We start from the raw sequence: 114278 nt of genomic DNA, 5'->3' as shown, positions 1-114278 counted from the left end.
CGCCGGCCCGCCCGAGCAGGCCGAGGGGCTGCCCCCGGTCCGGCTGGACCCGGCCACCGAGATGTACGGCGAGGTGCTCTTCCAGGGCAAGCGGTTCCAGCGGCTGGGCCGCTACCATCGGGCGGCGGCGCGCCACGTCGACGCCGAGGTGACGGCGCTGGAGACCGGCGACTGGTTCGCCGCGTTCCTCCCCGGTGACCTGCTCCTGGGCGATCCCGGCATGCGCGACGCGCTGATGCACGGCAACCAGGTCTGCGTGCCGGACGCCACGCTGCTGCCCACCGGGGTCGACCGGATCCATCCCGGCGGTCCCGGCCTCGCCGCGGTCGGCGGGCTGCGTTACTGCGCCGCCGAGCGCGAGCGCGACGGCGACGCCTACGTCTACGACATCGCCGTGCGCACGCCGGACGGCGAGGTCGTCGAACGCTGGGAGGGCCTGCGCCTGCAGGCCGTGCGCAAGAAGGACGGCCGCGGTCCCTGGACGGCGCCGCTGCTGGGCCCCTACCTGGAGCGGACGCTGGAGGACCTGACCGGGCAGCGGATCGCGGTCGCCGTCGAGCCGCACCAGCCGGACGACCCGCAGGACGAGCGGGCGTACACCGCCGCGGGCCTCGGCCGGGCGCTCGGCCGTGCGGTCGAGGTCGGGTACGGCCCCGCCGGCCCGGCCGGGGCCGGGCACGGCTCCGGCGGCGTACCGAGGATCGAGGGCGGGCCGGAGGTCTCGGCCGCCCACGTGCCCGGGATGACGCTGTGCGTCGCGGCCCCGGGCCCCGTGGGATGCGCCGTCGCGCCGGTCGTCATCCGGCCGGAGCAGGAGCACCGGGACCTGCTGGGCGCATACGCGCCGCTGGCCGGGCAGGTCGCCGCGCAGACGGGCGAGAGTCCCGACACCGCGGGTGCGCGGGTCCTGGCCGCCGCCGAGTGCCTGGAGGCGGCCGGCCTGCCGCCGGACACCCCGCTCACCCCGCTCACCCCGCTCCCGGGCGGAGGCGGCGCGTGGACGGTCTTCGGCGCGCAGGACCTGCGGATCGCGACACTGGCCACGTCCGTGCGGGGCGTCGAGCACCCCGTCGTCGTGGCGGTTCTCACCGAAGGGCGGTCATAGACCATGAGCAAGTACTTCGAGTATCTCCACACCGTCGGGTTCGAAGAGACGAACATCGTCGGCAACGTCTACTACGTCAACTATCTGCGGTGGCAGGGACGCTGCAGGGAGATGTTCCTGAAGGAGCGGGCCCCCGAGGTGCTCGCCGACCTCCAGGACGACCTGAAGCTCTTCACCCTCAAGGTCGAGTGCGAGTTCTTCGCCGAGATCACGGCCTTCGACGAGCTGTCCATCCGGATGCGCCTGAGCGAACTCGCGCAGACCCAGATCGAGTTCAGCTTCGACTACGTCCGGCTGGACGCGGGCGGGAGCGAGACGCTCATCGCCCGCGGCAAGCAGCGGGTGGCCTGCATGCGCGGGCCGAACACCCGCACCTCACCCGCCAGGGTTCCCGAACCGCTGGTCAGGGCGCTCGAACCGTACGCGTCGTAGGCGCGGATCAGGAGGACAGCGTGCAACTCCATCCATCAACCGCATCCCTGGAGACGACGAACGTCAGGACCCTGGAGACGACGGACGCCAGGACCCTGCGCGACGCGTTCGGGACCTTCGCCACCGGTGTCACCGTGGTGACGACGGGCGGCTCCGTGCCGCACGCCATGACCGCCAACTCCTTCACCTCGGTCTCGCTCGACCCGCCGCTGCTGCTGGTGTGCATCGGCAAGGGCGCGGTGATGCACCAGCACCTGGGCACCAAGGACTTCTTCGGTGTCTCGGTGCTGGCGGCGCACCAGGAGAAGACGGCCCGGCACTTCGCCAACCGCTACCGGCCGCTCGGCGCGGCGCAGTTCGAGGAGGTCGACTGGCTGCCCGGCGACCTCACCGCGGTGCCGCTCATCGCCGACGCCGTCACCGGGTTCGAATGCCAGGTGTGGCGCTCCTACGACGGGGGCGACCACACGATCTTCATCGGCAGGGTGCTCTCGGTCTACCAGCGGGAGGCCGGCGGTCTGGTGGTCTACCGGGGACGGTTCCAGGGGATCACCTCGGAGCTGAGCGCGGTCACGGCATGAGCGTCACGGGCACACGAGCCGCGGCGGTCACGCCGGTGCCCACGGGCGGCACCCGCGCGGTGCCGCCCGGCCCGCCCCGTACGGCGGCGCCGAGTCTGTTCAGGCAGCTGGTGACCGACCGGATCGGGCTGCTGTCGTCGGCCGCGGCGCGGTACGGCGACGCGGTCCGCATCTCCATCGGGCCCAAGACCATCTACCTGTTCAACCACCCCGACCACGCCAAGCACGTGCTGGCCGACAACAGCTCCGGCTACCACAAGGGCATCGGCCTGGCCCAGGCGCGGCGCGTCATCGGCGACGGGCTGCTGACCAGCGAGGGCGAGGTGTGGCGCCGCCAGCGCAGGGCGGTCCAGCCGATGTTCCAGAACAAGCGGATCGCCCATCAGGACGCCGCCGTCGCCGCGGAGGCGGCGCGGCTGGTGGAGCGGCTGCGCGCGCACGCGGGCGGGGCGCCGGTCGACATGGCCGAGGAGATGACCGGGCTCACCCTGGGCGTGCTCGGCCGTACCCTGCTCGACGCCGATCTCGGGGCCTTCACCTCGATCGGGCACTCCTTCGAGGGCGTGCAGGACCAGGCGATGTTCGAGATGGTGTCCCTGAGCATGGTGCCGCTGTGGCTCCCGCTCCCGCTGCACCTGCGCTTCCGCCGGGCGCGCCGGGAGCTGTACCGGGTCGCCGACCGCCTCGTGCTCGACCGGGCCGGGCGCCCCGGCGGCGACGATCTGCTGTCCCTCCTGATCGATTCGGCCCGGCGGCGGCCCGGCGGCGCCCGCGCCGCCCGGCGGCGGCTGCGCGAGGAGCTGGTGACCGTACTGCTGGCCGGGCACGAGACGACGGCCAGCACGCTCTCGTGGGCCTTCCACCTGCTCGACCGCCATCCCCAGGTGCGCGAGCGGCTGCGCGAGGAGGCCGTGAGCGTGCTGGGCGAGCGGCCGCCGGTCTATGAGGACCTCCACCGGCTCAGGTACACGGCGATGGTGGTGGAGGAGGTCATGCGCCTGTACCCGCCGGTGTGGGCGCTGACCCGGGTGGCGCAGCGGGACGACGAGGTGGGCGGCTACCACGTGCCGGCGGGCGCCGACGTGATGATCAGCCCGTACACGCTGCACCGGCATCCGGACTTCTGGGAGGATCCCGAGCGGTTCGACCCGGAGCGCTTCGACCCCGGCCGCCCCTCGGGCCGGCCCCGGTACGCCTACATCCCGTTCGGTGCCGGCCCGCGCTTCTGCGTCGGCAACCACCTGGGGATGATGGAGGCGACGTTCGTGCTGGCCATGGTCGTGCGCGAGCTGCGGCTGACCGGGCTGCCCGGCCGCCCCGCGGTCCCCGAGGCGATGTTGTCGCTGCGTGTCAAGGGAGGGCTGCCGATGACCGTCGGCCTCGCCTGAGACCCGGCCCGCCGCAACGGCGCGGCGGGCCGCAGGGGGTCACGGCGGGGTGGCGTGGAAGAAAGCGAGCCGCGGGCGGTGGCGTGGTCACCGCCCGCGGCTCGTCGTGTCCGGCCCCGCGGCTCTTCGTGCCGGACGGTCCGGTCAGACGGGGGTGCCCGGGGGGATCCGGGCGGCCAGCAGGTCGCGCAGCGCCAGCAGCACCGGCGGGTCGAGCGGGCGCATCGGCTTGAGCCGGACGTCGGCGCGCTGCGGCCCGCCGCCCGCCTCGACGGTGACCGGCCCGTGGCGGGCGATGCACAGCGCCTCGTCGCCGCCGGGCGGGTAGTGGATGGCGTTGTCCCGGCCCGCGGCCACGGACTGGGCGATCAGGTGCCAGCGGCCCTCGGGCACGTTCTCCAGCACGTAGGGACCGGGCCGGTCGAGCAGCGTGTAGCTGACCGGGCGGCCCTCCAGGATCTGGTCGGGGAACAGCCCGGCGAAGACCGGCCGGTCCGGCAGCGGGGAGACGATCTCGCCGTGCAGGGTCGTGGTCACCGTGCCCGGCGGGTGCTGCCCTCCGACGGTCAGGAGCTGGGCCGTGACGCTCATGTGCCGGCGGTACTTGCTCGGCGGCAGGCCCACGCTGTAGGTGAAGCGGGAGCTGAAGGTGCCGACGCTGGAGTAGCCCACCTGGTGGCTGATGTTCGTGATGCTCAGCGAGGTGGAGGCGAGCAGCCGCTTGGCCTCGCGCAGCCGTACCGCCGACAGGAAACGTCCCGGGGACAGGCCGGTGACCCGTTGGAAGACGCGGGAGAAGTGGAACTTGCTGAACATCGCTGTACGGGCCATGTCATCGACGGTGATCTGCTCGCCGAAGTTCTCGTGCATGCTCTCGATCACTCGCAGTACGGCTCGCTCGATTACTTCGTCCATCAGTCCTCCGGGGTCATCGAGGAGGGCGAAACGAGCAATCCGGAATAAAATTTACCCGTATGTCGATCCGTATGCCGACGGGAATTCTTCAGGATTGCTGTTTTTCCTCGCCCGCCCTTGTCCGGCGCATTCTTCTGGTATTTGTCGGCGCCTTTCGGCTCCTCCTTTTACACGCGGCGAGTCGTGCCGGGTGCTGCACGGCCGTTCCGAATTTGTTCGGAATATTTCTGGGTGATTGTGCGGTCACATTTCGTGTCCGGGATGTCCGGGCGGCCCCGCGCGGGGCCCTACACCGCTTCGGGGACGGGGAGCAGCCGCCGCAGGAGCCGCCCCTGCCGGTGGTGGGGGCGCCGCTCGCGGGGATAGCCGAGCGAGACCTCCTCGAAGCGCACTCCGTCGTGCCAGGTGGTCCGGGGGATGTGCAGGTGGCCGTAGACCACCGCGGCGGCCCGGTAGCGCAGGTGCCAGTCCGCGGTGTGCTCGGTGCCGCACCACTGGGCCAGCAGCTGGCGACGCAGGGCCAGCGTGGGCTCGCGCAGCAGCGGGAAGTGGTTGACCAGGACCGTCGGCAGGCTCGGGTCGCAGGCGTCCAGTCGCCGCTCGGTCTCCCGCACCCGGGCGTGGCACCAGGCGTCGTGGCTCGGGTGGGGATGGGGATCCAGCAGGAGCTCGTCCTTGAACACCACCCCCTGTTCGTAGGCCATGGCCAGGGCCTCGGCCCGCGTGGTGCCGGGCGGCCGGAAGCTGCCGTCGTACAGCACGAACAGCGGGGCCACGGTCACCGGGCCGCCCGGGCCCGTCCACACGGGGTAGGGATCCTCGGGCGTGAGCACGCCGAGGCCGCGGCACAGGCCGATCAGCCGGCGATAGCGGTCCTCGCCGCGCAGCTGCTCCGGGTCGTCGGGCGTGGTCCACAGCTCGTGGTTGCCGGGCGTCCAGACCACCGTGGCGAAGCGTTCCCTGAGCAGGGCCAGCGCCCACTCGATGTCGGCGATGCGCTCGCCCACGTCCCCGGCCACCAGCAGCCAGTCCTCGTCCGTCTCGGGACGAAGCCCCTCCACCGCCGCCCGGTTCTCCGGAAAGCCGACATGGAGGTCGCTGATGGCCAGCAGGCTCCCTTTCGCGCTCTTGGAACTCCTCACCACGCGAGCGTATGCACGAGACGGGGTCCCGGCCGGTCGCGGGTGGTCAGATCAGGGGTCGGCATCCCTCGAATAAGGGGAGGTCACCCCGGATAAGGGGAGACCGGACGGGGCTAGGGGTTGTGACCGTAGTGTCCGGAAGCCAATTCTGATGAGGCCGGTAAACGGCATATGTCATAAAAATCCACTTCTGGGTCATCGTCCACGAGAAATGGACGATCCAGGCAGTGCGCGTGGGGAGTGAGCAATGGAGGAGATGCGCGACGAGGAGTTCGCGTATTTCGTCCGGACGATCAGGCCGACGTTACGGCGCGCCGCATTCCAGCTCTCCGAGGATTGGTACGAGGCCGACGATCTCGTCCAGCGCACGCTCATGGCCATCCACCGGCGGTGGGATGTGCTCGACCGGCACGACGGGATGGGCGCCTACGCCCACCGGGTCATGCGCCGGCTGCTCATCAGCGACCGCAGATCGCTGCGCTGGTCGCGTGAGGTGCTCACCGAGCCGCTGCCCGACTCCGTCCCCGGCTGGGACCCCTACGTCCAGGTGGGCGAACGCATGGTCCTGATGGAGGCGCTGGCCGATCTGGGACCCCGTCAGCGGGCCGCAGTCGTCCTGCGCTACTGGGAGGACCGCAGCGTCGAGGAGACCGCCAGGGCGATGGGCAGCGGGTCCTCGACGGTGCGCAGCCAGACAGTCCGCGCGCTGAACGCCCTGCGCTCTGCGCTCGGTGACGGCAGCGAGGCGGACGGCGGTCAGGACGGCGGCGACGGCAACGCAGAAGATGCACCGGACGGGCCGCTGTCCGGACCATGTGAGGGACCCGAGCTCAACGAGGTGGGGAACGCCGATGCGCCCAGACATCCCAGACGACCGCCGGAGCAGGACGATGACACTCGAGGCGTTCGCGGACACGATCATCCCGGGGGTGAAGAGGTCGCCTGAGGACAGGGCCGTGGCCGGCGTCTCCCCGGACGGCGGCGCCGTCGCGGCCGGGGCGATCGAGCTGTTGGAGTGGGACGCCACCGGCGTCACCGACGGGCTGGACGGCTACGCCGGCGGGCTGAACCGGCACGCCCTGACACTCGCGGCCGAGCGGGGACTGGCGCTCGACGAGAGCGTGCCGCCGTTCGTGGCGCTGTCCTTCGACGAGCGCACCGCCCTGGTGGGCTCGCTGACCGCGCCCGGCCACCCGGAGAAGTCGCTGTGGGTCAGCCTCGCCCTGTTCTGCAACATGGCCTACGACTCGGCCGCCCACACCCACACCGCGGAGGCGATCGCCGCGGGCCACCCGGGACTGACGGCGATGGGCGTCACCGCGCCGGACGCCGACGGCCTGTGGAGGTTCCCCTCCTACTCCTACGGCCGCCCCCTGGCCGACCTGCACCCGGACACGACCCCCACAGGGAGCCCCGCATGAGCAGCGTAGAGAGCACCGACGTCCTGGTGGTGGGCAGCGGCTTCGGCGGGGCGATCGTCGCCTACCACCTGGCCGCCGGCGGCGCCCGGGTCGTGATGCTCGAACGCGGGCCGTGGCTGGAGACCGGCGAGTTCGAGCACGACTTCAAGCTCGGCTCGTCCTACACGCGCATCTTCGACTTCGTCGTGGGCGACGGCATGAGCGTGCTGGGCGGGAACTGCGTGGGCGGAGGCAGCGTGGTCTACTTCGCCGCGATGCCGCGCGCGCCGCGCTTCGTCTTCGAGCGCCGCGGGAGCATCGCCCGGCGCATGTGGCCGGCGGCCATCAGCCGCGACACCCTGGACCCCTGGTACGACCGGGTCGCCGAGTCGATCCCGATCACCCAGCAGGGCTGGCAGGACGTGTCGTACTCCGGGGGCCTGTGGGCCGCCGCGTGCAACCACGCCGGCCGTACCGCCAACCCGGTGCCCGCCGCCGTCGACACCGCCAAGTGCGTCAACTGCAACTGGATGATGGCCGGCTGCCGGTTCGACGCCAAGCAGTCGCTGCTGCTGAACTATCTCCCGGCGGCCCTCGCGCACGGCGCCGAGATCAGGCCGCTGCACGAGGTGCAGAACATCGAGCGGACCGGCGACGGCGGCTACCGCGTGCACTACCAGCTCGTCGACGACGAGGACTACCGCGTGACGACCGGGAGCGGGACGATCGACGCCAAGATCGTCGTGCTCGCCGCCGGCGCCGCGGCCACGCCCGTCATCCTGCAGCGCAGCGAGGCGACGCTCGGGCCGATGCCGTACGCCGTGGGCCGCTACTTCTCCGGCAACGGCGAGCGGCTCAACACCGCCGTGCTCAACGAGGAGCGGGTGCGCGAGGTGCTGGGGCTGGAGCACGGCGACGGCCTGGCCTACGCCGCCAACCAGATCGGCAAGGGCCCGACCGTGGCCAACTGGGACCGGCTGGACGGCTCGCTGCCGGAGTACTCCCGCTACTCGCTGGAGCAGCTGTACTTCCCGCCGGGCCTGGGCACCATCCTCGCCCTGACGGCCGGGTCCGATCCGACGTGGTTCGGCCTGGACAAGAAGGAGATGCTCCGGCGCTGGCGCTCCTGGCTGATCATCTTCCAGATGATCGAGGATGACAACGAGGGCGTCTTCGGGCCGCCCCCCGAGCGCGGCAACGCCGACCGGCTCTCCCAGCAGATGCTCGGCATCGGCAGGCTCAGCTACAAGCCGACCGCCAACACCCAGGCAGCCTGGGCGATGGCCGACGCCGAGGTGAAGGACATCCTCGAACGCGACGGCCTGGCCACGGTCACGCCGTGGACCAACGACCTGGTCGGCGCCTACACCGTCCACCCGCTGGCCTCCTGCCGCATCGGCGACGACCCGCACACCTCGGCCCTGGACGACCGGCACGAGCTGCGCGGCCACCCCGGGATCTTCGTCACCGACGGCTCCGCCGTACCGGGGGCGCTGACCGTCAACCCCGCGATGACCATCTCCGCGCTGGCCGAGCGCGCCGTCCCCGGCATCGTCCGCGCCGCGCGCGAACGCGGCGTCGAGGTCGTCTACGGCGCGCCCGCGCCCGACGGCTCGACCAGCGGGCGCCGGGGAGCGGCCCGCCTGGCGGAGGCCCTGCTGAGCAGGTAGCCCCGCCGCCCACCGGCCCCCGCCGCGCGGGCGGCCGCCGAGAGAGAGGAGCCGGCCATGGGCCGGATGCTCAGCCGGGTGGCGCTGCGGGGTTCGCTGTCCCAGGTCCGCCACCTGTCCCCGGTACGGCCCCGCGCGGCACGCGGCCTCGTCGCGGACGTCTACGCCCAGGCCGAGCGGGACTTCGGCATGCTCGCCCCGCCGGTGATCCTTCACTCGCCCGCACCGGAGGTCCTGGCCGCCTGCTGGACGCTCCTGCGCGAGTCGCTGCTGGCCGACGGCGCGGTGCCCCGGGCGGTCAAGGAGGCGGTGGCGACCGAGGTCTCGGCGGGCAACGCCTGTCCCTACTGCGTGGACGTCCACCGCGAGACGCTGCGCGGCCTGGCGGGAGAGGGCCGGGGCGCGCTCCGGTCCGGGCCCGTGGGAGATGGTCGTGCCGGGGCCCGGTCCGGGCCGGCCGCGGGCGGCCCGGATGCGGCCTGGCCCGGACTGGCGCGGGCCGCCGCCTGGGCGCGGGCCGCCGGGACGCGGGACACGGCCGTACGGCCGCCGCTGCACGACGGGCACGTCCGGGAGCTCACGGCGGTCGCGGTCACCTTCCATTACCTCAACCGGATGGTCAACGTCTTCCTCGGCGACTCGCCGTTGCCGCCGCACGTGCCGCCCGGCGCACGAGGCCCGGCCATGCGGCTGCTCGGCCTGCTCATGCGGCCCGCCGCGCGCAGGCCCGTGGTCCCGGGACAGTCGCGGACCCTGCTGCCCGTCGCGTCCCTGCCCGCCGACCTGGCATGGGCGCGCGGCACGCCGTACCTGGAGGGCGCCTTCGCCCGGGCCGCCGCCGCGATCGAGGAGGGCGGCCGCCGCTCGGCGCCCGGCCCGGTCCGCGAACTCCTCGCCGCCACGCTGGAGGACTGGGACGGCCGGCCGGCCGGGCTCGGCCGCGGCTGGGCCGCCGAGGCGGCTTCCGCGCTGCCCCCGGCCCAGCGCCCGGCCGGCCGCCTGGCCCTGCTCACGGCGCTGGCCTCCTACCAGGTCGACGAGGAGGTGGTGGGGGAGTTCCTGCGGGCGCAGGCCCGGGAGCGGGTGTTCCGGACGGGGCCCGGTGAACGGGCGCCGCGTGCGGAGTCCGGCGAACGGGCGCTGGTCGAGCTCACCGCCTGGGCGAGCCTGGCCGCGGCGCGCCGGGCCGGCGCCTGGCTGCCGTCCGCCCCGCAGGACCGGGAACCCGCCCCCTCCGTGCCCCGATGAGAACCCGATCTCCGAGTGAGAGGACAGAACATGACCGAGCTGGAGGTCGTGCTCAACGACCTGACCGCCGACGGTGACCAGATCGACGCCCTGGTGGCCGGGCTCGACGCGGAGCAGTGGAAGCTGCCCACGCCCGCGCCCGGATGGACGATCGCCGACCAGATCGCCCACCTCGCCTTCGTCTTCCGGCTGGCGGCCACCGCGGCGATCGACCCCGAGGGGTTCGCGGCCGTGACGGCCGAGGCCCAGCACGACTTCGACGGCGCGGTGAACGCCGCGCTCAAGGACTACGAGAACGACACGCCCGAGGTGCTGCTCGCCCGCTGGCGGGCCGAGCGCGAGACCGTGGTCAGGGGACTGGCCGCCGTCCCGCCCGGCCAGGTGGTGCCGTGGCTGGTCAACCCGCTGCCGCCCATCGTGCTGGCCTGCGCCGGGATCATGGAGCAGTTCGCCCACGGGCAGGACATCGCCGACGCGCTCGGGGTGGAGCCGGAGCGCACCGACCGCCTGCGGCACCTGGTGGTGTTCGCCGTCCTCACCCGCGACTTCGGCTACCTGTCCCGGGGCCTGACCCCGCCGTCGGCCGAGTTCCGCTTCGAGATCACGGCTCCCTCCGGGGAGGTGTGGGCCTACGGTCCCGAGGACGCCGACCAGCGGGTCAGCGGTCCCGCGGTCGACTTCTGCCTGCTGGTGACCCGGCGCAGGCACCGGGACGACCTGGCGGTCACGGCCGTGGGCGAGGAGGCCGACCGCTGGCTGGACATCGCCCAGGCCTACCGCGGACCGGCCGGAGCGGGCCGTACCCCCGGGCAGTTCGCCCGCGCCGCGGTCTAGCCTCCCCCGGGCGGCTCGCAGAGCAGAGGCGAGCCGCCCACGGCGCGGAGAAGCAAGCCGCCCGTGCACCCGTCGACGAGGCCGGGACCACGGGCGGCTTCGTGCTGTCCGCCTTCCGGCGGGCGGGCGCCGCTGTCCGCGAGGCCGTCCGGGGAACGGGCTTTATCGAGGATTGCTACATGGTCGCCGGTGCGTTGACCTCCCTCCTGACCTGCGGCTGTACTGGTGATGTGTCAGAATCTGTGCGCTTTACGGGTTCCTGGTCGGTGATGGATGGACCGGGAGCCGCGGGGGAAGTGGCCGACTGCCTCGGCGGCGCCGTACACCTCGCGTACGCGCAGGCCTCGGCTTCCGGACCCGCCGCGATCACCGCCGGGTTCTCCGCCTACGAGGCGCAGACCAGGGCGCAGGCGCGGGCTGTGGCACTGGACTATCTGCACCGGCTGTCCGGCGAGGACGGCGAACGCCCCGGAGTGGGCGGCAGGCGGCTGCGCCTGTCCGACTTCGTTCCGGAAGCGCCGCAGGAGAGCCTCGCCGGCGTCCTCGGTACCGGCCTGCTGAGCGGGGCGCCGTACCGGCTGCCCGCCGAGGTCGTGTGGCTGGGGGAGCGCGAGTCCCTGGTGGAGCCGAGCGTGAGCGGTGTCGTGGACCAGGGGGCTCCCGCCGCGGTCGCCGAGCTTCTCGCCCATGACGTGGTCGCCCGCTGGTGGGCCGATCCCCGCCACCCGCTCATGCGCGTCTCCGCCCATCTCGACCGCCTCCTGCCCGTGAGCGTCACGGCGGCCGTCTCCGGCCTCGGGCTGCGCGTGTCGGCGTTCGTGCTGGTCGCCTCGGACATCCGGGTGGCCATGGTGATGGTCGGCGGGGACGGGGCCATGCTGGCCGTCGCGGCCGGCCGTACGGTCAAGGCGGCGGTCGGCGCGGCGTTCCTGCAGGCGATGGCGGTCAAGGCGCAACCGTGGGACATGCTCACGGCGGGGGAGTCCCTGCGCCGCTTCGCGGTCTGGCACCGGGAGGCCGACTACGCGGCCCATCTGGAGCGTTCGGCCGTCGAGGCGGACCCGCGGCTCATCGAGGAGCCCGGCGGGCTGCGGCCGTCCAGCTGGCCGGAGATCGCCGCTCGCAGGTTCGGGCACGAGCCGGTCGCGGTCGACGCGGCCGGGTCCGGGGAGACCGTCAAGGTCGTGTGCCCCGGCGCCGCCTGCTACCGGGCCGTTCCGGCGGGTACGACCCTGCCGTGTCCCGTCCCCTGACGACGATCACGATCGCGTCGGGAGGACGGCAACCGCGTTCGTGCTCCTGCGGCGGCCCATGGCTCACAGCGCACGATGGAAGTGAGCCCTGATCATCTTGATCTAGATAATTTGTAGTGGCGGGCCTGCATCGGGTGGCGGCCCGCAGGCCCCATGAGAGCAAGCGGCGGGGCCGGGAGGTGAGCCATGGACCTTTCAGTCATCGGTATATCGCCGGAAGCCTCGGAGGTCTACCGCTACTTCCTCCGGCATCGGGGGGAGGGGATCGGCTCCGTGCCGGAGGCACTGAGCATGGACCCCGACACGGTCGAGGCCGCCGTCGAGACGCTGGGCAAGCTGTCCATGCTCGACCTCACCGACCGGCACAGGGTCATGGCCACCGAGCCGAGGGTCGGCATCGAGCGCCTCGTGGAGAAACGCCTCGACGAACTCAACGCCGAGATCCGCCGGGTCTTCACGGCCCGCGACGCCATCTCCAGCTACATGGAGGACATGCGGGAGGGCGACCGCGCGGGCAGCGTGCTCGACATCGAACGGGTGGAGAACGGCGCGCGGGTCCGCCAGCGCCTCGACGACCTGGCCTTCTTCACCTACAAGGAGACGCTCTGCCTGCACCCGGGCGGCCCGTTCACCCAGGTGATGATCGAGTCGGCGCTTCCGCTGGACACCCGCTCGCTGCGCCGGGGGATCTCGCTCAAGAGTGTGTACCACCCCAAGGCGCTGCAGGATCCGCACATGCTCTCCTACCTGCGCGAGCTGGTCAACCTGGGAGCCGAGGTGCGCATCAGCGAGCAGCCCATGGACCGGATGCTGGTCTACGACCGCAGCGCCGCCGTCGTGCCGATCGACCCCAAGGAGAACGCCAAGGGCGCGTTGTTCGTCCGGGAGGCGGGCCTGGTCTCCCAGCTGGTGATCTATTTCGAGGGCGTGTGGAAGGCCGCCGTCGACTTCCGGGAGTTCATCGACCCGCCCACCGAGTCCTCTCCGCTGTCGGAGATGGAACAGCGTGTGCTGGAGGTGATGGCCACCGCCGACAAGGACGAGATCGCCGCCCGCGAGCTGGACATCTCCGTACGGACCTACCGGCGCTACGTCGCCGACCTGATGGCCAGACTCGGTGCCGTCAACCGCTTCCAGGCCGCCCTGCGCGCCAAAGAGGAGAACTGGATCTGACCCCGCCCGCCGGGCGTCCGTCCCCGCCCGCGACCCCGGCGGCCGGTCTTCACCAGCAAGATCCAAGTCGTTTGCAATCGCGGCTCGGCACCCTACTGCCGTGGACCGCGCCGGGCCGCCGCGGACGAGCGCGGCGCAGTCCCCCGGACGGATTGCGACGGCGGCCCTTGAACGGGTGAGAAGGAGGCGGCGGTGGACGTGAACACCGTGCCATGGGTTGGAATCGTGTTCGGAGCGCTGTTCGCCGGGGTCGGCGTCCACGCGATGATCGTCGGGCAGCGGCTGCGGCGGCGCGGGGTGCGGGTTCCGGGTGTCGTCGCGGGACTGCGCTGGTCCGGCGGCGACAACGGCGTGTACTACCCCACCCTGCAGTTCCGGACGGTGCAGGGTTTCGTGATGGAGACCGAGTCGGATCTGGGCTCCAACCCGTCGCCGGTCCGTCCGGGCCAGCAGGTCATGGTGGTCTACGACCCCGAGCGGCCCCGGCACGCCCGCCTGGACGGGGCAGGCGGCAGGGGTGTGCTCCGCAGCGTGCTGTTCATGATCGTCGGGGCGGTCGTCCTGGTGGTCTCCCTGGTCGCCGCGGCCGGCTCCTGGTTGTGAGCATGCCGTTGCGGCCTTGAAGGCATGGGCGCTCACATGAGAACCCGTGGTCCCCGCGACCTTGCCGGTCGTGGGGACCACGGGTTCTCGTCGTGCTGCCTGCTCCTCTCCGCCCTCTCTGTCCTGCCGGTTGCCGGGGGTTCCCTGTGCTCTCGCTCCTCCGCCTTCCTCCAGTCCTCTCCTTCGGTCCGGCTCTTCCCTCCGGCCCTCTCGGGCCCTGGCGTCCTCGGGCGCTCTCCCTCCTCCCGGGTTCTCGGTCTCTCCGGTTCTCCGCGTCCTTCCGGGCGTGCCTGTCACCTCCGGTGTCGTGATCATGTGTTTTCGGGCAGCGTGTACCGCGGCGCGGTGCGCGATGTCTTCTCGGGGGAGAGGCGGGCGCGCTGCCGGCTGCCTGTCGCCTCGGATCGGTGGCCGTGTCCCGTCGGTGCCGGGCTTCTCCCTGAGGACCCCGCTCGGAATGTGACGTCGAGCGCTGTGGGGGTCTGACGGCCGGTGGTCGGGTGGTGCTCCTGCTGCTTCCGGTTAATCGGACCGGTGGTCGCCCGGTCGGTTCGGTTTTATTCCAGAGGCTTTTCTCTCCTTATTCTTCAATTAATTCCCGTCAAGTCGGGATCAATTTTCAGGCGCCGGGCCAGGTGTTGCCGTCGGTGCCGGCGACACCCGGCCAGGTGTTGCCGTCGGTGCCCTGCGCGCCGGGCCAGGTGTTGCCGTCGGTGTCGGCCACACCCGGCCAGGTGTTGCCGTCCGCCACCACCACGGCCTGCGAAGAGGTGCCGGCGGCCACGTCCAGGGTGTCGGGCCCGAAGCTCCACACCACGGCGCTGGAGGCGAGGGCCAGGGCCCAGGCGGCGATGCTCTTGGAAATCTTCTTGGAAACAATGTTGTTCGTCATTTCAATGCCTCTTTCTAGAGTGTTTTCGCTTGGCGTGTTCGCCTTGCAAGTACAACTCTGCGACTTTGGCGAGGCGCGAACCAGAGATATCGGGGGCAGCAAGCTGCACGGGGGTTTCCGCTTCCTGCCACGCCTGCCCCGGATGGGGGCGCGTATGCGCGTCGCGTGCGGGCGCCGGTGACAGGAAACTGCAGCGGCCGGCGCCGGGAGAATCGGCGCCGGCCCTGTCACCTGGTGTTTCACCTGCTATTTCGCCCGGTCAGCACGCGAAAAGGTGACATGGAACGGCCCGCGATCATTGACTGGTGAGGATTGGAGTCGCATCGGCCCCGTCGTCGTGAGCATCCGGATCCGGCCGCCACGCCGGCGGGTGTGGCCCCGAGGGAGGAGCGTCAATGAGCATCTCGGAACTCGATCTCGCGCCGGCGCCGGTACCGGCCGGAGGACATGTCCGCGGCCTGCCGGTCCCACCTCCGGCTCCGGCTCCGGCCCCGGCGCCGGATCGGCCGCGGTCCCGTTCCATGCGCAGGCTGCGCGAGGAGCGGGACCGTCTTCGTGACAGGATCGCCGCCGGTCGCAGCCAGGCGGTCGACCGCCAGCACTCCCTGGGCAAGCGCACGGCGCGCGAGCGGCTCGACCTGCTGCTCGACGAGGGCTCCTTCATCGAGATCGACATGTTCCGGCGGCACCAGGCGCACGGCCTCGGCATGGAGCGGCAGCGCCCGCACACCGACGGGGTGATCGCCGGCTCGGGCACGATCGACGGCCGCCGCGTCTTCGTCTACGCCCAGGACTTCACCATCTTCGGCGGCTCGCTCGGCGAGGCGCACGCATTGAAGATCCAGAAGGTGATGGACCTGGCCCTGTCCACCGGATCCCCCTTCATCGGGCTGAACGACAGCGGGGGCGCCCGGATCCAGGAGGGGGTGATGTCGCTCAACGGGTACGGCGGGATCTTCCAGCGCAACGTCCAGGCGTCCGGCGTCATCCCGCAGATCAGCGTCGTGCTCGGGCCGTGCGCCGGAGGGGCGGCCTACTCCACGGCCCTGGCGGACTTCACCTTCATGGTCCACGACACCGCCCAGCTCTACCTGACGGGGCCGGACGTCGTCGAGGCGGTGACGGGTGAGAGCGTGACCCACGCCCAGCTCGGCGGCGCCCAGGTGCACGGAACCCGGTCGGGTGTGGCCACGTTCGTGCACGACGACGAGGAGAGCTGCCTGGAGGAGGTCCGCTATCTCGTCTCCATGCTGCCGAGCAACAACCTCTCGCTCCCGCCCGCCCTGCCCTCCTGCGGCGCGGCGACGGACACGCGCCCCCGGCTGGCCGAGATCGTCCCCGCCGAGCCGAACAAGCCCTACGACATGCGCCTGGTGATCGCCGAACTGGTGGACGACGAGGACTTCCTGGAACTGCACGAGGGCTGGGCGCGGAACGTGATCTGCGCGCTGGCCAGGATCGACGGCGAGGTGGTCGGCATCGTCGGCAACCAGCCCATGGTGCTCGCCGGGGTGCTCGACGTCGCCGCATCGCAGAAGGCCGCACGGTTCGTCCGGTTCTGCGATGCGTTCGGCATCCCGCTGCTGACCCTCGTCGACGTCCCCGGCTTCCTGCCGGGCACCGACCAGGAGTACGACGGGATCATCAGGCACGGCGCCAAGCTGCTGTACGCCTACTGCGAGGCGAGCGTCCCCCGCATCCAGGTCATCGTGCGTAAGGCGTACGGCGGTGCCTACATCGTGATGGACTCCCGCTCCATCGGCACCGACCTTTCACTGGCGTGGCCGACCAACGAGATCGCCGTCATGGGCGCCGAGGCGGCGGTCAACGTCATCCACCGCCGCGAGCTGGCCGCCGCCGCCGACCCCGCCGCGTTGCGCGCGCGGCTCGTGGAGGAGTACAGCGAGGAGCTCGTGCACCCGAACTACGCCGCGGAACGGGGACTGGTCGACGACGTGATCGACCCCGCCGACACCCGCTCGGCGGTCGCCCGCGGCCTGGCCATGCTCCGCGACAAACGCAAGCACGCGACCCCGCGCAAACACGGCAACGTCCCCCTGTGACGCGCTCCCCGACCCTCCGACTCCCCCGCACCGCGGGCCTCGAACACGTGTGATTCAGGTCATGGGATGACTGTGCAATTCGGCCCGGATCGACATTGGCGGAGCTCCTATCGTTTCCTCCGTCAAATCGTCATGCCCGTCCAAAAGAGCAAAGGCAGACAATCATGTCGATCAAGCGCAGAATCCTTCTCCTGGCCGGAAGCGCCGCCACCGCGGGCGCCATTCTCGCCGGAGCCGGAGGCGCCGCAAGCGCCGCGCCCGTGCACACCCTCGACGCGCGGATGAACGTCTGCGTCGAGGCCTCCGGCCTCGGCGTCAAGTGCGCCGGTCTCAGCCCCACGACGGTCACGCTCAGCGACACCAACCCGGTCGCCAAGACCGTGAGCGTGAAGAACGGCCAGTTCGAGGGGACGATGCAGGTCAAGTACCAGATGGACGCGGCGGGCACGGTACGTCACCAGCTCGTCTTCGCCAAGCTCCTCAAGAACGGCAACCTCGTGTCCGGCACCTCCAACGTCCAGGCCACGATCGTCAAGCCGGGCTCCACCCCCTCCACGGTCAGCGGGGTGGGATCGGCCAGCGGTGCCGGAGCCACGATGACGGACTCGGCGACCACGCGCATTCTCAGCTGAACACCCGGCCGCGCCGGTGAATGACGGGAGAACACCGGAGGACGGCGACGCGTAGCCATCCGTATTCCTGTCATTCGCACCCGGACGACCCGCCATCCCCGGGGATGGCGGGTGTTTTTCATTCCGCGGATCACCTGGCGAACCCCGCACGGGTGATTCGCGATCCGCCCGGCCGGGGTGGCGCGGAGACGGCCGGCGCGTGATCATCCATCGCTACGGGCGCCGCGCCGGCCGCTTCGCGTCCTTCGCCGTCACCTGTAGACATGCCCGGCATACGCGTAACCGCGGGGCGCCCTCGTCCAGGTGCAGGATGTGTACCTCCAGCCGTTCTCGTACGCGTACTCCGCTGTCTCCTCCGCGCAGTTTCTTTCAGCCTCGGCCCTGGCCTGCGCTGCGGGTACCCCTTTGGGGGGGTAGAAGTAGCCGATGAATCGGATCGCCGCGGCGCCGGCCGGAGCCGCGGTGACGATGGCGGGCGCCAGCATGGCGGCACTCAGTATTGCGGCCAGGCCGATCTTTCGTGCGATTTTCACGTTCCGGCTCCTGACTTTCTTTGGCATTCGTGATGTCTGATCGGCTGAGAAAACTGTTTCAGCAGAGTCCTACCCCGTCGAAACGGCGCGGCTCTTTTGCCACCTTGCTCGATATGGTCCTCTGGTCCTCCACCCAGAAACATGTCCCGTCGGCGCCGCGGGCCCAGATGACCTTCAGGCGCATCGCGTAGCCGCACTGATTCTGCGCGTATCCGGTCTGGGTGATCGTTCCTCTGTTCACCCACCCGACCACACAGTCGGGTGCGCGCTCCACCAGGATCTGTGCCCGTCCGCTGTCCTGCCCCTGAGAGGGTGCGCCGTGGGCGGCGAGGGCGGGACTGCCGGACAGGAGGGTTGCGGCCAATCCTGCACCGATGGACGCCAGGACCATCTTGTTCGCCATTGAAGCTCCTTTCCGTGGTCTTGTCCTTACGAATGGCCGGGAGATTTCCTTCGCGATGAGAAGCGAATCTCCGACACCCGGAAGCAGTGGAATGACGTTGAATCTCCGTGTCGCAGACACTAATTCCTTGAGGTTGGAAAGAGTGGCGTTCTTGGACGTGCCTGGATGGTTCTGGACAGATCTGGCACGCTGTGTGCCATGCGACAGCAGCACGGCGATGTGCGTGCCATGGAGCGGCTCGGTGACAGGCCTTCACTGAACGACTTGCTGGCGGAGTTGGACAGATGGCGGGTGCGGGCGGCCAGGGGCCGAGGGAAAACCAGGCTTTCGCTCCAGGATCTGGCCGGTGCCACCGGAGTTCCCCGCAGCAGCCTGGCGAACTACCTCTCCGGCGCCACCGTGATGCCGCTGGACGTCCTCGACGCCGTGGTCTTGGCGTTGGGGGCCGATCCGGCCGAGGCCAGGTCGTGGACGGCCGCGTGGGAACGGGCGACCGAAGACCATCTGGGCGGATCCGGAGACGGCCCGGTCCCCGATCAGCTGCCGTCGCCGGCCACCGGTTTCTGCGGCCGCCATCAGGCCCTGCGGGAGTTGGCCAGGGCGTCGGCGCCGCAGAACGTCAGCCGGTGTTGCCTGGTCGTGGGCACTCCCGGAGTCGGCAAAACGTCGCTGGTGTTGCAGTGGGCTCGTAGCGCCGCGCATGAATTTCCCGACGGCCGGTTGTTCCTCAACCTCGGCGGCCGGCTCGGGGAGGAACCCCTGAATGCGGCGAGCGCATTGGCATGCCTGCTGCACTCGATGGGAGTCAGGTCGATCCCGACGGACCTGGCCGGTCGCGTCGCGCAGTACCGAGACCTGTTCTCCCGTAAACGCGTATTGATCGTGCTGGACGACGCCGTCTCGGCCGGGCAACTCCGCCCGTTGCTCGTCCCCGTGGGCCCGAGCCTCGTCATGGCGACCAGCCGTGACAGCCTGGCGGGCCTGGTCGCCCGTGACGGCGCCCACCGGTTGGTGCTGGACCGGATGTCCGCCGCAGAGTCGGTGGCGCTCCTGGAAGGCCTGGTCGGGGCCGCCCGGATCCGGAGCGAGCCGGACGCGAGTACGGAGTTGGCGCAGCACTGCGCGGGGCTGCCGCTGGCGTTGCGTGTCATGGCGGAACGCATGGCGCACCGCCCCCTGCTCGGCCCCGGACGGCTGGTCACCGAGCTTCAGGAACTTGAGCACACTCTCGACGGGCTCGAGGCGGGCGGGGACTCGCTCGCCGACGTGCGATCAGTGTTCCAGTCCTCTTACCGGCACCTGTCACCGGAGGCCGCCCGGTTGTTCCGGCTGCTCGGCCTGTTCCCCGGGGGCGACCTCGACCTCTGCGCAACCGCCAACCTGGGGGCGGCCTCACGGGGGAAGACCCAGCGCGCCCTCGATGAGCTGTATCGCGGCCATCTCGTCGAGGAGCCCCGCCCGGGAAGATTCGCACTGCACAACCTCCTGCGGGCATTCGCTGCTGAACGGGCCGAGGCGGAGGAGCCGCCCGGTGAGCGGTTCGCAGCGCGAACCCGCCTGCTGAGCTGGTATCTGGACCGAGCTGAATCGGCTGTCAAGCTCATCGATCCACACCGGCCCCTGCTGGCGCTGCCCCCCATCGAGGTGCACACGCGTGCTCCCGAGCTCACCTCTGCGAAAGAGGCCTTGCGATGGCTGGACGACGAACGGGTCACGCTGGTGGCGGCGATTCGGAACACCGCCGGCGGACTGGAGGAGTTCGCGTGGCGGCTGGCCAACAACCTCTGGCAGTACTTCTTCCTGCGCGGGCACCTTGAGGAATGGATCGAGACCCACCGCCTCGCCCTCGGCGTCGCCGACCGGTCGGGCGACGAGTTGTGGGCCGCCATCACGCGGACGCACCTGGCCGCGGCCCACGCGTGGCGGGGTCAGGTCGCCGTCGCGTTGGAGCACAGGAAACTCGCGCTGGCCGGATTCCAGAAGATCGGGTACGTCCACGGCCAAGCCGTCTCCTACTGTCATCTCGGCGATACGTTCGTGCTCCGCGGGGACTATGACCTCGCCCTTGATCATTTCGAGCGGGCGTTCATCATCGGCTGCGACGCCGGAGACATGCGCGCCCGGGTTCTCGCGCAGCTGGGCCTCGGCCACGTCAACCGCCTGACCGGCCGATTCGACGACGCTCTCGTCCACCAGCTCCAGGTGCTCGACCTCGTCCGGCAGGCCGGATCGGTCCGCGGTGAGGCCTTGGCCAGGGTCGCGCTGGGGGTCACATACCTGCTCATGCACGAGGACGGTCAGGCGTCGCTCCATCTCCGGCGGGCCTGGATCGCCAGCCGCAGGGTCAGCGACCGGCCGAGCGAGCTCCTTGCTCTGTCCGGGCTGGGAACCCTGCTTTCCCGCGCGGGCCACCACGGTCGCGCGATCCGGCTGCACCGCCACGCCCTGCTGCGCAGCGAACGCCTGTCGGGACCCGGCCTCGCCGGAAAGATCATGATCGATCTCGCCGACACCCTGCTGTCGGCCGGCGATGCCGAGGCTGCAGCCGAACTACGTCGGCAGGCCGCGTCGCTGGCGAGCGCCGCAGGCGACGCGCATGAACAGGCCCGCGCCGTGGAACCGCCTGTACGGGCCCCTGCGAATTGACGACACGATCGAGTTCCAGCCCGGACGCGAGCACCGGCGCATGCACGGCGGCCACCGGGTGAACACGACCTCGCCGCCTGGCCGGCTCGGCCGCTGCTTCAGAAGTCCCGCCGTTCAGTCACCGCTCCGGGCGGAGAACCTCTGCGCGAGGTCCCGGGCCCACTGCGCGGCCTCGGCCGCCTGGGCGCCGGTGACGGGGGCGCCGGGCATCCGGCTCAGGCGCTCCACCTGCTCGGCGTACCGCAGGTGCTCCCGGTGGGCGTGTTCCCGGCAGGTGAGACAGGTGACGCTTTCCGGGCGCGGGGAGGTCATCGCGTAGGGGACCCGGAGGCCGCAGCCGGTGGTGACGACGCTCGGCGCGTCGGGTGCGCGGCCCACCATCGAGACGATCAGGTTGCGGTAGGCGGCGCCGGCCCGCATCACCTTCTGCTCGACGTGGATGTGCGGGTCGGTCTCACTCATCTGCCTCAGCGCCTCCGTCCGGATCGTCCCGGGATCAGGCTAACGCGCGATCAGGACGCGCGCCGGAGGGCGGAGCCGCCCGTACGGCGCGGTCGCGCCCGGATTCCTTGGCGGCGTACAGCGCGGTGTCGGCGCGGCGCAGCAGAGCCAGAGGGGGCTCGCGGCCGTCCCACAGCGCCAGGCCCGCCGAGAAGGTCTGCCGCTGCGGGGTCGCGGCGCGCAGGGCGGCCAGCAGGTGCTCGGCGTCCTCCAGGTCGCGGCCGGGCATCAGCAGGACGAACTCCTCGCCGCCGTAGCGGGCCAGCATGTCCTCGCCGCCGAGCCTCAGGCTCCAGGCAGTGGCGGCGCCGGCCAGCAGCTCGTCCCCGGCCTGGTGGCCGTGGGTGTCGTTGAAGTGCTTGAACCGGTCCAGATCGATCAGGGCCAGGGTCAGGGGGACCGCCCGGAGGGCGGTGCGTTCGCAGTCGCGGACGATCTGGGCGTCGAGCGTGCGGCGGTTGGGCAGGCCGGTCAGCGTGTCGGTGCGGGCGATCTCGTCCAGCTGCCGGGCCTGCTCCTCCAGGCGGCGCAACATGCTGACCATCCGGGCGACGACCAGGGTGAACAGCGCCGCGGAGGCGACGGCGACGGCCCAGGAGTCGGGTTCGAGCCCGAGGGCGAGCTGCACGATCAACGTGCCCGGGGCGAGGAGCACGACCGCCGTCAGGCCCATCAGCCGGCGTGAGGTCAACGACGTGATCGGTTCCGCCCCGGCCCGCAGCGGGTCGGCGGCCGAAGGATGCAGCGCGGCCAGGCCCCACAGCAGATAGCTCAGCAGGTAGGGCAGGACGTCGATCGGCAGGGCCAGGCCGGAGGGGTCCTCGACCAGCACGAAGACCACGTCTCCGGCGAGGAGGCAGCCGAGCGCCGCGACGATCATCCGCAGGGCCGGCGTCCGCGCGCCCGTCATGGTCAGCATCCCGGCGAGCCCGGCCAGCAGCAGCACGTCCCCCACCGGGTAGCCCAGCGCGATCACCTCGGTCAGAACGGAGTCGTAGCCGCCCAGGCCGGGGCTGGCCAGGACCCAGTACGGCAGGGCCAGACCGATCACGACGATGGCGCCGTCCAGCCGCGCCTCCCGGTCGACGGGCGAACGGCGGCGCCGGACGAGGGTGAACAGGGCCGCGGCGACGATCGGATACTCCGCGAGATAGAAGCCGTCGGCCGCGGAGGGGAAGGGGTCGGTCCCGGCGACATAGGTGAAGTAGACCCACAGGGCGTCGCCGGCGGTCATGGCCAGCTGGCCGAGCATCAGCAGCGTCCACGGCAGGGCGGTGGCCCCGCCCCTGCGCACGGTCGAACACCCCATCACGATCACGGTGACCAGGCCGCCGAGCACGCACACCACGTCGCGCGGCAGGCCGTACGGCAGCAGCACGAAGGCCACCAGGACGGCCACGCCGCCCAGGAGGTAGACGAGCCGGACCCGGGAACTGCTCACACCGGTCCATCGGCAGACCGGACCGGGGGTTGAGGAGACGGGACGGAGAACCGGGACGGGGCACCGGAGAGCCGGGGCGAGGGCCGGTGCCGGACGGCGGACGCCGGCGAGCCGGCGCTCCACACCGCCGCTGACCACGCGGAACGGGTGGTCACCATCGCCGGTTGACAGCATGTGGCGGTCCACGTGCAGTTTCCTGCCTCGCGCAGCGCTGGTTCGCGGGCGGGCCGGGTCGCAGAGTGGGAAATGCGAGAAGACCGCAGCAGACCACTCCAGGAGGTGGCACATGAACAGCCCGGTGGACCCGACGACCGGCGGCCGGCCCGTCTGCGGCGCGCCGCGGGCGTCGGCGCGGAGGAGGGGCGGGGCCGCGCAACCATGCTGATCCAGCTGACGATGCGCCGGACCGGCGCAGTGCCGGTGCCGGGCTCCCCGATCGACGGGATCCGGATCATGGCGCTCCTGCCGAGCAGATGGCACAAGGACCTCACCCAGGCCACCGGGGACATCGTGATCCGGGTCCGTACGGACGCCGGCACGACGAGCGCGGACGTCCGCGCCGAGGTGGCCGAGATCCTCACCAACCCGGAGGTCGGCCACTGGGAACTGGTGACCTGCCGCCCCTTGCACACCAGAAACGACGAGCAGGACTCGGCGAAGGAGGAGAAATGATGATCGCTCCCATCTTGGGCACCGGCGAATGCCACGTGTGGTGGGCGGACCCGCGGCACCAGACCGTCGAGGAGATGTCGGAGGTGCTCAGCGAACCGGAGCTGGAGCGGGCCGCGCGCTTCCGCCGCGACCCCGACCGGCGCCGGTTCCTGACCGGCTCGTGGCTGCTGCGCACGGTGACCGCCCTCCAGCTCGGCATCCGCCCCGAGGACGTGGCCGTCGAGCGCAAGTGCTCCGACTGCACCAGGCACCACGGCAAGCCGCACATCCGTGCGGCCGGCCCTCAGCTGCACGTCTCGGTCTCCCACTCGGGGGACCGGGTCGCCGTGGCGCTGACCACCGAGGGACCGCTGGGCGTGGACGTCGAGCTGGTCCCGTCGACCCCCATTGACGACCTGGCACGGTGTGCTCTGACCGTACGCGAGCGGAGTGCCCTTGAGAGCCTGCCGCAGGCGGAGAGATATGAGGCCTTCGCGCGGGTGTGGGTGCGCAAGGAGGCGGCGCTGAAGGCCACCGGCCACGGGTTGCGCATCTCGCCGGACCGGGTGGAGGTCAGCGGGCCCGAGGACGGGCCCGAGCTGCTGAGCTGGCCGCTCGACGTTCCCCCCGCCGAGGTGCGCTATCAGACCCTGGACCCCGGTGACGGGTATGTCGGGGTGCTCGCCGTGCTGACCGGGAACCGGAACCTGAAGGTGACCGAGTCCCACATGACCGGTATGCGGCTGGTCGGCGCCGAGCCGCTGCTGGTCGCCGCTTGATGACGTTGACGAGGCCCGGCGCGCGCTGGTGAATTGACTGTAGCGATCGCGCCCGCCGGGCCTCTCCCGGAACAGGGAGAGGAGGTTGACATTCGATGAAGAAGACATTCGTTCTGATCCCGGGCCCCTGGATGGGTGCCTGGGTCTGGGAGCCGGTCGCCCGGCGTCTGCGCCGGCGCGGGCACTTCGTGCGCGCCGTCACGCTCCAGGGTCTGGGCACCGGCGACGCCGACGTCTCCGAGGTGGGTCTGGAGACCCACGTGGCCGACGTCCTGGCGATCCTGGAGAAGGAGGACCTGCGCGACGTCGTCGTCGTGGGACACAGCTACTCGGGGCTCGTGGCCGGCCAGGTGGCCGACAGGGCGCGCGACCGGGTGGCGCACACGGTGTTCGTCGAGGCGTTCCTGCCGCACGACGGCAAGTCCATGCTGCACGCCTTCCCCGAGCGCCAGCGCGCCGCGGAGCTGCGGCTCATCGCCGACAACCGGGGCCGCTGGCCGGCCCCCGACGCGACCGTGGTCGCCGAGGGCCAGGGTCTGACGCGCCGGCAGGCGCTGTGGCTCACCGAGCGTTTCGTGGACCACCCGGGGCGTACGATCGCCGAGCCCGCCGCGCTGACCCGCCCGCTGGCCCGGCAGCGGGCCACCTACGTCGTCTGCTCGAAGGAGCACTTCGCCGGCAGCGTCTCCGCCGACGTGTCGGCCATGCGGGCCGTGCCGGGCTGGGAGTTCCGCACGCTGGACACCGGGCACTGGCCGATGGTCTCGGCCCCGGGCAGGCTGTCGGCGCTCCTGGCCGAGGTCGCCGACCGGGTCTCATGACCGGGCACCCGCGCTCACGACGGGCGACGGGCACCCGGCCTCACGACCGGGATCCGGCCTCACGCCGGGCGCCGGAACCCAGGACCCGGCGCAGCGGCCGGCCGTACACGGACACCGGGATCCCCACGCCGGCCAGGAGCATCAGGGCGGTGAACACCCACTCGTTCGAGCCGCCGGGGCCGTACACCCGGCTGGGGTGGCCGATGTCCACGGCCCTGGCCCGCTCCCCGGCCCGGTGGGAGTACCGGTCGGCGCCGTACATCTCGATTCCCGTCCTGCGGACCGCGCCGTCCTCGGACAGGAAGTCCCCGGTCCAGACGCAGGACTCGTGCCCGGGGTGCTGCACGCAGTCCAGCCGCCCCGGGGTGAACCAGCCCCCGATCCCGTCGGCGCGCGCGGCGCGCACGGCCGTGCCGACGTTCGGCACGGCCAGCAGCAGCAGGAAGACGGCCAGGACGGTCAGGGCCACGCCGAAGGCGGGGGAGCGCCGTCCGGCGGGCCGGCGGTCGTCCGCCGTCATGCGGGGGCGGCCGCGCAGTTGCACCGCATGAGGGCGCGCTCGGCGGGACGGGGCCGCCGGTGCAGGATCATCGCGACCACCATGGGCGCGAAGACGAGCGCGTTGTAGAACAGGTGCAGCTCCATGCGCGGCACGAGGAGCTGGATGAGGCTCGTCGGGGCCGGGCGTCCCAGCAGGTTGGCGCCGGCCAGCGCCTGGACGAGCAGCAGCAGGTGTTCGAGGTGGTGCCAGACCTGGATGCCGAGCGAGATGTTCCACCAGGTGCGGGACCTGCCGGTGAAGCCGGGCCGCAGGATGATCAGGCCGGCCAGCATCAGGAGCGCATAACCGTAGTGCATCCACTCGGAGGTGACGAGCCAGGGGAAGGGCAGGCCCAGGACGCCCCGCGCCTGGGGCAGCGGCCAGCCCAGGACGTAGACCTGGACGGCCTGGGCGAGGTGTTCGGCCCAGTGGGCCACGACGATCAGAAGATAGATGTTGAGCGCCAGCCGGTGATGCCGGGTGTTGAGCCCGGTCAGCCGGCCGGGGGACCGTCCTACGGAAACCGCTCCGGTCGCCATGGGGGAACCTCATTCCTCGGGGTCGTCGGCGGAGGCCGTCCCCGGTCGCGGAATCCGATCGCCCCGCCCCCCGGAGCCCGGCGGCAGAATCTCTGGCCACGGCCCATTCTCATCATGATCCCGGCGCCGTTTTCTTCCATCGTGCTGACTTGCGCGCCGCGCCCCGGCCGGGGGCCCCTCTCCGCGTGATTGCGCAACGAGGAAGATGTGGATCGCAATCCAGCGGAAGCAGGCTGACGATCGCAGCACCGTGAATTCCCGGCGATCGGAAGGAAGCCGCACATGCCGCTGGACGCAACACCCGGGCGGGCACCGAGGATGACGGGGGCCGTGAAACTCGCACGGCTGGCCGCCGGCGCGCTGGCCCTCATCCTGACGGCCGCGCTCACCACCACCGCCAGCGCCGACACGCGAGGCTCCGGTACGGCGGGCCCCGGCGGGACGGCGACCTCTGACGGGACGACGGCCCCGCCGCCCGGCTTCAGCCACGGCAGGGTCGCCGTCGACGGCGGCACCCTCCACTACGTCCGCGGCGGTTCGGGTCCGGCCCTGCTGCTGCTGCACGGCTGGCCGCAGACCTGGGAGATGTGGCGCCCGGTGATGCCGGAGCTGGCCCGCGACCACACCGTCATCGCGATGGACCTGCCGGGCCTGGGCACCTCCGGCATCCCCTCCGGGGGCTACGACAAGGTCACCACGGCCCACCGGATCCGCCAGGCCGTCAACAGGCTGGGCTTCCGGCAGGTGAAGATCATCGGCCATGACCTCGGCGTCCTGGTCGCCTACCCCTACGCCCGCGACTTCCCCGCCGAGGTGACCCGGCTGGCCATGATCGAGTCACCGCTGCCCGGCTTCGGCCTGGAGGAGCTGTACGGCCTGAGCTGGCACTTCCGCTTCAACTCCTCGCCCGCGCCGATCCCCGAGAAGATCATGGACAACGACGAGGTCCCGACCTACCTCGGGATGATCTTCGACTTCAGCTACCGCAAGGACGCCGTCGACCGGGAGACCTTCTACCGGGCCTACGCCGACCCGGCCCGCCGTACGGCGGGCTACGAGTACTACCGGGCCTTCGCCGCGGACGCGGCCGACAACAAGGCCAACGCCGCCAGGCGGCTGGCCATGCCGGTCCTGGGCATCGGCGGGCAGTACTCCTTCGGGCCCGGCGTCGCGGACTCCTTCCGCCAGGTCGCCGACGACGTGCGCACCGCCGTCGCGCCCGACTCCGGGCACTTCGTCCCCGAGGAGAACCCGGCCTTCCTGGTGGCCTGCTCGAAGCTCTTCTTCGGCCCCGGGACCGCGACACCCGGTCCGGGACTCGACGGCTGCGCTCCCTGAGCCCGGCGGTACGGCACGCACGACGTCCACACGAGGTTCACGCACGACGCCAAGGTTCCCGCGCCGGATGATGAAGGACCCGGCGCGGGAACACCTCTGACAGGAGAAAGGGCCTGATTATGAGCCGCCACGTCCAGCGACGACCGTACCCCGAGCCCGGTGCCGGGCCCGAGGTGGCCGAGCGTCTGCGCCGCGAGTTCGGCGGACCCGTGCACCTGCCCGGCGAGGCCGCCTACGACAGGGAACGGCAGGCGCCCTATTCCGGCATCGACCCGCGCCCGGCGCTCGTCGCGATGGCGTCGGGGGCCGCGGACGTGCAGGCCGCCGTCACCGCGGCGCGCGAGCACGGGCTGCCCTTCGCCGTCCAGGGCACCGGCCACGGCACGCACGCCGCCTCCGACGGGGGCCTGCTGCTGAAGACCGCGAAGATGGCCACCGTCCTGGTGGACCCGGACCGCAAGGTGGCCCACGTCGGATGCGGCGCCACCTGGGAGCAGGTGATCGCCGCGGCGGAGCCGTTCGGCCTGGCTCCGCTGGCGGGCTCGCACCAGACGGTGGGCGTGGCCGGCTACACGCTGGGCGGCGGCGTGGGCTGGCTGTCGCGCCAGTACGGCTTCGCCGCCGACAGCGTGCTCCACGCCGAGGTCGTCACCGCCGACGGGCGGCTGCTGACCGCCGGCGCCGAGCGGCACCCCGACCTGTTCTGGGCGATGCGCGGCGGCGGCGGCAACTTCGGCGTGGTGACCTCGCTGGAGTTCCGCCTCCATCCGGTGGCCCGGGTCTACGCCGGCGCCGCCTACTTCACGGCCGAGCGGGCGGGCGACGTGCTCGCTCTCTATCGCGACTGGACCGACGGCGCGCCCGACGAGCTGAGCACCGCCGTCCTGCTGACCAGGCTCCCGTACGACCGCCAGGTGCCCGCCCATCTGAGGGGCAGGCGGGTGCTGGCGATCCAGGCGATGTACACCGGGGAGCCGGAGCGGGCGCGGCAGCTGCTCGACCCGCTGTGGCGGGCCGCCGGCCCGGCGCTGCTGGAGACGTTCAGGGTGACGCCCTTCGGCGGCATCGACATGGGGGGCACCGGGCCCGCCCACGTGAGCCCGCTCGACACGCTGCCCGACCCGGTGATCGACGCCCTGGTGACGGAGGCCGGGCGGCCCGGCTCCCCGGTCTCGGCGGTGGAGATCCGCCACTGGGGCGGCGCGATGGGCCGGCCGGGACCGCAGGCCGGTCCCGTGGGCCACCGTACGGCGCGCTTCACCGCCATCCTCGACGCGTGGGTGCCGCAGGTGGACAGGGCGCTGCGGCCGTACGCGGCCGGGCGCGCGTTCCTGAACTTCCTGCACGACCCGGCGCGGGCCGAGAGCGCCTACGCCCCCGGCGACTACGCGCGGCTGCGCGAGGTGAAGCGGGCCTACGACCCGGACAACTTCTTCCACCTCAACTACAACATCCCCCCGGCGCCCCCGGCCGCCCGCTGAGCACGGGGGAAGGGCGGCAGGACGGTCCCCGCCGGAGACCGTCCTGCCGCCCTTCCCCCGTGTCCGGCCGGGACCGCGGGGCTCGCCGTCCTTCACAGCTCCACGCGCACGCCGTACGCGGTGACCCAGGTGTCGAACTCGATCAGCCGCTCGATGACCGCGCGGGCGCTCCACGGGCCGCCCATGGCGTAGGAGCCGGCCGGCGCGTCGAGCAGCGTGCGGATCTCCGTCTCCGAGGCCAGCTTGAGCACCGGGCCGTCCCCGGCCAGGATGGCCTCCAGCTTCTCGCGCAGCGCCGCCTCGTACCCCTCGTCCTGGGTGGAGGGATAGGGGTTCTTCTTGCGGTCCAGGACCGAGTCGGGAAGCACGCCCCGCATGGCGGCGCGCAGCAGGCTCTTCTCCCGGCCGTCGAAGTTCTTCATCGCCCAGGGCGTGTTGTAGACGTACTCCACCAGCCGGTGGTCGGTGAAGGGCACGCGCACCTCCAGGCTCGCGGCCATGCTGATGCGGTCCTTGCGGTCCAGCAGGAAGTTCTCCCACCGGGTGAGGTTGAGGTAGGTCAGCTCGCGCATGCGCGCCTCCAGCCCGCTCTCCCCGGGCAGGCGCGGCACCTCCTCCAGGGCCTCGGTGTAGCGGTGCTTGACGTACTCGGCCAGGCCCAGCCGGTCCCACAGGCCGATCGACTGCAGCGCGCCGATGCCGCCGGCCTTCTTGAACGGGGAGTGCCAGGGGAAGGTGTCGGACTCGACGGCGTCCCGGTCGTGGAACCAGGTGTAGCCGCCGAACAGCTCGTCGGCCGCCTCGCCCGACAGCGCCACCGTCATCCGCTCCTTCAGCGCCCGGCACAGCACCAGCAGCGAGTACTCCATGTCTCCGGTGGAGACCGGCAGGTCCTGGGCCCGCAGCACCGTGCGCCGTACCTCCGGGTCGAGGATCTCGGCGTTGTCCAGCTCGACGATGATGTGCTCGGCGCCCACGTGCTCGGCGACCTCGACGGCGAAGGGGGTGTCGGGGTCCTCCCACTGCACGTTGGCCTTGAAGCGCGACTCGTGGCCCTTGAAGTCCACGGAGAAGGCCTTCAGCGGCTGGTCCGCGCCCCTGCGGGCCATCGCCCGCGCGGCCAGCGCGGTGATCGCGCTGGAGTCGAGGCCGCCGGAGAGCAGGGTGCCGACGGTGACGTCGGCGACCATCTGCCGCTCCACGATCTCCTCCAGGAGCCGCCGGACCGTGGCGACCGTCGTGTCGAGGTCGTCGTGGTGCTCTCGCGCCTCCAGCCGCCAGTAGCGCGTCTCGGTGCTCCCCGAGCGGGAGAAGCGCAGGACGGTGGCCGGGCGGACCTCGTACATGCCGCGGAAGACCGCGTGGCCCGGCGTCTTGACGATGGTGAAGATCTCCCGCAGCCCGTCCGCGTCGATCACGGCCTCAGCGTGGGGGTGGGCGAGGATCGTCTTGGGCTCGGAGCCGAACAGCAGGCCGCCGGGGGTCGGATAGTAGTACAGCGGCTTGACGCCCATCCGGTCGCGGACCAGCAGCAGCTCCTCGGTGCGCGGGTCCCAGATCGCCAGGGCGAAGATGCCGTCGAGGCGCTCGGCGAAGTCCGCGCCCCACTCCAGATAGGCGCGCAGCACGACCTCGGTGTCGCTCGTCGTGCGGAACCCGTGGCCCAGGCCGATCAGTTCCTCGCGCAGCTCCCGGTAGTTGTAGACCTCGCCGTTGTAGGTCATCACCGGCAGGGCCTCGCTCCCGGCCGCCATCGGCTGCCGCCCGCCCTCAAGGTCGATGATCGCAAGTCTGCGGTGTCCCAGGGCCGCGCGGGGCGAGGTCCACACCCCACCGGCGTCCGGGCCCCGGTACTCCAGGGTGGCGGTCATGGCGGAGATCACCTCACCCGCGCCGCTCAGGTCCTCGTCGTAGTTCACACATCCAGCGATGCCGCACATGTCCAGCAGTTCCTTCCGATAGGTGTCCGGTGGGCCGGGCGGGCGCCCGGGTCAAGGCGGTGCGGGGCTCAGGCCGCGGCCCGGGCGAAGTCCCGGGCGCCGTGCAGCCACGAGACCTTGTCGTGCAGGTCGTCGTCGGACAGGGCCGACAACATCCGGTTCCTGGCCAGGGCCTCGTCCCCGGCCGGGTGGTAGAGCAGCTCGCCCATCGCGCGGGCGACCAGCTGCGTCCTGCCGGTGCGTTCGCGCCGGGCCGCGTTGTACTTCTCGAAGCGCTGCGGGAACTCCCCGGCGCCGCAGTCCAGCAAGTCGCCGAGCGTCACCGCGTCCTCCAGCGCCATGCAGGCGCCCTGCGCCGCGTACTGCAGCATGGGGTGGGCGGCGTCGCCGAGCAGGACCACCCGCCCGTCGGTCCAGTCGCCGACCGGGTCGCGGTCGCACAGCACCCACTCCCGCCAGTCCTCGCCCAGCTCCAGCAGGCGCCGGGCGGTCTCGCCCAGCCCGGGGAACTCGCCGAGCACGTGCTCGCGCGCCGCGGGCCTGCCGGTCACCACCCGGGTGGCGCCGTCGTCGCGGGTGGCCGCCAGGTTGAGGTACCGGCCGCCGCCGATCGGATAGTGCACGAAGTGCCAGCCGGGGCCTGCCCACAGGGTCACGGTGTTCCAGCGCAGCTCCTCGGGCACCTGTTCCATCGGGATGACCGAGCGGTAGATGGTGTGCCCCGACACCCGGGGCTCCCCGTCGCCGACGAGCCGGGCGCGCACCGCCGAGCGGATGCCGTCGGCCCCGATCAGCGCGTCGCCGCGAACTCGCCCGCCGTCGTCGAGGATCGCGGTCACTCCGGCGGCGTCCTGGCGGTAGTCGGCGACGTGGCTGCGCTCGCGCAGCTCGATCAGCGGGGAGGTACGGCAGGCGGCCAGCAGCGGGCCGTACAGGTCCACGCGCTGGACCACCGCGTACGGGTTGCCGAAGCGGGCCCGGTAGCGGCCGGTGAGCGGCATGCTCGCCACCCGCTCGCCGGTGGTGCCGTCCATGAAGCGCAGCTCGTCGATGTAGACCGCCAGGCTGCGCACCTCGTGGCCCACGCCGAGCCGGTCCAGGGCGGTGAAGCCGTTCGGGCCGATCTGGATGCCCGCGCCGAGTTCGGTGAACCCCTCGCGGCGCTCCAGGACCACCGCCCGGTGCCCCCGCCCCGCGGCGGCGACGGCGGCGGCGAGGCCTCCGATGCCGCCGCCGGCGATGAGTATGGTCGCCATCTCTTCCTTCCTGTCCGTCATCGGGTTCTTCCGGGACCGGGTTCTCCGGGCCGGGGCCGGGCTCATCGGGGGACCGGCAGCCGGTCGAGCACCGAGAGCAGGGCGTCGCGCAGGATGCCGACCCCGTCCGAGGTGAGCACCGACTCCGGGTGGAACTGCATGGAGGCGAATCCGGGCCCGCGCAGTGCGTGCACCTCGCCCGTCTCCGGGTCGCGGCTGACGGAGACCGGCCCCGGCAGCCCGGCGGTCTCGAACTCCTCCGACTCCGCGTGCGAGGCGAAGGTGTTGTAGAAGCCCACCCTGGTCCGGCGGCCGAACAGGTCGATCACCCGCTGCACGCCCTGGTTGGGCACCTTCCTGCGGCGCAGCGGCAGGCCGAGCGCGCCGCTGAGCACCTGGTGGCTCAGGCACACGGCGAGGAACGGGACGCCGGATCCCAGCAGCCGGTCCACGGCACCGCGCAGGTGAGCGATCTTGGGGTGGGTCAGCTCCGCCGGGTCGCCGGGGCCGGGGCCGAGCACCACCACGTCGTGCCGCTCCAGCTCGTACGGCTCGTCGAACCTGCGCACGCTCACCTGCAGGCCCAGCGAGCGCAGCTGGTGGGCGATCATCGAGGTGAACGTGTCCTCGGCGTCCACCACCAGCGCCCGGCGGCCGATCAGGTCGGGCGTCCAGAAGGTCCGCTCGGCCGGTTCCCGCCGCCAGAACCCGGAGATGTCGTCGTTGCGCCCCTCCAGCGCTCCGCGCACGTCGGGGTGCTCGGCGAGCTGCTCGGGCGGCTCGGCGCACAGCGCTTCGAGTAGCCCGGCCGCCTTGGCCGCGGTCTCGGCCACCTCCGATTCGGGGTCGGAGTGCCTGACCAGGGTGGCGCCCACCCCGATGTTCACCCGGCCGCCGGCGTCGATGTCGGCGGTGCGGATCAGGATCGAGGAGTCGAGCGTGCGCCCGCCCGCCGCGTCCCTGCCGATCAGCGCGGCGACGCCGCTGTAGTAGCCCCGGCCCTGCTTCTCGTAGCGGCCGATCACCCGGCACGCGTTCTCCAGCGGGCTGCCGGTGACGGTGGGCGCGAGGAGCGTCTCGTGCAGGATCTCCCGCACGTCCCTGTCGGTCCGGCCCTCGATGTAGTACTCGGTGTGCGCGAGCCTGGTCATCTCCCGCAGGAACGGGCCGGTCAGGCGGCCTCCCGACTCGCAGATCCTGGCCATCATCTTGAGCTCTTCGTCGACGACCATGTACAGCTCGTCGGCTTCCTTCTTGTCGGCGAGGAAGTCCATGAGCGCGCCGACGGTCGGGCCCGACGGGGGATAGCGGTAGGTGCCGCTGATCGGGTTCATCACCGCGACGCCGTCCGAGACGCTGATGTGCCGTTCCGGTGAGGCGCCGACGAGCGTCCTGTCGCCGGTGTGGACGACGAACGTCCAGTACGTGCCCGACTCCCGGGTGACGAGCCGGCGGAAGAGCGTCAACGCGCTGCGCGGGGTGTAGTCGGTGATGTCGGCCACGAACGAGCGTTTGATGACGAAGTTGGCGCCCTCGCCCCGGCCGATCTCGTCCTCGATGACGGCGCGCACGATGCGCGCGTAGTCGTCGTCGGGGGTGTCCACGTGCCGGTCGCGGGCCTGGATGCGCTGGTCGGGGATGCGGGCCAGGGCGGCGGGGAGCGGCACGACGGCGTGCCCGGTGACGGTCATCGCGACGAGCGGGGCGCCGTCGTCGCGTGCCTCGAAGCCCCGCTCGCCGACCTGCCGGAACGGGATGAGCGTCAGCAGTTCGGGCCCCTCGCCGCGCGGCTCGTCGGAGAGGGGGAGCGCGGCCAGCGTGGCGGCCGTGGAGACCTCGCCCACCAGGACGTCGAGAACGCCCTCCCGGCCGGCGCCGGGCCGGTGCAGCAGCGCGAAGGCTGGGGGCCGCGGGGAGAGGATCCGGTCGAGGAGGCGGTCGGCGGTCGTGTCCGCGCTTTTGAAGGGAGGCTCGGCGGTCATGTCCGGGCCTCCTGGGGAAGGTCGGCCAGGAGCTGCTTGGCCGTGGTGACCACGCCGCACCGGCGTGCCACGTACCGCAGGGCCAGGTGGTGCTCCTCGGCGGTGAAGTCGGCGATCGCATCGGCCACCAGGAACGGCTGGACGTCCTGGGTGAAGGCGTCGTTGGCCGTCATGAGGATGCCGACGTGCGCGTACACTCCGGCGATGATGAGCTGGTCGCGCCCTCTGTCGCGCAGCCACCGCAGCAGCGGACTGCGGTGGAAGGCGCTGTAGCGCCACTTGGTGAGCACCAGGTCGCCCGGTCCGGGCGCCACCTCGTCCACGACCCTGCGCTGGTCCTCGTCGGTGGTCATGCCGGGGCCCCAGAAGTCCTTGAGCAGTCCCCGCTGTTCCTCGGTCATCCCGCCCGGCTGCGCGGTGTAGGCGACCGGGACGCCCAGGGCCGCGCAGCGCTCGCGCAGGGCCCGCGCGTTCCTGAGGAGGTCCGTCACCGGGGCCTCGCCGCGCGGAAAGGCACGCAGGAAGAAATGCTGCATATCGTGGAGCAGGAGTACGGCCCGGTCCGGGTCTATCGACCATTGCGCCGTGTTCTCGGGAAGTTCTCCGACATCCGGCATGGGATATGGCGTTATGTAGGGAATGCCGGCCATTGTGTTTCCTCTTTCATTCGTGCTGGAAATTGCTAGGCGCCCAGAGTGGCGCCGCCGTCCACCGTGAGGTGCTGAAGGGTGATGTGATTGGCCCGGCTCGAAAGCAGGAAGGCGACGGCCTCCGCGATGTCGTCCGGTTCGGCGACCTTCCCGAGCGGGATGCCGGTGCGGTACACGCCGGGGCTGCCCTCGATCGAGGCCCGCAGCGCGCGTTCGTGGTCGCTCCACAGAGAGGAGAGCATCGGGGTGTCGGTCGAGCCCGGGGTCACCACGTTGCAGCGGATCCCGTAGCCCGCCACCTCCAGTCCCAGCGTCTTGGTGAAGACCATCGCCGCGGCCTTGGAGGCGGCGTAGGCGGACATGTCCACGCGGGCGGTCAGCGCCGCGTTGGAGGCGACGGTGACGACCGCCCCCGAGCGCCGCGGCACCATCCTGGCCACGACCGCTCTGGACAGGTGGAAGACGCCGTTGACGTTGACCGAGAACGTCGTCGTCCAGTCCTCGTCCGACAGCGCCACGGCCCGGCCCAGCCGCAGCACGCCGGCGGCGTTGACCAGCTTGCCGATCGGCCCGAGCCGCCGCTCCGTCTCCGCCACCACCGCCTCCACCTGGGCGCCGGAGCCGACGTCCACGGGGAACGCGGTCACATCCAGCCCGTCGGCGGTCAGCTTCTCCGCAACCTCGCGCAGACGCTCCTCGTCGCGGTCCAGGGCGGCGACCGGGGTGCCCTCCTCTCCCAGCCTCCGTGCGATCGCCGCCCCGATGCCGCCCGCCGCACCGGTGACCAGGGCCACCATCAGGGCCTCCCCGCGGCGAATTCCGCACGACCATTTGAATTCATTGACTCCGCTGCCTTTCTCCGTTTGCCCCGGCGTATTTACCGGGGTCCGGGACCTTCAATTCCGGAGGTTTTCCTTTACACGCCCAGAGTGGAGCGCCGGGCTGACCGGAACAAGGCGGGACGGTGACAGCAAGTTGCCTCCGGGCCGCTGTTTCCTGCCAGTGGCGGGCAACGGAGCACGGCAAGAGATGCCGCGTGCGGCGGGCCGAGCCGACGATGTCGTGGTGAGGAAGTCCGGTGTAAAGAGAACGGTGACCTCGTGGCTGCAGGACCAGGCGTGGTTTCTGCAGAAACTGGTCCCGGATTCACCCGCGTACACGATGTTTCGTGCCTACCGAACGACCGGCGAACTCGATGTGGCCGCGCTGCGCGCCGCGTGGCAGGGCGTCGTGCTCCGCCATGAGATCCTGCGGACCACGCTCGTGGAGAGCGGCGGGCTGCCCGTGCAGGAGATCGCCGTGGGCTGCCACCCGCAGGCCTTCACCGAGATCGACGCCACCGGCTCATCGGCCGAGGAGCTCTGCGCCGGTCTCGCGCGCACCCCGCTCGACCCGCGGGAGGGGCCGCTCGCCCGGCTCCTCGTGATACGGCTGGGCCCCGGCGACCACCTCCTCGTGCTGCGGCTGCACGAGGCCGTCGCGGACGAGTGGTCCATCCCGATCCTGCTGGACGAGCTCTCCGACCGCTACGCCGCCCGGGGGGCGCCGCCGCCCGCCGGAGTCCAGTACGCCGACTACGCCCGCTGGCAGCGCGACCAGGCGCACACCGACGAGCTGCACCGCCTGCTCGAGTGGTGGACCGGGACGCTGACCCCGCCGCCCGCCTCGGCCGCACCGCCCGCCGACCGGCCGCGCCCTGCGGGACCGTCCTTCCACGGCCGGACCGTCCCGTTCGAGTGGACGCCCGCCCTGGGAGGCGCGCTGGCGGAGCTGGCGCACGAGGAGGGCGTCACCCCCGCGACGGTCACGCTGGCCGCCTTCCTGTGCCTGCTGCGCCGGCACACCGGGGAGGACCGGGTGGCGGTCGGCACCGCCGTGAACGTGCGCCCCGGCGCCGTGACCGGCGCGCTCGTCGGCCCGTACCGCAACCACCTGGTGCTCAGCGCAGACCTCTCGGGCGGGATCGCCTTCCGCCAGGCCGTGCGCCGGGTCGCGGGGACGCTGAAGGAGGTCCACCACCGCCGCGGCCTGCCCTTCGACCGGCTGGTGCAGGCGCTGGGGCTGGAGCGGGACCCGCGCAGGATCCCGCTGTGCGACGTGATGTTCGACTACCGGGATCATGCCGAACCCGTGCCCGTGCTGGGCGCGGCCGAGGTCCGCCCCGTACGGCTGCGCACCTGCGCGGCCAGGACAGATCTCGTGCTGTCCGTGGAGCAGGCGGGCGACGCGCCGGCCGGCCGGCTGACCTACCGCGAGGGACTGTACGAGGAGAGGACGGCCGAGCTCCTGCTCGACCAACTGCACACGTTCCTGGCCATCGCGCTGCGCGCGCCCGACCTGCCCGCCGACCAGATCCCGCTGGAGGACTACACGCGGACGCGCGCCAGGGTGCGCGAGGCCGACCGGACGGCGGCGCTGGACCCGTTCCTGCCCTCGGCGCCCGAGCTCGTGCACGCCCGGGCCGGGCGTGCACCGGACGCGGTCGCGCTCGACTGGCAGGGCGCCCGCCTGACCTACGGCGAGCTGGACGCCCGCGCCGCCGTCGTCGGCGCCGCGCTGCGCGCGTTCGGCGAGGTCGAGGGCGCCTCCGCGGTCGTCCGGATGGCGCCGGGAGCCGCCCAGGTCACGACCGTGCTCGGGGTGCTCGGCGCCGGGGCGCGCCTGACCTGCCTCGGCGTCGGCGACGTCGGTGAGCGGGGCAGGGCCGTGCTGGCCGAGCTGCGGCCCGTCGCCCTGCTGGTGGAGGGCCCCGGGGACGATCTCAGCCGGTGGTACCAGGAGGAGCTGGGCGGCACGGTGGTCGACGTGGGCGCACTGGAGGCGCCCGCCGCCCTGGAGGCGCCCGCCGACCGCACCGCTCCCGTCAGCCCGACGACCACCGCGCCCGCTTACGTCGCCTACACCTCGGGCTCGACCGGCAAGCCCAAGGGGATCATCCAGTCGCACGGCAGCCTGGCGCAGTTCGCCGCCTGGATGGCCGCCGAGTTCCGGATGCGGCCGGGCGCCAGGGTGGCCCAGTGGGCCGCGCCCGGCTACGACGCCGCGCTGTGCGAGACGTTCGCCGCGCTGGTCGGCGGCGCGACGTTGTGCCCCGTGCCCGAACGCATCAGGGCCAACCCGGACAAGCTGGCCCAGTGGCTCGCGGACGAGCGGATCACCCTGCTGCAGACCGTCCCGAGCTTCGCGGCCAAGCTCCTCGACGTGATCAAAGCCGAGGGCGCCGCGGGGCGGCTCGCGCTCGACTGCCTGCTGCTGGCGGGGGAGCCGCTGCCCGGGGAACTGGCCAACGACCTGCGCGCGAGCCTGCCCGCCGTACGGCTGGCCAACCTGTACGGCGCCACGGAGACGATCCTGGCCACCTGGTACGACGTCACCGCCCCGGTGCACGGCATGACGCCGATCGGCGGCTCCATCCCCGGCCGGCAGGTCGTGGTCCTGGACGCCTGGGACCGGCCCTGCCCGCCCGGCGTCACCGGCCACATCGTGGTCAGGAGCCCGTACGTCACGCTGGGATACGCCGGCGGCGAGGACGGCCGGGCCTTCGAGCCGGTGTACCACCTGCAGGCGTGCGGATCCGGCTACGGCCGCTTCTACCGCACGGGCGACCTCGGCCGCATGCGGTGGGACGGCCTGCTGGAGTTCCGCGGCCGAGGCGACTCCCAGATCAAGTTCCACGGCACCCGCATCGAACTGGCCGAGATCGAGGCCGCGCTGAGCCGGCATGAGGCGGTGGCCGAGTGTGCGCTCGTCCCGGTCAGCGGTCCCGACGGCTGGGTCACCAGGCTGGTGGCCTACGTCGTGCCGCGCCGCACACCGGCGGGCGAGGCGCAGGTGCGGGCCGCGGACCTGCGGGCCGCCGTACGAACCAGGTTCGGCAAGAGCACGCTGCCGCTGTCGGTCAGGACGGTCGCCACGCTGCCGCGCAACGTCGGCGGCAAGATCGACCGGCGCGCTCTGCCGGCGGCGGCCGGCGGCGGGCAGCGCGACGCCGCGCGCACGCCGGTCGAACTGGAGGTCGCCGCCATCTGGTCGGACGTCCTGGGAGCCGAGCCGGACGGCGACGGCGACCCCTTCTTCTCCGTCGGCGGGAACTCGCTGATGGTGCCCCGTCTGCTCGAACGCGTTCGTGAACGGTTCGGCGTCGAGGTACCGCTCTGGGAGTTCTTCGCCAACCCCACCCTGGGCGGCCTGACCGCCCAGGTGCGCGCGCACGCGCTTTCCACTGATGCAGTCAACCAATCTACGGCGGGTGAGTGATGTGACACTGGTTGAGACCTCAACGTCAGTCGACTTCGATGGTGAGAGCCTGGACGTCCCGACAGTACGGCTGATCGCCGAGAACGAGGTCACCTGTGGCGTCGCTCCCGCAGCCCTGGCCAAGGTCGCGGCCAACCGGCGGGTGTTCGAGGACATCATCGCGAGCGGCGTCCCGGTCTACGGCGTGACCACCGGTTACGGTGAAATGATCTACATGCTCGTGGACACCTCCAACGAGGTGCAGCTCCAGACCAACCTGGTGCGCAGCCACAGCGCCGGCGTCGGCCCGATCTTCGCCGAGGACGAGGCCAGGGCCGTCCTCACCGCCCGGCTGAACGCCCTGTCCAAGGGGTACTCGGCGGTCCGCCCCGAACTGCTCGAACGCCTGGCGCTCTACCTCAACCTGGGCATCACGCCCGCCATCCCCGAGATCGGCTCGCTGGGCGCCAGCGGCGACCTGGCGCCGCTGGCGCACGTGGCCTCGACGCTGATCGGCGAGGGGTACGTGCTGCGCGACGGCCGGCGCGTGGAGACCGGGCGGGTGCTGCGCGAGTTCGGCATCGAGCCGCTGCAGCTGCGCTTCAAGGAAGGGCTGGCGCTGATCAACGGCACCTCGGCGATGACCGGGCTCGGCTGCCTGCTCGTCACCCGGGCGCTGGACCAGGTCCGGCAGGCCGAGATCGTGACCGCGCTGATCTGCGAGGTCCTGCAGGGCTCCACCAGCCCCTTCGTGGCCGACGGGCACGACATCGCCCGCCCGCACCGGGGGCAGATCGACGTCGCCGCCAACATGCGGGCCCTGCTGAACGGCAGCGGCCTGGCCGTGGACCACAGCGAGCTGCGCCAGGCGCTCAGCGTCGACCCGCTGCGCCTGTCGGTGCTGCGTGACAGGGAGCCGCAGCGCCCCCGGCGCAAGGACGACAACGGGACCGCGCAGCACGGTGTCCACCGGACCGAGGTCTACCTGCAGAAGGCGTACACGCTGCGGGCCATCCCGCAGGTCGTCGGCGCCGTCAGGGACACCGTCTACCACGCCGCCTCCACGCTGCGCATCGAGCTCAACTCCTCCAACGACAACCCGCTCGTCTTCGAGGGCAAGGAGGTCTTCCACGGGGCGAACTTCCACGGCCAGCCGGTCGCCTTCGTCATGGACTACCTGACGATCGCGCTCACCCAGCTCGGCGTCTTCTCCGAGCGGCGGACCAACCGGCTGCTGAACCGGCACCTCAGCAACGGCCTGCCCGAGTTCCTCGTCGCCGACGACCCCGGGCTGAACAGCGGCTTCGCCGGAGCCCAGTACCCCGCCACCGCGCTGGTGGCGGAGAACAGGACGATCGGCCCCGCCAGCACGCAGAGCGTGCCGTCCAACGGCGACAACCAGGACGTCGTCAGCATGGGACTGATCGCCGCCCGCAACGCGCGCCGGGTCCTGCAGAACAACAGCAGGATCCTGGCGGTGGAGTTCCTCGCCGCGGCCCAGGCCGTGGACCTGTCGGGACGCAGGGACCGGCTCAGCCCGGCCGGCCTGGCCACCTACGAGCGGATCCGCTCGCTCGTGCCGACCCTGGACAAGGACCGCTTCATGTCGGACGACATCGAGCTGGTGGCCGCCGCGATCTCCCGCGGGGAGTTCCTGGCCGCCGTCGAACAGGCCGACGTCACCCTCCGCTGAACCACGCCGAACCGCGCGCAGGCGCCCCCGGGTCCCGGACCCGGGGGCGCCTGCGCGTGCGGCCGGGGGATCGCGGAGGATTGCGGGAGATTCCGGGGATTCGCGCGGCCCTGCCTCATGCGCCGCCCACACGGCGGATCGCACACGAGAGGGGCGCCGGGAGACGAATCTCCCGGCGCCCCTCTCGCGCGGGCGGGTCAGGTCAGAAGTCGCGCAGCCCGCCGGTCTGCCGCAGTTCCTCGAAGGAGGAGAGGTCCGGCACCGTCCAGCCGTCGAGGTCGTACTCGCCCAGGCACTCCTCGACGAACGCCTTGTAGCCGTCCATCTGGCCGTTGGCCGTCTGCGCCGCCAGCAGCTCCACGCGCGTGTTCTCGTGGTTGCCGGCGTAGTTGCGCTCGTACAGCTCGTGCCGCCCGCCGAACTCGGTGCCCACCGCGTCCCACAGCAGCTTCATCACCTTGATCCGCTCGACCGAGTCGATGCCGCCCGAGCCGCGCAGGTACTTGTCCAGGTACGGCCGGACCTCGGGGTTCTTGAAGTCATCGGCGCTGGAGTTGATGTAGATCAGGCCGCTGGCGATGTCCTGCTCGATGATCTCCTTGACCCGGGGATAGCCGATCTGCATGAACCAGCGGTAGGCCAGGCCGTACTGCGGGTTCGGCAGCACCGCGCCGTTCGTCCACGGCACCGGGTTGCGCGCGGCCGCGTCCGACAGCCCCCAGAACAGGTTGCGCCAGGCGAGCACCTCGCCGATACGGCTCTGCACGCCGCGGAAGTCCTTGGTGCCGGTGATCTCCACCGCCTTGGCCAGCAGGCCCGCGATGAACTCCAGCTTCACGGCCAGGCGGGTGCACCCGTGGAAGGTGAACCGCTCGGGGAAGCCGGAGCGGCCGGTGAAGAGCTGGACCTTGCCCAGGTGGCCGTAGATGAAGACGTTCTCCCAGGGGATGAGCACCTTGTCCAGGACGAGGATCGTGTCGTTCTCGTCCAGCCGGGAGGACAGCGGATAGTCGAACGGGCTGCCCATCACGGTCGCCGCGGCGGTGTAGGACGGGCGGCAGATCAGCTTCAGCCCCGGGGCGTGCATCGGCACGGTGGCCACCAGGGCGAACTTCCTGTCCTTGATCGGCAGGCCGTAGTGGGCGATGAAGTTGTAGTGGGTCAGCGCCGAACCCGTCGCCACCACCTTCGCCCCGCTCACCACCAGGCCGGCGTCGGTCTCCTTCTCCACGTGCACGAAGACGTCGGCGACCTCGTCCGGCGGCCGGTTGCGGTCCACCGGCGGATGCACGATCGCGTGGTTCCAGAACAGGACCTTCTCCTGCGACTCCCGGTACCAGCGCCGCGCGTTGTCGGCGAACGGCTCGTAGAACTCGGCGTTGGCGCCCAGCGTGCCGAGGAAGGCGGCCTTGTAGTCGGGGCTGCGGCCCATCCAGCCGTAGCTCATCCGCGCCCACGCGGCGATCGCGCGCTGGTTGGCCACCAGGTCGGCGGCGCTGCGGGGCGTGGTGAAGAAGCTGTGGGTGAAGCCCCCGCTCCCGGTGTCGGTGGGCGTCACGAGCGCGTCGCGCCGGTCGGGGTCGTGCAGCGCGTCGTAGAGCCTGGCGGTCATCCTGATCGGGTTGTGGAAGGCCGGGTGGGCGGTCACGTCCCTGACCCGGTCGCCGTAGAGGTAGATCGCCCGATCGTCTTGCAGGCTCTCGATGTACTCGGCGCCGGTCATGGGCCGGGTGACCGGCCCCGCCGCCTGTCCTGCGGGCTCGACGGGTGGTGCGTCATGAAGGTCTGTCATCGCGCTACTTCGCTTCCTTCCTCCGCTCGGGCCGCTACCCGAGCCCGAACCGGGCCTTGGCCAAGTCGCGCTTGGCGATGGTGGCGAGGAACGTCGAGACGCCCGCGTGGGTGACGAACATCGACATGTCCCGCCAGACGCGCTCGATGCGCTCGCCGCTGCGGACGGCGCTCGACCCCGCCGTGGGGAACAGGTAGGACTCGACCGCGCGCCAGCTCAGGGCGACCGCCTCGCTGCAGATCCCGGCCAGGCCGAGCTCGTGCTCGCGGGTGACTGCGGCGGCGCCGGCGTCGGCCGCCTCGTGCCACTGGCGGGCCACGTCCAGGGTCGCGGCCTCGGCCGTGGCGATCAGGCCGGCGGCCTTGCCGTACCTGAGCTGGAAGTCCGGATCCTCGGAGCGCGGCACGATGGGCGGGAACGGGGTCGTCCGCGTGCGCATCAGCTCCTCGTAGGCGTCGAGCGCGCCCCTGGCCATGCCGACCGCGAGCAGCGCGTCCTCCAGCACCATGAAGGTGAGCTGCCCGCCGCCGTACTGGGGGCCGTGCAGCGCGCGTCCCGGGGTGCCCCCGGTGACGTCGATCTGGCTCATGTGCTGCTTGACGGTGTAGTGATCGGGGACGCGGCCGTTCACGATGCGGATGCTGTGCGACCCGCTGCCCTTGAGCCCCAGCGCCCCGCCCCAGTCGTCCAGGCGGCTCCACTGGCTGCGCGGGGCGATGAACATCATGGGCTCGGGCGGGCCACCCCCGTCGGGGGTGACCATCGCGTGCCCGATGAAGTGCGAGGCGTACGGCGAGCCCGAGCAGTAACCCCAGGTGCCGTTGATCAGCCAGTCTCCGTCGGAGGTGCGCTCGGCCGTCCCGCCGGGCATCACGGTCGCCGGGCAGATGAACTCGCCGGAGGCGAAGATCTCCTCCTGCGCGGCCTCGCCGAGGATCGTGGCGGCCGCCAGCGCGTGCGCCGCGCCCAGGCAGTACATCCACCCCGTCGACGGGCAGCCCCTGGTGAGGTTGATCACCACGCGGACGAAGGTGTCGATCCCGAACTCGTAGCCGCCGTACCGGCGGGGCACCAGGATCCGGTAGAAACCGGCCCTGGAGAACTGTTCGTGGACGTCCTGGCCGTAGTACGTGCGCTGCTCGGTCTCGGCCTGGCGCTCGACCAGTGCGGGAATCATCGCCTCGGCCCTGGCGACCACGTCCTCGGGGGTGAGGTCAGGCTCGGGCGGGCCGGCGAGACGGTGCTCGAAAACAGTGGTGTCGACACCCATCGCTATGCGAGTCCTCACGGTTTCGTGGACCAATCGGGCATGTCCCAGCGTCACACCCGCGAATTTCCGGTGCATCTCCAGGCGTGCTGTTTCTCCGCCGGCCGGAGTGGAAAACCGATTTCAGTTATTCCGTCCGCCGGAATTCCGGCCCGCTTTTATGCCGCCGTGCGAAGTCACGGGTGCGGGGAAACGGCAGGAAGAATCCCCGGGAAAACCCCCGGAGAAATCCCCGGGAAAAGTCGCAGGAAAGGGAGTGCGCCGGCCTTCGTGCAGGAAGCGCGCCGGGACGTCTCACACGATGCGCACGTCGGGCACGTAGAGGATCCAGCGTCCGCCCCGTTCGCGGAACGCCTGCTCCTTCGCCATGATCTCCTCGGCGTGGTTCCACGCGAACAGCACCGCGTAGTCGGGGTGGTCGGCGGAGAACGCCCCGGGCTCCAGCACCGGGATGTGCGAGCCCGCCACCAGCCGTCCCTGCTTGGACGGGGTCGAGTCGACCACGAACGGGATCAGCTCGGTCCCGATGCCGCAGTAGTTCGTCACCGTCGTGACCTTGGCGGGCGCGCCGTAGCCGACCACCCGCCTGCCCTGCGCGCGCAGGTCGCCCAGCAGCCCGGTGAGGTCCTCCCGGATCTTCCGGACCGCGGCGGCGAACTTCTCGATCGTGCCGTGCTCGGCCAGCCGCTGCTCGCGTTCCCGGGCCAGGAACTCCGCCACCGCGGGGGCCGGGGCGCGCCGGGACGGCCGCGCGATCGTGTAGCGCATCGTGCCGCCGTGCAGCGGCACCGGCTCGGCGTCGACGAGCTCGAACCCGGCGAGTTCCGCCATGGCCTTGACCGACTGCACCGAGAAGACGTGGACGTGCTCGTCGTAGATCATGTCGAAGGCGTTCTGCGCGATGACCGACCCGAGGTAGGGCTCTTCGAAGACGAACACCCCGTCGGGCTTCAGGAGTGTGCCGACGCCCTGGAGCAGCCGCCGGAGATGGACGATGTGGGCGATGCAGTTGGCCCCGAACACCATGTCCGCGGGGCCGTGCTCCGCGCGGATGGCGGCCGCGGTGTTCTCGTCGAAGAACTCGCCGAGCACCCGGACCCCCCGCCCCCGCGCGACGTCGGCGACCTCCCGGCACGGCTCGACGCCCAGGTGCCGGACGCCGGCCTGCGCGATCGTGGCGAGCATGACGCCGTCATTGCTGCCGATCTCGACGATGAACGCGTCCGGTCCGGTCAGCTCGGTCTCCAGGAAACGGCGGGCGTTCCCCTCGAAATGCGCGCGGTGCACCGCGGAACCCGACGCGTGATACGGATATTCGTCGCGGTATTTCGCCTCCGAGGGAACATCATCGAGCAGCTGGAACATCGTGCAGGAGTCACAGATCCCCGCTCTGAGCGGGAAAGACCTCTCGCGCTCGATCTCATGAGGCAACGGGAATCCGTTGCCCGACGGCTGCCGCCCCAGATTGAGGGTTTCCTTCACCGTGCCGCCGCAAATCCTACAGCTACCATTCGACATGAACCGAGGCTAGCCACGGGCCCCATCGGGGAACATCTCGAACATTGCGCATTTCGGCGGCGCCGCTGCGCAATCGGGAAGATGTCCGGAGAATGCGGCGGATGTGAGACTCGCGGGGTGACCGAATCCACTGCGGAGGCGCTGATGACCACGGACACGTCGGCCACGGCCGCCCGGGACGCCGAGGACGCCCGCAAGGCCAACGTCTACAGCGCCGAGGTGAGTGAGTTCTACGATCTCATCTACCAGGGACGGGGCAAGAACTACGCGCACGAGGCCGCCTTCGTCACCGAGCTGGTGCGCGCCCGCCGCCCCGGGGCGGCCTCGCTGCTGGACGTGGCCTGCGGGACGGGGAAGCACCTGCGGACGTTCCGGCTCACCTTCGACGAGGTCGAGGGCGTCGAGCTGTCCCCGACGATGTGCGCGGCGGCCAGGCGCAAGCTGCCCGGCGTGGCGGTCCACGAGGGGGACATCCGGTGGTTCGACACCGGCCGGACCTATGACGCGGTGTGCAGCCTCTTCGGCACGGTCGGCTACATGGCCGGTACGGCGGAGCTGGAGGCGGCGGTGGGCCGCATGGCCGCTCATCTGCCGACCGGCGGGGTGCTGATCGTCGAGCCGTGGTACTTCCCCGACAGGTTCACCGACGGCCACATCGCCGGCGACTTCGTACGTGGCGTGGACCGTACGGTGACGCGGGTGATGCGGGTGGCGCGGACCACGGGCTCCACCGTCCGGCAGGAGGCGCACTGGTCCGTGGCGGACACGACGGGCGTGCACCACTTCGACCAGGTCCAGATCTTCACCCTGTTCGAGCCCGCCGACTACATCGCCGCGTTCCGGCGCGCGGGCTGCGACGTGGAGTACCTCGAGAGCGAGGACATCGGGGACGGCCGTGGACTCTTCGTCGGCGTCCGGCGCTGAACGGACCGGACGGAGCGCGCCGCCGATGATCCCGCTGCTCAAGGCCGCGATCGGGCCGGGGACCCTGGACCGGATCGCCGACGTGCTGCGCACCGGCATGATCGCTCACGGGCCGGCCGTCGAGGAGTTCGAGGCGGCGCTGGGCGCGCGCCTCGGGAACCCGTACGTGGCCACGGTCAACAACGGCACCTCGGGTCTGCACCTCGCGCTCCGGCTGGCGGGCGCGTCCGGCCCCGGAAACGGAGAGGCCGGACCGGGCGTCGCCCGGGACGAGGTGCTGAGCACGCCGCTGACCTTCGAGGCCACCAACTGGGCCGTGCTGGCCAACGGGCTGCGCCTGCGCTGGGTCGACGTGGACCCGGCCACGCTCAACCTCGACCTCGACGACCTCGCGAAGAAGATCTCACCGGCCACCCGCGCCATCGTCGTCGTCCACTGGGCCGGGTATCCGGTGGACCTGGACCGGCTGCGGGAGATCCTCGACGCGGCCGAGGCCGCGCACGGCTACCGGCCGGTGGTCGTCGAGGACTGCGCGCACGCCTGGGGGAGCACCCTGCGCGGCCGCCCGGTGGGCGGTGACGGCGAGAACATCTGCGTGTTCAGCTTCCACGCGACCAAGCACCTCGGCACCGGCTGCGGCGGCATGCTCACCCTGCCCGACGAGCGGTCGTACGAGCGCGCCCGCAGGCTCCGCTTCTTCGGCATCGACCGGCGGGCCGACCGGGTCAACGGCGACTACGACGTGCCCGAGTGGGGCTACAACTTCTATCTGGACCAGATCAGCGCCTCCATCGGGCTGGCGAACCTGGAGACGGTCGACGAGCGGGTGGAACGGCACCGCCGGAACGCCGCGTTCTACGACGCGGAGCTGGCCGGCGTACCGGGACTGGAGCTGACCGCGCGGGAGCCGGACCGGGAGTCGTCCTGCTGGCTGTACCCGGTCAAGGCCGAGGACCGGCCCTCGTTCATGCGGAAGATGAACGACGCGGGGATCACGGTGAGCATGCTGGTCCGGCGCAACGACACGCACGGCGCCGTGCGGGACGTCACGGACTCGGCGCTGCCCGGCCTGGACGCCGTGCACGACCGAATGGTCCACATCCCCGTCGGCTGGTGGCTTTCCGAGGCCGATCGCGCGCACATAGCGGACACGATCAAATCCGGCTGGTAATCCCCCCTCTTCTCTCTTCGTGCTCTTCGCGCGGGCACTCCGCGAGCGGTGCCGCCGGACCGTGGTCATGAGTTGCGGCGGTCATGAGTTGCGGCAGTGGTGAGTTGCGGCGTCGTAGACTCCCGCGGCCCCGGCCGTCACCCCCTCACGGGAGCTCGGGCCGGGGCCTCGTGCGCGCGGATCGGACGGCGGGCCTTCAGACAGTGACCTCTCGGACGGAGACCTCCTGGACGGGGACCTCCTGGACGGGGACCTCCTGGACGGGGACCTCCTGGGCGGGGACCTCCTGGACGGGGGCCTTCGTGACCGTCACGGGCACCGCGTTGAAGACGGCGTTGCCCGACACCGGGTCGATGACCGACTCGTCGGTCAGGGCGTTGGCGTTGACGCCCGCGTGCCGCTGGGCCACCGGCTGGTTCCCGCCGGCGTGGCCCCACCCGTGCGGGAGGCTGACCACCCCGGGCATGATCGACTCGGTGGGCTCGACGGGCACGACGACCTCCCCGGCCGCCGAGCGCACGAGCGCGTGCTCGCCCAGCCCGAGCCCGGCCACGTCGTCGGGGTGGACGTGCAGCGTGCACCGGTTGCTGCCGCCGACCAGGCCGGGCACGTTGTGCAGCCAGCTGTTGTTGGAGCGCAGCTGCCGCCGCCCGATCAGCAGGAACTGCGAGCCGGGCGCGGCGGGCCGCGCGCGCAGCCGGCGCACCTCCTCGACCATCACCTCGGGCGCCAGTTCCACCCGCCCCGAGGGCGTGCGCACCAGCTCGCCGAGCCGCGGCTCCAGCGGGCCCAGGTCGATGCCGTGCGGCCGGGCCAGCAGCTCCTTCAGCGACAGCCTGTACGCGCCGAGCCGCAGCAGGGCGTCGAGCATCAGCTCGGGCCCGCTGTCGCCGGACAGCTCGGCCCGCAGGTCCGCGGCCTCGCCGAGCACCTGCCCGACGATCATCTCGTCGAGCGCGGCGGGGTCCGCCTGCGCGCCCTGACCCGCGGCGATGAGCGTGAGTCTGGCCAGGATCTCCGCCTCGGAGCGCTGGTCGGGATCGAGCGGGAGGACGGCGGGCGAGAACCTGGCGTAGTTCCGCACCGTCACCGTGGACAGCAGGAAGTCGTAGTGCGGCATCTGCAGCATCCGCGGCGGCGGCAGGATGACGTCGGCGTGCCTGGTGGTCTCGTTGAGGTAGGGGTCCACGCACACCATGAAGTCGACGCCGGCCAGCGCCCTGTCCAGGCGCGGCCCGTTCGGCGCGGACAGCACCAGGTTGCCCGCCACCGTCACCATGGCCCTGATCCGGCCCTCTCCCGGCGTCTCCAGCTCGTCGGCCAGCGTGGCGACCGGGAGCTCGCCCATCACCTCCGGCAGGCCGCGCACCCGGCTGCGCCAGTTCCCCGTGGTGAACGGCTCGCGCGGCCTGAAGATCTCCGCGATGGCGGGCCGGGTGAACATGACGCCGCCGGGCCGGTCGAAGTTGCCGGTCAGCACGTTGACCACGTCGACGAGCCACTGCGTGAGCGTGCCGAACTCCGATGTGCAGGTGCCGATCCTGGTGTAGACGGCCGCCGTTGGCGCGGCCGCCAGTTCGCGGGCCAGCGCGACGATGCGGTCGGCGGGCACGCGGCAGATCTCCGAGGCCGCCTCCGGCGTGTGCGGCGCGACCGCCTCGCGCAGCTCCTCCAGCCCGTCGACCTCGATGTCGATCGAGGTCAGCCCCTCGGCCAGCAACGTGTGCACGACGGCCAGCAGCAGGTGCGCGTCGGTGCCCGGGCGGACGAACAGGTGCTCGTCGGCCAGCGCGGCGGTCCTGGTGCGCCGGGGGTCGGCCACGACCAGTTTGCCGCCGCGGTTGCGCAGCGCCTTGAGCCTGCCGGGGAAGTCCGGAGCCGCGCACAGCGAGCCGTGCGACTCGGCCGGGTTGGCGCCGATGACCAGCAGGAAGTCGGTGCGGTCGAGGTCGGGCACCGCGATGGCGAAGGGGTCGCCGAGCATGAGGCCGCACGCCACCTGCTTGGGGGCCTGGTCGATGGTGCTGGCGGAGTAGACGTTGCGGGTGCCGAGCGACTGGGTCAGCGGCATCCGGTACATGAAGCCCGCCATCGTGTGGAACGTCGGGTTGCCGAAGTAGACGGCGACCGCGTCCCTCCCGTGCTCGGAGATCACCCGCCCCAGGCCGCGCTCGACCGCCTCGAAGGCCGCCTCCCACGACGCCTCGCGCAGCTCCCCGTCCTGCCGGAGGAGGGGGCGGCGCAGGCGGGCGGGGTCCTCGTCGAGCGCGCCGAGGCTGGCGCCCTTGGGACAGATGTACCCCCGCGAGAACGGGTCGTCGGCGTCCCCCTTGACCGACAGGACGTGGCCCCTCTCGTCCAGCCGCAGGCGCAGGCCGCAGACGGCGTCGCAGATGGGACAGGTTCTATGTGCGATGGTCATGGGCACTCCCGATGCCGAGGATCACAGGACGTCGAAGTCGATACGCACCCGGGCGGTCAGCGGCACCGCCTGGCACGTCAGGATGTCGCCGGCCGCACGGTCCTGTTCGCTGAGCGCCCACGTACGCGCCATGCGCACACGACCCTCGACGACGCGGGCGCGGCAGGTGCCGCAGACACCGGTCTGGCAGGAGTACGGCACGTCGGGGCGGGCGGCGATGACCGCGTCGAGCACGGTGCGTCCCGGCTCCAGGGGGACGCTCGTGACCCGGCCGTCCATGACGACGCTCACCTCCGAGGCCTCCGCTCCGGAGGCCGCGCCGCCGGCGGGGTCCGTACGGCTCTCGCGGGCGGGCCCGCCCGGGTGGAACAGCTCGGTGTGGATCGCCGCGGGGTCCACACCGTGGCCGGCCAGGGCGGCGCGCGTCTCGTCCACCATGCCTGCGGGCCCGCACACGAACCACTCGTCGACCTCGGCGGGCGGCAGCAGGCGGGAGAACAGCCCCTCCAGCGTGGCCCGGTCCAGGCGGCCCCGGGGCAGCCCGACCCGCGGCTGCTCGCGGGAGAACAGGTGCACCAGGTGCAGCCGGCGCGGATGGCGGTCCTTCAGGTCGCCCAGTTCGTCGGTGAACATCGCCGAGTCTGCCGCGCGGTTGCCGTACAGGACCGTGAAGCGGCTGCCCGGCTCGGTCTCCAGCGCCGTGGCGACGAGCGACAGCACGGGGGTGATCCCCGAGCCGGCGGCCACGGCGGCATAGTGCCGGCGGCGCGCGGGGTCGAACCGCACCCCGAACGTGCCGACGGGCGAGAGCAGCTCCAACCGGTCGCCCGGTGCCAGTTCCCCGGCCGCGTAGGTGGAGAAGACCCCGCCGGGCACGACCCGCACGCCCAGGCGCAGCCTGCCCCGGCTCACCAGCTCCCGCGGCGTGGAGCAGAGCGAGTACGAACGGCGGATCTGCCGTCCGTCCACCGGCAGCCGCACCGTGACGTGCTGGCCGGGTGTGAAGGCGAAGGCGCCGGTCAGCTCGTCCGGGACCAGGCAGGTCACCTCGACCGCGCTGCCGTCCGCGGCGACCGGCGTGACCGACTCCACGCGGACGCGGTGGAAGCGCGGTCTGGCCATCAGTGCGCCTTCAGATGCTCGAAGGGCTCGCCGCAGCCCGAGCAGAGCCGCAGCGCCATGCAGGCGGCGGCGCCGAAGCTCGACAGCTCCTCGGTGTCCGGGAACGCGCACCGCGGGCATCCCGGCTGCAGCAGCGGCAGCGACGCCCGCCCCGGCGGTGCGATGCCGGCCTCGGTGAGCTTGGCGCGCGCGGCCTGGCTCAGCCAGTCGGTCGTCCACGGCGGGGACATGGAGACCACGACCTCCACCCGCGCCGCGCCCGCGGTCCGCGCCGCCGCGGCCACGTCCGCCTTGATCAGTTCGAGCGCGGGACAGCCCAGATAGGTCGGGGTGAGGGTGACGACGGCGTTGCCGTCCTCGTCCACGCTCACCTCGCGCAGCATGCCCAGCTCTCCGATGGAGAGCACCTGCAGCTCGGGGTCGGGCACCGCCGCCACCGCCGCCTCGACTCGTTCCTTCACCATCGTGCCCCCACATGCGCTCGGTGGACGGACTGCATGTCGGCCAGCAGCAGGCCGAACCATTCGGTGTGCCGGCCGCTCCGGCCGCCCGTGGCCGCCCAGCCGTCCTGCGGTCTGGTCAGCGTCGCCTCGCCGAGCGCGCGCCCGACGACCTCCAGCCACGGCCCGCGCAGCGCGGCCGGGTCGAGGCCCGCCTCGGGCGGCGCCCACGGTTCGAACAGCTCGTGCGTGTACGGCCACACCTCCTCGACCGCGTCGCGCATCCGCCGGTGCGACAGCGGCGTGCCGTCACCCAGGCGGACCGTCCAGAGGGAGGCGTAACTCACGTGGAATGCGCTCTCCTTGGCCGCCTTGGCGGCGATGCCGGCCAGCCGGGGCTCGGCCGCGCGGGCCAGCCGGGTGTAGAGCAGGTTCTGGTAGGCGGCCAGGAACAGCGTCTTGGCCACGGTCACGGCGAAGTCCCCGTTGGGCAGCTCGACGAGCTGGACGTTGCGGAACTCGTGCTCGTCGCGCAGGAACGCCAGCGCGTCCTCGTCCCTGCCCTCGCCTTCGAGCTCGCCCGCGTAGGTCAGGAACGCCCGCGCCTGGCCGAGCTGGTCCAGCGCGAGGTTGGCCAGCGCCACCTCCTCTTCGAGCTGCGGCGCCTTCGCGCACCACTCGGCGGTGCGCTGCGCGGCCACGAGCGCGTCGTCGCCGAGCCCGAGCAGGTACTCCGGCAGGCCGGTCACAGGCCCTCAACCCCTTCGGGCGGCGGGAAGGACGAGGCGTGGCGGTACTGCTTGTCGGCGGCCGGCGCGAAGTAGGCCTCCTTCTGCTCCGGATCCGAGGAGGTCACCGAGCGCGAGGGCACCACCCACAGCGACACGCCCTCCTCCCTGCGCGTGTAGAGGTCGCGGGCGCTGTGCAGCGCGACGGCGGCGTCGGGGGCCTGCAGGCTGCCCGCGTGGGCGTGGCCGAGGCCGCGGCGCGGCCGTACGAAAACCTCCCAGAGCGGCCACCCCTCCCCGGGCCCACCGGTCTCCCGTGCGGCGGCGCGAGCGTCATCCGGGGCCGCGGCCCGCCCGGCCTCCCATTCGGCCGCCTGCCGTCCGGCTTGTCCGGCGGCCTGTTTGGCGGCCTGTTTGGCGGCGTGGACGGCGGCGGCCTCGCGGACCCAGGCGCCCTCCTCGTGCGCACGCCTGCGGTGCGCCAGCCGCTGCCTGTTGCGCGGCCCGTGGCCGGCCACGACTCGCATCAGCTCGTCGTAGTCGGGCGGGGTGAAGTCGTGGTGCCCCCGCTCGGGGTTCCAGCGCAGCGCCGGGTCCGGGAGCCGTACCCCCAGCGCCTCGGCCTGCGGCACGCACAGGTCCACGAACCGCTGCCGCAGCTCGTCGTTGCCCGCCCGCTTGATCCGCCACGCCATGGAGGAGGCCGAATGCGTCGAGCGCGAGTCCGGCGGCCCGAACATCGCCAGCGCAGGCTGCCACCAGCGGTCCACCGCTTCCTGCAGCGAGCGCCGCTGCGCGGGCGTACCGCGCGACAGCGTGTGCAGCAGGTCGAAGCCCTGCCGGTGGTGGAAGGACTCCTCGCGGCAGATGCGCACCAGCGCCCTGCCGTACGGGCCGTAGGAGGTGCGGCAGAGCGAGACCTGGTTGACCACCGCCGCGCCGTCGGTCAGCCATGCCAGCGCGCCGACGTCGGCCCAGGTGAGCGTGGGGTAGTTGATGAACGACAGGTACTTCTGCCGCCCCTCGTGGAGCGCGTCGAGCAGGTCCTCCCGGCGCGCGCCCAGCGTCTCGGCGACCGCGTACAGGTACAGCCCGTGCCCGGCCTCGTCCTGCACCTTGGCGATGAGGACGGCCTTGCGCGCCAGGCTGGGCGCCCGGCTGATCCAGGCCGCCTCGGGCTGCATGCCCATGATCTCCGAGTGCGCGTGCTGCGCTATCTGCCTGATCAGGCTCTCGCGGTAGCCGTCAGGCATCCAGTCCTTGTTCTCGATCTTCTGATCCGCCGCGATCAGGGCATCGAACGCGCTGATGCTCACGACCCACCTCCTCCGCAGATCGTTCTCAGCCTCGGCCGCGTCCCCCGTGCCGCGCATCTTCGCAATTGCGGCAATCTGCGAGATGTACGGCGGAGCGGGCCCTCCGACGATGGGCGGCATGACGATACGCGCCAAGGACCTGCCGAGGACGTTCAACATCGCCACCCACTTCCTCGACGGCACCGACCCCGCCAGGACCGCGCTGCTCACCTCCGCGGGCCCGGTGCGCTACGGCAGGATCCAGGCGCTGGCCAACCAGGTGGGCCATGTGCTGCGCGGGCTGGGCGTACGGCGCGGAGACAGGGTGCTGCTGGCGCTCGGCGACGGGGTGGAGTCCGTCGCCGCCTGGTACGGCGTGCAGAAGATCGGCGCGGTCACCGCCGAGGTCTACACCTACCTGCAGCCGCAGGAGTACCGGTTCTTCGCCGAGTACGCCCGTCCCGCCGTGGTCGTCGCCGACGGGTTCACCCTGGACAGGCTCCGCGCGGCCGGCGTCCGCGACCTCCTGGTGGTCGGCGTGCCGAAGGAGGGACTGCGTGAGGGGGAGCACCACTTCGAGTCGCTGACCGCCGCCGCGCCCACAGAGCTGGAGGCCGCGCCGACCACACCCGACGACGTCGCCATGTGGCGCTTCACCACGGGCAGCACGGGCAAGCCCAAGGCCTGCGTGCTGGCGGCCCGCAGCGCCGCGCTCAGCATGGAGTGGTTCGCCGGGGGAGTGCTCGACCTCGGGCCCGACGACATCGTGCTGCCGGTGCCCAAGCTGTTCTTCGGCTACGCCAACAACATCACGGCGCTGTTCCCGTTCCGCGTCGGCGCGGCGGGGGTCGTCTTCCCCGAGCGCAGCACGCCGGAGCGGATCTTCGAGCTGATCGCCGAGCACCGGCCCACGATCCTGGTCAACGTGCCGACCATGATGAGCGCCATGCTCGCCCACCCCGAGGCCGCCCGCCAGGACCTCAGCAGCCTGCGGGTGTGCATCTCGGCCGGCGAGGCCCTGCCGCTCGAACTGCACCGCAGGTGGCTGGAGACCTTCGGCGTGGAGGTGATGGACGGCATCGGCTCGTCGGAGATGTTCCACGGGTACGTGTGCAACCGGCTGGGCGAGGTGCGGATGGGCACGCTCGGCCGGGCCGTGCCGGGCTACGACGTGCGGGTGGTCGACGAGCACGGCGTGCCGCTGCCGGACGGCGAGGTGGGCCGCCTCGAGATCACCGGCGAGACGGCCGCGCTGGAGTACTGGCAGGACCCCGAGAAGACGGCGGCCACCTTCGTCGCCCCGGACACCGTGCGCTCGGCCGACCTTTTCTCACGCGACGAGGACGGCTACTTCACCTTCCGCGGCAGGGCGGACGACCTGCTCAAGGTGGCCGGGAAGTGGATCGCGCCCAGCGAGATCGAGAACTGCCTGCTGACCCATCCCGCCGTGGTGGAGTGCGCGGTGACGGGATTCGAGCACGACGGGCTCACCCTGCTGCGGGCGTACGTGGTGGCGCGCGGCGGGACGACCGCGCAGGAGCTGCGCGACCATGTGCGCTCGCTCCTGTCGCCGCACAAGTGCCCCAAGGAGGTGCGCCTGGTGGACGCCCTGCCGCAGACCGCGTCCGGCAAGATCAACCGCCGCGCCCTCACCGCGGCGCACTAGGGACACCGCCGCGCACCGGAGAGGCCGGTCACGCCGGAGCGGCCGGCCGCCACGTGCGGGCGGCCGACCGGCTCTCGTCACCACCGGACGCGACCCTGCCGTCACCGCCGGGCGACCGGCGGCAGGTCGGACAGCTCGACGCCGAAGCGGGTGCGGTAGGTCTCGCGCAGCTCGTCCTCGTCCTCGATCACCGTGGTGCTCCTGCCGCCGTTCTCCCTGACGGTCAGCGTCGTCCCGCTGAGCGTGACCCGCCCGCCGTCCGGCGTCGGGATCGTGCAGTACAGGTGCCGCAGGTGCGGGGACTCGGGGGAGTGCTGGTACCACCACCACATGGCCTCGAAGTCGGCCACCAGCCGCGGCCTGTCCTCCAGCCGGTACTGCAGCCGGCCCTCGCGCAGCAGGTCCACGTCGCCGTGCGGCGCGCGGGCCAGCTCGAAGGCGCCGTGCGGGTCCCGCTGCGGCAGGCCGGGCGCCCAGCGCAGCGGATGCCGCGCGCCCCGGCCGTATCCGACGTCCACCAGCCACGGGTCGGGCGAGTCCGCGGTGTGCACGCGCAGCGCCATGTGACCGATGATCGGCCCCAGCGCATTGTCGTCCGCCACCCGACCCGCCAGCACCTCCGCCTGGAATCCCAGCACCCGCAGCAGTTCGAAGAACGCGCCGTTCAGCTCGTAGCACGTGCCGCCGCGCCGCCTGTCGACGATCTTCTCGAGGGCGGCCGCGCCGATTCCCATCGGCTCGCCCAGATGGAAGTCCACATTCTCGAACGGCACCGTCATGACGTGGCGTTCGTGCAGGTCGCGCAGTGCGGCGGAGGTCGGCCCCTCGGGCCGCCGGGCGCCTATGCGCCGCAGATAGGCGGCCACCGTCCGCTCGTCGAGTAAAGGCCCGTGCGTCAGCGTCATAGTACGGCTCCGCATTCTCACAGAAACAGTGGTACCAGGACCATGTCATTCTGTGGTCGCCCGGACACCTTTTTCATTGCGCTGATCGCTGGGCAATTCATGAGATGCGGAAAGCGCGACGGCCCGGCGAATATGAGGCGAATAAACGTAGCTCCGGGAGGCTGAATTGACCGGTTCGAGCTCCGCGACGGCGACTCGCCCGTTCGCCGTCGTTTCCGCGGGAGTGCGATGGTGGGCGCAGGTGCAGCCGGATCAGCATGCCGTGGTCTGCGGCGGCGAGGTGCTGACCTATTCCGATCTCGATGAACGTTCCTCCCGGCTGGCGGGTGCGCTGCGGGCGCACGGTGTGGGCAAGGGCGACCTGGTGGTCCTGGCGCTCGAACGCTCACCCGACCTCGTGGTGGCGGCGCTGGCCGTGCTGCTGGCCGGCGGTGCGTACGTGGGCGTGGACGTCGAGGACCCCGACGCGCGGCTGGCCTCGGTCGTCGCGGACTCCGGCGCCCGCCTGGTGATCGCACGGGAGGCCGACTCCGCGCGGTTCGCGGCCGAGGTGCTGGCCGTCGAGCGGGCGCTGGAGAGCGACGTGCCCGCCCTGCGGGAGGGCCCCGAGATCACGCCGGACGACCTGTGCTACGTCGTGTACACCTCGGGTTCGACGGGCGCGCCCAAGGGCGTGCTCGTGCCGCACGAGGGCGTCGCCAACCTGGCGGCCTGGCACCAGCGCACCTTCGACGTGCGCCCCGGCGACCGGGTCAGCCAGATCGCCCGGCCCTCCTTCGACGCCTGGGCGCTGGAGGTCTGGCCGTGCCTGGCGGCCGGCGCCACGTTGCACCTGATGGAGAGCCGGCTGCCCGGGTCGTCCGACGCGCTGGCCCGCTGGATCTCCACGCAGGGCGTCACGGTGTGCTTCCTGACCACGGTGCTCGCCGTCGACCTGCTCGACCAGCAGGTGGGCGGATCGCTGCGGGTGCTGCTGACCGGCGGGGAGAAGCTGAACCGGCGCCCGCCGGCCGGGCTGCCGTACAAGCTGTTCAACCTGTACGGGCCCACGGAGACCAGCGTGGTGGCCACCTTCGCCGAGGTGGGGCCCGAGGGCGGGACGCCGCCCATCGGGCATCCGCTGCCCGGCATGCGCGCCTACCTGCTGGACGAGGAGCGCCGCCCGGTGCCGCGCGGCTCGGTCGGCGAGCTGTACATCGGCGGCACCGGCGTGGCGCACGGCTACCTCAACCGGCCCGAGCTCACGGCGCAGCGGTTCATGCCCGACCCCGTCGATCTCAGCGCCCGCATGTACGCCACCGGCGACCTGGCGCGCGAGCTGCCCGAGGGCGGCCTGGCCTTCGCCGGCCGGGCGGACGACCAGGTCAAGGTGCGCGGCTTCCGCGTCGAGCCCGGCGAGGTCGAGTCGGCCCTGCGCGGGCTGGCCGGGGTGCGCGAGGCCGTGGTGGTCAAGAGCGAGCAGGCCGACCAGCTCATCGCCGCGGTGGTGCCGGGCGACCCGGAGGACCTGCCCGACCCCGTGTGGCTCCGGCGCGAGCTGGCCCGGCACCTGCCCGACTACATGGTGCCCGCGGCGGTCACGGTGCTCGACGCGCTGCCGGTGACCTCGCACGGCAAGGTCGACAGGAAGGCCCTGGCCAGGCCGCAGGAGCCGGCCGTGCCGGCGCAGGAGAGCGGCGCTTTCCACACCGACACCGAGCGCGTGCTGGCCGAGCTGTGGTGCGAGGTGCTCCAGGTCGGCTCCGTCGAGCGCGACGACAGCTTCTTCGAAAGCGGCGGCGACTCGCTGCTCGCCATCCGGCTGGCCTCGCGCGCCAGGCAGCGCGGGCTGCGCATAGTGGCCGACGACCTGTTCGAGTACGACGTGCTGCACGAGCTGGCCGCATCCGTCAGCGCCGCGAGCCCGGGAACGTGAGAGTGATGAAGACCTGCCTGGTCGAGCTGACGGTCTATCCCAACACGCTGCCGCTGGCCTCGGGCTACCTGCAGGCCTACGCGCAGCAGGACCCGGACGTGGCCCGCGACTTCGAGTTCTCCATCCACGCGGTCGAGGTCGGCACATCGCTGGAGACGCTGGTGGCCGACCTGCTCGCGCAGGAGGCCGACGTCTACGGGCTGAGCTGCTACCTGTGGAACATGCGGCGGATGAAGGAGCTGCTCGACGAACTGGTCAGGCTGCGGCCCGAGGCCTACGTCATCCTCGGCGGGCCGCAGGTGATGCACCACGCCGCGGAGTACGTGCCGCCCTCGGCGGGCAACGTGCTGGTGTGCAACGGCGAGGGGGAGAAGCCGTTCACCGCGTTCCTGCGCGAGGTGGCGGGGGAGCGGAACTTCCACGAGGTGCCGGGCGTCAGCTTCTGGGCCGGCGACGAGCTGGTCACCACCAAGCAGCCCGACCGCATCAAGGACCTGGACGAGATCCCCTCGCCGTTCGCGGCCGGGGTGTTCGACGGCGGCGAGTACACCTTCGCCGTCGTGGAGACCAACCGGGGCTGCCCTTACCGGTGCTCCTACTGCTACTGGGGCGCGGCCACCAACGACAAGGTCCACAGGTGGGAGCTGGACCGGGTCAAGGCCGACCTGTCGTGGATCAGCGAGCACGGCGTGGAGAGCATCTTCATCGCCGACGCCAACTGGGGCGCGCTGCCGCGCGACGTCGAGCTGACCCGCCACCTGGTGGAGTGCAAGCAGCGCAACGGCTATCCGTCGATGGTGGCGATCCAGGCGGCCAAGAACCGCCCCGACCGGGTCACCGAGATCACCGAGATCCTGGTCGAGGGCGGCATGCTGACCAGCCAGCCCGTCTCGCTGCAGACCACCAGCCCGCAGGCCCTGGAGATGGTGCAGCGCGCCAACATCAAGGAGTCCACCTACGTCGAACTGCAGGTCAAGCTGCGCGACAAGAAGATCAGCTCCTACACCGAGCTGATCTGGCCGCTGCCGGGCGAGACGCTGACCTCCTACCAGGAGGGCATCGGCAAACTGTGCGCCTCCGGCGCCGACGCCGTCGTGTCCTACCCCCAGCTGCTGCTGCGCAACACGCCCATGTACCGGCAGCAGGAGGAGCTCGGCATCGTCACCGTGCGGGTGGACGACCCCGTCGCCGAGGCCGACGTGGTCGTCGGCACGAAGTGGGTGACCTACGAGGACTTCAAGGAAGGCTCCTGGTTCTACTACGCGGTCATCAGCCTCTACAACGCGCGGGCGGGCTTCTACACGGCGCGCCTGCTCGACCGCGGGGGAGTGTGCTCCTACACCGACTTCCTGCGGCGGGCCGCCGAGTACTTCAAGACCAGGACCGACACCGAGATCTGCAGGTTCTTCGCCGACTCCGTGGAAACGCTCGGCAACTACGACATCAACAACATCGGCAAGGTGCTGCACTACGTCCTGCACTCCCACCGGGGCGAGATGGACCTGCTGCTCGAAGGGTTCCTGCGCGAGCAGGGCTGGCTGGACCTGCCCGGCGTGCGAGCGGCCTTCGAGCTGGACCTGCTGGCCAGGCCGTACGTCTACCGGGAGTCGGTGGTCGCGCCGAGCGCGCCGCTCACGCACCTGCGGGTGATGGAGCAGGACCGCTACACCTTCGTCGCCGAGCTGCCCCGGGAGGCCGTCGCGCTGCTGGAGCTGCCCGGCGTTCCGGAGCCCGCCGGTCCCGGCGCGGTACGGCTGCGCGTCGACCACGTGGGCCGGCGCAAGATGCCCTATCCCAAGCACCGCAGTCTCGACTACAACGCCGGCTACTGCCAGGTCATGATGAACAGGATGCGGGACATCGTCCCCTCGTGGACGGTGCTGCCGGCGGTGCACCATGCGGCGTGAGCTGTTCACCGCCGACCACGAGGCCTTCCGCGAGCTGGTGCGGACCTTCGTCGGCAAGGAGATCGAGCCCAACTACCGCGCGTGGGAGGAACGGGGCGCCGTCCCCAGGGACGTGTGGCGCAAGGCGGGCGGGATCGGGCTGCTCGGCATGGACGTGCCCGCCGAGTACGGCGGGGGCGGCGACCCCGACTACCTGCACCACGTGATCGTCTCGGAGGAGCTGGGCCGCGCCGGCGTCCACGCGCCCGCGCTGTCGCTGCACAACGAGATCGCCGGGCTGTACCTGCGCACGCTCACCACGCCCGAGCAGCGCTCGCGCTGGCTGCCCGGCTTCTGCACCGGGGAGCTGGTCACCGCGGTGGCCATCACGGAGCCCGACGCGGGCAGCGACGTGGCGCGGCTGCGGTGCGGGGCCGTACGGCGCGGCGACGGCTACGTGATCAACGGGCAGAAGACGTTCGTCACCAACGGGGCGGTGGCCGATCTGCTGCTCGTGGCCGTCCGCACGGGCGGCGGCGGTGGGAACGGCGGTGGCGGCGGCGGGCTCAGCGTGATCGCGGTGGAGTCCGACCGGCCGGGGCTGGCACGCGGGCGGACGCTCGACAAGATCGGCATGCGCGCCATGGACACCGTCGAGCTGTTCTTCGACGAGGTCGAGGTGCCCGCCGAGAACCTGCTGGGCCGCGAGGGCCGGGGCGTCGCCTACCTCATGCGCACGCTGCGCAGGGAACGCATGATGATCGCGGTCTCCGCGCTGGCCACCGCGGAACGGGTGCTGGAGTACACGATCGAGCACTGCCGTACCCGCCGGGTGTTCGGCTCGCCCGTGGGGGCGCACCAGCACAACCGCTTCGTGCTGGCCGAGCTGGCCACCGCGGTGGCCGTGGCCCGCTCCTTCACCGACCGGTGCGTCGCCGAGGAGGCGGCGGGCCGGCTGGAGGCGGAGGAGGCGGCGATGGCCAAGTGGTGGAACACCGAGCTGTGCCAGAAGGTCGTGGACCGCTGCCTGCAACTGCACGGAGGCTACGGGGTGGTGCGCGACTTCCCGGTGGCGCGGGCGTTCGTCGACACCAGGGCGCAGACCATCTACGGCGGCACCACGGAGATCATGAAAGAGCTGATCGGGCACGCGCTGATATGAGGACACCCCCGTGGTATCTGGCCTTCGAGCCCAGGCCGTCGGCCAGGGTGCACCTGTACGCCCTGCCCTGCGCGGGCGGCGGGCCCTCGGCGTTCCGCCCGTGGACCCGGCACCTGCCGCCCTGGATGGAGCTGCGCGCCCTCACCCTGCCGGGACGCCCCGGACGGCATCGCGAGCCCGCCCACACCGACTGCGACACCGCCGCGCGCGCACTGGCCGCCGAGCTGGCCGGGCAGAGCACGCCGTACGTCGTGTTCGGCCACAGCATGGGTGCGATGCTCGGCTATCGGATGGTGCGCGAGCTGCAGTCCTCCGGCGGGCGTCCGCCCGAGCTGCTGGCGGTCGCGGCCTGGCCGGTGCGCGGCGCCGTGGCGCAGCCCGACCCGCGCCACGACGACGAGCGGTTCACCGCCTCGCTGCGGGCGCTGGGCGGGCTGCCCGAGGAGATAGCCGGCGACCCCGGCGCGCTGGCGCGGACGCTGCCGGTGGCCAGGGCCGACTTCACGCTGTGCGCGTCGTACGCCTACCGGCCCGAACCCCCGCTGACCGTGCCCGTCGCGGCGTTCTGCGGAACGCGCGACCCGGTGGCCCCGGAGGCGGACATGGCGGAGTGGCGGAAGCACACCACCGACTTCCGCGGACTGCGGACCTACGACGGGGACCATTTCTTCGTACGCGATCGCGTCGCCGAGCTGGCCGCCGCGATGACGGCAATTCTGGAGATGCGGGCGTCAGGCGCGGCGCATGAAGCTGAAAGGGCCGTTCAACCCCGAGGAGCGACCCTATGACAGCCACCATTGTCGGCGATTTCCGGTCCGCACGTGAAACCAGAGGACAGTATTTTCCCGAGCTTCAGGGAATACGCGCACTCGCCGTGCTGGCCGTCGTCACCGTTCACTCCGCTTTCGCCGCCGGCCAGATCGGATTCGGCGACCAGCCCGGCAACGGCTGGATCGGCGTGGTGATCGAGAGGTTCACCCGCGAGTCGTTGCCGATCCTCTTCGCCCTGTCGGGCTTCCTGCTCTACCGGCCCTTCGCGCTGGCGACCGTCGCGGGCGCCAAGCAGACCTACAACCTGGGCTCCTACGCGTGGCGGCGCGCGCTGCGCATCTTCCCCGCCTACTGGCTGCTGGCCGTGGTGGCCCTGGTCACGCCGCTGTTCCTGATGGGCCAGGAGCGGGCCGAGCAGGGCTTCTGGTACGTCGTGCGGGTGCTGACCATGCAGCACGTCTACGAGGCGGGTGGCATCCCGGCCGGCATGGAGTCGACGTGGAGCATGGCGACGGAGATCGCGTTCTACGCGCTGCTGCCGCTGTTCGCCTGGCTGTTCCACCGGCTGGCGGCCGGGGCGGCGACCCCGGCGGCCAAGGCGCGCAGGGTCCTGGTTCCGATCTTCGCCATCGTGCTCATCGGCTACGCCTTCAGCGCCTGGAGCCACCACCCCTCGCTCGGCGAGTACCCGACGCAGGGCAACTGGCCCGTCGGCTGGTTCGGTTATCTGGCCGTCGGCATGGCGCTGGCCACGCTGTCGGCCGCGGCCGAGGGCGGCGGCTGGCTGGCCCCGTACCGGCTGATCGCCCGCTTCCCCGGCCGCACGTGGGCGCTCGCGCTCGGCATCACGATCCTCTACTGCTTCTCGCCCATGGGCGACCAGGGCACCTCCAACTTCCCGCCCACCGAGGTCGTGCTGTTCAACCAGCCGATCGACCTGCTGATCGTGTTCCTGGTGCTGGCGCCGCTGACCGTGCCCGACGTGCGCTCGCGGTTCATCACGGCCGTCCTGACCGTCAGGCCGCTGCAGTTCATCGGCCGCGTCTCCTACGCGATGTTCCTGTGGCACATCCCGGCCATCTACATCTGGAACCTGTGGGGCTCCACGAACTTCCCGCTCACGCTCCTGCTCGTGCACGGCACCGCGTTCACCGCGGCCGTGGTGAGCTACTACGCGGTCGAGCGGCCGGCGCTGCTGCTGCGCAACAAGCTCGGCAAGGGCTCGGTGGAGCCCAGCACGCCGGTGCTCGTGCGCTGACCCGGACGTGCTGATCCGAACGTACTGATCCGAACCTCCGCGCAGTTCCGTCGAGAGCCGATCCCAAAGAAAGGTGATGACCGTGGCGAGTCTGACCAGAGTCAGGTCTGACGCCGATCTCGGCGACGTGGTGGCCGTCCTGGAACGGGACGGGGCCGTGATCGTGGAAGACTTCCTGGACGGTGAGACGCTCGCGGGACTGTGGGCGGACCTGGAGCCCGCGCTGCGGGCCCAGGAGTACAGCGGCAACTGGTACGACGGCCTGCGCACGCGGCGGGTGTCGTCGCTGTTCGCCCGCACGCGGCGGCTGACCCCCGTCGTCACGCACCGCCTGTTCCTGGGCGCGGCCAGGGCGATCATGCAGAAGCCCGTCCCGATGTGGATCGGCAGGTCGCGCCAGGAGATGGTCCCGACCATCCAGATCAGCGCCACCCAGCTCGTGCAGATCCACAAGGGGCAGGGCAAGCAGCCGCTGCACCGCGACGACGCGCTGCACCTGCGCCCCCACCCGGGACCCACCACCAGGGTCATGGTCATGCTGGCGATGAGCGAGTTCACCGCCGCCAACGGCGGCACCCTGGTGATCCCCGGCAGCCACCACTGGGACGACGAGCGCGCGCCGACCGTCGAGGAGACCGTCCCCACCGAGATGCCGCCGGGTGGCGGGCTGATCTGGCTCGGCGGCGTCTACCACGGCGGCGGGGGCAACGTGACCGACACACCGCGCACCGGCATGACCGTCGCCTACGACCTGGGTAACCTCCGCCAGGAGGAGAACCAGTACCTCGCGGTGCCGCGCGAGCGGGTGCTGGAGTATCCGGAGGAGGTGCGCAGGCTCCTCGGGTACGATCGGTGCCCGCCCGGCGTGGGCTGGCTGGAGATGAACGACCCCTACATCTGGCTGGAGCCGGAGGAGGCCCGGCGCGCCGCGCTCGGCGACCTGGTCCCGGCTCCCAAGTGAGCATTTCCGAATAAGACCGGGACAGCCCGGCCGGACACAATGATGATCCGGCATACAAGAGAGGATGACGCGATGAGTGGCAAGATCGAGATCACCCGCGTGATCGAGGCCCCGCGCGACGTGGTCTATTCGGCCTGGACCCAGCCGGAGCACTTCACGCACTGGTGGGGCGCGCCCCTGGAGACCATCTCCATGGACGTGCGGCCGGGCGGCGAGTGGCGGGCCACGATCGTGGTCGACGAGGAGAACCAGGTTCCCTTCGCCGGCACCTACCAGGAGATCGTCCCGAACGAGCGCCTGGTCTACACGCTGGTCGACCTCAGCGGCCGGGAGCCGGCCGAGCAGCAGGCTCTCGGCCCCGAGACGGTGACCGTCACGTTCTCGGACGTCGACGGCGGCACCGAGATGGTCTTCGTGCAGGAGGGCAACCTCCCCGAGGACGAGATCCCCCGGGCCGAGGAGGGCTGGGGCTTCTTCTTCGACGCTCTCAGCGAGTACGTCAAGAAGATCAAGTAATGCGGCGAGAGGCCGTGCGCGAGTCCCCCTGAGCGGCTGGACGTCCGGCGGCCGCCCGGTGAGCCGGGGGCACATCATGCGATCGAGGCGGGGCGCGGCTGAGGCCGCGCCCTCGTCGTATGTCCGGGGAACCTCCGCCCGGGGGCCGCGAAACCTCCGCCCGGGGGTCCGCGAAACCTCGCAAGCGGCGATAAAAGGGTGATGACCGCCGGTGTTAGCGTCATTTCATGGAGACTTCCTGCCGCATTTGCTCTGGGCCGGTTAAAGGGTCGGTCGACCTCGGGGTCCAGCCGCGCGGAAACGCATTCCCCAAGCCCGGTGAACTGGCCGGGGAATTCTTCTACCCGCTCATCGTCGGAATGTGTGACTCGTGCGCGATGGTGCAGCTGATGGCCGACATCCCGCAGGAAGTCAGATATCACGACCAGTATCCGTACCGGGCCTCCAACTCCACCGTGCACAGCGCCCACTTCGCCGGGGTGGCGCACCGGCTGCTCCGTACCGAGCTGACCGGCCGCGACCGGTTCATCGTCGAGATCGGCTGCAACGACGGCGTCATGCTGGCCTCGATCGCCGAGGCCGGCGTGCGGCACCTGGGCGTCGAGCCCTCCCAGGAGGTGGCCGAGCTGGCCAGGTCCCGGGGCATCGAGGTGCTGCCGCGCTTCTTCGACGAGGAGACGGCCGCCGACATCCGCGCCGGGCACGGCCCCGCCGACGTCATCTTCGGCGCCAACGTCATCGCGCACATCTCCCACCTGGACTCGGTGCTCAAGGGCGCCGTGACGCTGCTCGGCCCCGACGGGGTGTTCGTCTTCGAGGAGCCCTACCTCGGCGCCGTCGTCGAGCAGACGGCCTTCGACCTGTTCTACGACGAGCACTCCTTCGTCTTCTCCGTCAGTTCGATCCGCGCCGCCGCCAGGCTCTTCGGGCTCGACCTGGTGGACGCCGAACCGCTGGCCATCCACGGCGGGTCCATGCGCTACACGCTCGCCAAGCGCGGCGCACGACGGCCCACGCCGGCCGTCGCCGAACTGCTGGCCGCGGAGCGGGCGCGCGGGCTCGACCGGCACGCCACGCTGGAGGAGCTCAACCGCAGGGCCGAGCGCGTGCGCGACGACCTGACCTCGCTGCTGCGCTCGCTGCGGGCGGACGGCAAGCGGGTGGCCGGGTACGGGGCGCCCGCCAAGATCACCACGGTGACCAACTACTGCGGCATCGGCGCCGACCTGATCCCGTACGTGTGCGACTCCACGCCGTCCAAGCAGAACAGGGTGGTCGCGGGCTCGCACATCCCCGTGGTGCCGCCGTCGGTCTTCCGGCAGGACCGCCCCGACTACGCGGTCCTGTTCGCGTGGAACCACGCCGAAGAGATCATGGAGAAGGAGAGCGACTTCACCGGCCGGTGGATCGTCTACATCCCGCAGGTCCGCGTCCTGTGACCCCGGCGCGCCGTGAAGACCCCGGCGCCTGGTGAGGGCTCACCATGAAGACGGCCCGCCACGGAGAACCGTGGCGGGCCGTCTGCGGTGTGCGCGGTGCCCGGGGCGCGGCCTCACCTGCGGGTGGCGCCCGGCATGACGTCGTCGCGGAACAGGCCGCCGGGATCCACCCGGTCGCGCACCGCGTCCACGGCCGCCACGGTCGCCGCGTCCAGGTGCCCCTGGGGCTGGTCGAACCGCTCCACGAACGTGGGCGCGGTCCTGCCGGTGTCCCAGGGTGTGAGCGCGGCCCGGACGACGGGGATCCTGGCGAGGATCTCCTCCTTCGTGCCCGACAGCCCGGGCACGCCGCCGCCCGAGTAGCCGTAGCGCGCCGTCAGGTGGTTCAGGGCGCCTCCGGAGGGGGCGGGCTCACCGTACGCGCCCCCGAGCTGCCGCAGGCCGGCGGCGATCAGCGGGGAGCCCGAGCCCGCGCCGACGACCTCCAGCAGCGCGTCGACGCCCGCGTCGCCGAGCTCGTCCAGGAGCAGGTGGTCGCCGATGACCTCCACGGGGTCGGACGGGTCCATGTGCGTGTCGAGCAGTCCCGCGGGCGCGGTCGTCTGCCAGGTGTCGAGCACCGGCGGCGCGAGGGCGCGCAGCGGGCCCAGCAGGTCCTCCGCGATGGCCTGCGCCGCCGCCACCTCGTCGTCCGTCCCGGCCAGCACGGCGCCGTCCACGCACAGGACGGGCCCCGCCGACAGCATGGGCGGCACCTCCGGCAGGTCGGGCAGGTTGAGTATCCGCACGCTGGTCGTCGCCTCGCGCGGAGCGGTCAGCGTCCACTCCCGCCAGGCCCGCAGCAACCCGGGCGCGTGTACGGCGGGCCAGCACGCGGCCCCCGTCACCACCTTCGCGACCGGGAACAGGGCGACCTCCACGGCGGTCACGACACCGAACCCGCCCCCGCCCCCGCGCAACGCCCACAGCAACTCGGCGTCCGCGCCGATCCCCGCGGACGTCCCGAGCGACGCGCTCGCCGTCGCGGGCAGTGCGCCCTCGGCCCTGCGCAGCTCGCCGTCGGCGGTGACCAGTTCCACCGCGCGCACGCCGTTGGCCGCGAGGCCCGTGCGCCTGCCGTAGAAACTGAGCCCGCCGCCGAGCAGATAGCCGACCACGCCGACCGTGGGCGAGGAGCCGTGCGCGACCGACAGCCCGTGCTCGGCGGCGGCCTTGACCACCGCACCCCAGCGGGTCCCCGCGGGCACGCGGGCCACCCGGCGCTCGGGGTCGATCTCGACGGGGCCCCTCATCTCCGTCCGCAGCAGCAGCCCCCCGCGCACGGGACGGGCCGCGGCGGCCCAGTGACCCGTGGTGTGCACGCGGACGGGCAGGCCCTCACGACGGGCGAAGCCGACGGCCTCGCGCACCTCCTCGACCGTGCGCACCACGGCGGCCGCGGCCGGTTCCGGCACCGCGCCCAGGGCGAAGACCGCGGTCGCCGCCTCGTAGCCGGGCTGTCCCGGCCTGGCGATGGGCATTCAGCTCACCCGCTGCGCGGTGACGAAGACGAACGACTCCGGCCCCGAGCTCTCGACCACCACCATGCCGGCGTCGGCCAGCCAGCGTTCCAGCTGCGCGCGCTCGAACAGCAACGTGCCGGCCGGCCTGCTGGGGAAGTAGTGCGCGGCCTGGAAGTGACGGCAGACGGGGTCCTCGTCCCACACGAACGTCATCAGGGTGAACGTGCCGCCCGGCCGCAGCACCCGGCCCACCTCGGCGATCGCGGTCGCCGCCTCGTCGGGGAAGGCCTGCAGGGCATTCCAGCAGACCACCGCGCCCATGCTGGCGTCGGCCAGCGGGATGTCCAGCGCACTGGCGCGCACCGCGGGCACGTCGGGCACACGGCGGCGCAGCACGTTCAGCATCGGCAGGCCCAGGTCGAGGGCCAGCAGCCGGCCGGCGCCGACCGCGGCGGCGACGACGGCGGTCCAGCGGCCCGCGCCCGCCCCGAGGTCGAGCACGGGGCCGTCGACGGGGCGCACACTGCGCGCGATGTAGGCGTCCTCGTCGGCCAGCGTGACCGCGCCGCCCCAGTTGCCGCCCGCGACGCGCAGGTACTCGGGGCGCAGCAGCGCCTCGTAGTACAGGCCCATGCTGGGCATCTCGGCCAGGCTCTTCAGCAGGCCGGCCGTCGCATCGTCGGCGTCGTCCCGTACGGCCTGCGTGAGGTCGAGTATGCCGCGGGAGGCCGGATAGGCGACCGCGCAGGCCGGGCACCGCACGGCCGCCCCGCCGATGTCGAGAGGACCGCGGCAGGACGGGCAGACCAGCGCGGACAGGTGCCGCCCGAACAGGCCGAGACGCGGGTCGTCACCGGTCGCGTCCTCCTGCGGCGGCGCCTGGGGCCCGGGCACGGCGACCACCGGGCCGCGCCGGACGGACCAGTAGGCCTTGAGCCCCATGTAGCCCCACACGGTCCTGCTGTCGTTGCGCCAGTTGATCTCGGCCTGCTCCCGGGTGAGCGCGCCGATCCAGGCTTCGTCGAAGGCGCGCTCCTCGTCGGTGAGCCGCCAGATCTCGGGGGCGGGCCAGACCCGGCCCAGGCCGGTCCGCCGCTCGTCCATGAGGGTCAGGCACCGGTCGAGCCTGGAGCGGTCGCCCGAATCCAGGCCGAGCCGGCCGGCGACGCCGAGCACCCGGTCGCGGTCGTGCGGGAAGTGCGCGAGCAGGTAGACCAGGGCCTGGCCGAGGGCGGGGGTGGCGTGTCCGGCCAGGGCGAGGTACCGGTCGAGACCGGCGCGCACGGCCTCGGTCTGCCCCGCCTCCGCGATCAGGCCCAGCAGGATCAGCAGGCGGCCGGTGCGTGCCTCGTCGAGCCCGTCCAGTGCGTCGATGAGCTCGGGGATCGCCGACGGCGCGCGCTCGGTGAGCGTGCCGCCGTCCCACAGCGTCTGGTCCTCGGCGGTGCCGGGCGACCAGAGCGCGCCGACCAGCCGCGCGTAGGCCGTGTCGAGCCCGTCGGGTGTCGCATTCGCGAAATCCTCCAGAAGCACTGCCGGCGCGTATGTGGTGTCAACGCTCATATCAAATCCCTTCGCGCGAAACGCCTTTCAGCATCACACCGGCCCGGCCGGCGGGTCATCTCCGTGCGTGCGGGGACGAATCGAGCGCAATAGCGGAGATGCGGCGGTGCGGAGACGGATAAACCATGGATTCATGAAGAACAGGATTCCGATCGAAGTATGGGTCCCCGACCTGACGTTTCCCGGCTGGATGGATCGGTGGTATCAGCAGGCCGCCGGTTTCGAGAGACTGCACCCCGAATACCAGGTGGTGGTGCACGGCAAGGATTTCTGGCAGCTTCCCAGGCAGGTCGCGGAGGCCGCCGCCGAAGGGCACGTCCCGGCTCTGTCGGAGTACTACTTCTACATGACCCAGGTGGCGCGCGACTCGCGGCAGCAGGACGGCCGCCCGCTGTTCACCTCGGTGGAGAAGGCGATCGGCGGGCGCACCGAGGTGCTCGGCGAGCCCGTCGTGCTCGACGACATCATCCCTCCGCTGCGTGACTACTACACCCTCGGCGGCGACCTGACGTGCATGCCGACCGTGGGCACCACGAGCCTGCTGTACGCCAACACCGATCTGCTCAGGCGCGCGGGCGTGGAGGGCCTGCCGCGGACCTGGCAGGAGGTGGAGGAGGTGTGCGCCAGGGTGGCGGCGCTGCGCGACGGCCCCTCCCACGCCATCACCTGGTCCAACCACGGCACGTTCACCCAGCAGGCGCTGGCCACCCAGGGCGGCCTGATCGTGAACGAGCACAACGGCAGGCTGGGCCGGGCCACCGTCGCCGACCTGGCCTCGCCCGAGATGCTGCGCTGGGTGGAGTGGTGGCGCGGGCTGCACCGCGACGGCCACTACCACTACACCGGCAAGATCCCCGACTGGGCCGGCACCCTGAAGACGTTCGCCGACCAGGACGTGGCGATCAGGATCTCCTCCTCCAACGACGTCAACTACATGTTCAGAGCCGCGGAGGACAACGGCTTCGCCGCCGAGGCCGGCATCTTCCCCTACGACGCGAGCGTGCCGTACGTGGGCAACGCGATCGCCGGCACCGCGCTCTGGATGGCCGAAGGGCTGGACGAGGCGACCCGGGAGGGCGCGCTGGCGTTCCTGATGTACCTGCACAGCCCGCGCAACGCCGCCGAGCGCCACAAGGCCAACAGCTTCCTGCCGCTCACCCACGCCGCGCACGACCTGCTGGAGGAGGAGGGCTGGTACGCCGCCAACCCGCACCACAGGCTGGCCTACGACCACGTCATGCGCTTCCCCGCGGGGCAGAGCGGCGTCCCCGTCTCCGAGGGCGCGCTGTTCGGCGACTTCGCCGGCAACCAGGACGTGATGACCAGGGCGATCGGCGACGTGCTCGCCCGCGGCGCCGACCCGGCCGAGCGCATGGCCTTCGCCACCGTGGAGGCGCAGCAGCTCCTCGACGCCTACAACGAGTACGCGCTGTCGTCGGGGTTCCGCGACCCCGGCAACAGCCCGCCGACCAGCCTCAGCGTGGAGGCGTTCAAGGAGATGCGGGCCGGGCGCGACTACTCGGCCGCCGACATGGAGGCCGTGGTCAAGCTGCACCGCTGACACCCGGCCGGCACGCTTCAAGGGCCGCGGACCTCGGGGGAGGTCCGCGGCCCTTCGCGCTGAGCCCGCCGGTGCCGAGCCTGCCGGGCCGGAACCCGTCAGCGGTGCAGCGCGGTGAGCTTCTCCAGGGTGGGCACGATCTCGGCCGGGCCCGGCCGGTCCAGCCACTCCTTGTGCACCGCGGCGGCGCCGTCGCGGTAGCGCGGCTCCTCCAGCACCGCGACGATCGCGGCCCTGATCTCCTCGACCGACTGCTTCTGGTGGTCGAGGCGCAGGCCGGCGTTGCGCGACTCCAGGTAGGCGGTCGCGATCTTGGACAGGATGTTCCGCTCGGCCATCTTGCTGTTCTCTCCGTCGACCACGATGACGCGCTGCGGCTCGTCGGTGTCGCCGACGAGCTGCGGCACCCCGGCGGCGACCGAGGCCCAGAACGTGCCGCTGGAGCCGTGGTTGATGCTGGCCGAGCAGGTCGGCAGGAGCTGCAGCAGCGGGACGTAGTCCACGGTGCGCACGTTGGCGGGGATCGAGGAGATGCCTTCGAGCTGGTCGGCGTTGAGTGTGGCGACGAGCTCGACGTCCAGGTCGGCGACGGCCTCGAAGACCTTCGGGGCGCGCCATTCGCCCTTGTGGTACGTCCTGGTGGACAGCCCGACCGACAGGGCCACGCGCGGGCGCCGCGGCCTGTCGTACAGCCAGGCCGGCTTGACGCCGCCGCCGTTGTACGGGCTCCAGCGCACGGGCACCGCGGCCAGGTCGCGGGACAGGCGCATCTCGCGCGGCATCGGGTCGATGGTGAACTGGCCGACCAGCAGCTCGCTGTCCACCTCGACGCCGTAGTGCTCGGCCAGCGGGCGCAACGCCCTGGCCAGCGGGTCGACGGGGGGCGGCGTGGTCTGCCCGGCGTACAGCTCGACGGCCCAGCCGCTGTAGTCGGGCGCCATCAGGATTCTGCCGTGCGCGGCGCCGGCCACCTTGGCCGCGACGGCGCCGGCCGGGAACCACGGGTCCCACAGCACCAGGTCCGGCCGCCACGCCCGGGCGAACTCGACCAGCGCCTTGTTCTGCTCGCTCGGCACCGGCGGGAGGTGGAACCTGACCCCCATGAGGTAGTACTGGAAGAACACGTCCCAGATGTCGCGCTCGTCCTTGGTCACCCGCAGGGCCGCGGCCAGGCTCTCCATCTCCTGAGGGTCGGGCGGCAGGTCGTCGCGGACCCATCCGCCGGTGTCGGGCTCGCCGCACGTGACGGCCGTCAGGCCGGCCGCCACGATGTCGTCGGCCGCGCCGGGCGGGCAGGCCACGACGACCTCGTGCCCGGCCAGCTGCAACGCCTGCGCGTACGGCACGGCGGGGTAAAGGTGGCACGCCTGGGGCCACACAGTGAGCATGATTCGCATCTAGCGCTCCCTCGCGAACTCCTCGATGGAGTGGAATTCCCCTAACCAGCATCGGGTGGCGGAATTCGCGACGCATCTCCTGGCTTGCGAGTTATCCGGCAATGCACGAGATGCGGAGCATCAGGCAAACGCGATGTTCTTTTGTGTAAATAATGCCGTTTTTCAAGGAGTGTCTCATGTGTTTTATCGCTGACCGTCCGGGGACCGGCTGACATGGCGGGCGCACGCGTGGTCGTGACCGGCGGCTCCGGTTTCATCGGCAGGCATCTGGTACGGCGGCTGCTCGCCCGCGGAGACGAGGTGACCGTCTTCGACCGCGAGCCCGATCCGGGGGTGCGCACGGTCGCCGGGGACATCCGTGACGGGGCGCGGCTGGCCGAGGCGATCGGCGCCGGGGTGGAGACGGTCTACCATCTGGCCGCCGAGGTCGGGGTGGACCGCTACCTGGCGCGCCCCCTCGACGTGATCGACGTCAACTTCCAGGGCACCAGGAACGTGCTGGAGCGGGCCGCGGCGGTCGGCGCCCGCGTGGTGGTGGCCAGCACCAGCGAGGTGTTCGGCAAGAACCCCGCCGTGCCGTGGGCCGAGGACGCCGACCGGGTGCTCGGCTCCACCGCCGCCGACCGCTGGACCTACTCCTCGGCCAAGGCCATGTCGGAGCACCTGACGCTGGCCTTCTGCAGGCAGTACGGACTGGACGCCACGATCGTGCGCTACTTCAACGCCTACGGCCCCGGTCAGCGGCCCGCCTTCGTGATCAGCCGGACCGTTCACCGGGCGCTCAACGGGCAGCCGCTCGCGCTGTACGACGGCGGCCGGCAGACCAGGTGCTTCACCTACGTCGAGGACGCGGTGGCGGGCACCGTGCTGGCCGCCGACAGGGGCGCCGCGGGCGAGGTGTTCAACCTGGGCAGCATGACCGAGAGCACCGTCCGGGAGGCGATCACCACGGTGGCGGCGCTGACCGGGGCGGTCACCGTGGAGGTGGACGCGCGGGCCGCGCTGGGCCCCGCCTACGAGGACGTGCCGCGACGCGCGCCCGACAGCTCCAAGGCCCGCCGCCTGCTGGGCTGGACGGCGACGACCCCGCTGGCCGAGGGCGTCGCGCGGACCGTCGAGTGGGCCAGGGCGAACCCGTGGTGGCTCGCCCAGCCCGACTCGGGCGTCCCCGTCGCCGCGGCGAGCTGACCGCGCGAAAGAGCCTCCGCACCGGACCGGTGCGGAGGCTCTTTCGCGGTACGGGGCGCCCGGTCGCGGGGCGCCGGGTCAGGACACCGCGGCCGGCACCGGGGCGGTCAGGCGCACCGGGAGCGCCCGGTGCCCGTTCATGATGAACGTCGGCAGCGGCACCAGCTCCTGCCGGTCCACCGCCAGGCTGAGCTCGGGGAAGCGCTCGAACAGCGACGACAGCCCGATCGTGGCGACCGCCCTGGCGATCGAGGCGCCGAGGCAGTAGTGCGGCCCGTACCCGAACGACAGGTGCTCCTTGTCCTGCCGGGTGAGGTCGAAGCGGCCCGCGTCCGTCCCGTGCAGCGCCGGGTCGCGGCCCACCGCGGCGTAGTTGATCAGGATCGGGTCGCCCTGGGGGATCGTGACGCCGTCGAGGTGGATGTCGGTGACCGCGTACCGCAGCGGCAGGTGCGCCAGCGGCGACTCCACCCGCAGGGTCTCGTCGATCACGTCGTCCCAGGTGGACCGGCCCGACCTGACCAGTTCGAGCTGCTCGGGGTCCGAGAGCAGCGCGGTGATCGCGTTGTCGAAGAAGTTGATCGTGGTCTCCGAGCCGGCGCCGAGGATCGCGAAGATCGTGTCGGTGAGCTCGACCTCGGACAGCCGCGAGCCGTCCGAGTCGCGCGCCGTCACCAGGTCGGTGGTGATGTCCTCACCCGGGTTCCTGCGCTTCTCCGCGATGAGCTCGGCCATGGCGCCGCGCCATCCGGACAGGATCGCCTGCGCCTGGTCCGGCGTGACGGTGGTGTCCACCATCATGTCGATGACCTTGGCGGTGGCCGCGCGGGCCTCCTCCGACATGCCGATCAGGTCCGCGACCAGCATGGCCGGCAGCGGGTAGGCGAAGCGCTCGCGCAGGTCGACCACCTCACCGGGCTCCGCCGCCTCCAGCGCGTCCAGGAGATGGTTCGTGAGCGCGGTGATGCGCGGCTTGATCGCCTCGGTCCTGCGCGGGGTGAAGGCCTTGCCGACCAGCCTGCGCAGCCGGACGTGGTCCTTGCCGTACGCGGTGACCATGTTGTCCATGGCGATCCAGCTGATCATCTCCCAGTCCGGCGGGATCTCGCCGTTGATGAAAGCGGGCCAGTGGTTGCGCGCGCTCTTGGTGACGTCGGGCTCGGCGAGCAGCTGCCTGACCGCCTCGTAGGTGTTGACCGACCAGGCGAGCACCCCACCGGGGAGCTCCACCTGGACGGCGTGGCCCTGGGCGCGCAGGAAGTCGGTTTCCGCATGGATGTCACGGCCGGTGGTGTCGAGAACGGGGCAGCGTCTTTCCACTGTGGTCTCCATAGAACTCAGCGATTCGGACGGAGTCAGACCTTGGCCGACTCGGGCTCCTGGGCGGTCTGCGCGGCGGGCCCCTGGGCCACCTCGGCCGCGGTGACCTCCGCCGCGGCGGGCTCCTCCACGGCCTGCGGCTGACCGGTCGCCGGCACCTTCCTGAGCGCGACCGCCGCGACGACGGCCAGTCCCAGGGCGAGGACCGCGCTGACGCCGGTGGCGGCGTTCACCGCCGTGGTGAAGGCCTCGCGCCCGGCGGCGAGCAGCTCGGCGGCCACGGGCGCCGTCGCGTGCTGCGCCGCGTTGATCGCGCCCGCGATGCCCTCACCGGCGGTGTTCGCCAGAGCCGGCGGCACGGACGCGGGCAGGGCGCCGGAGATCTGGGCGCTGTAGACGGCGGTGCCGACGCTGCCCAGCGCGGCCACGCCCAGCGCGATGCCGAGCTCGCCGCCCGTCTCCGAGACCGCGGAGGCGGAACCCGCCCGCTCGGGCGGGACGGAGCCGAAGATCAGGGCGTTGCCGAGCGCGCCCATCGGGCCCGCGCCGATCGAGCCGATGACCAGACCGGTCAGCACCAGGCTCACACCGGAGGTGGTGTCGAGCTGGCTCAGCACGAAGTAGCCGGCCGCCATGATCACCAGGCCCGCCGCGATGACGTACCCGGGGCGCACCTTCCGTGCGATCACGGGCGCCATCATCACGCCCGTGATGGTCGCCGCGGTCGAGGGCACCACCCACAGCCCCGTCGCCAGCGGCGACAGGCCGACCACGGTCTGCAGGAACATGCTGACCAGGAAGAAGCTGCCGTTGACGACGCCGCCGAGAATCATGATCGAGATCGCGGCCCGGAAGACCGGCAGCTTGAACAGCTTCAGGTCGAGCAGCGGCGACTCCAGCCTGCGCTGCCGCCGCACGAACGCCAGGCCGAAGGCGAGTCCCGCCACGACGGCGACGCCGTACCAGAGCTGCCAGCCGTGCTTGGCCAGCTCCTTCAGCCCGTAGATGAAGGGCAGGATGGCCGCCATCGACAGCGCGACGCTGGGCAGGTCGAGCCGGCCGCCCGCGGGGTCACGGTGCTCGGGCAGCAGCTTGGGCCCCGTCGCGAGCAGCAGCAGCATGACCGGTACGGCCAGCAGGAACGCCGAGCCCCACCAGAAGTTCTCCAGCATCACGCCGCCGACCACCGGACCCAGCGCGACGCCGCCCATGAAGCAGGCCATCCACACCGAGATCGCGGTGCCCATCTGCGCGGGGTCCTTGAAGATGGTGGCGATCAGCGACATCGTCGACGGCATGATGGTGGCGCCGGCCACGCCCAGCAGCACGCGGGAGAAGATGAGCATCTCGGCACTGGTGGAGTAGGCGACCAGCACCGACGCGACCGTGAAGGCGGCGGCGCCGGTGAGCAGCAGCTTGCGCCGGCCGATGAGGTCGCCGAGGCGGCCCATGGTGACCAGCAGGCCGCCGATGACGAAGCCGTAGATGTCGGTGATCCACAGCTGCTGGGTGAGCGATGCCCCCAGCTCCGAGCTCAGGTGGGGGAGTGCCAGATAGAGCACGCTCATGTCGATCGAGAGCAGCAGCGTGGGCAGGGCCAGGATGGCCAGTGCGAGCCACTCGCGGGTACCGGCCTTCGCCGGTGCGTTCACGTCCATCGAGCTCCCTTTCTTCAGTTGGTCAGCGCGCCCACGGGCGGCTGTTCGACGGTCTCCTGCTTGACCTGGGGCTTGCGGGACTTGCTCCAGTACTTCATGGCCGGCCGTTCCACCAGCGTGTAGAGCAGCCAGCCGGTCACGACGGTGGCGCCGGCGAGCGCGATCACGAGCAGGGTGCCGCCCACGGGGCCGTACTCGGCCTTGCCGAGCACCGCCTCACGCAGCCAGTACAGGACGATGGACTGGGTCAGGTAGAAGCCGAAGGAGATCTGTCCCAGCCAGACCATGGGCCCGGTGCCGAAGAACGTCTTCCTGCCCTCGAGGTTGGCCCTGGCGAAGGTGCCGATGGCCAGGGCGAAGGGGACGGCGGTCACCAGGGAGACGCTGTAGGGCCAGGGGACGTACAGCGTGGCCGCGTAGCCGGCCACCATCAGCGCCGTCACGGGGAGCACCCCGATGCGCGGCCACCTGCCCGCGATGACGATCCTGGCCAGGATCATGCCGAGCACGAACTCGAAGAGCCGCACGGGCGGGAACAGGTAGACGAACCAGAACTGCGGCAGCGACAGCGCCTCGCCCGGGTACCTCGGCGCGTCGGGCACCAGGGTCAGCGTGACCAGGCACACGACGGCCATGCCGACGACGGCGAGGCCCGCCCACAGCCAGAGGCGGCTGTCGGCGATCTTCCTGATCGGAACGATCAGCAGGGGGAACAGCAGGTAGAACAGGATCTCCGCGCTCAGCGACCAGGCCGGCATGTTGGCGCCGCCCCAGATTCCGTTGTCGGTGGTGTAGGTGTTGAGCAGCAACAGGTTCGGCAGGCCCCACAGCGCCGTGTACGACCCGGCGAACAGCAGCATGGCCAGCGCCCACGTCACCACGTGATTCGGCATGATCTTCACGACGCGGCGCCGGTAGTAGGCGCGGATCCGGTCACCCGGCCTGGCCGACCACGTGATCACGAAGCCGCTCAGGATGAAGAAGAACGACACCCCGATGGAACCGCCGGGATAGAACAGCCACATCAGCGTCTGGGTGATGCCGTCGTCCGCGAACGGGGTCGCCGGATCGTGGTTTCCCATTGTGAAGGGGAAGATGACGTGGCTCAGGAAAACCAGTAACGCGGCGATGATGCGCATTCCCGTCAGCGCGGGCAGATCGCCGCGTACGGCAGGGGGTGTGGAGGACACGGTGGGTTCCTTTCTATGGGAATGCCCTGCTCCATCTTTCGAGCGGCCGTCTGCCCGCCGCATCTCGCCACGTGCGGACTTACGGATGAGCAGCTCGCCGGCGCACGGAGGCACGGCTCACAGGGGTACGGCTCACAGGGGCACGGAGGTGGTCAGCCCGCCGTCCACCCGCAGCTCCTGCCCGGTGATGTACGACGAGCGCGCCGAGAGCAGGAACACCGCCGCGTCCGCCACGTCCTCGGCGGTGCCGAGCCGCCCGAGCGCCACCTGCGCCCGGCACGCCTCCTGTGCCTCCGGCGTGTTGGAGATGGCCTCGAACATCTCGGTGACGATGTAGCCGGGGCTGATCGCGTTGACCCGGATGCCGCCGGGCGCCAGGTCGGCCGCCAGCGTGCGCACCAGGTTGATCACACCGGCCTTGCTGGCCGCGTACACCGAGGTGAAGGCCAGACCGCGGTGCGCCAGCCAGGAGCCGTTGACGACGACGGACCCGCCGCCGGTCATCAGCCGCACCGCCTGCTGGACGGTGAAGTAGACGCCCTTGAGGTTGGTGGCGACGATGTCGTCGAAGGCCTCCTCGGTGACGTCGCCGCTGCGGGAGAAGCCGGCCACGCCCGCGTTGGCGAACACGCCGTCGAGGGTGCCGAAGCCCTGCTCGATGCGCGACACCAGCGCGCCGACCTCGCCGGGGCGCGAGACGTCGGTGGGCACGGCGAGCACCCGGTCGCCCGCGCCGAGCTCGCGCACCGCCTTGTCCAGGCGCTCGGGGCTGCGTCCCGCGAGCACGACCCGCGCGCCCTCGGAGAGGAGCCGCTGTGCGGTGGCCAGCCCCATGCCGCTGCCGCCGCCGGTGATGAGAACCGTTTTGTCGGAAAACTCGTTCATGGGGCCAGAATCACACGGCGCCCCGCGCGGAATTTCCGAAGAATTGCGCTGCCCTGCGGCCAGCAATTCAGAAGATGTTGCGCATCGCCTCCGGTGTGACCCTGTGGTGAACGCTAAAGCGCGCAGGAGGCGATCCGATGGGTGATGTGTCAAAGACCCGCGCGGTGGTGCTCGGCGGCAGTCTCGCGGGGCTTTTCGCCGCCAGAGTGCTCTCCGACGCCTACGACGAGGTGGTCATCGTCGACCGCGACGAGTTGATCGGTGTGCAGGGCCCGCGGCGGGGATGCCCGCAGAGCCGGCACATCAACGGTCTGCTGGCCCGCGGCCAGCAGGTCATGGAGGAACTGTATCCGGGCATCACCGAGGGGTTGTTCGCCGACGGCGTGCCGACCGGCGACCTGGCCGGTGACGTGCGCTGGTATTTCAACGGCAAGCCTCTCCAGCGTCAGCACGCGGGCCTGGTCTGCGTGGCGGCCAGCCGCCCCAAGCTGGAGCACCACATCAGGGAGCGGACCAGGGTCCTGCCCGGCGTGGTCTTCGCCGAGCGGCACGACATCCTCGGCCTGGAGTTCAGCCCCGACGGCAGCCGGGTCACCGGCGCCAAGGTGCAGCCGCTCGACGGCGAGGGCGAGCCGCAGGTGCTCTCCGCCGACCTGGTGGTCGACGCCACCGGGCGCGGCTCCCGCACGCCGATCTGGCTGGAGGCCGAGGGCTACCCGCGGGTCGAGGAGGAGCGCACGAAGATCGGCCTCGGGTACGTCACGCAGCACTACCGCCTGAAGGAGGACCCCTACCACGGCGATCTGTCGATCAACCCGGTCGCCAACAAGGACCTTCCGCGCGGCGCCATCTTCACCAAGACCGACGGTGACCGCGTCGAGCTGACCACGTACGGCATCCTCGGCGACCATCCGCCCACCGACCAGGAGGGCCTGTACGCGTGGCTGAAGACGCTGGCCACGCCCGACATCTATGACGCCGTGCAGAACGCCGAGCCGCTGGACGAGCCCGTCGCCTTCCGCTTCCCGACGACGCTGCGGCGCCGCTACGAGAAGATGACGCGCTTCCCCGACGGCCTGCTGGTGACCGGCGACGCGGTGTGCTGCTTCAACCCCGTCTACGCGCAGGGCATGACCGTGGCCGCGCTGTCCGCCCTGGTCATCCGCCAGCACCTGCACACCGGTGCGCTGCCCGACCCCCTGCAGTACTTCGCCGACCTGGCCGGCAGCGCCATCAACCAGCCGTGGGAGATGACGCACACGGTCGACATGGGCTTCCCCGGAGTGGAGGGCGAGCGCGGTCCCGCCGTCCGGGTGGCCGGGGCCTTCCTCGGCCTCGTGCAGCAGGCGGCCACCAAGGACCCCGTCGTGGCGGGGGCCTACATGCGCGGCGCGGGCCTCATCGACGGGCCCGAGGAGCTCATGAAGCCGCCGATGCTGGCCAGGATCCTGTGGAACGCGCTGCCCTGGGTCGGCACGCCCGCGCGGTCGAAGCATCAGCCGGCCCAGAACGACCGGACCCTGGCGAGGAGTGCGAAGCCGTGAGCGTCACCGAGCTGCTTCCGCTCTCCTGGAACCAGGGGTTCCTGCGGGCCTGGGACCAGGGCGACCAGACGGGCCCCTTCGGCCCCCGCTACATCATCGTCTGCGGCTACCGGCTGACCGGGTCCCTCGACCCGGCGGTGCTGCAGGAGACGCTGGACGAGGTCGTGGCGCGGCACGAGGCGCTGCGCACCGAGATCGTCCGCGACGGCGACGGCCACCAGGCCGTCCATCCGCCCGGCAAGGTCCGGCTCACCGTGCGCGACCTGCCCGGCGACGACCGGGACCGGCGCGCGGAGGAACTGCTCAACGACGCCGAGGCGGAGCCGTTCCCGATCAGGGAGCTGCCGCTGATCCGCGCGGTGCTCGGCCGCTTCGACGACGAGGACGCGGTGCTGGGCCTGGTCGCCCACCACACCGCCGTCGACGAGTGGTCGATCCGGCTGATCATGCGGGACGTGGCGCACGGGTACGCCGTGCGCACCGGTCACCGGCCGCCGGCCCTGCCCGAGGTGTCGCAGTACCGCGACTACGTGGACTGGGAGCGCGCGGGCGCCGGCGGGGAGGGCAACGACAAGGCGCTGGCGTACTGGCGCGAGAAGCTGGCGGGCGCGCAGGTCCTGGGCACCGGGACCGACCACCTGCGCTCGGCCGGCCTGCCCAAGACCACGGCCTGGCGGCGCTTCAGCCTGCCCGGCACGCTGACCGGGGCCGTCAGGGACATCGTGAAGGAGACGCGCAGCTCGCCGTTCATGGTGCTGCTCGCCGCCTACGCGGTCTACCTGAGCCGGCGCGAGGGCACCGCCGACGTCGTCGTGCCGAGCTTCTCCTCGGGACGCGGGCCCTCCCGCTTCCACGAGACCGTCGGGTCGTTCTTCAACTACCTGCCGTTCCGGGTGGACCTGGAGGACTGCCGCACCTTCCGGGACGTCATCGCCCGCACCCGGCAGACCTGCGTCGAGGCCTACGCCAACGACCTGCCGTTCGGGCAGATCCTCGGCGTCGCGCCCGAGCTGATGACCCCGGTGACCAAGGACGACTGCGCCGTGGTCGCCTTCCAGGTCTTCAAGTCGCCGCCCGGCGGCGAGCGCGGGCGCGTGGGCGGGCTGGCGTACGAGGTCATCCACCGCAGGCGGCTGTCGCAGTGGGACGGCGGCGACGTGCCCGACGGCGGCATGTGGCACCTGGAGATCGACTCCACCGGCGACATCGTGGGCTCGTTCGCCTTCAACACCAACCTGTACGCCGAGCAGACGGTCGACAGGATGATCGAGGACTTCGGCGCCCTGCTGAAGGAACTGACCTCCGACCCGCACGGGCCGCTGCGGGCCTGAGACGGGACCGGCCCCGGGCGGCCGGCGAGGGCGACCTCGCCGGCCGCCCGATCGGTGCGTCCCGTGTGCTCCGGGCTGCCGCTCCGGGGCCTGCACGCGGTCGCTCCGGGGCCTGCACGCGATGGACGGCACGGGCACTCCGGGAACGGCGAAGCTCCCCCGGGGAGAGCTGCCCCGGAGGAGCGGTGCGGACGTCGTCCGCCTGGATCAGCCGCGGAAGTACTCGGTCAGCCGCGGAAGTACTCGGCCAGCGGCGGCGCCAGCGCCTCGGGGGCGATGTCGTGGCCGTGGCCCTCCAGCACCTTGAACTCACCGTTCGGCACCGTCTCGGCCACCGCCTTGCCCGCGCTCTGCATCCAGGCGCCGCTGTTGCCGCCCGACAGGGCCAGCGTCGGTGCCGTGATCTTGCCGAGTTCCCCGGCCGGCAGCTTGTTGCCCGGCCCGCACACCGCGGCCTCGTACACCAGCGTGTGCGCCACCGCCGTCATCCCCTCCCAGTAGGGGGACTCCTTCATCGGCCCGACCATCTCGGCGGGCACCTCGGCCGCCTCGACCATGAAGCGCTCGACGACCTCGCCCCGCTTGCCCTCGGCCACGAGCGTGGCGAGCTGCTCGCGGAAGTCCTCGGGGATCGGCGCCCTGGACTCGTCGACGATGAACGGCGGCTCGTACACCGCCAGCTTGGTGATGGGCAGACCGGCCGCGGCCGCCCGCAGCGCCAGCGCGCCGCCCGACGATCCGCCGAACACCGCCGCCGAGCCCCCGGCCGCCTCGATGACCGCGGCCAGGTCCTCGATCTCGCGCTCCACCTCGTAGGACTCGTTGTCGGAGCTGCCGCCCCGTCCCCGCCGGTCGTAGTTGTAGACCGTGAACTCATCCGACAGCGCGGCCGCCAGCCCGGCCCAGATCGGGTGCGTGCGGTCGCTGAACCCTCCCTGGACCAGCACCACGGCCGGACCGGAACCCGACCGGTCGTAGGCGATGGTGGTGCCGTCCGCTGACTTCACATCCATGTGTTCTCCCCTTCGCTGAAGGCATTCCATCCGGATCGGATGCCGGGCACACGTCACATCACGATGCCGTAAGCATCGCAGCCGGGCTTCTCCCAGCATGCTTTTCCCGACAGTGGCGCAGCGCACACCGGAAGGGGCGCTGCGCAATTCAAAAGGTGATTCACGGTACGCGGCCAGGTCACGATACGAAAGCATCGACAATCCGGAGGCTTTGGTCATGGCTGTGGCTGGTCAGAACGACGAAGTGACGATCGAGGTTCCTACCCGAGAGGATTGGGAGGACATTTATGCGATGTTCTCCGCCGGTATCAACATCGACGGCGATCCGCAGAGTCTGGAGGCGGAGCGCCCGCTGTTCGAGCCGGAGCGCTCGCTGATCGTGCGCGCAGGTGACCGCGTCGTCGGCACGCTCGGCGCCAACACCCGCCAGATCGCCGTCCCCGGAGCCGTGGTGCCCGCCGCGCACGGCTGCCGCGGCGCGGTCTCGGCCACCGTGCGCCGCCAGGGCATCCTCACCCGCCTGATGCGCAGGCACTTCGAGGACGCGCGGGCGCTCGGCGAGCCCATCACGCTCTGCTGGGCCAGCGAGGGCCGCATCTACGGCCGCTTCGGCTACGGCCTGGCCGTGCGCAGGCTCGGGCTCAACGTCAACGCCCGCGAGGTCACCGTGCCCAAGGGCGAGGAGCCCGGCAGGATCGTCGCGGGCACGGTCGCCGACCTGCGCGACGCGCTGGTCAAGGTGTACGACCAGGTCTACGCCGACCGTCCCGGCTGGTCCGAGCGCACCGCCGAGCACTGGGACTACCGGCTGTCCGACCACATGGCGGCCCGCCAGGGCGCCTCGGCGCTGCGCGTCGTGGTGCACGAGGGCGACGACGGCATCGACGGCTACGCCCTGTGGCGGGTCAGGGGCAACTGGACCGCCAACGGCCCCATCGGCGACGTCGTGGTGGTGGAGCAGGTCTCGACCACCCCCGAGGCCTACCGGGCGCTGTGGCGTTTCCTGCTGTCCGTCGACCTCACCCGCTCCGCCTCGACCTGGGCGGTCGGCGTCGACGAGCCCCTGTTCCACTGGGTCGGCGAGCCGCGCCAGCTCGACGCGCACCTGTGCGACGCGCTGTGGATCCGCGTGGTCGACGTGCCCAAGGCGCTGGCCGCCCGGAGGTACGCGACGTCGATCGACGTCGTGATCGAGGTCACCGACGAGTTCATGCCGGAGAACTCGGGCACCTACCGGCTGACCGGCTCGCCGGAGTCGGCCACCTGCACGCCCACCTCGGAGCAGCCCGAGCTGTGGCTCGACGTCCGCGCGCTCGGCGCGGTCTACATGGGCGGCACCTCGCTGTCGGCGCTGGTCCAGACGGGCCAGGTCAAGGAGGTACGGCCCGGCGCGCTCGCCGCGGCCTCGACCGCGTTCAGGTGGCACACCTCGCCGTACGCCTTCGAACTGTTCTGACCGCGCCCGGGACCGCGCCCGGGACCGCGCCCGGGAATCGCGCCAGGGAATCGCGTACGTCCCTTCCCCGGACACCGAGGCCGTCGCCTCATGGCCACCCGTCATCACCGGCCGTCCGCCCGATGACGCCCGCGGGCACCTCCGCCGGCGGTGGTCACGGGCGACGGCCGCCGACCTTCACGGGCCCGCGCATGCCTTACCACGAGCTGCTGTCACGCCACGTCAGAACGCCGGATCGGGTCATCCGCTACGGACCCCACCCCGAGCAGGTCGTCGACCTGCTGGAGGGAGGGGGGCGCGGGGTCGTCATCCTCGTGCACGGCGGGTTCTGGCGCGCCGAGTACGACCGCCTCCACGTCCGCCCCATGGCCGACGCCCTGGCCGCCGGCGGCTACACGGTCTGCTCCGTCGAGTACCGCCGCATCGGCCACGAGGGCGGCGGCCATCCCGGCACGTTCGACGACGTCGCCGCCGCCGTCGCCGCGGTCCTGGCCGAGGCGCCCGCCCGCGGCCCCGTCGTCCTGGCGGGCCACTCGGCCGGCGGCCACCTCGCGCTCCGGCACGGCTGCTCGGGCGGCGGGATCGCCGGCGTGGTGGCCCTGGCCGCCCTGTCGGACGTGGGCAGGACGCACGCCGACGGCCTCGGCGCAGGAGCCGCCGCGGCGCTGGTCGGCGGCCGTACCGAGCTGTTGCCCGAGGTGGACACCATGCGCCTGCCCTGGCGCGGAGACGGCGCCCTGGTGCTGGTGCACGGCGCCGGGGACCGTGTCGTGCCCGTGGAGATGAGCCGCGACTACGCCGCGCGCAACCCGGCCGCCAAGCTGGTCGAACTGCCCGAGGTCGGGCACTTCAAGCTCATCGACCCGCTCTCCCGCGCCTGGCCTGCGGTCCGCGCCGCCATCGACGAGGTCGCCGCCTGAGGGCGGCTCCCCTCTCCGGCCTCTCATCCGACGGCCGGCTTTTTCATCCGACGGCCGGCCTTTCACGCCGTGAAGGTGCCGGCCGTGTCAGCGTGCCCGGAGCGATTTCGCATCCGCCAAGAAATTGGCACAAACCTGTCAGCGCCCCCCATCTTGCTGTCCCCTCCACGCCTCCCTTCAGCGCGGTCCGCCAGGCACCGTGAGAGGTGAAGGAGGCACCCATGAATTCCCTGAACATCGCGGAGCGGTTCCTCGACGGGAACGACGGCGACAGGACCGCGCTCATCACCCCATCGGGCCCGCTCAGCTACGCGGACCTGCGCTCGCTGGCCGCCAGGGCCGGCAACGCGCTGCGCGCCCTGGGGGTTCGCCGCGGCGACCGCGTCCTGATCTGCCTCAGCGACGGCCCCGAGTTCGTCGCCACGTGGTACGGAGCCCAGCTCATCGGCGCGGTCACCGCCGAGGTCTACACCTACCTCCAGCCCAAGGACTACCGCTACTTCCTCGAATACGCCGAGCCGCGCGTCATCGTCACCGGCGCAGCCGCGCTCGGCGGGCTGCGCGCCGCGGGCGCGCGCGGCCTGCTGGTGGCGGGCGTGGCGGAGGGCGAGCTGCTGCCCGGCGAACGGCACTTCGGCACGCTGGCAGAGGCCCAGGACGACCTGCTGGAGCCGGTCCCCGTGGCGGCCGGCGACGTCGCGCTGTGGAAGTTCACCACCGGCAGCACGGGCGCGCCGCGCGCGTGCGTCCTGCCCGCCAGGAGCCCGCACCTGAGCTTCGAGGGGTACGCCAGGGGCGTGCTCGGCATCGGGCCCGACGACATCGTGCTGCCGGTGCCCAAGCTGTTCTTCGGCTACGCGCGCGACCTGACGGCGCTGTTCCCGTTCGGTGCGGGCGCGGCGGGGGTCGTCTTCCCCGAGCGCAGCACGCCGGAGCGGATCTTCGAGCTGATCGCCGAGCACCGGCCCACGATCCTGGTCAACGTGCCGACCATGATGAGCGCCATGCTCGCCCACCCCGAGGCCGCTCGCCAGGACCTCAGCAGCCTGCGGGTGTGCGTCTCGGCCGGCGAGGCCCTGCCGGCCGAGCTGCACCGCAGGTGGCTGGAGACCTTCGGCGTCGAGGTGGCCGACGGGCTGGGCTCCTCGGAGGCGTATCACATCTTCCTGTCCAACCGGCCCGGTCGGAGCCGCGCCGGCAGCCTCGGCACCGCGGTGCCCGGTTACCGGCTGAGGGTCGTGGACGAGCGCGGCGAGCCGGTGCCGGACGGAGAGGCGGGCCGGCTGGAGATCACCGGAGAGGCTGTGGCGATGGAGTACTGGCGCGACCCGGACAGGTCGGCGGCCACCTTCGTGGCGCCGGGCACCGTGCGCTCGGGTGATCTGGTGAGCAGGGACGCCGACGGTTTCTTCCACTATCGCGGCCGCGTCGACGACCTGCTGAAGGTGGGCGGGGTGTACGTGGCGCCCGCCGAGATCGAGAACTGCCTGCGCGGCCATCCGGCGGTGGCCGACTGCGCGGTGGTGGGCTACGAGGCCGGCGGGCTGGTGCTGCCCCGCGCGCACGTGGTGGCCACGGCGCCGTTGACGGCCCAGGAGGTGAAGGACTACGTGCGGGCGCGGCTGGCGCCGTACAAGTATCCGAGGGATGTGATGTTCGTGGACGCGTTGCCGCAGACCGCCTCCGGCAAGGTGAACAGGCGAGCCCTGGAGGCGGTGGCATGAACGGCTCCGCGCTGGCTCAGGAGACCCGCCTGACCTACTCCTCCTATCTTGAGCTCGACCGGTTGCTCGACGTGCAGCGGCCCCGCTCGCGCGATCACGACGAGATGATGTTCATCGTCGTGCACCAGGTCTACGAGCTGTGGTTCAAGCTGCTGCTGCACGAGCTGGGCCGTCTGCAGGAGCACTTGGAGGCCGGCGACAGCGGCCCGGCGCTGCACACGCTGCGGCGCTGCGTGGCCGTGCTGCAGGTGGCCGTCGACCAGATGGACGTCATGGACACGCTGACGCCCGCGCAGTTCGCCGGGTTCCGCGGCTGCCTGGGCTCCGCGAGCGGCGCGCAGTCCGCGCAGTTCCGCGAGCTGGAGGCGGTGCTGGGGCTGCGCGACCGCACCGCGCTGGAACACTACGAGGAGGGCGGCGCCGAACGGCTGCGCATCGAGGCCGCGATGGGCAGGCGGTCCGTGCTCGACTCCTTCCTGCACTACCTGTCGCTGCAGGGCTATCCGATGCCCGCCGAGGCGCTGCACAGGGATCCCGTCCTGCCCTTCGAGGCCGGCCGGGCGGTACGCGAGGTGCTCGTCCAGGTCAATCGGGACGACATGGTACCCGCCCAGGTCGGGGAGGGGCTGCTGGACCTGGACCGGCTGCTGCAGGAGTGGCGCTACCGGCACACCAAGATGGTGCAGCGCATGATCGGGGCCCGGCGCGGCACCGGCGGCAGCTCCGGCGCCGCCCACCTGGCCACGACCTGGGCCACCCCGACCTTCCCCGTGCTGTGGGAGGTGCGCGGCGCATGAACGACGACCTGTCCGCGTACCTCGCGCCGCACTACACGATGTTCCGCGTCTCGGAGCGCCTGCTTCTCACCGGCCATTCGCACCAGGCCTGGCCGGACGTCGCGCTCGACGGCCAGCTGGAGGCCTTCCAGGACGCCGCGCTCGAGGTGGACGCCAAATGGGGCCGCGCCATGGACAAGGCGGAGCAGGTGCGGGCCGGCTTCCGGCGCGCGCTGGGTGACCCGGCCGCCGACCTGGCGCTCGGCGCCAGCACCCACGAGCTGGTACTCCGCTTCCTGTCCGCGCTGCCGCTCGGGGAGCGGCCCAGGCTGGTGACCTCCGACGGCGAGTTCCACACGCTGCGCCGCCAGCTCGGCCGGCTGGCGGAGGAGGGCCTGGAGCTGGTGCGCGTGCCCGCCGAGCCCGTCGGCACCCTGCCGGAACGGCTGGCGGCGGCGGTCGACGACAGGACCGCCGCGGTGCTGGTCTCGGCGGTGATGTACGAGACCGCCAAAGTGGTGCCGGACCTCGCAGCGCTGGCGGGGGAGTGCGAGCGCAGGGGCGCGCAGCTGCTCGTCGACGCCTACCACGCGCTCGGCGCCGTCCCCTTCTCCGCCGCGGCGATCCCCTCCGCGTGGATCGTCGGCGGCGGGTACAAGTACCTCCAGCTCGGCGAGGGGAACTGCTTCCTGCGGGTCCCGCCGCACGCCGCGGGGTACCGACCCGTGATCACCGGCTGGTTCGCCGAGTTCGCCGAGCTGTCCGCCGAGACGAGGCCGGACCGGGTGGCCTATCCGCCGGGCGCGCAGGCCTTCTCGGGCGCCACCTACGACCCGACCAGCCACTACCGCGCGGCCCGCGTGTTCGGCTTCTTCGACGAGCACGGCCTGACCCCCGCTCTGCTGCGCCGGGTCTCCCAGCGCCAGCTCGCCCGGCTGTGCGCGCGCTTCGACGCCATGGACACCGGCGGGCTGATCAGCAGGGACACCGGCACGCCGCTGGAGGGCCTGGGGGGGTTCCTCGCGCTGCGGTCACCGCACGCGGCGCGGCTGTGCGACGGGCTGGCCGCTCGGGGCGTGCTCGCCGACAGCCGCGGCGACATGTTGCGGCTCGGCCCCGCGCCGTATCTGTCGGATGTCCAGCTCGACGCCGCGATGGACGCCCTGGACGCCGAACTGGCCGTCGTACGGGCGCACCGGCCGGTACCGCGTTCAACCCGTCCGGCGCCCGCGGATCCGGCGGCGGCCCGCCCGGCGCTCACGGGCCCGCGTTAGGCGGGAGGCCGGCAGGAACGCCGCAGGGCCGTCGCCGATCGGATCGGCGACGGCCCTGCGTCATGCCTGCGTCATGTCCTCGCCGTGCGGCGGATGCACCGTCTCTCAGCGTCCGATGCCCGCGTAGGCGTAGCCCAGCCCGCGCAGCTCGGAGATCTTCTCCTTGCCGTAGTAGGCCCGCCCGTCCAGCACCAGGCACGGGTCCGCCACCGGCAGGCCGGCGAAGTCGAGGGAGGCGAACTCCTGGTGCAGGGCCATGACGGCGACGCAGTCGGCGTCCCGGACGGTCTCGCTCAGGCTCGCCGACGGGGCGATCCCCAGCAGGACCTCCGCCTGCAGGGGGTCCACCAGCGGGTCGTAGACGCGGACCGTGACCCCGGCCTTGGTCAGGGTCGTGACGACTCCCTCCACCGGGGTGGCCCGCAGGTCGCCGGTGTCGTTCTTGAACGCCGCTCCCAGCACGGCGACCGTCGACCTGGCCGGGTCCTTGCCGAGCCGTACCAGCCCGTCGATGATCAGCTGGGCCGTGTACTCCGGCATCCCCGTGTTGACCGCCCGGCCGGTCGGCGCGGTGTGGATCTCCAGACCGCGGTCCCGGGCCGTGTGCCAGACCATCCACGGATCCTTGACCAGGCAGGACCCGCCGACGCCGACGCTGGGCAGCAGGATGTTGACCTTCCCGGTGCCCTTGGGGACCGTGTTGGCCGCCGAGATCACGTCGAGGACGTCCACCTCGAACAGGCCGCAGAACTTGGCGAGCTCGTTGGCGAGCGCGATGTTCAGGTCGATCCACCAGTTGTCGGCCAGCTTGACGATCTCCGCGGTCTCCGGCGAGGCCAGCGGGATCACCTCGACCCCGAGCGCCCGGCGCCAGAAGTCCGCCGCATCCCGCGTGCTGTCGGCGTCGATCCCGCCGACCACGATCGGCAGCGAGCGCAGCTCGCGCAGCGCCGTACCCTCGGCGAACCGCTCGGGGGTGAAGGCGAGCCCGAAGTGCTCGCCGCAGACGAGCCCGCTCTCCTGCAGCAGGGGCAGGACGAACTCGCGGGTCGTGCCCGGCGGCACGGTGCTCTTGAGCACCAGCAGGTGCCCCTCGCGCAGGTGGCGGCTCACCCGCAGGCACGCCTCCCGCAGTTGCTCGTCCATCAGGGACCCGTCGGCGCCGACCGGCGTGCCGACCGCGATCAGCAGGACGTCGGCGTCGCGGACGGCGGCGTAGTCGGTGGTGACGCGCAGCCGCCCGGCCTCGATGCCGTCCCGCAGCAGGCCGGCCAGGCCGTCCTCCTGGTAGCGGCAGTGGCCCGCGGTCAGTTCCTCGATGAGGCGGGAGTCGGTGTCCACTCCGACGACGTCCCAGCCGCGTTCGGACAGGACCGCCGCGAAACAGGAGCCGACATAACCGAGGCCGATAATCGCCACTTTCGGGTCTTCGCTGGCAGGTAGAAAACGCATGCAAATCTCCCTACAACAGGAATGCGGCCGATTTTTCTGATTCCAGGCAATAGGCACCAGCCGCCTCGGATCATCTCCTTTCACAAGCACATAGCGAGGATCGGCCTTACCGCATCTCTTGGCGTGCCGGACGGGTGTCTGCGGTGCTCGCCGGCTTCCGCGCCGCAATGCAGGAGATGCACGGGCAACTGCGGAGAACGATCCTGTGAAGGTGCGATCAGAGGGGATGATCTCCCTCGTCGACCCGATGAGTGAGGGGCCGGAGATGAACCAGCACAAGGCGCTGATCCTGGACGAGGTGCGCAAGTACCACCAGGACGTCGAGGTCGCAGGGGAGTTCGTGCCCGGTGTCACCGAGATCTGGCCGACGGGCGCGGTGCACGACGTCGAGGACCGCGTGGCCCTGGTCGAGGCCGCGCTCGAACTGCGGGTCGCCGGGGGGTCCAGGGCACGCAGGTTCGAGTCCGTCTTCGCGCGCAAGATGAAGCGGCGCAAGGCGCTGCTGGCCAACTCCGGCTCCTCGGCCAACCTGCTGGCGCTGTCGGCCCTGACCTCCCACCGGCTGGAGGACGCGCGCCTGCGCCAGGGCGACGAGGTGATCACGGTCGCGGCGGCGTTCCCCACCACGGTGAACCCGATCCTGCAGAACGGCCTGGTCCCGGTCTTCGTGGACGTCGAGCTCGGCACCTACAACCCCACCGTGGAGGCGGTCGCGCGGGCGATCGGGCCGAAGACCAGGGCGATCATGATCGCGCATACGGTCGGAAACCCGTTCGAGGTCGCGGAGATGGCCCGGCTCGCCGAGGAGCACGAGCTGTTCCTGATCGAGGACAGCTGCGACGCCGTCGGGTCGACCTACGACGGCGAGCCGGTCGGCACCTTCGGCGACCTCACCACCGTGAGCTTCTATCCGGCGCACCACATGACGATGGGGGAGGGTGGCTGCGTCCTGACCTCGAACCTGCTGCTGGCCCGGATCGTCGAGTCGCTGCGGGACTGGGGCCGGGACTGCTGGTGCGAGCCGGGCGAGAGCAACACCTGCCTCAAGCGCTTCAACTACCAGATGGGCACGCTGCCGCACGGCTACGACCACAAGTACATCTACTCCCACGTCGGGTACAACCTGAAGATCACCGAGCTGCAGGCCGCACTGGGCCTGAGCCAGCTCGACAAGCTCGACGACTTCTGCGCGGCCCGCCGCCGCAACTGGCGCCGGCTGCGCGAAGGGCTGGAGGGCGTGCCCCACCTGCTGCTGCCCGAGGCGACCCCGCGCAGCGACCCGAGCTGGTACGGCTTCGTCGTCACGGTCGACCCGCGGGCGCCGTTCGGCGCCAAGGAACTGGTGGACTTCCTGGAGGACCGGAAGATCGGCACCCGCCGGCTGTTCGCCGGGAACCTGATCCGTCACCCCGCCTACGCCGACCAGGACTACCGCGTCGTCGGCGAGCTGACCAACACCGACATCATCACCACCCAGACGTTCCACATCGGGGTCTACCCCGGGCTGACCGACGAGATGATCGACTACGTCGTGGCCTCCTTCAAGGACTTCGTTCGAGCGCGCGGGTGACCGTCCGGGCCGCGACGAGGTCGGCGGCCTCTCCTGACGCCCCCGGCAGATCCGGAAGAGTGAACCGATGAAGGCACTGGTACTGTCCGGCGGGTCCGGGACCCGCCTGCGCCCCTTCAGCTACTCCATGCCCAAGCAGCTCATCCCGATCGCCGGCAAACCGGTCCTGGAGCACGTGCTGGGCAACATCCGCGATCTCGGGGTGACCGAGGTCGGCATCGTGGTGGGCGCCTGGGCGAGGGAGATCGCCGCGGCGATCGGCGACGGCTCGCGCCTCGGCCTGCGCGTCACCTACATCCCCCAGGACAGGCCCCTGGGGCTGGCGCACGCGGTGCGGACGGCGCGCGGGTTCCTCGGCGACGACGACTTCGTCATGTACCTCGGCGACGTCATGCTTCCGGACGGCGTGGCCGATCTCGCCGAGCGGTTCCGGGCCGGGCGGCCCGCGGCGCAGGTCGTGGTGCACCGGGTGGCCGACCCCCGCGGCTTCGGGGTCGTGGAGCTGGACGCGGGCGGCGCCGTACGGCGGCTGGTGGAGAAACCCCGGCGGCCGCGCAGTGACCTGGCCCTGGTCGGCGTCTACTTCTTCGGCCCCGCCATCCATGAGGCGGTCACCGCCGTCGCCCCCGGCAGGCGGGGCGAGCTGGAGATCACCGACGCGATCCAGTGGCTGGTCACGCGGGGGGCGAAGGTCGAGGCCGTCGAGTACGGGGGTTACTGGAAGGACACCGGGCAGGCCGACGACGTGCTGGAGTGCAACCGGCACCTGCTGGGCGGGCTGGGCGGCAGAGCCGTCGTCCATCCCACGGCCCGCGTGGTGCGCTCCCTGATCGAGGGCCCGGCGATCGTCGGCGCGAACACCGTCATCGAGGACTGCCACCTCGGCCCCGGCGTCTCCATCGGCCGCGACTGCGTCCTGCGCGGCACCCGGCTGTCCGACTCGATCGTGCTCGACGGGGCGTCGATCGAGGAGGTCCGGGGGATGCACGGCTCGATCATCGGGCGCTCGGCCGTCGTCCGGCCGGCGGACCGTGACGGGATGCGCCACCGGCTCCTGGTGGGCGACAACACGCGGATCGAGATCCCGGTCTCCATCTGAGTCCCGATCGTCCCCGGTCTCCGTCCCGGTCCCGGTCGCCTGGGCTCCGGCGCTCTGTCCGGGTGGTCTCCGCACCGTGGCGGCCTCACCGGGCCGTCTCCACGCCACCTCCGGGGCGATCTCCGCGCGGTGCCGCTCTCCCGGAAACGAGCGGGCCCCCGGCGGGAGGACGCTGCCGGGAGCGCCCTTCCACCGGGGGCCTTCACGCCGCCGACCGCGCCGACGACGGGGTCAGGCACCGATGGGCGTGTTCTGGTACGCGGTGATCAGCCACTGCCCGTCCTGCTTGGCGAGCACCCAGGTGGCCCGGATGGCCCGCTCGGGCGCGACCTCGGTCTCCTCGCCGTGCAGGACGCCGCCCCGGGTGACCAGGACCGCGACGTCCTCGGTGACGAACCTCGCCGACAGGGGCTCGCCGGCCACCCTCGTCCCCTTCAGCGGGCCGGAGTAGGCGAATCCCATGAAGGCCCGGATGCCCTCGCGGCCGGCGACGTAGATGTCACCGGGAAGGATCAGGGTGGCGTCCTCCGTGAACACCTCGGCGAAGGCGTCGCCGTCGTTGGCGGCCCAGGCGGCGATGATGCGCTGCGGCACCTGCCGGATGGCCGTCGTCTCGTCGATGGTGGTCGGTGCAGGGCTCATGGTTCGTTCCTTCACTCAGCGGCTGGGACGGGGAAGGGGGAGGGAACCGACCGGCGCGGACGCCGGGACGGGGCCCGGCCACCGGCCCTCACCTTCGCATGGTGTTCGCTGCGCACGCCGCGGCGCATCTCTCGGCGTGCGGTGCCCGCTCCCGGGCCGTGACAGGCACGCAATCCGGGAGATGTGCCGCATAAGCCCCCGAAGGACGATGGATACCAGGCCGTCTCGAAGAAGATCGCCGACGAATGGAGGCCCGTGATGCGGAACGACAGGATCCTCATGGTCATGCCGGACCGGCGGCACGTCCGCAAGGCCGTGGCAGAGGGCCTGCGGGTCTACGCGATCTGGGATCCGGCCCTCAGGGGCCGCGATCACCTCGAGGACGTGGCCCGCGACGCCGAGCAGCTGGTGCTCACCGACTTCGCCGACGTGGCCGCCCTGCGCACGCTGGTGTTCACGACCGCCGTGCGCAGGGACGTGGCGCACATCCTCCACCTGGGATGGCACGACACGCAGCTGGCGGTGTGCGAGGAGGCGCGGGTCCTGGGCATGTCACCGCACCCGCCCGGGTGCCTGCTCCTGATCAACGACAGGCGGCGGATGCGGCGGCTGCTGAGCGAGGCCGGCCTGCCCTTCGTCACCTCGGTCGAGGAGTTCATGCGCGGCCCGGTGTTCACCGTGCAGACGCTCACGGTGGACGGGCGCCATCACGTGGTGGACATCCGGCCCAAGGCCGTGATCTCCCCGTTCCGCCTGCCGGAGACGGGCGACCTGGGCGGCAGGACGGGCCCGGAGGCGGACCCGGCCCGGCCGGGCGAGCCGGGCGGTCCCGAGGTGTATCCCGCGTGGCTGCCCGCCTCCACCCGTACGAAGATGGTCAAGCTCGTGACCGCCTTCCTGGACGCCACCGGGTACCGGTTCGGGCCCACCCGCACCGAGGTGGTCCTGGGCGACGCCGGGCCGATGGTGGTCGAGGCGCAGACACGGCAGGCCGAGGAACGCGTCCTGTCGCTCATCGAGGCCGCCACCGGTGTGGACGTCGAGGCCGCCATGTTCCGGGCCCTGGCGGGCGGGCCGCTGCCGTTCCCGCCCCCGGACCGGGCCGCGCCCGCGGCCGTCCCCGCCTCTCCGCCGGCGGCCTCCGCGGCGCCGGTCCCCTTCGCCGCCCCCGTGCCCGCGGGTTTCCCGGTGCCTTCGGCGGCCCCGGTCGCCCTGAGCGGCCCGAGGGCGTACACGGGCTGAGCGCCCCGGCAACCGCCGCGCAATTTCAGAGATGTGCCCAGCCCTTTCAATTGTGACGATATATCAGCAGGAACCGGCATTAAGGCCGTCCCGCCATGACCTGCACGCCATGGGTCACGTTTATCCGGCAAGGGAGGACAGCGGATGAATGGAAATCGTCCCAGCGAACTCACTTTCTCCTTCATACAGGAGAAAGTCGGTGAAATCTGGCGGCACGTTCTGGACGTGCCGGACGGAATGGAGGACGCCACCTTCTTCGACCTGGAAGGCGAGTCGATCTCCGCGGTCCGCCTGGTCTCGCGGATCGAGGAGGAGTGCGGCATCTCGATCGAGGTGGGTGACATCTTCGAGAACGACCCGGACCTGCCCGCCCTGATCACCACGGTCGCGGAGCAGGGGCGGGTCTCCAGCGCGGCCTGAACGGTTGCGATGCGCGTGCTTCGCGGGCCGGAGAGCCGGGCGTGCGGCTTCAGCGTCTCGTCCGACGACGACTAGGAGGAAATGATGTTGACGACCGAGGTCCCGGCGCGGGAAGAGCTTCTGCGGCGGGCCGCCGGGCTCGCGCCGGTCCTGCAGCGGAACGCGGCCTGGGCGGAGGAGAACCGGCGCATCCACGACGAGTCCATCGAGGCCCTGGCCGACGCCGGCGTCTTCAAGCTGAGGGTCCCGGCCCGGTACGGCGGGTACGAGTGCGACACGCGCACCCTGGTGGAGGTGGCCGCGGAGCTCGGCCAGGCCGACGGGTCGGCCGCGTGGACGGCGGCGGTCTACTGGATCCCCACGTGGATGGCGTGCCTGTTCCCCGACGAGGTGCAGGACGAGGTGTTCTCGACGCCGGACGTGCGGGTGTGCGGCACCCTGAGCCCCACCGCCATGGCCGCCCCGGTCGAGGGCGGCGTGGTGGTCAACGGCAAGTGGGGGTTCGTCAGCGGCGCCTGGCACAGCCACTGGCAGGAGATCGTGGCGATCCAGGTGGGGCCGGACCAGCAACCCATGCCGATCATGGCGCTGGTCCCGATGTCGGACCTGCAGATCATCGACGACTGGAACACCACGGGCCTGCGGGGCACCGGCAGCGTCAGCACCGTCGCCCAGGACGTGTTCGTCCCGGCCGAGCGCGTCCTGCCGCTGCCCGCGGTGCTCCAGGAGCAGTACGCCTCCCGGCTGAACGCCGGCACGCCGATCTACCGGGCGCCCCTGCTCCCGGTGGCCTCGGCCTCCTCGGTCGGCACCGCCGTGGGACTGGCCAAGGCCGCCAGGACGGCGTTCCTGCAGCGGCTGCCCGGACGCAAGATCACCTACACCAGCTACGAGAGCCAGAGCGAGGCGCCGCTGACGCACCTGCAGGTCGCCGAGGCCACCTTGAAGATCGACCAGGCGCAGTTCCACGCCGGGCGCCTGGCGGACACGGTCGACCGCAAGAGCGAGCTGGGCGAGCAGTGGAGCCTGGAGGAGCGCGCCAGGGTGCGCGCCGACATGGGCGCGGCCTGCAAGCTGGCCAAGGAGGCCGCCGACATCCTCGCCACGGCGAGCGGCGGGTCCTCGATCTACGCCGACGTGCCGATCCAGCGGATCCTGCGCGACATCCAGAGCATGAACCTGCACGCCCTCATGCACCCCAACACGAACACGGAACTGTACGGCAGGGTCCTGTGCGGCCTGCCGCCCAACACGCTCTACATCTGAGGCGTCCGGAACCGCCGGGGACGTCCGGCCCTTTCGAGGACACCCGAACCGCTTGAGGACACCGAATCTCCCAACCCCGCGCCTCCCCGCCGGTTGGAAAGGCTCCGCGGCCCGTATGACGGGTCGCGGAGCGTCCTTTTCCCCGGCCGACTTTCCCCCGGCCGTCCTTTCCACGGTCCTCCCTCCCCGGTGCTCCTTTCTCCCTTCTCCCGGTCCTCCTTCCCCAGCTCTCCTTCCCCAGCTCTCCTTCCCCAGCTCTCCTTCCCCAGCTCTCCTTCCCCAGCTCTCCCGCCCCGGCCCTCAGGCCGCGGCGCTCTCCTGCGCCGGCTCCGTGACCGCCGGGTAGGCGCCGACGATGAGCTCGCGGCCCCGGTTGCCCCGGCCCAGCAGCTCGGCCACCGCGCCGGAGGCCGTACCGCCCGGAGCCCGCAGCGCGGAGGCGACGGCGGCCAGGTCGCGCGCCACCGCCTCCAGGTGCTCGGCGACCGGCTCCGCGTTCTGCCCGAGGATGTCGCACCACAGACCGGCGGGGCTGCCCGCGACCCGGGTCACGTCCCACAGCCCCGTGCCCGCCAGCGACAGCGCCGACCGGTCGGCGTCGGCGAACCTGGCCGCCAGCGCCGCCGAGACCACGTACGGCGCGTGCGAGACCGCGGCGGCGGCCCGGTCGTGCTCCTGCGGCCCGATCAGTACGGCCCGCGCCCCGCAGGCCGCGACCAGCTCGCCCACGGCCCGCATCGCGTGCGGCGAGGCCTGCGGGTGCGGGCACAGGGCCCAGCGCCGGTCGGTGAACAGGTCCGCGCGGGCGGCGCCCGGGCCCGACAGCTCGCGCCCGGCCATCGGGTGCCCCGGCACGTAGCTCCTCAGGTCGCACCCGGCGAGCGCGGCCTCCCCGAGGATGCGGGCCTTCGTGCTGGCGACGTCGGTGTAGACGGCGCCCAGCCCGCGGGCCTGGGCCTCGCGCAGCGTGGCGGCGACCGTCGAGGGCGGGGTGGCGACGACCACCACGTCGGCGGGGGGCGCCTCGGCGGGCAGCGCGACGCCCGCCCCCATGCGCACCGCCTGCAGCAGCGACCGCGGGTCGTGGTCGGCCAGTGTCACCTGCACGCCCAGGCGCCGCAGCGCGAGCGCCACCGAGGTGCCGATCAGGCCGCAGCCGATCACCGAGACACGGCGGATCGCCGGACCGCCCCCGGCATCGCGGCGATCCGGTCGCGGCCCCGGGTCTTCGTCGGGCCGGGTGCCGTGGTGGACCGGTCGCAGCGCCACGTCGTCGCGACGGGCCGGTCGCGATGCGGGATCTGCGCCGGCCGGAGCGGTGGGACGGGTCCGGGGCCGTGCGCCGTGGGGGAGTTCGGGGCCCGCGGCCCCGCAACCGGCTCGCCCGGAGATCTGCTGGATGTCGTGGATCGCCATGTCCGCTGCTTTCTGTGGTCGCTCCCACGACCTGATCGCCTGCTCGGCGACGGATCGTGCGGTGAGCCGGTCGGTTCTCTCATGGCAATGCTCCGCTCCGGACGGCCGGGAGAGCAGTGCGGACGCTGGCCGCAAGCTGCCGGGCGGCGCCAGTTTCCTGTCAGCGGACCCCGCGGGGGAATGCCGGCGCGGTGACCGGGTAGCACAGGCACGTGAAGCTTGAGGACTGGTTCCTCACCGACGAGGAGCGGGGCAACCCCGCGACCAAGCTCGACGCCTGGTCGACGGGCAACCTGGTGCGCCCGCTCATCCACGGTGCCGCCTATTTCGCCGAGCTCGCGGCCTGCATCGACGGGCTCGGCAAGGACGACCTGCTGCTGTTCGCCGACTGGCGCGGCGACCCCGACGAGCGGCTCGCCGACGGAGGTCCCGCGATCGCCGAGGCGATGGCCCGGGCGGCGGGCAGGGGAGCGCTGGTCAGGGGGCTGATCTGGCGATCGCACCTGGACTGGCTGCGCTTCAGCTCCGAGGAGAACAGGCACCTCGGCGAGAAGATCGAGGCCGCCGGCGGTCAGTGCCTGCTCGACACCCGGGTACGGCCCGGCGGGTCGCACCACCAGAAGTTCGTCATCATGCGCCACGACGAGGACGCCTCCCTGGACGTGGCCTTCCTCGGGGGGATCGACCTGTGCCACAGCCGCCGGGACGACGCCCGGCACCGGGGAGACCCGCAGGCCGTGGCCATGCCCGGGGTCTACGGCGACCGGCCGCCCTGGCACGACGTCCAGGCGATGATCAAGGGCCCGGCCGTGGCCGAGGTGGAGAAGGTCTTCTGCGAGCGCTGGGAGGACCCCGCCCCGGAGACCCGCCACCCGATCAAGCGCCTGCGCGACCACTTCGAGCGGATGGACGACGTGCCGCCGCTGCCGGACCCGGGACCGCCCCCCGAGCCTGTGGGGACGCACGCCGTACAGCTGCTGCGGACCTATCCCTACCGGCGCAGCGCGTACCCGTTCGCGCCGCAGGGGGAGCGGAGCGTGGCCAGGGCCTACCAGAAGGTGCTGCGGGCGGCGAGCTCGCTCGTCTATCTGGAGGACCAGTACCTGTGGTCCACCGAGGTGATCGAGCCGTTCGCCGAGGCCCTGGAGCGCGAGCCGGAGCTGCGCATGATCATCGTCGTGCCCCGCCACCCCGACCAGGACGGCTGGCTCGCCGGGCCGGCCAGCCTGATCGGCAGGGCCGACGCGCTGGCCAGGCTGCAGAGGGCCGGCGGGGACCGGGTCGCGGTCTACGACATCGAGAACCACGAGAACACGCCGGTGTACGTGCACGCCAAGGTGTGCGTGGTCGACGACGTGTGGGCCACGATCGGCTCGGACAACGTCAACCTGCGGTCGTGGACCTACGACTCGGAGCTGAGCTGCGCGGTGATCGACGAGGAGCCCGACCCGCGCCCGCCCGGCGGGGCCGGCCGCTTCCCCCGGGAACTGCGCCTGGCGCTGGCGGCCGAGCACCTGGACCGCGAACCGTCCGACGTGGACGACCTGTGCGATCCCAAGATCGCCTTCGAGGAGTTCGCCAGGGCCGCGGCGGAGCTGGAGGCCTGGCACCACAGCGGTCGCGCGGGCCCGCGCCCGCCCGGACGGCTGCGCCCGCACCCGACTCCGGAGCTGGGCCGGCTGCGCCGGACGCTGGCCCTGCCGATGTACCGCATGGCGGTGGACCCCGACGGGCGTCCGCCCGCGCTGAGGCGCTCGAAGAGGTTCTGAGGACGACCCGCTGCCGAGGGCATCGCGCTCGCGGGGGCAACCCGGGATAACCGATCCGTCTATCCATAAAAATACGTAGTCGGCGTCCTGGCGCCCCGCCATCGTCTGCGCATGGACGGCTCACCGCTGATCGACATCGTCCGCGCGGCCCTGTCCCGCGCGGACGGGGCCCGGACCTGGGACATCAGGACGGACGAGTTCTGGTGCTTCGTCACCCCCGACGGCCACGGCGCCCGCGACCAGGGCTGGAAGCTGCACGTGTCGGCCACCGGCGGCTCGGCGCCCGCCGTCCTGGACCGGAGCGCGGACGTGCTGGCCGGCCGGGGCTGCGCGTTCAAGTTCGCCCGCACGCCCGAGCACGTCGACCTGCTCGGCTCGCGCATGTTCGACCGGGGCGGGGCGGGCAAGTTCATCACGGCCTACCCCGACGACGACGACCACTTCCGCGAGCTCGCCGCGGAGTTGGACCGTGCCACCCTCGGCCTGCAGGGGCCGGAGATCCTCTCCGACCGCCCCTACCGGCCGGGAAGCCTGGTCCACTACCGCTACGGCGTCTTCCACGGCCGTCGCGAGCTCACCGTGGACGGGGACTACAGGTACCTGCTCGTCGACCCCGCCGGTTCCCCCGTCGAGGACCGGCGCAACGCCTGGTTCAGCGCGCCGCGGTGGGCCCCGCCTCCCTTCCCCGGCTACGTGGCTCCCGAGCCCCGGCCGGAGCGGCCCCCCGAGGTGCTGCTCAAGGGGCGGTACCTGGCGCGCGTGGCCTACCGCCACACCACCAAGGGCGGTGTCTTCCGGGGGACCGACACCCGCACCGGCCGGGAGGTGATCATCAAGCAGGCCCGGCCGTACCTGGAGGCGAGCGCCGACGGGACGGACATCCGCGACCGGCTCCGCGACGAGGCGACCGCCCTGGACCGGCTGGCGCCCCTGGGCGTCGTGCCGGGCAGGATCGACCTGTTCGAGCAGGAGGGGCACCTGTTCCTGGTGGAGGAGCTGGTGTCCGGCCGCTCGCTGGAGCGCTGGGTCGGCGAGCGGCCCGGCAGCGAGCCCGGCCCGCCCTGGCCGATGGCCCGCGCGCTGGCAGGCGGCCTGATCCGGCTGGTGTCGGCCGTCCACGACGCCGGGCTGGTGCTGCGTGACATCTCCCCGGGGAACGTGATGGTGTCCGACGAGGGCCGGGTCCGGCTCGTCGACCTGGAGTTCGCGGTCCCCGCCGGGCGGGTCGTCGAGGTGGTCGGCACCCCCGGTTACATCGCCCCCGAGTGCCTCGGGGGTCCCGGCCCGGTGGCCGCCACCCCCGAGGCGGACTGCTACGGGCTGGGCGCGCTGGTCTTCCTCGTCGCCACCGGGCGCAAGCCCGTGCTCCCCGAGGACGAGACGTACGGCCGCCCGGCCGGGGACGTCCTGGAGGACTGGACTGCCCTGGCCGCCGAGCACGGGGAGGCCGCCCGGCGCCTGGCCCCGCTGATCTCCGGCCTGATGGACGGCGACCCCGGGCGGCGCTGGACGGCCGGGCGGGCCGGGGCGTTCGTGCGCCGCCCCGGGACGGCGCCGCCCTCCCGGCGGTCCGCCACCGACCCCGGGCGGCTCCTGGCCGACGGCACCGCCTACCTGCTGGCGCAGATGAGGCCCGACGACCCCGGGCGCCTGTGGCCGTCCGGCCGCTTCGGCCAGGGCACCGACCCGTGCAACGTCCAGCACGGCGCCGCGGGGGTGGCCGCCGTGCTCGCCCGCCTCACGGCGAACGATCCCGCCCTGGCCGGGCCCCTTCGTACGGCCTGCGGATGGATGGAGCGGCGCGCGGCCGAGGAGCCGGTCACGCTGCCCGGCCTGCAGTTCGGGCGCTCGGGCACCGTCTGGGCGTTGCACGAGGCGGCGCGGGCCCTCGACGACGCCGAACTGGCCGGCCGGGCGGCCGGGCTGGCCATGGGCCTGCCCGTGGCCTGGCCCATCTCCGACGTGTGCCACGGCGTGGCCGGCAGCACCCTGGCCCACGTGCGGCTGTGGCGGGACGGCGGGCGGCCGGAACTGCTGGACCGGATCGACCGGTGCGCCGACGGGCTGGTCGCCGCGGCCTCGCGGCGGGACGACGGCGTGTTCTGGCCGGTGCCGGCGGAGCTCGACTCCCACTTCGCCGGTGCGACGCACTACGGCTTCGCGCACGGCAGCGCGGGCGTCGGTTACGCGCTGCTGAACGCGGCGCAGGTCACCGGCCGGTCCGACTGCCTGGAACTGGCCCGCCTGGCGGGGGACACCCTGGTGGCCGCGGCCGTCCGCGAGGAGGGGGCCGCCTGGTGGGGCCAGGCGCCCGACGACCCGGGCCGGCTGGCCTACTGGTGCAACGGCGCCACCGGGGCCGGGCTGTTCCTGGTGCGGCTGTGGCGGGCCACGGGCGTCGGACGCTACGGCGAACTGGCCGCGCTCGCGGCCGTCGCCGTCCATCGCACGCGCTGGCACATGACGCCGTCGATCTGCCACGGGCTGGCGGGCAACGGCCACTTCCTGCTGGACATGGCCGATCTCACCGGCGACGGGCGCTACCGCCGCTGGGCGGACGATCTGGCGGTGTGCATGTGCCTGCAGTACATCGTCCGGGAGGGCCGCCTGCTCATCCCGGATGAGACCGGCGTCGCGGTCGTCCCCGACTACGGCGTGGGTCTCTCGGGCGCGCTCGCCTTCCTGCACCGCCTCCAGCACGGCGGAGCGAGCCCGTTCATGGCCGACTGAGGACGCAGGAGGGAGGTGAAGACCATGGGCAACGTGGTCACGTCGGTGTCCGCTCTGCAGATGTTGCCGGAGGTGGGGCTCGCTGAGCTCGGCGTGCACGGCCGTGCGGCCTGCTGCACGATCACCAAGACGGACAAGACGACGTGTACGGAGATCACCCGGACGACGCACTGCTCGCCGACCGGAACCCAGATCTGACGACGCGCCGCCGGTGCGGAGGAGACACCGGTCCGATGCCGCCACGAGCCCCCGGCCCCCGGCCGGGGGCTCCCGCGTGTTCGGCCGGATGTTCGAAATCAGGGCCTTATAGTCGTTGACTTATATAAGCGAGCACTGTTAATTTCCTTCCTGGGCGCGCGACCGGCGTGCGGAGAAGGGAAGAAGCTCATGATCGATGTGACCAGCCAGATCAACGCGGTACGGCGCACGCTCGGCAGCCGGGTGCTGGAGGCGGGCGAGGCCCGCACCATGACCGTCAGCCAGACCTACGACGCCCCCGTCGAGGACGTCTGGGACGCCTGCACCGACTCCGAGCGCATCTCCCGGTGGTTCATGCCCGTCTCGGGGGAGCTGAAGGTCGGCGGCCACTACCGGCTCGAGGGCAACGCCAGCGGGACGATCGAGCGGTGCGACCCGCCGCAGAGCTTCGCCGCCACGTGGGAGAACGGCGGGATGGTCAGCTGGATCGAGGTCCGGCTGACGCCGGAGGCCGGCGGCACCCGCTTCGAGCTGGAGCACACCGCCCACGTCGACGAGCACCTGTGGGCCGAGTACGGCCCGGGCGCGGTCGGCATCGGCTGGGACATGGCGCTGATGGGCCTGGCCCTGCACCTGTCGTCCGGGGCGGGCGTCGACCCGCAGGAGGCCGCGGCCTGGCCGCTGTCGGAGGAGGGCAGGCGTTTCACGACGCTCAGCAGCCAGGCGTGGCGGGACGCCAGCATCGCGGCGGGCACGGACGAGGCCCAGGCCCGGGCCGCCGCCGACCGCGTCACGGCCGCCTACACCGCCGCACCCGAGGAGCCGTCCGAGGAGCAGCCGCAGTCCTGACCGGCCGTCCGGGAGCGGCGCCCCGGCCGCCCCGGACGGAGCCCGGCCGGGCCCGGGGGCGCACGGGGCTCGGCGGGCCCCCGCGTCAGGGCTCCGCGGGGGTGGCCGGGGCGGCTCCGGGGACGCACACTGTGCGCATGTTGTCTTACTCCAGCGCGACGGCGGGCAGCCCGCTGCTCGGCGAGACCATCGGAGAGAACTTCGAGCGGACCGTCCGGCGGTTCGGCGACCGGGAGGCGCTCGTCGACGTGCCGAGCGGGCGCCGGTGGACCTACGCCGAGCTGAACGCAGAGGTCGACGGGCTCGCCCTGGCACTGCTGGCCCGGGGGATCGCCAAGGGCGACCGGGTGGGCATCTGGGCGCCCAACATCCCCGAGTGGGTGCTCGTGCAGTACGCGACGGCGAAGATCGGCGCGATCCTGGTCAACGTCAACCCCGCCTACCGCGGTCACGAGCTGGCGTACGTGGTCGGGCAGTCCGGGATGCGGCTGCTGATCAGCGCGGCCGGGCACAAGGGCGCCGACTACCGGGCGATGATCGAGGAGATCGGGTTCGGCGACGCGGTCTGCATCGGCGACCCCTCCTGGCAGAGGCTCCTGGCGGAGCGGGCCCCCGGGCACCGCCTGCGCGAGCGGGCGGCCACGCTGGCCTTCGACGACCCGATCAACATCCAGTACACCTCGGGGACCACGGGCTTCCCCAAGGGGGCGACGCTGTCGCACCACAACATCCTCAACAACGGCTACTTCGTCGGCGAGCTCCTGCACTACGGCGAGACCGACCGGGTGTGCCTGCCCGTGCCCTTCTACCACTGCTTCGGCATGGTCATGGGCAACCTCGGGGCCGCCTCACACGGCGCGTGCGTGGTCATCCCCTCGGCGGGCTTCGACCCCGCGGCGACCCTGCGCGCGGTGCAGGAGGAGCGCTGCACCTCGCTGTACGGCGTGCCGACCATGTTCATCGCCGAGCTCGCCCTGGCCGGGGAGTACGACCTGTCCGGCCTGCGCACCGGCATCATGGCCGGCTCCCCGTGCCCCGTCGAGGTGATGAAGCGCGTCGTCGGCGAGATGAACATGGAGGAGGTCGCCATCTGCTACGGCATGACGGAGACCTCGCCCGTCTCGACGATGACCAGGAGCGACGACGGCCTGGCGCGCCGTACCGAGACCGTCGGGCGGGTCATGCCGCACGTCGAGGTCAAGATCGTGCATCCGGAGACGGGGCTCGTGCTGCCGCGCGGCGAGGCCGGCGAGCTGTGCACCCGGGGCTACTCGGTGATGCTCGGCTACTGGGACGAGCCGGGCAGGACCGCCGAGGTGATCGACGAGGCCCGCTGGATGCACACCGGAGACCTGGCCACCATGGACGAGGACGGCTACGTCAACGTGGTCGGCCGGATCAAGGACATGGTGATCCGCGGCGGCGAGAACATCTACCCGCGCGAGATCGAGGAGTTCCTCTACGGTCACCCCGACATCGCCGACGTGCAGGTCGTCGGCGTACCGGATGAGAAGTACGGCGAGGAGCTCATGGCCTGGATCGTCATGCGCGCCGGTGCCGGGCCGCTGACCGCCGAGGCCGTCAGGGAGTTCTGCGCCGGCCGGCTCGCCCACTACAAGATCCCCCGCTACGTCCACGTGGTCGACGGCTTCCCCATGACGGTGACCGGTAAGATCCGCAAGGTGGAGATGCGGGAGCGGGGCGTCGAGCTGCTGGGGCTGCACGGCGCGGCCGCGGTGCGCAACGCCTGACACGGACCCGGTACGGCGGGCGCCCGGATCCCGCGCCTTCGCGCGACGCGCGGGCCGTCCCTCCGGCCGTGGTCCCGTCTCGGGGCCGGGATCGCGTTAGGAACCGGGCGGCTCGGGCAGAAAGACAACTCCCTTCACAGGTCCGGCGGAGGGAGCGGGACATGCGGAACGCGGCTGAGGGCGGCGCGGAGTTCACGGTCACCACGAGCACGTACAACGAGGTGATCATCGTACGTGCCGGGGGAGAGCTCGACCTCGCCTCCGCACCGCTGCTGCGCGAGCATCTGAACGGCGTCTGGGAGCTGCCCGCCGCCTCCCTGCTCATCCTGGACCTGACGGAGGTCGGCTTCTGCGACTCCACCGGCCTGGGCGAACTCGTCAGGACGCTGAAGCGCAGCCAGGCCCGCGGCACCCGGCTGGTGCTCACCGGGGTCCACGGGCCGGTGGCCCGGGTGCTGGCCCTGTCGGGACTGCGCAGCGCGTTCGAGGTCCACCCCACCGCCGACGAGGCCATGCGCGTGGCGGGCGGTCTCCACGAGAGACCGGGCCGCGAACGCTTCACCCCGGCGTCGTGAAGGAGGGTCCCTCCCGCCCCGTCAGCGCAGGACGGCCCGGCTCCGCATCGCGCGGCAGTACCACCAGAACGCGATGGACAGGACGCCGACACCGATGTCGAACAGGCTCATCTGCGGCCCGAGGATGTCCCACCGGTCCCGGAAGGCGAATGTGAGGATCAGCAGCGACAGCTGGGCCAGCGCGGTCGTCAGGGCCAGCGGCACCGCCCGGCGGGAGCGCAGGATCGCAGCCGCCGCGCAGAGGAGACCTCCGGCGACGTTGAGGGTCCACAGGACGCCGAGACCGAACGGATAGTCGGTGAAGTAGCCGATCTGAGGCTCCCCGTAGCCCTGGGCGGCCAAGTAGTCCGGGTTCAGCGTGCGCGTGAGCACGTAGTCCCGGGTGCCGCCGACGTAGAGCGCGAGCATGAACAGCCCGAAGACCCACAGATGCCAAGGTGCGCGGCTCAGCCGGGGGCTCTCCGCCGCGGCCGGCATGACGTCTTCACCCATCGTCGTCGCGATCCTTCCGGGCGTCGAGCACGGTCTCGGCGAGGTGGACGAAGTCGTCGTTGCGCAGCACCGCGATGCCGCGCTCCACATCCGCCAGCAGCAGCAACGTGTCTCCGGGAACGATCCCGAACATCTCCCGCATGTCCTTCGGGATGACGATCTGGCCGCGGTCCCCGACCTTCGCGGTCCCGGCGAGCTTCCCCGGCGGTGGTGGCGTCAAATCAGCTCCAGGTAGGTTCGTTCCTACTTTTCATACATTTCATACTGAACCTACAGTACGCATCGGATGCCGGGGAATGCCGTCGTCAAAAGATCTCCGGTCGTGCCCGGGCGCGACCGTCCGGGCCGCGAGGGCTACGACCGGAACCGGCCGGGCGGTTTGTCGTACGTCGGCCAGGCGTCCTGCGCCACCCGCGCCCTCCACCGACGCACGTAGTCCCGGAACCCGTCCTCCGACCACGGCATGTCCAGCCACTCCTGGACGGCGAGTCCGAACTCGCGCATGGCCAGGTCGTCGGCGTCGGCCCCGTAGTCGACGGGCCAGCCGCCGAGGATGTCGTCGATCTTCATCCAGGCGCGGTAGAGCTCGCCCGCCCCCCACAGACCCTCGCAGTAAGGCGACTGCGTACAGGTCCACGCCGCTTCGACGACGTGGTCGCGTACATGCCACACCCCCTCGCGGGCGAGGGCGATCTCCATGAGCGGATGAACCTCCGCGATGAACCCGGCGAGCACTATCAGGTCCACAGGCTCGAGGTCGGTCATGACTCCAGCATCGCAAGGAATGCCGGACTTCTCACGATCAGCTCGGCGGGGCCCCGGCGCTCTCCGTTGCGCCGGGTGAAGGGCATGTCACGAGGAACGGCCGCGGCGGCGGGTCTCGCCCAGATAGTCCTCCAGGGCGTCGCGGGTGGCGCGCAGTGCGGGGTCGGCGGTCTCGAAGGTGCGCTGGGCGACCCCGACGAAGATGCAGTCGACGATCAGCAGCTGGCTGATCCGGCTGGCCAGGGCGCCGGGCCGGAAGGCGGTCTCGCGCCCGGCGGAGACCAGGACGTGGTCGGCGAGTTCGCCCAGCGACGAGCGCGGGTTGTTGGTGATCGCCACGGTCGCGGCCCCGCCCTTGCGCGCGGTGCGCATCGGTCCCAGGACGTCGGGGGTCTCACCGGTGCAGCTCACGCCCACCGCCACGTCACCCTCCCTGACCAGAGCGGCGCTGGTGACCGCCAGGTGCGCGTCGGTGAAGGAGTGGCCGGACAGCCCGATCCGCATCAGCTTCTGCGCCATGTCGACCGCCACCAGCCCGGAGGCCCCCACCCCGTAGACGTCCACCCGGCGGGCGGCGGACACGGCCGCCACGACCGCGTCCAGCGTGTCGGGGGACAGCTGCGCGGCGGTGTCGGCCAGCGCCTCCGACTCGGCCCGGGTGACCTTCGCGATCACGTCGGTGAGCGGGTCGTCGGGGCCCAGGTCGCCGGGGACCAGGCGTTCGGGCGTCTCCCTGGCCACGGCGGCGGCCAGGGCGAAGCGCAACTGGGAGTAGCCGGCGAAGCCGAGGGCCCGGGCGGTGCGCACGATGGTGGCCTCGCTGGTCCCGGAGACCGAGCTGAACTCGGTGATCGTGCTGCGCGCCACCATCGCGGGATCGTCGAGGATGAGGCGGGCGATGGACTGGGCGGCGGGGGTGAGGGAGGGCAGGACCGCCCGGACCGTCGCCACGAGGTTCACCGGAGTGGGGCCGTCGTCGCTCATGCGCGTCCCTCACGGTGAAGACGTCCGGCTGCGGTCCCGGTGGGGCCGTCGTGCTCGTTCATGCGTCCACCCTCTCCTGTCGAGATCAGCTTATTTGTCACCGGTCAGCCATCGCGCGACGACGCGGGAGGAGGCCCGCGAAATCCCATGTGTAGCGACATATACCGCTCCAATCGGCTCATCGGGAATGCCGGTCTCCACCACGATCGCGTCGGGGCGGCGCCGTACGGCCTGCGCCAGCAGCTCCCGCGCCCGGGAATGGCGCCCGGCGTCGTGCACGACCAGCACGACCTGCCGATCGTCCGGCAGCTCCGGCAGCCCGGGCGTACCGGAGACGACGGTGCGGCCCGCCGTACCGGGCAGCAGCTCGCCGAGGGCGCCGAGCAGGCCGGTGGGGGTCGAGGGGTCGACCGCCATGTTCAGCCGGGGCGCGATGTCGACGACCAGCGGAGCCCCGGAGAGCACGGGACCCTGAGCGCGGCCGTCCGCGACCACCACCCGCAGGGCCGCGCGGGCGGCCTCCATCCCCAGCTCCTCGTCCTCGTCCCGCACGGGACCCGCCCCCGGGACGATCGCCTCCGCCCGGGGGAGGGGCGCGGTCTCCCGCACCCCGGCCTCCTGCACGGCGGCCCTTCGCGCGTCCGCCCGGGCGGCGTGCCAGGCGGCGAGGGCGAGCACGCGGGAGGCCGCCTCGGCCAGCCGTTCCTCGGCGAGCCGCCCGTCGTGCACGGCCTCGACGATCGCATCGCGCAGCGCGAGGACGCTCTCGCCGCCGGGGGAGGAGACCCCGGCGCAGACGGCGTCCGCGCCCGCCGCCAGCGCGCGGACCGCGATCTCGCCGGGCGGGTGGAGGGCGGCCACGGCGCGCATCTCGATCGCGTCGGTGACGAGCACGCCCTCGAAGCCCAGCTCCTCGCGGAGCAGGCCGGTGAGGACGCGGCGGCTCAATGTGGCCGGGACCGCCGGGTCGAGTGCCGGCACCAGCAGATGACCGCACATCACGGCCCGGACGCCGGCCTCGATCGCCGCGCGGAACGGCGGCAGGTCGCGCTCGCGGAGCAGGCCGAGGGGGGCGTGCACGGTCGGCAGCGCGAGATGGGAGTCGGTGACCGTGTCACCGTGACCGGGGAAGTGCTTGGCGCAGGCGGCCACGCCCGCGCTCTGCAGTCCCCGGACCCAGGCGGCGGTGTGCCGGGCGACGAGACCGGGCTCCGGGCCGAAGGAGCGCACGCCGATCACCGGGTTGGCCGGGTTCGCGTTGACGTCGGCGACCGGGGCGTAGTCGAGGGTGATGTCCGCCCCGGCCAGGAGGCGGCCGATCGCGCGGGCGACCCGCTCGGTGCGCCCGGGGTCGCCGGCCACGCCGAGCGCCCGGTTGCCGGGGAAGGAACTGCCCGTGCGGGCCTCCAGCCGGGTGACCGTCCCGCCCTCCTCGTCGACGGCGACCACCACGGCCGGGTTCTCGCTCCGCAGCCCGGCCACGAGCTCGGCCGTCTGCGCGGGACCGGTGAGGTTGCGGGCGAACAGCACCGCGCCGCCCAGGCCCTGCCCGAGAGCCCGGCGCAGCCAGCCGGGAGGGGCGGTGCCGTCGAAGCCCGGCTGGAGCACGGTCATGGCGAGCCGGGCCAGGCCGGGGCTGCTGTGGGGCATGGTTCAACCTTCCCGTCGGGCGCGGTGCGGGGTGGGGCCCGCCGGTGACGCCGTGGGGCCGGGCGTCCCGGAGCAGGTTACACATCGGCGACACTTTCTTTCATCATCATTGATCTGAAAGTAAATTTCTGCCACCGTCATCGTCGGCACCCCTCTTTTCATGTCCCCCCGGGAGTCCGCATGAGCTCACCCACCCGGCGCACCCTCCTGCGCGGTCTCGCCCTGGCCGCCGCCGCGACCGCCGTGCCGCTGCCCGTCCTCACCGCCGCAGGCCCCGCCTTCGGCGCCGCCGGATTCCCGGCCGCCGAGTACGTCCCGCCGCTGCGCCAGATGCGCGGGATGTGGATCGCCTCGGTGCTCAACATCAACTGGCCGTCGAAGCCCGGTCTCACCGCCGACGAGCAGAGGGCCGAGTATCTCGGCTGGCTGGACCTCGCTCAGGCGCGCAGGCTCAACTCGGTCTTCGTGCAGATCCGGCCCACCGCCGACGCCTTCTGGCCCTCGCCGCATGAGCCCTGGTCGCAGTATCTGACCGGCACCCAGGGGCAGGACCCCGGCTACGACCCGCTGGCGTTCCTGGTGGAGGAGACGCACCGGCGGGGCCTGACCTTCCACGCCTGGTTCAACCCCTACCGCGTGTCGATGCAGGGCGACCCGGCCAACCTCCACCCCGACCACCCCGGCCGCAGGCACCCCGACTGGATCGTCGCCTACGGCGGCAGGCTCTACTACAACCCGGGCATGCCCGAGGTCCGCGCGTTCGTGCAGGACGCCATGATGGACGCGGTCACCCGCTACGACATCGACGGCCTGCACTTCGACGACTACTTCTATCCGGTCAACACCACCGCCTTCGACGACGGCGCCGCCTTCGCCCGGTACGGCCAGGGCTTCCCCGACCTGGCGACCTGGCGGCGCAACAACGTGGACCTGCTGGTCCAGGAGATGCAGCAGCGGGTACGGCAGGCCAAGCCGGAGGTCGCCTGGGGCATCAGCCCGTCCGGCATCTGGCGCAACAGCTCCACCGACCCGCTCGGCTCCGACACCGCCGGCGGCCAGTCCTACGACAACCTGCACGCCGACACCCGCGGCTGGGTCAAGAAGGGCTGGCTGGACTACATCGCCCCGCAGCTCTACTGGTACATCGGCCAGTCCAACGCCGACTACGCCAAGCTGGTCCCCTGGTGGTCCGACGTGGCGGCCGGCACCGGCGTGCAACTCTGGATCGGTCAGGCGGCCTACAAGGCGGGGGCGGCCGGTCAGCCCGAGCAGTGGTTCCAGCCGGAGGAGCTCTCCCGGCACCTGACCCTCAACCGGGACCATCCCGTGGTCGGCGGCGACATCTGGTACAACTCCGGAGACCTGCGGGCCGACCGCCTCGGCTCGATCAGCAGGGTCGTGACCGACCACTACACCCGGCCCGCCCTCCCGCCGCTGCTGCCCCGCCTGGCGGACGGCCGCCCGCCGCGCCGCCCGGTCCTGGCGACGGCGCACAAGACCTCCGGGGGAGTGGAGCTGCGCATCGTCGCCACCGGCCGGGAGACCCCCTTCCAGTTCGCCGTCTTCCGTCTCGACCGCAAGGCCCGCCCCGAGGACTTCACCGACGCCCGCCACCTGGTCGCCGTCGTCCCCGCCGCCCGTCACACCCGCTGGACCGATCCGTCCGGCACCGGAGGAGCCCGCTACTACGTCACGGCCGTCGACCGCGCCGGCCGCCAGAGCCCCCCGAGCAACGGCCACCGCGTGATCACCTGACCTCCGCCCCCTGTGCCGCCGCCGTACCGGCCGCTCTCCGCCGACGCCGGTACGGCGGACCGCTTCTCAAGCCGATCCGTCAGTCGGCCGAACCGGTCGGCGGATCTTGACGTTGACCAACTTCGGACATATTCCTCTCAGAGTTGATGAGAAGACAGCTTCTGTGACTTCTCCGTTACCTTCGCGGCGTATCTGATGGAGCGCGGCACCCCTCCCTCTTGTCGATCGCAGCCGAGGAAGGGACCATCATGCGCAACATCCGTTACCAGCAGGCCCTTGAGAACGCCGAGGGCCAGGCACTCGCGAACGACGCAGACTTCCGCCCCGCTCCGTTGCCGACCATCCCGGAGCAGGTCCTACGGCGCCATGGCGCCCGTGTACTGGATCCTGTCAATGCTCCCCATGCGGACGGCGAGCCCGCGCCGAACCCCACGATCTACCGTACGGGCGTGCTGCTGTTCCCCAGCGACGTTCTTCAGGACGAAGCGCTCATGCGGCAGATCGGTGTTGCGCTGGTGACAGTCGGAATGAGGATCGCCGAGCAAGAGCGGGAACAGGAGCAGTACCGGGAGCAGGAGAACGTGTGGGGTGGCTACAGCGAGGACGCCAGGCCGATGTTGTTGCGCCCGGCGGACGGCGCTTCCGTGGTCGTCGACGCCTGGGTTGCACTCCAGGCCATCCGCGGTGGCGTGGATCCGGGCCAGGTCGACAGAATCGCGCTCGACCACCTGCTCATCACCGCGTCGTATACCGACGGCCGTTCCGGAATAGGCGGCGAGCCGGCGACGGACGGCAACGGCGTGCCCGAGCTGCGGCGTTCCGGCGGCAACGGCGGCTACGGCGGCCGGGTCCCGCTGGCCTTCGCCGGGTCCGTGCCCTCGCGCGGCGGGCCGCCGGCAGACGGCCGTCGCGCTCTGGTGCTGATACCGGACTCGGGGTACGGCGAACACCCCGACCTGCAGCGGGACGACGTGGTGAACGACGGGTTCATCAATGTGGAACCGCAGCTTCAAAACGACATCGTCGATTCCGGGCTGCAGACTGTGACTGCGATCGACCCCGCTGGGCAGCAGGCTGTGATCGACCCCGCCGCGAAGCAGACGTTGGAGGAACTCCGCAACGTCGAGGACGGGTCGCCCATCGCTCAGCCCCTGGTGGGTGACCTGTATCCCTACACCGGGCACGGCACCTTCTGTGCGGGCCTGGTCCGGCAGATCGCGCCCGAGGCGCGGGTGAAGGCGGTCCGGGTCATGACCGGGGATGGTCTGGTCAAGGAGTCGGCGCTGCTCGCCGTGCTCAAACGACTCAGCGACCGGATGCGCGGCGGCGGAGAGGTCGTGGACGTCATCTCGCTGTCGTGCGGTTACTTCGAGGAACGACAGCTCGATCCCGAGCTGACCACAAAGCTGAATGAACATCTCGATGAACTCCGCGACCTGGGGACGGTCGTCGTCGCAGCGGCCGGCAACTACGCCTCCACGACCCCGTTCTTCCCGGCCGCGCTGGCCGGGGAGGACGACGCCGCCGAGCGGGCACCGATGCTGGCGGTGGGCGCGCTCAACCCGGAGGGCACGGTGGCGATCTTCAGCAACTACAACTCCTGGGTCGAGTGGTTCGCCGACGGTGCCATGCTGGTCAGCACTCTGCCGACCAACCTGAACGGTTCGTACGGGGCGGACATCAGGGTTGAAGCCGGTGCCGTTTTCGGCTCACCCGCGCGGGCTTCGCTCGATCGTGACAACTTCAGCTCCGGATGGGGACTCTGGCACGGAACGTCGTTCGCCGCTCCCATCGTGGCGGCGGAGGTGGCGAAGCGGCTCATGGCCGCCGGCACGCTCCAGCAGCCTCAGAACACTCATGAAGCGGCCCAGAGAGCCAAGGACGCGGTGCAAAGGGCTCAGATGGTGGTCAACGAGATGAAGGACGAATTCGGGGCGTGACGGACCGTGACGGAACTGTCTCCGGGTGACACGCCGATCGCCGGCCGGGACTCCGATCGCAGGTCCCGGCTGGCGACCCTGCTCGGTCAGGCGGCTGCGGGGCGGCAGGAGGCGCTGGACGAGATCGTGACCGACCTCACGCCCATGCTGTGGCACGCCGTACGCAGCCAAGGCCTCGACTATCACACGGCCCAGGACGTCGTCCAGACCACGTGGCTCGTCCTGGTCCGCCACCTGCACACCATCAAGACACCGGCGGCCCTCATCGAATGGTTGATCATCACTGCTCGCAGGGAAGCCTGGCGTGTTCGCACCAATACGCGTCGCGAGGAACCGACCGGAAGCGAACGTCTGGAGGAGATCGAGGACGGCGGCAGGTCGCCCGACGAGATCCTCCTGCTCAACGAACAGCAGCAGGCCCTGTGGTCCGCGGTCGCACTGCTGTCTCAGCGGTGCCGCGACCTGCTGCGGATCGTCGCGTTCGTCCACCGCCCCGACTATGCCGCCGTGGCGGCGGCGCTCGGTATGCCGCGCGGCAGCATCGGCCCGACCCGCGGGCGCTGTCTGGCCAAGCTGCGCGGGCTTCTGCGCCGAGACACTCCAGGGGGCTCCCGATGACCTCGCCAGAACCGGACGACGCTCACCTCAGCCTGGAGGACGCCCTGCTCCTCGAAGACATCAAACGGCTGTACACACAGGTGGACCCGGTTCCACCAGATCTGGCCGATCGCGTGCGGTTCGCCATGCAGGTGGCCTCCGAAGCGGAAAGGGTGCTTCGGGTCAGGGAAGAGGAGGAGGCGCTGGCCGGTGTCCGCGGCGGCGAACGCAGCCGTACGATCACCTTCGACAGCGTCCGCCTCACGGTCATGATCGATCTCACCTCTCTGGGCGGCGGCCTGATCAGAATGGACGGCTGGCTGGCTCCCCCCGCCGACCACGTGATCGAACTGCGCACGGCCACGGGTACCACCATCGTCAGAGCTGACGGCCAGGGACGATTCGCCTTCGAGCGGGTAAACGGCGGCATGACACAGCTCGTCGTGCGCAGGGCGGACGATCCTCGGGGCATCCTGGCGATCACGCCGTCAATTGACTTGTGACCTTCCCGGGCACTGGCGGACATTGAAAGCGTGGACGCAGATGTCGCCGAGCGGCGAGCCCGCGCTGACGAATTACGTCTGCAAAGCGTGGCGGCGACCTCGGCGGGACGCCCTGCCCTGGCCGCGCGCCGCTTGAGGCAGGCGTTGGCACTGCTGGACTGGCGGCCCGATGCGCCGGTGGAAGAGCCGGACATGTTGCTGGCCAGGATCCTGACCAGCCTGGCACACGCTGAAGCCGAACAGGCCCGTAGCAGTGTCGGACTCGAATTGCTGGACTTTGCCCAGAGCCGGGTGCCGCGCGAAGGTCTCGGTTATGTCCATTCCCAGCGCGGCCTGGTGCTGCTCCGGCTCGGCAGGCAGGTGGAGGCCCTCAGGCAACTCGACGTCGCCG

Annotated in this window: 96 protein-coding genes and 2 pseudogenes (2 of these 98 only partly in view); 59 read left to right on the top strand and 39 right to left on the bottom strand. The window is 71.8% G+C overall.

The genetic code is table 11. The annotated features are described in order from the left end of the window. The 4 genes in view from Pta02_RS20575 to Pta02_RS20560 are tightly spaced (at most 20 nt apart) and all read left to right on the top strand, a layout consistent with a single transcriptional unit that may run on beyond the window. Positions 1-1105, top strand: partial view of a type I polyketide synthase gene (locus Pta02_RS20575; RefSeq protein WP_203876503.1) — the end only. Its footprint begins 4736 nt before the window's first position; 1105 of the gene's 5841 nt are visible here — the last part of the coding sequence; the start codon falls outside the window, past its left edge; its stop codon occupies positions 1103-1105. Between the two features lie 3 nt (positions 1106-1108). Next, the gene (locus Pta02_RS20570) at positions 1109-1537 is read left to right on the top strand and encodes an acyl-CoA thioesterase (protein WP_203876502.1); all 429 of its coding nucleotides are present in this window, start codon (positions 1109-1111) and stop codon (positions 1535-1537) included. Positions 1538-1557: 20 nt separating this feature from the next. Then, positions 1558-2118: a flavin reductase family protein gene (locus tag Pta02_RS20565; RefSeq protein ID WP_239131037.1), complete on the top strand. Its 561-nt coding sequence runs from the start codon at positions 1558-1560 to the stop codon at positions 2116-2118. Further along, on the top strand, positions 2115-3506 hold the full coding sequence (locus Pta02_RS20560; RefSeq protein ID WP_203876501.1) for a cytochrome P450: 1392 nt from the start codon (positions 2115-2117) through the stop codon (positions 3504-3506). Before Pta02_RS20565 ends, Pta02_RS20560 begins: the two co-directional genes overlap by 4 nt. Positions 3507-3650: 144 nt before the next feature. On the opposite strand, the gene Pta02_RS20555 is transcribed toward Pta02_RS20560, so the two are convergent. Together Pta02_RS20555 and Pta02_RS20550 are read right to left on the bottom strand one after the other, a co-directional pair. Then, entirely contained in the window at positions 3651-4421 is a 771-nt protein-coding gene (locus tag Pta02_RS20555) for a helix-turn-helix domain-containing protein (RefSeq protein WP_203876500.1), read from the bottom strand. Between the two features lie 287 nt (positions 4422-4708). Then, on the bottom strand, positions 4709-5563 hold the full coding sequence (locus Pta02_RS20550; RefSeq protein ID WP_203876499.1) for a metallophosphoesterase family protein: 855 nt from the start codon (positions 5561-5563) through the stop codon (positions 4709-4711). Between the two features lie 247 nt (positions 5564-5810). Between Pta02_RS20550 and Pta02_RS20545 the strand changes: the two genes are divergently transcribed. The 8 genes from Pta02_RS20545 (at position 5811) to Pta02_RS20510 (ending at position 13744) form a co-directional block, all read left to right on the top strand. Next, positions 5811-6509, top strand: a complete 699-nt coding sequence (locus tag Pta02_RS20545) for a SigE family RNA polymerase sigma factor (RefSeq protein ID WP_203876498.1) — start codon at positions 5811-5813, stop codon at positions 6507-6509. Next, a complete protein-coding gene (locus Pta02_RS20540) occupies positions 6493-6984 on the top strand; it encodes a DUF5987 family protein (RefSeq protein WP_239131035.1) in 492 nt (163 codons plus the stop codon). Before Pta02_RS20545 ends, Pta02_RS20540 begins: the two co-directional genes overlap by 17 nt. Next, positions 6981-8633, top strand: coding sequence for an FAD-dependent oxidoreductase (locus Pta02_RS20535; RefSeq protein ID WP_203876496.1), 1653 nt, complete (start codon positions 6981-6983; stop codon positions 8631-8633). The genes Pta02_RS20540 and Pta02_RS20535 overlap by 4 nt, the downstream gene beginning before the upstream one ends. A gap of 57 nt (positions 8634-8690) precedes the next feature. Then, entirely contained in the window at positions 8691-9881 is a 1191-nt protein-coding gene (locus Pta02_RS20530; protein ID WP_203876495.1) for a carboxymuconolactone decarboxylase family protein, read from the top strand. Positions 9882-9911: 30 nt separating this feature from the next. Then, positions 9912-10715, top strand: a complete 804-nt coding sequence (locus Pta02_RS20525; RefSeq protein ID WP_203876494.1) for a TIGR03084 family metal-binding protein — start codon at positions 9912-9914, stop codon at positions 10713-10715. 296 nt (positions 10716-11011) lie between these two features. Then, the gene (locus Pta02_RS20520; protein ID WP_203876493.1) at positions 11012-11968 is read left to right on the top strand and encodes a hypothetical protein; all 957 of its coding nucleotides are present in this window, start codon (positions 11012-11014) and stop codon (positions 11966-11968) included. Between the two features lie 186 nt (positions 11969-12154). Beyond that, on the top strand, positions 12155-13141 hold the full coding sequence (locus tag Pta02_RS20515; protein ID WP_203876492.1) for a helix-turn-helix transcriptional regulator: 987 nt from the start codon (positions 12155-12157) through the stop codon (positions 13139-13141). Positions 13142-13333: 192 nt separating this feature from the next. After that, complete coding sequence (locus tag Pta02_RS20510) at positions 13334-13744, top strand: DUF3592 domain-containing protein (RefSeq protein WP_203876491.1); 411 nt, start codon at positions 13334-13336, stop codon at positions 13742-13744. Positions 13745-14363: 619 nt separating this feature from the next. On the opposite strand, the gene Pta02_RS20505 is transcribed toward Pta02_RS20510, so the two are convergent. Further along, positions 14364-14636 (bottom strand): hypothetical protein, encoded by a 273-nt coding sequence (locus Pta02_RS20505; protein WP_203876490.1) that lies wholly within the window; start codon positions 14634-14636, stop codon positions 14364-14366. A gap of 521 nt (positions 14637-15157) precedes the next feature. Here Pta02_RS20505 and Pta02_RS20500 point away from each other — a divergent pair. From Pta02_RS20500 to Pta02_RS20490, 3 genes are all read left to right on the top strand, one after another. Continuing rightward, on the top strand, positions 15158-16699 hold the full coding sequence (locus Pta02_RS20500) for an acyl-CoA carboxylase subunit beta (protein ID WP_203876489.1): 1542 nt from the start codon (positions 15158-15160) through the stop codon (positions 16697-16699). Between the two features lie 164 nt (positions 16700-16863). Then, the gene (locus Pta02_RS20495; RefSeq protein ID WP_203876488.1) at positions 16864-17331 is read left to right on the top strand and encodes a hypothetical protein; all 468 of its coding nucleotides are present in this window, start codon (positions 16864-16866) and stop codon (positions 17329-17331) included. A 426-nt stretch (positions 17332-17757) separates the two neighbouring features. Next, on the top strand, positions 17758-17904 hold the full coding sequence (locus Pta02_RS20490; protein ID WP_203876487.1) for a hypothetical protein: 147 nt from the start codon (positions 17758-17760) through the stop codon (positions 17902-17904). An 18-nt stretch (positions 17905-17922) separates the two neighbouring features. Here Pta02_RS20490 and Pta02_RS20485 read toward each other — a convergent pair whose 3' ends face one another. Next, a complete protein-coding gene (locus tag Pta02_RS20485; protein WP_203876486.1) occupies positions 17923-18267 on the bottom strand; it encodes an alpha-amylase inhibitor in 345 nt (114 codons plus the stop codon). A 198-nt stretch (positions 18268-18465) separates the two neighbouring features. Between Pta02_RS20485 and Pta02_RS20480 the strand changes: the two genes are divergently transcribed. After that, positions 18466-20913: a tetratricopeptide repeat protein gene (locus Pta02_RS20480; protein ID WP_203876485.1), complete on the top strand. Its 2448-nt coding sequence runs from the start codon at positions 18466-18468 to the stop codon at positions 20911-20913. A 114-nt stretch (positions 20914-21027) separates the two neighbouring features. Here the strand turns inward: Pta02_RS20480 and Pta02_RS20475 are convergent, their stop codons facing one another. Next, entirely contained in the window at positions 21028-21375 is a 348-nt protein-coding gene (locus Pta02_RS20475; protein WP_203876484.1) for a hypothetical protein, read from the bottom strand. 34 nt (positions 21376-21409) lie between these two features. Then, the gene (locus Pta02_RS20470; protein WP_203876483.1) at positions 21410-22855 is read right to left on the bottom strand and encodes a GGDEF domain-containing protein; all 1446 of its coding nucleotides are present in this window, start codon (positions 22853-22855) and stop codon (positions 21410-21412) included. A gap of 279 nt (positions 22856-23134) precedes the next feature. Between Pta02_RS20470 and Pta02_RS20465 the strand changes: the two genes are divergently transcribed. The 3 genes from Pta02_RS20465 (at position 23135) to Pta02_RS20455 (ending at position 25106) form a co-directional block, all read left to right on the top strand. Further along, the gene (locus Pta02_RS20465) at positions 23135-23527 is read left to right on the top strand and encodes a hypothetical protein (protein WP_239131033.1); all 393 of its coding nucleotides are present in this window, start codon (positions 23135-23137) and stop codon (positions 23525-23527) included. Further along, the gene (locus tag Pta02_RS20460; protein WP_203876482.1) at positions 23524-24285 is read left to right on the top strand and encodes a 4'-phosphopantetheinyl transferase family protein; all 762 of its coding nucleotides are present in this window, start codon (positions 23524-23526) and stop codon (positions 24283-24285) included. The genes Pta02_RS20465 and Pta02_RS20460 overlap by 4 nt, the downstream gene beginning before the upstream one ends. A gap of 95 nt (positions 24286-24380) precedes the next feature. Next, positions 24381-25106: an alpha/beta fold hydrolase gene (locus Pta02_RS20455; RefSeq protein WP_203876481.1), complete on the top strand. Its 726-nt coding sequence runs from the start codon at positions 24381-24383 to the stop codon at positions 25104-25106. 40 nt (positions 25107-25146) lie between these two features. Here Pta02_RS20455 and Pta02_RS20450 read toward each other — a convergent pair whose 3' ends face one another. Both Pta02_RS20450 and Pta02_RS20445 read right to left on the bottom strand, forming a co-directional pair. Beyond that, positions 25147-25626, bottom strand: a complete 480-nt coding sequence (locus tag Pta02_RS20450; RefSeq protein ID WP_203876480.1) for a hypothetical protein — start codon at positions 25624-25626, stop codon at positions 25147-25149. Further along, positions 25623-26186: a hypothetical protein gene (locus Pta02_RS20445; protein ID WP_203876479.1), complete on the bottom strand. Its 564-nt coding sequence runs from the start codon at positions 26184-26186 to the stop codon at positions 25623-25625. Before Pta02_RS20445 ends, Pta02_RS20450 begins: the two co-directional genes overlap by 4 nt. Positions 26187-26516: 330 nt before the next feature. On the opposite strand from Pta02_RS20445, the gene Pta02_RS20440 reads away from it, so the two are divergent. Further along, on the top strand, positions 26517-27524 hold the full coding sequence (locus tag Pta02_RS20440) for an alpha/beta fold hydrolase (protein WP_239131031.1): 1008 nt from the start codon (positions 26517-26519) through the stop codon (positions 27522-27524). Positions 27525-27643: 119 nt separating this feature from the next. After that, entirely contained in the window at positions 27644-29005 is a 1362-nt protein-coding gene (locus Pta02_RS20435) for an FAD-binding oxidoreductase (protein WP_203876477.1), read from the top strand. A gap of 92 nt (positions 29006-29097) precedes the next feature. On the opposite strand, the gene asnB is transcribed toward Pta02_RS20435, so the two are convergent. From asnB to Pta02_RS20410, 5 genes are all read right to left on the bottom strand, one after another. Continuing rightward, positions 29098-30945: an asparagine synthase (glutamine-hydrolyzing) gene (asnB, locus tag Pta02_RS20430; protein ID WP_203876476.1), complete on the bottom strand. Its 1848-nt coding sequence runs from the start codon at positions 30943-30945 to the stop codon at positions 29098-29100. Positions 30946-31013: 68 nt separating this feature from the next. Beyond that, positions 31014-32201, bottom strand: a complete 1188-nt coding sequence (locus Pta02_RS20425) for a 3-hydroxybenzoate 6-monooxygenase (RefSeq protein WP_239131030.1) — start codon at positions 32199-32201, stop codon at positions 31014-31016. A gap of 62 nt (positions 32202-32263) precedes the next feature. Continuing rightward, complete coding sequence (locus tag Pta02_RS20420; RefSeq protein ID WP_203876475.1) at positions 32264-34183, bottom strand: anthranilate synthase family protein; 1920 nt, start codon at positions 34181-34183, stop codon at positions 32264-32266. After that, complete coding sequence (locus Pta02_RS20415) at positions 34180-34833, bottom strand: isochorismatase family protein (protein WP_203876474.1); 654 nt, start codon at positions 34831-34833, stop codon at positions 34180-34182. Before Pta02_RS20415 ends, Pta02_RS20420 begins: the two co-directional genes overlap by 4 nt. 32 nt (positions 34834-34865) lie before the next feature. Next, complete coding sequence (locus Pta02_RS20410) at positions 34866-35630, bottom strand: 2,3-dihydro-2,3-dihydroxybenzoate dehydrogenase (RefSeq protein WP_203876473.1); 765 nt, start codon at positions 35628-35630, stop codon at positions 34866-34868. A gap of 295 nt (positions 35631-35925) precedes the next feature. Between Pta02_RS20410 and Pta02_RS20405 the strand changes: the two genes are divergently transcribed. Both Pta02_RS20405 and cmdF read left to right on the top strand, forming a co-directional pair. After that, entirely contained in the window at positions 35926-39090 is a 3165-nt protein-coding gene (locus tag Pta02_RS20405) for a non-ribosomal peptide synthetase (RefSeq protein WP_203876472.1), read from the top strand. 1 nt (position 39091) lies between these two features. Next, the gene (gene cmdF / locus Pta02_RS20400; protein WP_203876471.1) at positions 39092-40762 is read left to right on the top strand and encodes a tyrosine 2,3-aminomutase; all 1671 of its coding nucleotides are present in this window, start codon (positions 39092-39094) and stop codon (positions 40760-40762) included. A gap of 202 nt (positions 40763-40964) precedes the next feature. Here cmdF and Pta02_RS20395 read toward each other — a convergent pair whose 3' ends face one another. The 3 genes from Pta02_RS20395 to Pta02_RS20385 all read right to left on the bottom strand — a co-directional run bounded on the left by Pta02_RS20395 (position 40965) and on the right by Pta02_RS20385 (position 45339). After that, complete coding sequence (locus Pta02_RS20395; RefSeq protein WP_203876470.1) at positions 40965-42554, bottom strand: 4-hydroxyphenylacetate 3-hydroxylase family protein; 1590 nt, start codon at positions 42552-42554, stop codon at positions 40965-40967. 34 nt (positions 42555-42588) lie between these two features. Beyond that, on the bottom strand, positions 42589-43824 hold the full coding sequence (locus Pta02_RS20390) for an acyl-CoA dehydrogenase family protein (RefSeq protein ID WP_203876469.1): 1236 nt from the start codon (positions 43822-43824) through the stop codon (positions 42589-42591). 291 nt (positions 43825-44115) lie between these two features. Further along, positions 44116-45339 (bottom strand): class I SAM-dependent methyltransferase, encoded by a 1224-nt coding sequence (locus Pta02_RS20385; protein WP_203876468.1) that lies wholly within the window; start codon positions 45337-45339, stop codon positions 44116-44118. Positions 45340-45456: 117 nt separating this feature from the next. Between Pta02_RS20385 and Pta02_RS20380 the strand changes: the two genes are divergently transcribed. Together Pta02_RS20380 and Pta02_RS20375 are read left to right on the top strand one after the other, a co-directional pair. After that, a complete protein-coding gene (locus Pta02_RS20380) occupies positions 45457-46263 on the top strand; it encodes a class I SAM-dependent methyltransferase (protein ID WP_239131028.1) in 807 nt (268 codons plus the stop codon). 25 nt (positions 46264-46288) lie between these two features. Next, entirely contained in the window at positions 46289-47434 is a 1146-nt protein-coding gene (locus Pta02_RS20375) for a DegT/DnrJ/EryC1/StrS family aminotransferase (protein ID WP_203876467.1), read from the top strand. Positions 47435-47630: 196 nt separating this feature from the next. Here the strand turns inward: Pta02_RS20375 and Pta02_RS20370 are convergent, their stop codons facing one another. The 6 genes and pseudogenes from Pta02_RS20370 to paaA all read right to left on the bottom strand — a co-directional run. Continuing rightward, positions 47631-49856, bottom strand: a complete 2226-nt coding sequence (locus Pta02_RS20370; protein WP_203876466.1) for a molybdopterin-dependent oxidoreductase — start codon at positions 49854-49856, stop codon at positions 47631-47633. Positions 49857-49877: 21 nt separating this feature from the next. Next, entirely contained in the window at positions 49878-50978 is a 1101-nt protein-coding gene (locus Pta02_RS20365) for a 2Fe-2S iron-sulfur cluster-binding protein (protein WP_203876465.1), read from the bottom strand. Further along, complete coding sequence (paaD, locus tag Pta02_RS20360) at positions 50978-51442, bottom strand: 1,2-phenylacetyl-CoA epoxidase subunit PaaD (RefSeq protein ID WP_203876464.1); 465 nt, start codon at positions 51440-51442, stop codon at positions 50978-50980. Before paaD ends, Pta02_RS20365 begins: the two co-directional genes overlap by 1 nt. Then, a complete protein-coding gene (gene paaC / locus Pta02_RS20355; protein WP_239131026.1) occupies positions 51436-52167 on the bottom strand; it encodes a 1,2-phenylacetyl-CoA epoxidase subunit PaaC in 732 nt (243 codons plus the stop codon). Before paaC ends, paaD begins: the two co-directional genes overlap by 7 nt. Beyond that, positions 52164-52436 (bottom strand): annotated as a pseudogene (gene paaB, locus Pta02_RS20350) (1,2-phenylacetyl-CoA epoxidase subunit PaaB); the annotation flags it as partial. The pseudogene paaB and the gene paaC, both read right to left, overlap by 4 nt. A 102-nt stretch (positions 52437-52538) precedes the next feature. Continuing rightward, positions 52539-53519, bottom strand: a pseudogene (paaA, locus tag Pta02_RS20345) (1,2-phenylacetyl-CoA epoxidase subunit PaaA); the annotation flags it as partial. Positions 53520-53580: 61 nt separating this feature from the next. On the opposite strand from paaA, the gene Pta02_RS20340 reads away from it, so the two are divergent. Further along, positions 53581-55107 (top strand): benzoate-CoA ligase family protein, encoded by a 1527-nt coding sequence (locus Pta02_RS20340; protein ID WP_239131012.1) that lies wholly within the window; start codon positions 53581-53583, stop codon positions 55105-55107. Positions 55108-55208: 101 nt separating this feature from the next. Here the strand turns inward: Pta02_RS20340 and Pta02_RS20335 are convergent, their stop codons facing one another. After that, positions 55209-56012, bottom strand: a complete 804-nt coding sequence (locus Pta02_RS20335) for an arylamine N-acetyltransferase family protein (RefSeq protein WP_239131010.1) — start codon at positions 56010-56012, stop codon at positions 55209-55211. Positions 56013-56235: 223 nt separating this feature from the next. Here Pta02_RS20335 and Pta02_RS20330 point away from each other — a divergent pair, with 223 nt between their 5' ends. The 8 genes from Pta02_RS20330 to Pta02_RS20295 all read left to right on the top strand — a co-directional run bounded on the left by Pta02_RS20330 (position 56236) and on the right by Pta02_RS20295 (position 65920). Further along, positions 56236-57927 carry a non-ribosomal peptide synthetase gene (locus tag Pta02_RS20330; protein ID WP_275423595.1) on the top strand — a complete coding sequence of 564 codons (1692 nt, stop codon included), beginning with the start codon at positions 56236-56238 and terminating at the stop codon, positions 57925-57927. Positions 57928-57932: 5 nt separating this feature from the next. Then, positions 57933-59834, top strand: coding sequence for a B12-binding domain-containing radical SAM protein (locus Pta02_RS20325; protein ID WP_239131093.1), 1902 nt, complete (start codon positions 57933-57935; stop codon positions 59832-59834). Next, positions 59824-60975 (top strand): acyl-CoA dehydrogenase family protein, encoded by a 1152-nt coding sequence (locus Pta02_RS20320; protein ID WP_203876460.1) that lies wholly within the window; start codon positions 59824-59826, stop codon positions 60973-60975. Before Pta02_RS20325 ends, Pta02_RS20320 begins: the two co-directional genes overlap by 11 nt. Further along, positions 60972-61763: a thioesterase II family protein gene (locus Pta02_RS20315; protein WP_203876459.1), complete on the top strand. Its 792-nt coding sequence runs from the start codon at positions 60972-60974 to the stop codon at positions 61761-61763. Before Pta02_RS20320 ends, Pta02_RS20315 begins: the two co-directional genes overlap by 4 nt. Next, the gene (locus Pta02_RS20310) at positions 61760-63004 is read left to right on the top strand and encodes an acyltransferase family protein (protein WP_275423594.1); all 1245 of its coding nucleotides are present in this window, start codon (positions 61760-61762) and stop codon (positions 63002-63004) included. Before Pta02_RS20315 ends, Pta02_RS20310 begins: the two co-directional genes overlap by 4 nt. An 82-nt stretch (positions 63005-63086) precedes the next feature. Continuing rightward, the gene (locus tag Pta02_RS20305) at positions 63087-63965 is read left to right on the top strand and encodes a phytanoyl-CoA dioxygenase family protein (protein WP_203876457.1); all 879 of its coding nucleotides are present in this window, start codon (positions 63087-63089) and stop codon (positions 63963-63965) included. A gap of 72 nt (positions 63966-64037) precedes the next feature. Further along, the gene (locus tag Pta02_RS20300) at positions 64038-64481 is read left to right on the top strand and encodes an SRPBCC family protein (RefSeq protein ID WP_203876456.1); all 444 of its coding nucleotides are present in this window, start codon (positions 64038-64040) and stop codon (positions 64479-64481) included. A 227-nt stretch (positions 64482-64708) separates the two neighbouring features. Next, the gene (locus tag Pta02_RS20295; RefSeq protein WP_203876455.1) at positions 64709-65920 is read left to right on the top strand and encodes a class I SAM-dependent methyltransferase; all 1212 of its coding nucleotides are present in this window, start codon (positions 64709-64711) and stop codon (positions 65918-65920) included. A 113-nt stretch (positions 65921-66033) separates the two neighbouring features. Here Pta02_RS20295 and Pta02_RS20290 read toward each other — a convergent pair whose 3' ends face one another. Beyond that, a complete protein-coding gene (locus Pta02_RS20290) occupies positions 66034-67440 on the bottom strand; it encodes an FAD-binding oxidoreductase (protein ID WP_203876454.1) in 1407 nt (468 codons plus the stop codon). Continuing rightward, positions 67441-68955 (bottom strand): methyltransferase domain-containing protein, encoded by a 1515-nt coding sequence (locus Pta02_RS20285; protein WP_203876453.1) that lies wholly within the window; start codon positions 68953-68955, stop codon positions 67441-67443. A 163-nt stretch (positions 68956-69118) separates the two neighbouring features. Here Pta02_RS20285 and Pta02_RS20280 point away from each other — a divergent pair, with 163 nt between their 5' ends. After that, complete coding sequence (locus Pta02_RS20280) at positions 69119-70546, top strand: extracellular solute-binding protein (protein WP_203876452.1); 1428 nt, start codon at positions 69119-69121, stop codon at positions 70544-70546. Positions 70547-70644: 98 nt separating this feature from the next. Here the strand turns inward: Pta02_RS20280 and Pta02_RS20275 are convergent, their stop codons facing one another. Further along, complete coding sequence (locus Pta02_RS20275; RefSeq protein ID WP_203876451.1) at positions 70645-71943, bottom strand: glycosyltransferase; 1299 nt, start codon at positions 71941-71943, stop codon at positions 70645-70647. A 213-nt stretch (positions 71944-72156) separates the two neighbouring features. Here Pta02_RS20275 and Pta02_RS20270 point away from each other — a divergent pair, with 213 nt between their 5' ends. Beyond that, the gene (locus tag Pta02_RS20270) at positions 72157-73131 is read left to right on the top strand and encodes an NAD-dependent epimerase/dehydratase family protein (protein WP_203876450.1); all 975 of its coding nucleotides are present in this window, start codon (positions 72157-72159) and stop codon (positions 73129-73131) included. Positions 73132-73209: 78 nt separating this feature from the next. Here the strand turns inward: Pta02_RS20270 and Pta02_RS20265 are convergent, their stop codons facing one another. From Pta02_RS20265 to Pta02_RS20250, 4 genes are all read right to left on the bottom strand, one after another. Beyond that, the gene (locus Pta02_RS20265; RefSeq protein ID WP_203876449.1) at positions 73210-74451 is read right to left on the bottom strand and encodes a cytochrome P450 family protein; all 1242 of its coding nucleotides are present in this window, start codon (positions 74449-74451) and stop codon (positions 73210-73212) included. Positions 74452-74486: 35 nt separating this feature from the next. Further along, positions 74487-76109 (bottom strand): MFS transporter, encoded by a 1623-nt coding sequence (locus Pta02_RS20260; RefSeq protein ID WP_203876448.1) that lies wholly within the window; start codon positions 76107-76109, stop codon positions 74487-74489. Positions 76110-76123: 14 nt separating this feature from the next. Then, the gene (locus Pta02_RS20255) at positions 76124-77299 is read right to left on the bottom strand and encodes an acyltransferase family protein (RefSeq protein WP_203876447.1); all 1176 of its coding nucleotides are present in this window, start codon (positions 77297-77299) and stop codon (positions 76124-76126) included. A gap of 132 nt (positions 77300-77431) precedes the next feature. Beyond that, positions 77432-78184: an SDR family NAD(P)-dependent oxidoreductase gene (locus tag Pta02_RS20250; protein ID WP_203876446.1), complete on the bottom strand. Its 753-nt coding sequence runs from the start codon at positions 78182-78184 to the stop codon at positions 77432-77434. 137 nt (positions 78185-78321) lie between these two features. Between Pta02_RS20250 and Pta02_RS20245 the strand changes: the two genes are divergently transcribed. Both Pta02_RS20245 and Pta02_RS20240 read left to right on the top strand, forming a co-directional pair. Then, the gene (locus tag Pta02_RS20245) at positions 78322-79728 is read left to right on the top strand and encodes an FAD-dependent oxidoreductase (protein WP_203876445.1); all 1407 of its coding nucleotides are present in this window, start codon (positions 78322-78324) and stop codon (positions 79726-79728) included. Further along, positions 79725-81059, top strand: coding sequence for a condensation domain-containing protein (locus Pta02_RS20240; RefSeq protein ID WP_203876444.1), 1335 nt, complete (start codon positions 79725-79727; stop codon positions 81057-81059). Before Pta02_RS20245 ends, Pta02_RS20240 begins: the two co-directional genes overlap by 4 nt. 227 nt (positions 81060-81286) lie before the next feature. Here the strand turns inward: Pta02_RS20240 and Pta02_RS20235 are convergent, their stop codons facing one another. Further along, positions 81287-82072 (bottom strand): alpha/beta fold hydrolase, encoded by a 786-nt coding sequence (locus tag Pta02_RS20235; RefSeq protein WP_203876443.1) that lies wholly within the window; start codon positions 82070-82072, stop codon positions 81287-81289. 97 nt (positions 82073-82169) lie between these two features. Between Pta02_RS20235 and Pta02_RS20230 the strand changes: the two genes are divergently transcribed. The 5 genes from Pta02_RS20230 (at position 82170) to Pta02_RS20210 (ending at position 88222) form a co-directional block, all read left to right on the top strand. Further along, positions 82170-83528, top strand: coding sequence for a GNAT family N-acetyltransferase (locus tag Pta02_RS20230; protein ID WP_307837481.1), 1359 nt, complete (start codon positions 82170-82172; stop codon positions 83526-83528). A 191-nt stretch (positions 83529-83719) separates the two neighbouring features. After that, positions 83720-84448 (top strand): alpha/beta hydrolase, encoded by a 729-nt coding sequence (locus tag Pta02_RS20225; protein WP_203876441.1) that lies wholly within the window; start codon positions 83720-83722, stop codon positions 84446-84448. Between the two features lie 221 nt (positions 84449-84669). Next, entirely contained in the window at positions 84670-86172 is a 1503-nt protein-coding gene (locus tag Pta02_RS20220) for a benzoate-CoA ligase family protein (protein ID WP_203876440.1), read from the top strand. Continuing rightward, entirely contained in the window at positions 86169-86969 is an 801-nt protein-coding gene (locus Pta02_RS20215; protein ID WP_203876439.1) for a tryptophan 2,3-dioxygenase, read from the top strand. The genes Pta02_RS20220 and Pta02_RS20215 overlap by 4 nt, the downstream gene beginning before the upstream one ends. Continuing rightward, positions 86966-88222, top strand: a complete 1257-nt coding sequence (locus tag Pta02_RS20210; protein ID WP_203876438.1) for a kynureninase/PvdN C-terminal domain-containing protein — start codon at positions 86966-86968, stop codon at positions 88220-88222. Before Pta02_RS20215 ends, Pta02_RS20210 begins: the two co-directional genes overlap by 4 nt. A 105-nt stretch (positions 88223-88327) precedes the next feature. On the opposite strand, the gene Pta02_RS20205 is transcribed toward Pta02_RS20210, so the two are convergent. Continuing rightward, complete coding sequence (locus Pta02_RS20205) at positions 88328-89641, bottom strand: nucleotide sugar dehydrogenase (RefSeq protein WP_239131001.1); 1314 nt, start codon at positions 89639-89641, stop codon at positions 88328-88330. Between the two features lie 244 nt (positions 89642-89885). On the opposite strand from Pta02_RS20205, the gene rfbH reads away from it, so the two are divergent. Both rfbH and Pta02_RS20195 read left to right on the top strand, forming a co-directional pair. Further along, the gene (gene rfbH / locus Pta02_RS20200; protein ID WP_307837480.1) at positions 89886-91244 is read left to right on the top strand and encodes a lipopolysaccharide biosynthesis protein RfbH; all 1359 of its coding nucleotides are present in this window, start codon (positions 89886-89888) and stop codon (positions 91242-91244) included. 67 nt (positions 91245-91311) lie between these two features. Beyond that, positions 91312-92343 carry a glucose-1-phosphate thymidylyltransferase gene (locus Pta02_RS20195; RefSeq protein ID WP_203876436.1) on the top strand — a complete coding sequence of 344 codons (1032 nt, stop codon included), beginning with the start codon at positions 91312-91314 and terminating at the stop codon, positions 92341-92343. 231 nt (positions 92344-92574) lie between these two features. On the opposite strand, the gene Pta02_RS20190 is transcribed toward Pta02_RS20195, so the two are convergent. Further along, the gene (locus Pta02_RS20190; protein ID WP_203876435.1) at positions 92575-92985 is read right to left on the bottom strand and encodes an SgcJ/EcaC family oxidoreductase; all 411 of its coding nucleotides are present in this window, start codon (positions 92983-92985) and stop codon (positions 92575-92577) included. Positions 92986-93243: 258 nt separating this feature from the next. Here Pta02_RS20190 and Pta02_RS20185 point away from each other — a divergent pair, with 258 nt between their 5' ends. The 3 genes from Pta02_RS20185 to Pta02_RS20175 all read left to right on the top strand — a co-directional run bounded on the left by Pta02_RS20185 (position 93244) and on the right by Pta02_RS20175 (position 95913). Further along, the gene (locus tag Pta02_RS20185; protein WP_203876434.1) at positions 93244-94227 is read left to right on the top strand and encodes an ATP-grasp domain-containing protein; all 984 of its coding nucleotides are present in this window, start codon (positions 93244-93246) and stop codon (positions 94225-94227) included. 144 nt (positions 94228-94371) lie between these two features. Then, complete coding sequence (locus Pta02_RS20180) at positions 94372-94647, top strand: acyl carrier protein (protein ID WP_275423593.1); 276 nt, start codon at positions 94372-94374, stop codon at positions 94645-94647. Between the two features lie 84 nt (positions 94648-94731). After that, a complete protein-coding gene (locus Pta02_RS20175) occupies positions 94732-95913 on the top strand; it encodes an acyl-CoA dehydrogenase family protein (RefSeq protein ID WP_203876432.1) in 1182 nt (393 codons plus the stop codon). Positions 95914-96213: 300 nt separating this feature from the next. On the opposite strand, the gene Pta02_RS20170 is transcribed toward Pta02_RS20175, so the two are convergent. After that, positions 96214-97329, bottom strand: a complete 1116-nt coding sequence (locus Pta02_RS20170; protein WP_203876431.1) for a prephenate dehydrogenase — start codon at positions 97327-97329, stop codon at positions 96214-96216. Positions 97330-97541: 212 nt separating this feature from the next. Between Pta02_RS20170 and Pta02_RS20165 the strand changes: the two genes are divergently transcribed. The 6 genes from Pta02_RS20165 (at position 97542) to Pta02_RS20140 (ending at position 105201) form a co-directional block, all read left to right on the top strand. Further along, complete coding sequence (locus Pta02_RS20165) at positions 97542-99098, top strand: phospholipase D family protein (RefSeq protein ID WP_203876430.1); 1557 nt, start codon at positions 97542-97544, stop codon at positions 99096-99098. A gap of 111 nt (positions 99099-99209) precedes the next feature. Further along, complete coding sequence (gene lanL, locus Pta02_RS20160) at positions 99210-101828, top strand: class IV lanthionine synthetase LanL (protein ID WP_203876429.1); 2619 nt, start codon at positions 99210-99212, stop codon at positions 101826-101828. Between the two features lie 24 nt (positions 101829-101852). Next, the gene (locus Pta02_RS20155; RefSeq protein ID WP_203876428.1) at positions 101853-102026 is read left to right on the top strand and encodes a hypothetical protein; all 174 of its coding nucleotides are present in this window, start codon (positions 101853-101855) and stop codon (positions 102024-102026) included. Positions 102027-102215: 189 nt separating this feature from the next. Continuing rightward, on the top strand, positions 102216-102875 hold the full coding sequence (locus tag Pta02_RS20150; protein WP_203876427.1) for an SRPBCC family protein: 660 nt from the start codon (positions 102216-102218) through the stop codon (positions 102873-102875). 137 nt (positions 102876-103012) lie between these two features. Further along, positions 103013-104626 carry an AMP-binding protein gene (locus Pta02_RS20145; RefSeq protein ID WP_203876426.1) on the top strand — a complete coding sequence of 538 codons (1614 nt, stop codon included), beginning with the start codon at positions 103013-103015 and terminating at the stop codon, positions 104624-104626. A 161-nt stretch (positions 104627-104787) separates the two neighbouring features. Then, a complete protein-coding gene (locus Pta02_RS20140) occupies positions 104788-105201 on the top strand; it encodes an anti-sigma factor antagonist (RefSeq protein WP_203876425.1) in 414 nt (137 codons plus the stop codon). 21 nt (positions 105202-105222) lie between these two features. On the opposite strand, the gene Pta02_RS20135 is transcribed toward Pta02_RS20140, so the two are convergent. The 5 genes from Pta02_RS20135 to Pta02_RS20115 form a co-directional block, all read right to left on the bottom strand. Continuing rightward, positions 105223-105693, bottom strand: coding sequence for a hypothetical protein (locus tag Pta02_RS20135; RefSeq protein WP_203876424.1), 471 nt, complete (start codon positions 105691-105693; stop codon positions 105223-105225). Further along, the gene (locus Pta02_RS20130; protein WP_203876423.1) at positions 105686-105913 is read right to left on the bottom strand and encodes an AbrB/MazE/SpoVT family DNA-binding domain-containing protein; all 228 of its coding nucleotides are present in this window, start codon (positions 105911-105913) and stop codon (positions 105686-105688) included. The genes Pta02_RS20135 and Pta02_RS20130 overlap by 8 nt, the downstream gene beginning before the upstream one ends. A 134-nt stretch (positions 105914-106047) precedes the next feature. Then, entirely contained in the window at positions 106048-106458 is a 411-nt protein-coding gene (locus Pta02_RS20125) for a hypothetical protein (protein WP_203876422.1), read from the bottom strand. Positions 106459-106545: 87 nt separating this feature from the next. Next, positions 106546-107442 carry a MurR/RpiR family transcriptional regulator gene (locus tag Pta02_RS20120; protein ID WP_203876421.1) on the bottom strand — a complete coding sequence of 299 codons (897 nt, stop codon included), beginning with the start codon at positions 107440-107442 and terminating at the stop codon, positions 106546-106548. A 90-nt stretch (positions 107443-107532) separates the two neighbouring features. Further along, entirely contained in the window at positions 107533-109092 is a 1560-nt protein-coding gene (locus Pta02_RS20115; RefSeq protein ID WP_203876420.1) for a glycoside hydrolase family 3 protein, read from the bottom strand. A gap of 180 nt (positions 109093-109272) precedes the next feature. On the opposite strand from Pta02_RS20115, the gene Pta02_RS20110 reads away from it, so the two are divergent. From Pta02_RS20110 to Pta02_RS20090, 5 genes are all read left to right on the top strand, one after another. Next, the gene (locus Pta02_RS20110) at positions 109273-110847 is read left to right on the top strand and encodes a glycoside hydrolase family 10-like protein (RefSeq protein WP_203876419.1); all 1575 of its coding nucleotides are present in this window, start codon (positions 109273-109275) and stop codon (positions 110845-110847) included. A 248-nt stretch (positions 110848-111095) separates the two neighbouring features. Next, entirely contained in the window at positions 111096-112787 is a 1692-nt protein-coding gene (locus tag Pta02_RS20105; protein WP_203876418.1) for a S8 family peptidase, read from the top strand. A 6-nt stretch (positions 112788-112793) separates the two neighbouring features. Then, positions 112794-113405: an RNA polymerase sigma factor gene (locus tag Pta02_RS20100; RefSeq protein WP_203876417.1), complete on the top strand. Its 612-nt coding sequence runs from the start codon at positions 112794-112796 to the stop codon at positions 113403-113405. Next, on the top strand, positions 113402-113887 hold the full coding sequence (locus tag Pta02_RS20095; protein WP_203876416.1) for a carboxypeptidase regulatory-like domain-containing protein: 486 nt from the start codon (positions 113402-113404) through the stop codon (positions 113885-113887). Before Pta02_RS20100 ends, Pta02_RS20095 begins: the two co-directional genes overlap by 4 nt. A gap of 30 nt (positions 113888-113917) precedes the next feature. Then, a protein-coding gene (locus tag Pta02_RS20090; RefSeq protein WP_203876415.1) for a CHAT domain-containing protein crosses the window boundary here: on the top strand, positions 113918-114278 show its beginning. It continues 2177 nt past the right edge of the window; the window shows 361 of its 2538 coding nt (coding positions 1-361); its start codon is at positions 113918-113920; its stop codon lies beyond the right edge, outside the window.

Origin of the sequence: Paraplanobispora takensis, from assembly GCF_016863195.1 — a bacterium.
Taxonomy (GTDB): Bacteria; Actinomycetota; Actinomycetes; order Streptosporangiales; family Streptosporangiaceae; genus Planobispora; species Planobispora takensis.
The sequence above is the reverse complement of the archived record's forward strand: the minus strand, read 5'-3'. Positions and strand labels throughout refer to the sequence as shown.

Excerpts from the sequence above, each read along its gene's own strand:
- Pta02_RS20295 (WP_203876455.1), top strand. The coding sequence starts at position 64,709 with ATGGAGACTTCCTGCCGCATTTGCTCTGGGCCGGTTAAAGGGTCGGTC.
- lanL (WP_203876429.1), top strand. The coding sequence starts at position 99,210 with ATGGACGGCTCACCGCTGATCGACATCGTCCGCGCGGCCCTGTCCCGC.
- Pta02_RS20490 (WP_203876487.1), top strand. The coding sequence starts at position 17,758 with ATGAATCGGATCGCCGCGGCGCCGGCCGGAGCCGCGGTGACGATGGCG.
- Pta02_RS20320 (WP_203876460.1), top strand. The coding sequence starts at position 59,824 with ATGCGGCGTGAGCTGTTCACCGCCGACCACGAGGCCTTCCGCGAGCTG.
- Pta02_RS20210 (WP_203876438.1), top strand. The coding sequence starts at position 86,966 with ATGAACGACGACCTGTCCGCGTACCTCGCGCCGCACTACACGATGTTC.
- Pta02_RS20560 (WP_203876501.1), top strand. The coding sequence starts at position 2,115 with ATGAGCGTCACGGGCACACGAGCCGCGGCGGTCACGCCGGTGCCCACG.
- Pta02_RS20555 (WP_203876500.1), bottom strand. The coding sequence starts at position 4,421 with ATGGACGAAGTAATCGAGCGAGCCGTACTGCGAGTGATCGAGAGCATG.
- Pta02_RS20415 (WP_203876474.1), bottom strand. The coding sequence starts at position 34,833 with ATGGCCGGCATTCCCTACATAACGCCATATCCCATGCCGGATGTCGGA.
- Pta02_RS20150 (WP_203876427.1), top strand. The coding sequence starts at position 102,216 with ATGATCGATGTGACCAGCCAGATCAACGCGGTACGGCGCACGCTCGGC.
- Pta02_RS20485 (WP_203876486.1), bottom strand. The coding sequence starts at position 18,267 with ATGGCGAACAAGATGGTCCTGGCGTCCATCGGTGCAGGATTGGCCGCA.
- Pta02_RS20450 (WP_203876480.1), bottom strand. The coding sequence starts at position 25,626 with ATGACGGCGGACGACCGCCGGCCCGCCGGACGGCGCTCCCCCGCCTTC.
- Pta02_RS20125 (WP_203876422.1), bottom strand. The coding sequence starts at position 106,458 with ATGACCGACCTCGAGCCTGTGGACCTGATAGTGCTCGCCGGGTTCATC.
- Pta02_RS20325 (WP_239131093.1), top strand. The coding sequence starts at position 57,933 with ATGAAGACCTGCCTGGTCGAGCTGACGGTCTATCCCAACACGCTGCCG.
- Pta02_RS20505 (WP_203876490.1), bottom strand. The coding sequence starts at position 14,636 with ATGACGAACAACATTGTTTCCAAGAAGATTTCCAAGAGCATCGCCGCC.
- Pta02_RS20135 (WP_203876424.1), bottom strand. The coding sequence starts at position 105,693 with ATGGGTGAAGACGTCATGCCGGCCGCGGCGGAGAGCCCCCGGCTGAGC.
- Pta02_RS20480 (WP_203876485.1), top strand. The coding sequence starts at position 18,466 with ATGCGACAGCAGCACGGCGATGTGCGTGCCATGGAGCGGCTCGGTGAC.
- Pta02_RS20140 (WP_203876425.1), top strand. The coding sequence starts at position 104,788 with ATGCGGAACGCGGCTGAGGGCGGCGCGGAGTTCACGGTCACCACGAGC.
- Pta02_RS20385 (WP_203876468.1), bottom strand. The coding sequence starts at position 45,339 with ATGTCGAATGGTAGCTGTAGGATTTGCGGCGGCACGGTGAAGGAAACC.
- Pta02_RS20235 (WP_203876443.1), bottom strand. The coding sequence starts at position 82,072 with ATGGATGTGAAGTCAGCGGACGGCACCACCATCGCCTACGACCGGTCG.
- Pta02_RS20515 (WP_203876492.1), top strand. The coding sequence starts at position 12,155 with ATGGACCTTTCAGTCATCGGTATATCGCCGGAAGCCTCGGAGGTCTAC.
- Pta02_RS20195 (WP_203876436.1), top strand. The coding sequence starts at position 91,312 with ATGAAGGCACTGGTACTGTCCGGCGGGTCCGGGACCCGCCTGCGCCCC.
- Pta02_RS20340 (WP_239131012.1), top strand. The coding sequence starts at position 53,581 with ATGACGATACGCGCCAAGGACCTGCCGAGGACGTTCAACATCGCCACC.
- Pta02_RS20460 (WP_203876482.1), top strand. The coding sequence starts at position 23,524 with ATGATGATCGCTCCCATCTTGGGCACCGGCGAATGCCACGTGTGGTGG.
- Pta02_RS20535 (WP_203876496.1), top strand. The coding sequence starts at position 6,981 with ATGAGCAGCGTAGAGAGCACCGACGTCCTGGTGGTGGGCAGCGGCTTC.
- Pta02_RS20370 (WP_203876466.1), bottom strand. The coding sequence starts at position 49,856 with ATGACCATCGCACATAGAACCTGTCCCATCTGCGACGCCGTCTGCGGC.
- Pta02_RS20180 (WP_275423593.1), top strand. The coding sequence starts at position 94,372 with ATGAATGGAAATCGTCCCAGCGAACTCACTTTCTCCTTCATACAGGAG.
- Pta02_RS20175 (WP_203876432.1), top strand. The coding sequence starts at position 94,732 with ATGTTGACGACCGAGGTCCCGGCGCGGGAAGAGCTTCTGCGGCGGGCC.
- Pta02_RS20545 (WP_203876498.1), top strand. The coding sequence starts at position 5,811 with ATGGAGGAGATGCGCGACGAGGAGTTCGCGTATTTCGTCCGGACGATC.
- Pta02_RS20530 (WP_203876495.1), top strand. The coding sequence starts at position 8,691 with ATGGGCCGGATGCTCAGCCGGGTGGCGCTGCGGGGTTCGCTGTCCCAG.
- Pta02_RS20155 (WP_203876428.1), top strand. The coding sequence starts at position 101,853 with ATGGGCAACGTGGTCACGTCGGTGTCCGCTCTGCAGATGTTGCCGGAG.
- Pta02_RS20105 (WP_203876418.1), top strand. The coding sequence starts at position 111,096 with ATGCGCAACATCCGTTACCAGCAGGCCCTTGAGAACGCCGAGGGCCAG.
- Pta02_RS20375 (WP_203876467.1), top strand. The coding sequence starts at position 46,289 with ATGATCCCGCTGCTCAAGGCCGCGATCGGGCCGGGGACCCTGGACCGG.
- Pta02_RS20390 (WP_203876469.1), bottom strand. The coding sequence starts at position 43,824 with ATGGGTGTCGACACCACTGTTTTCGAGCACCGTCTCGCCGGCCCGCCC.
- Pta02_RS20220 (WP_203876440.1), top strand. The coding sequence starts at position 84,670 with ATGAATTCCCTGAACATCGCGGAGCGGTTCCTCGACGGGAACGACGGC.
- Pta02_RS20190 (WP_203876435.1), bottom strand. The coding sequence starts at position 92,985 with ATGAGCCCTGCACCGACCACCATCGACGAGACGACGGCCATCCGGCAG.
- Pta02_RS20420 (WP_203876475.1), bottom strand. The coding sequence starts at position 34,183 with ATGACCGCCGAGCCTCCCTTCAAAAGCGCGGACACGACCGCCGACCGC.
- Pta02_RS20215 (WP_203876439.1), top strand. The coding sequence starts at position 86,169 with ATGAACGGCTCCGCGCTGGCTCAGGAGACCCGCCTGACCTACTCCTCC.
- Pta02_RS20570 (WP_203876502.1), top strand. The coding sequence starts at position 1,109 with ATGAGCAAGTACTTCGAGTATCTCCACACCGTCGGGTTCGAAGAGACG.
- Pta02_RS20335 (WP_239131010.1), bottom strand. The coding sequence starts at position 56,012 with ATGACGCTGACGCACGGGCCTTTACTCGACGAGCGGACGGTGGCCGCC.
- Pta02_RS20095 (WP_203876416.1), top strand. The coding sequence starts at position 113,402 with ATGACCTCGCCAGAACCGGACGACGCTCACCTCAGCCTGGAGGACGCC.
- Pta02_RS20290 (WP_203876454.1), bottom strand. The coding sequence starts at position 67,440 with ATGCCCATCGCCAGGCCGGGACAGCCCGGCTACGAGGCGGCGACCGCG.
- Pta02_RS20170 (WP_203876431.1), bottom strand. The coding sequence starts at position 97,329 with ATGGCGATCCACGACATCCAGCAGATCTCCGGGCGAGCCGGTTGCGGG.
- asnB (WP_203876476.1), bottom strand. The coding sequence starts at position 30,945 with ATGTGCGGCATCGCTGGATGTGTGAACTACGACGAGGACCTGAGCGGC.
- Pta02_RS20225 (WP_203876441.1), top strand. The coding sequence starts at position 83,720 with ATGCCTTACCACGAGCTGCTGTCACGCCACGTCAGAACGCCGGATCGG.
- Pta02_RS20250 (WP_203876446.1), bottom strand. The coding sequence starts at position 78,184 with ATGAACGAGTTTTCCGACAAAACGGTTCTCATCACCGGCGGCGGCAGC.
- Pta02_RS20110 (WP_203876419.1), top strand. The coding sequence starts at position 109,273 with ATGAGCTCACCCACCCGGCGCACCCTCCTGCGCGGTCTCGCCCTGGCC.
- Pta02_RS20270 (WP_203876450.1), top strand. The coding sequence starts at position 72,157 with ATGGCGGGCGCACGCGTGGTCGTGACCGGCGGCTCCGGTTTCATCGGC.
- Pta02_RS20435 (WP_203876477.1), top strand. The coding sequence starts at position 27,644 with ATGAGCCGCCACGTCCAGCGACGACCGTACCCCGAGCCCGGTGCCGGG.
- Pta02_RS20495 (WP_203876488.1), top strand. The coding sequence starts at position 16,864 with ATGTCGATCAAGCGCAGAATCCTTCTCCTGGCCGGAAGCGCCGCCACC.
- Pta02_RS20275 (WP_203876451.1), bottom strand. The coding sequence starts at position 71,943 with ATGCGAATCATGCTCACTGTGTGGCCCCAGGCGTGCCACCTTTACCCC.
- Pta02_RS20315 (WP_203876459.1), top strand. The coding sequence starts at position 60,972 with ATGAGGACACCCCCGTGGTATCTGGCCTTCGAGCCCAGGCCGTCGGCC.
- Pta02_RS20365 (WP_203876465.1), bottom strand. The coding sequence starts at position 50,978 with ATGGCCAGACCGCGCTTCCACCGCGTCCGCGTGGAGTCGGTCACGCCG.
- Pta02_RS20280 (WP_203876452.1), top strand. The coding sequence starts at position 69,119 with ATGAAGAACAGGATTCCGATCGAAGTATGGGTCCCCGACCTGACGTTT.
- Pta02_RS20145 (WP_203876426.1), top strand. The coding sequence starts at position 103,013 with ATGTTGTCTTACTCCAGCGCGACGGCGGGCAGCCCGCTGCTCGGCGAG.
- Pta02_RS20230 (WP_307837481.1), top strand. The coding sequence starts at position 82,170 with ATGCTTTTCCCGACAGTGGCGCAGCGCACACCGGAAGGGGCGCTGCGC.
- Pta02_RS20245 (WP_203876445.1), top strand. The coding sequence starts at position 78,322 with ATGGGTGATGTGTCAAAGACCCGCGCGGTGGTGCTCGGCGGCAGTCTC.
- Pta02_RS20475 (WP_203876484.1), bottom strand. The coding sequence starts at position 21,375 with ATGAGTGAGACCGACCCGCACATCCACGTCGAGCAGAAGGTGATGCGG.
- Pta02_RS20410 (WP_203876473.1), bottom strand. The coding sequence starts at position 35,630 with ATGGTGGCCCTGGTCACCGGTGCGGCGGGCGGCATCGGGGCGGCGATC.
- Pta02_RS20395 (WP_203876470.1), bottom strand. The coding sequence starts at position 42,554 with ATGACAGACCTTCATGACGCACCACCCGTCGAGCCCGCAGGACAGGCG.
- Pta02_RS20300 (WP_203876456.1), top strand. The coding sequence starts at position 64,038 with ATGAGTGGCAAGATCGAGATCACCCGCGTGATCGAGGCCCCGCGCGAC.
- Pta02_RS20525 (WP_203876494.1), top strand. The coding sequence starts at position 9,912 with ATGACCGAGCTGGAGGTCGTGCTCAACGACCTGACCGCCGACGGTGAC.
- Pta02_RS20500 (WP_203876489.1), top strand. The coding sequence starts at position 15,158 with ATGCGCAGGCTGCGCGAGGAGCGGGACCGTCTTCGTGACAGGATCGCC.
- Pta02_RS20455 (WP_203876481.1), top strand. The coding sequence starts at position 24,381 with ATGAAGAAGACATTCGTTCTGATCCCGGGCCCCTGGATGGGTGCCTGG.
- paaD (WP_203876464.1), bottom strand. The coding sequence starts at position 51,442 with ATGGTGAAGGAACGAGTCGAGGCGGCGGTGGCGGCGGTGCCCGACCCC.
- Pta02_RS20260 (WP_203876448.1), bottom strand. The coding sequence starts at position 76,109 with ATGGACGTGAACGCACCGGCGAAGGCCGGTACCCGCGAGTGGCTCGCA.
- Pta02_RS20445 (WP_203876479.1), bottom strand. The coding sequence starts at position 26,186 with ATGGCGACCGGAGCGGTTTCCGTAGGACGGTCCCCCGGCCGGCTGACC.
- Pta02_RS20115 (WP_203876420.1), bottom strand. The coding sequence starts at position 109,092 with ATGCCCCACAGCAGCCCCGGCCTGGCCCGGCTCGCCATGACCGTGCTC.
- Pta02_RS20310 (WP_275423594.1), top strand. The coding sequence starts at position 61,760 with ATGACAGCCACCATTGTCGGCGATTTCCGGTCCGCACGTGAAACCAGA.
- Pta02_RS20120 (WP_203876421.1), bottom strand. The coding sequence starts at position 107,442 with ATGAGCGACGACGGCCCCACTCCGGTGAACCTCGTGGCGACGGTCCGG.
- Pta02_RS20185 (WP_203876434.1), top strand. The coding sequence starts at position 93,244 with ATGCGGAACGACAGGATCCTCATGGTCATGCCGGACCGGCGGCACGTC.
- Pta02_RS20425 (WP_239131030.1), bottom strand. The coding sequence starts at position 32,201 with ATGGCGACCATACTCATCGCCGGCGGCGGCATCGGAGGCCTCGCCGCC.